Origin of the sequence: Micromonospora halophytica (genome assembly GCF_900090245.1) — a bacterium.
GTDB lineage: Bacteria > Actinomycetota > Actinomycetes > Mycobacteriales > Micromonosporaceae > Micromonospora > Micromonospora halophytica.
In genome coordinates this window covers 341,427-454,351 of the sequence record NZ_FMDN01000002.1, presented here as the reverse complement: position 1 = coordinate 454,351, position 112,925 = coordinate 341,427, and the positions used below count along the sequence as shown (strand labels likewise).

At 73.6% G+C, this 112,925-nt stretch carries 100 protein-coding genes, 1 tRNA gene, 1 other RNA gene, 4 pseudogenes and 1 riboswitch (1 of these 107 only partly in view); of the genes and pseudogenes, 64 read left to right on the top strand and 42 right to left on the bottom strand.

Annotated features, from left to right (window positions below):
• The first annotated feature begins 13 nt into the window (after positions 1-13).
• Positions 14-481, top strand: a complete 468-nt coding sequence (locus GA0070560_RS04725; protein WP_091291754.1) for a hypothetical protein — start codon at positions 14-16, stop codon at positions 479-481.
• A gap of 69 nt (positions 482-550) precedes the next feature.
• Here GA0070560_RS04725 and GA0070560_RS04720 read toward each other — a convergent pair whose 3' ends face one another.
• The 4 genes from GA0070560_RS04720 to GA0070560_RS04705 all read right to left on the bottom strand — a co-directional run bounded on the left by GA0070560_RS04720 (position 551) and on the right by GA0070560_RS04705 (position 6,252).
• Positions 551-1,609, bottom strand: coding sequence for a coiled-coil domain-containing protein (locus GA0070560_RS04720; RefSeq protein WP_091291753.1), 1,059 nt, complete (start codon positions 1,607-1,609; stop codon positions 551-553).
• 3 nt (positions 1,610-1,612) lie between these two features.
• Positions 1,613-1,744: riboswitch (cyclic di-AMP (ydaO/yuaA leader) on the bottom strand.
• Positions 1,745-1,875: 131 nt separating this feature from the next.
• Positions 1,876-2,796, bottom strand: a complete 921-nt coding sequence (locus tag GA0070560_RS04715; RefSeq protein WP_245675353.1) for a cation diffusion facilitator family transporter — start codon at positions 2,794-2,796, stop codon at positions 1,876-1,878.
• Between the two features lie 90 nt (positions 2,797-2,886).
• On the bottom strand, positions 2,887-5,043 hold the full coding sequence (locus GA0070560_RS04710) for a HelD family protein (protein ID WP_091291751.1): 2,157 nt from the start codon (positions 5,041-5,043) through the stop codon (positions 2,887-2,889).
• 270 nt (positions 5,044-5,313) lie between these two features.
• Positions 5,314-6,252 (bottom strand): alpha/beta fold hydrolase, encoded by a 939-nt coding sequence (locus GA0070560_RS04705; protein WP_091291749.1) that lies wholly within the window; start codon positions 6,250-6,252, stop codon positions 5,314-5,316.
• A 148-nt stretch (positions 6,253-6,400) separates the two neighbouring features.
• Between GA0070560_RS04705 and GA0070560_RS04700 the strand changes: the two genes are divergently transcribed.
• Positions 6,401-7,015, top strand: coding sequence for a carbonic anhydrase (locus GA0070560_RS04700; protein WP_091291748.1), 615 nt, complete (start codon positions 6,401-6,403; stop codon positions 7,013-7,015).
• Positions 7,016-7,289: 274 nt separating this feature from the next.
• Here GA0070560_RS04700 and GA0070560_RS04695 read toward each other — a convergent pair whose 3' ends face one another.
• Positions 7,290-7,619: a hypothetical protein gene (locus GA0070560_RS04695; protein ID WP_091291747.1), complete on the bottom strand. Its 330-nt coding sequence runs from the start codon at positions 7,617-7,619 to the stop codon at positions 7,290-7,292.
• Between the two features lie 319 nt (positions 7,620-7,938).
• On the opposite strand from GA0070560_RS04695, the gene GA0070560_RS04690 reads away from it, so the two are divergent.
• Entirely contained in the window at positions 7,939-8,430 is a 492-nt protein-coding gene (locus GA0070560_RS04690; protein WP_043966937.1) for a DUF3145 domain-containing protein, read from the top strand.
• A gap of 96 nt (positions 8,431-8,526) precedes the next feature.
• Positions 8,527-10,254, top strand: coding sequence for a glycoside hydrolase family 3 protein (locus GA0070560_RS04685; protein ID WP_091291745.1), 1,728 nt, complete (start codon positions 8,527-8,529; stop codon positions 10,252-10,254).
• A 139-nt stretch (positions 10,255-10,393) separates the two neighbouring features.
• Here the strand turns inward: GA0070560_RS04685 and GA0070560_RS04680 are convergent, their stop codons facing one another.
• Positions 10,394-11,047: a lipoprotein gene (locus GA0070560_RS04680; protein ID WP_091291743.1), complete on the bottom strand. Its 654-nt coding sequence runs from the start codon at positions 11,045-11,047 to the stop codon at positions 10,394-10,396.
• A 211-nt stretch (positions 11,048-11,258) separates the two neighbouring features.
• On the opposite strand from GA0070560_RS04680, the gene GA0070560_RS04675 reads away from it, so the two are divergent.
• On the top strand, positions 11,259-11,480 hold the full coding sequence (locus tag GA0070560_RS04675; protein WP_091291741.1) for a hypothetical protein: 222 nt from the start codon (positions 11,259-11,261) through the stop codon (positions 11,478-11,480).
• 52 nt (positions 11,481-11,532) lie between these two features.
• Here the strand turns inward: GA0070560_RS04675 and GA0070560_RS04670 are convergent, their stop codons facing one another.
• From GA0070560_RS04670 to GA0070560_RS29735, 8 genes and pseudogenes are all read right to left on the bottom strand, one after another.
• Positions 11,533-12,954, bottom strand: a complete 1,422-nt coding sequence (locus tag GA0070560_RS04670; protein WP_091291739.1) for an acyl-CoA carboxylase subunit beta — start codon at positions 12,952-12,954, stop codon at positions 11,533-11,535.
• A 22-nt stretch (positions 12,955-12,976) separates the two neighbouring features.
• Positions 12,977-14,203 (bottom strand): beta-ketoacyl-ACP synthase II, encoded by a 1,227-nt coding sequence (gene fabF / locus GA0070560_RS04665; protein WP_091291737.1) that lies wholly within the window; start codon positions 14,201-14,203, stop codon positions 12,977-12,979.
• Between the two features lies 1 nt (position 14,204).
• Positions 14,205-14,444, bottom strand: coding sequence for an acyl carrier protein (locus GA0070560_RS04660; protein WP_053653162.1), 240 nt, complete (start codon positions 14,442-14,444; stop codon positions 14,205-14,207).
• A gap of 77 nt (positions 14,445-14,521) precedes the next feature.
• The gene (locus tag GA0070560_RS04655) at positions 14,522-15,478 is read right to left on the bottom strand and encodes a beta-ketoacyl-ACP synthase III (RefSeq protein WP_091291694.1); all 957 of its coding nucleotides are present in this window, start codon (positions 15,476-15,478) and stop codon (positions 14,522-14,524) included.
• Between the two features lie 67 nt (positions 15,479-15,545).
• Entirely contained in the window at positions 15,546-16,715 is a 1,170-nt protein-coding gene (locus GA0070560_RS04650; protein ID WP_091291692.1) for an acyltransferase domain-containing protein, read from the bottom strand.
• Positions 16,716-16,802: 87 nt separating this feature from the next.
• Positions 16,803-18,213, bottom strand: a pseudogene (locus GA0070560_RS04645) (PucR family transcriptional regulator).
• On the bottom strand, positions 18,210-18,878 hold the full coding sequence (locus GA0070560_RS04640) for a response regulator (RefSeq protein WP_091291963.1): 669 nt from the start codon (positions 18,876-18,878) through the stop codon (positions 18,210-18,212). The pseudogene GA0070560_RS04645 and the gene GA0070560_RS04640 overlap by 4 nt, the downstream one beginning before the upstream one ends.
• The gene (locus GA0070560_RS29735; protein WP_091291690.1) at positions 18,875-20,044 is read right to left on the bottom strand and encodes a sensor histidine kinase; all 1,170 of its coding nucleotides are present in this window, start codon (positions 20,042-20,044) and stop codon (positions 18,875-18,877) included. The genes GA0070560_RS04640 and GA0070560_RS29735 overlap by 4 nt, the downstream gene beginning before the upstream one ends.
• A 193-nt stretch (positions 20,045-20,237) precedes the next feature.
• Here GA0070560_RS29735 and GA0070560_RS04630 point away from each other — a divergent pair, with 193 nt between their 5' ends.
• Complete coding sequence (locus tag GA0070560_RS04630) at positions 20,238-20,777, top strand: hypothetical protein (protein ID WP_091291688.1); 540 nt, start codon at positions 20,238-20,240, stop codon at positions 20,775-20,777.
• A gap of 101 nt (positions 20,778-20,878) precedes the next feature.
• Positions 20,879-21,286, top strand: coding sequence for a hypothetical protein (locus tag GA0070560_RS04625; RefSeq protein WP_091291686.1), 408 nt, complete (start codon positions 20,879-20,881; stop codon positions 21,284-21,286).
• A gap of 169 nt (positions 21,287-21,455) precedes the next feature.
• On the opposite strand, the gene GA0070560_RS04620 is transcribed toward GA0070560_RS04625, so the two are convergent.
• Complete coding sequence (locus GA0070560_RS04620) at positions 21,456-22,124, bottom strand: hypothetical protein (RefSeq protein WP_091291684.1); 669 nt, start codon at positions 22,122-22,124, stop codon at positions 21,456-21,458.
• A gap of 223 nt (positions 22,125-22,347) precedes the next feature.
• Here GA0070560_RS04620 and GA0070560_RS04615 point away from each other — a divergent pair, with 223 nt between their 5' ends.
• Positions 22,348-22,947: a copper resistance CopC family protein gene (locus GA0070560_RS04615; protein WP_091291682.1), complete on the top strand. Its 600-nt coding sequence runs from the start codon at positions 22,348-22,350 to the stop codon at positions 22,945-22,947.
• Positions 22,948-23,002: 55 nt separating this feature from the next.
• Here the strand turns inward: GA0070560_RS04615 and gltX are convergent, their stop codons facing one another.
• The 3 genes from gltX to GA0070560_RS04600 form a co-directional block, all read right to left on the bottom strand.
• Positions 23,003-24,412: a glutamate--tRNA ligase gene (gltX, locus tag GA0070560_RS04610; protein WP_091291680.1), complete on the bottom strand. Its 1,410-nt coding sequence runs from the start codon at positions 24,410-24,412 to the stop codon at positions 23,003-23,005.
• 212 nt (positions 24,413-24,624) lie between these two features.
• Positions 24,625-25,902: an MFS transporter gene (locus tag GA0070560_RS04605; RefSeq protein ID WP_091291678.1), complete on the bottom strand. Its 1,278-nt coding sequence runs from the start codon at positions 25,900-25,902 to the stop codon at positions 24,625-24,627.
• Entirely contained in the window at positions 25,899-27,224 is a 1,326-nt protein-coding gene (locus GA0070560_RS04600; RefSeq protein WP_091291676.1) for a GH1 family beta-glucosidase, read from the bottom strand. Before GA0070560_RS04600 ends, GA0070560_RS04605 begins: the two co-directional genes overlap by 4 nt.
• Positions 27,225-27,411: 187 nt before the next feature.
• Between GA0070560_RS04600 and GA0070560_RS04595 the strand changes: the two genes are divergently transcribed.
• Positions 27,412-27,858: an SRPBCC family protein gene (locus GA0070560_RS04595; RefSeq protein WP_091291674.1), complete on the top strand. Its 447-nt coding sequence runs from the start codon at positions 27,412-27,414 to the stop codon at positions 27,856-27,858.
• A gap of 97 nt (positions 27,859-27,955) precedes the next feature.
• Here the strand turns inward: GA0070560_RS04595 and GA0070560_RS04590 are convergent, their stop codons facing one another.
• From GA0070560_RS04590 to aceE, 3 genes are all read right to left on the bottom strand, one after another.
• Positions 27,956-28,873 (bottom strand): hypothetical protein, encoded by a 918-nt coding sequence (locus GA0070560_RS04590; protein WP_245675351.1) that lies wholly within the window; start codon positions 28,871-28,873, stop codon positions 27,956-27,958.
• Positions 28,870-30,159: a choice-of-anchor B family protein gene (locus GA0070560_RS04585; RefSeq protein ID WP_091291671.1), complete on the bottom strand. Its 1,290-nt coding sequence runs from the start codon at positions 30,157-30,159 to the stop codon at positions 28,870-28,872. The genes GA0070560_RS04590 and GA0070560_RS04585 overlap by 4 nt, the downstream gene beginning before the upstream one ends.
• A gap of 260 nt (positions 30,160-30,419) precedes the next feature.
• Entirely contained in the window at positions 30,420-33,158 is a 2,739-nt protein-coding gene (aceE, locus tag GA0070560_RS04580) for a pyruvate dehydrogenase (acetyl-transferring), homodimeric type (RefSeq protein WP_091291669.1), read from the bottom strand.
• A 234-nt stretch (positions 33,159-33,392) separates the two neighbouring features.
• On the opposite strand from aceE, the gene GA0070560_RS04575 reads away from it, so the two are divergent.
• The 11 genes and pseudogenes from GA0070560_RS04575 to GA0070560_RS30210 form a co-directional block, all read left to right on the top strand.
• Entirely contained in the window at positions 33,393-33,797 is a 405-nt protein-coding gene (locus tag GA0070560_RS04575; RefSeq protein WP_170839273.1) for a YjbQ family protein, read from the top strand.
• Between the two features lie 266 nt (positions 33,798-34,063).
• On the top strand, positions 34,064-34,537 hold the full coding sequence (locus GA0070560_RS04570; RefSeq protein ID WP_091291665.1) for a MarR family winged helix-turn-helix transcriptional regulator: 474 nt from the start codon (positions 34,064-34,066) through the stop codon (positions 34,535-34,537).
• 179 nt (positions 34,538-34,716) lie between these two features.
• On the top strand, positions 34,717-35,451 hold the full coding sequence (locus GA0070560_RS04565) for a ZIP family metal transporter (protein ID WP_170839272.1): 735 nt from the start codon (positions 34,717-34,719) through the stop codon (positions 35,449-35,451).
• A gap of 111 nt (positions 35,452-35,562) precedes the next feature.
• Positions 35,563-38,268: a transketolase C-terminal domain-containing protein gene (locus tag GA0070560_RS04560; protein WP_091291663.1), complete on the top strand. Its 2,706-nt coding sequence runs from the start codon at positions 35,563-35,565 to the stop codon at positions 38,266-38,268.
• Positions 38,269-38,379: 111 nt separating this feature from the next.
• A complete protein-coding gene (locus tag GA0070560_RS04555; protein WP_091291661.1) occupies positions 38,380-38,817 on the top strand; it encodes a DUF3052 domain-containing protein in 438 nt (145 codons plus the stop codon).
• An 81-nt stretch (positions 38,818-38,898) separates the two neighbouring features.
• On the top strand, positions 38,899-39,366 hold the full coding sequence (locus GA0070560_RS04550) for a peroxiredoxin (RefSeq protein WP_091291659.1): 468 nt from the start codon (positions 38,899-38,901) through the stop codon (positions 39,364-39,366).
• An 83-nt stretch (positions 39,367-39,449) separates the two neighbouring features.
• A tRNA-Val gene (locus tag GA0070560_RS04545) sits at positions 39,450-39,521 on the top strand.
• A 213-nt stretch (positions 39,522-39,734) separates the two neighbouring features.
• Entirely contained in the window at positions 39,735-40,136 is a 402-nt protein-coding gene (locus GA0070560_RS28585) for a hypothetical protein (RefSeq protein ID WP_170839258.1), read from the top strand.
• Entirely contained in the window at positions 40,030-40,278 is a 249-nt protein-coding gene (locus GA0070560_RS30040; RefSeq protein ID WP_091291657.1) for a GNAT family N-acetyltransferase, read from the top strand. The genes GA0070560_RS28585 and GA0070560_RS30040 overlap by 107 nt, the downstream gene beginning before the upstream one ends.
• A gap of 819 nt (positions 40,279-41,097) precedes the next feature.
• Positions 41,098-41,298, top strand: a complete 201-nt coding sequence (locus GA0070560_RS04535; protein ID WP_139131436.1) for a hypothetical protein — start codon at positions 41,098-41,100, stop codon at positions 41,296-41,298.
• Positions 41,211-41,558: pseudogene (locus GA0070560_RS30210) on the top strand (hypothetical protein); the annotation flags it as partial. The gene GA0070560_RS04535 and the pseudogene GA0070560_RS30210, both read left to right, overlap by 88 nt.
• Positions 41,559-41,839: 281 nt before the next feature.
• Here GA0070560_RS30210 and GA0070560_RS29310 read toward each other — a convergent pair.
• Positions 41,840-42,712 carry a hypothetical protein gene (locus tag GA0070560_RS29310; RefSeq protein ID WP_245675350.1) on the bottom strand — a complete coding sequence of 291 codons (873 nt, stop codon included), beginning with the start codon at positions 42,710-42,712 and terminating at the stop codon, positions 41,840-41,842.
• 133 nt (positions 42,713-42,845) lie between these two features.
• On the opposite strand from GA0070560_RS29310, the gene GA0070560_RS04525 reads away from it, so the two are divergent.
• Positions 42,846-44,723, top strand: coding sequence for an RNA polymerase sigma factor (locus GA0070560_RS04525; protein ID WP_170839271.1), 1,878 nt, complete (start codon positions 42,846-42,848; stop codon positions 44,721-44,723).
• A 131-nt stretch (positions 44,724-44,854) separates the two neighbouring features.
• On the top strand, positions 44,855-45,652 hold the full coding sequence (locus GA0070560_RS04520; RefSeq protein ID WP_091291650.1) for an alpha/beta fold hydrolase: 798 nt from the start codon (positions 44,855-44,857) through the stop codon (positions 45,650-45,652).
• On the opposite strand, the pseudogene GA0070560_RS29730 reads toward GA0070560_RS04520, so the two are convergent.
• The 3 genes and pseudogenes from GA0070560_RS29730 to GA0070560_RS04505 form a co-directional block, all read right to left on the bottom strand.
• Positions 45,627-45,842 (bottom strand): annotated as a pseudogene (locus GA0070560_RS29730) (SDR family NAD(P)-dependent oxidoreductase); the annotation flags it as partial. The gene GA0070560_RS04520 and the pseudogene GA0070560_RS29730 overlap by 26 nt on opposite strands.
• 95 nt (positions 45,843-45,937) lie before the next feature.
• Entirely contained in the window at positions 45,938-46,873 is a 936-nt protein-coding gene (locus GA0070560_RS04510; protein WP_091291648.1) for an aminoglycoside phosphotransferase family protein, read from the bottom strand.
• A gap of 49 nt (positions 46,874-46,922) precedes the next feature.
• Positions 46,923-47,492, bottom strand: coding sequence for a dihydrofolate reductase family protein (locus GA0070560_RS04505; protein ID WP_091291646.1), 570 nt, complete (start codon positions 47,490-47,492; stop codon positions 46,923-46,925).
• A 76-nt stretch (positions 47,493-47,568) separates the two neighbouring features.
• Here GA0070560_RS04505 and GA0070560_RS04500 point away from each other — a divergent pair, with 76 nt between their 5' ends.
• On the top strand, positions 47,569-48,144 hold the full coding sequence (locus GA0070560_RS04500; protein WP_091291643.1) for a TetR/AcrR family transcriptional regulator: 576 nt from the start codon (positions 47,569-47,571) through the stop codon (positions 48,142-48,144).
• A gap of 210 nt (positions 48,145-48,354) precedes the next feature.
• Positions 48,355-49,503 carry a polysaccharide pyruvyl transferase family protein gene (locus GA0070560_RS04495; RefSeq protein WP_091291640.1) on the top strand — a complete coding sequence of 383 codons (1,149 nt, stop codon included), beginning with the start codon at positions 48,355-48,357 and terminating at the stop codon, positions 49,501-49,503.
• Positions 49,504-49,547: 44 nt separating this feature from the next.
• Here GA0070560_RS04495 and GA0070560_RS04490 read toward each other — a convergent pair whose 3' ends face one another.
• Positions 49,548-49,745, bottom strand: a complete 198-nt coding sequence (locus tag GA0070560_RS04490; protein WP_091291638.1) for a hypothetical protein — start codon at positions 49,743-49,745, stop codon at positions 49,548-49,550.
• An 84-nt stretch (positions 49,746-49,829) separates the two neighbouring features.
• On the opposite strand from GA0070560_RS04490, the gene GA0070560_RS04485 reads away from it, so the two are divergent.
• Complete coding sequence (locus GA0070560_RS04485) at positions 49,830-50,351, top strand: DinB family protein (protein ID WP_091291635.1); 522 nt, start codon at positions 49,830-49,832, stop codon at positions 50,349-50,351.
• Between the two features lie 55 nt (positions 50,352-50,406).
• On the opposite strand, the gene GA0070560_RS04480 is transcribed toward GA0070560_RS04485, so the two are convergent.
• Positions 50,407-51,282, bottom strand: a complete 876-nt coding sequence (locus GA0070560_RS04480) for a carbohydrate kinase family protein (protein WP_091291633.1) — start codon at positions 51,280-51,282, stop codon at positions 50,407-50,409.
• Positions 51,283-51,344: 62 nt separating this feature from the next.
• Here GA0070560_RS04480 and GA0070560_RS04475 point away from each other — a divergent pair, with 62 nt between their 5' ends.
• Positions 51,345-54,629 (top strand): DEAD/DEAH box helicase, encoded by a 3,285-nt coding sequence (locus tag GA0070560_RS04475; RefSeq protein ID WP_091291630.1) that lies wholly within the window; start codon positions 51,345-51,347, stop codon positions 54,627-54,629.
• 5 nt (positions 54,630-54,634) lie between these two features.
• Entirely contained in the window at positions 54,635-55,603 is a 969-nt protein-coding gene (locus tag GA0070560_RS04470) for an SWIM zinc finger family protein (protein WP_091291627.1), read from the top strand.
• A 126-nt stretch (positions 55,604-55,729) separates the two neighbouring features.
• Here the strand turns inward: GA0070560_RS04470 and GA0070560_RS04465 are convergent, their stop codons facing one another.
• Positions 55,730-55,987, bottom strand: coding sequence for a DUF3040 domain-containing protein (locus tag GA0070560_RS04465; protein WP_091291624.1), 258 nt, complete (start codon positions 55,985-55,987; stop codon positions 55,730-55,732).
• Positions 55,988-56,432: 445 nt separating this feature from the next.
• Between GA0070560_RS04465 and GA0070560_RS04460 the strand changes: the two are divergent.
• From GA0070560_RS04460 to GA0070560_RS04440, 5 genes and pseudogenes are all read left to right on the top strand, one after another.
• Positions 56,433-58,375: pseudogene (locus GA0070560_RS04460) on the top strand (DUF1800 domain-containing protein).
• A gap of 8 nt (positions 58,376-58,383) precedes the next feature.
• The gene (locus GA0070560_RS04455) at positions 58,384-59,763 is read left to right on the top strand and encodes a DUF1501 domain-containing protein (RefSeq protein ID WP_091291621.1); all 1,380 of its coding nucleotides are present in this window, start codon (positions 58,384-58,386) and stop codon (positions 59,761-59,763) included.
• Positions 59,760-61,181 (top strand): ferredoxin reductase family protein, encoded by a 1,422-nt coding sequence (locus GA0070560_RS04450; RefSeq protein ID WP_091291619.1) that lies wholly within the window; start codon positions 59,760-59,762, stop codon positions 61,179-61,181. Before GA0070560_RS04455 ends, GA0070560_RS04450 begins: the two co-directional genes overlap by 4 nt.
• 14 nt (positions 61,182-61,195) lie before the next feature.
• The gene (locus tag GA0070560_RS04445) at positions 61,196-61,768 is read left to right on the top strand and encodes an FMN-binding protein (RefSeq protein WP_091291616.1); all 573 of its coding nucleotides are present in this window, start codon (positions 61,196-61,198) and stop codon (positions 61,766-61,768) included.
• Positions 61,769-61,817: 49 nt separating this feature from the next.
• The gene (locus tag GA0070560_RS04440; RefSeq protein WP_091291957.1) at positions 61,818-62,540 is read left to right on the top strand and encodes an FAD:protein FMN transferase; all 723 of its coding nucleotides are present in this window, start codon (positions 61,818-61,820) and stop codon (positions 62,538-62,540) included.
• 116 nt (positions 62,541-62,656) lie between these two features.
• Here GA0070560_RS04440 and GA0070560_RS29010 read toward each other — a convergent pair whose 3' ends face one another.
• On the bottom strand, positions 62,657-62,818 hold the full coding sequence (locus tag GA0070560_RS29010; protein WP_211565747.1) for a hypothetical protein: 162 nt from the start codon (positions 62,816-62,818) through the stop codon (positions 62,657-62,659).
• A 91-nt stretch (positions 62,819-62,909) separates the two neighbouring features.
• The gene (locus GA0070560_RS04435; RefSeq protein ID WP_091291613.1) at positions 62,910-63,581 is read right to left on the bottom strand and encodes a bifunctional DNA primase/polymerase; all 672 of its coding nucleotides are present in this window, start codon (positions 63,579-63,581) and stop codon (positions 62,910-62,912) included.
• Positions 63,582-63,830: 249 nt separating this feature from the next.
• On the opposite strand from GA0070560_RS04435, the gene GA0070560_RS04430 reads away from it, so the two are divergent.
• The 7 genes from GA0070560_RS04430 to mctP all read left to right on the top strand — a co-directional run bounded on the left by GA0070560_RS04430 (position 63,831) and on the right by mctP (position 70,962).
• Complete coding sequence (locus GA0070560_RS04430) at positions 63,831-65,057, top strand: helix-turn-helix domain-containing protein (protein WP_091291955.1); 1,227 nt, start codon at positions 63,831-63,833, stop codon at positions 65,055-65,057.
• A 16-nt stretch (positions 65,058-65,073) separates the two neighbouring features.
• Positions 65,074-65,652 carry a flavoprotein gene (locus GA0070560_RS04425; RefSeq protein ID WP_091291610.1) on the top strand — a complete coding sequence of 193 codons (579 nt, stop codon included), beginning with the start codon at positions 65,074-65,076 and terminating at the stop codon, positions 65,650-65,652.
• 400 nt (positions 65,653-66,052) lie between these two features.
• A complete protein-coding gene (locus GA0070560_RS04420; protein WP_091291608.1) occupies positions 66,053-66,925 on the top strand; it encodes a Nif3-like dinuclear metal center hexameric protein in 873 nt (290 codons plus the stop codon).
• A complete protein-coding gene (locus GA0070560_RS04415; RefSeq protein WP_091291605.1) occupies positions 66,915-67,652 on the top strand; it encodes a zinc ribbon domain-containing protein in 738 nt (245 codons plus the stop codon). The genes GA0070560_RS04420 and GA0070560_RS04415 overlap by 11 nt, the downstream gene beginning before the upstream one ends.
• 3 nt (positions 67,653-67,655) lie before the next feature.
• Positions 67,656-68,855 (top strand): bifunctional RNase H/acid phosphatase, encoded by a 1,200-nt coding sequence (locus tag GA0070560_RS04410; RefSeq protein WP_091291603.1) that lies wholly within the window; start codon positions 67,656-67,658, stop codon positions 68,853-68,855.
• A 150-nt stretch (positions 68,856-69,005) separates the two neighbouring features.
• A complete protein-coding gene (locus GA0070560_RS04405; protein ID WP_091291601.1) occupies positions 69,006-69,248 on the top strand; it encodes a DUF3311 domain-containing protein in 243 nt (80 codons plus the stop codon).
• A gap of 58 nt (positions 69,249-69,306) precedes the next feature.
• The gene (gene mctP / locus GA0070560_RS04400) at positions 69,307-70,962 is read left to right on the top strand and encodes a monocarboxylate uptake permease MctP (protein WP_091291599.1); all 1,656 of its coding nucleotides are present in this window, start codon (positions 69,307-69,309) and stop codon (positions 70,960-70,962) included.
• 56 nt (positions 70,963-71,018) lie between these two features.
• Here mctP and GA0070560_RS04395 read toward each other — a convergent pair whose 3' ends face one another.
• Positions 71,019-71,780 carry a sulfite exporter TauE/SafE family protein gene (locus tag GA0070560_RS04395; RefSeq protein ID WP_091291597.1) on the bottom strand — a complete coding sequence of 254 codons (762 nt, stop codon included), beginning with the start codon at positions 71,778-71,780 and terminating at the stop codon, positions 71,019-71,021.
• A gap of 290 nt (positions 71,781-72,070) precedes the next feature.
• Here GA0070560_RS04395 and GA0070560_RS04390 point away from each other — a divergent pair, with 290 nt between their 5' ends.
• From GA0070560_RS04390 to GA0070560_RS04365, 6 genes are all read left to right on the top strand, one after another.
• Positions 72,071-74,167 carry an AfsR/SARP family transcriptional regulator gene (locus GA0070560_RS04390; RefSeq protein ID WP_091291595.1) on the top strand — a complete coding sequence of 699 codons (2,097 nt, stop codon included), beginning with the start codon at positions 72,071-72,073 and terminating at the stop codon, positions 74,165-74,167.
• Positions 74,140-74,937 (top strand): tetratricopeptide repeat protein, encoded by a 798-nt coding sequence (locus GA0070560_RS30030; RefSeq protein ID WP_139131434.1) that lies wholly within the window; start codon positions 74,140-74,142, stop codon positions 74,935-74,937. Before GA0070560_RS04390 ends, GA0070560_RS30030 begins: the two co-directional genes overlap by 28 nt.
• Positions 74,855-75,100: a hypothetical protein gene (locus GA0070560_RS28580; RefSeq protein ID WP_091291591.1), complete on the top strand. Its 246-nt coding sequence runs from the start codon at positions 74,855-74,857 to the stop codon at positions 75,098-75,100. Before GA0070560_RS30030 ends, GA0070560_RS28580 begins: the two co-directional genes overlap by 83 nt.
• 170 nt (positions 75,101-75,270) lie before the next feature.
• A complete protein-coding gene (locus tag GA0070560_RS04375) occupies positions 75,271-76,149 on the top strand; it encodes an NlpC/P60 family protein (RefSeq protein WP_170839269.1) in 879 nt (292 codons plus the stop codon).
• Between the two features lie 404 nt (positions 76,150-76,553).
• Positions 76,554-76,971: RNase P RNA component class A (rnpB, locus tag GA0070560_RS04370), an RNA gene on the top strand.
• A gap of 431 nt (positions 76,972-77,402) precedes the next feature.
• Entirely contained in the window at positions 77,403-77,618 is a 216-nt protein-coding gene (locus GA0070560_RS04365) for a hypothetical protein (protein WP_245675346.1), read from the top strand.
• Between the two features lie 602 nt (positions 77,619-78,220).
• On the opposite strand, the gene GA0070560_RS04360 is transcribed toward GA0070560_RS04365, so the two are convergent.
• Positions 78,221-78,724 (bottom strand): NUDIX hydrolase, encoded by a 504-nt coding sequence (locus GA0070560_RS04360; RefSeq protein ID WP_091291584.1) that lies wholly within the window; start codon positions 78,722-78,724, stop codon positions 78,221-78,223.
• 76 nt (positions 78,725-78,800) lie between these two features.
• Positions 78,801-79,202 (bottom strand): hypothetical protein, encoded by a 402-nt coding sequence (locus tag GA0070560_RS04355; RefSeq protein ID WP_091291582.1) that lies wholly within the window; start codon positions 79,200-79,202, stop codon positions 78,801-78,803.
• Positions 79,203-79,397: 195 nt separating this feature from the next.
• On the opposite strand from GA0070560_RS04355, the gene GA0070560_RS04350 reads away from it, so the two are divergent.
• The 4 genes from GA0070560_RS04350 (at position 79,398) to npdG (ending at position 82,907) form a co-directional block, all read left to right on the top strand.
• The gene (locus GA0070560_RS04350) at positions 79,398-79,601 is read left to right on the top strand and encodes a hypothetical protein (RefSeq protein WP_170839268.1); all 204 of its coding nucleotides are present in this window, start codon (positions 79,398-79,400) and stop codon (positions 79,599-79,601) included.
• An 83-nt stretch (positions 79,602-79,684) separates the two neighbouring features.
• Complete coding sequence (locus tag GA0070560_RS04345; protein ID WP_091291576.1) at positions 79,685-80,542, top strand: hypothetical protein; 858 nt, start codon at positions 79,685-79,687, stop codon at positions 80,540-80,542.
• A 65-nt stretch (positions 80,543-80,607) separates the two neighbouring features.
• On the top strand, positions 80,608-82,041 hold the full coding sequence (locus GA0070560_RS04340; RefSeq protein ID WP_091291574.1) for an RNB domain-containing ribonuclease: 1,434 nt from the start codon (positions 80,608-80,610) through the stop codon (positions 82,039-82,041).
• Positions 82,042-82,208: 167 nt separating this feature from the next.
• Positions 82,209-82,907, top strand: a complete 699-nt coding sequence (gene npdG / locus GA0070560_RS04335) for an NADPH-dependent F420 reductase (protein ID WP_091291571.1) — start codon at positions 82,209-82,211, stop codon at positions 82,905-82,907.
• 113 nt (positions 82,908-83,020) lie between these two features.
• On the opposite strand, the gene GA0070560_RS28575 is transcribed toward npdG, so the two are convergent.
• From GA0070560_RS28575 to GA0070560_RS04320, 3 genes are all read right to left on the bottom strand, one after another.
• Entirely contained in the window at positions 83,021-83,521 is a 501-nt protein-coding gene (locus GA0070560_RS28575) for a hypothetical protein (protein WP_170839267.1), read from the bottom strand.
• A gap of 109 nt (positions 83,522-83,630) precedes the next feature.
• Complete coding sequence (gene panB, locus GA0070560_RS04325; RefSeq protein ID WP_091291567.1) at positions 83,631-84,476, bottom strand: 3-methyl-2-oxobutanoate hydroxymethyltransferase; 846 nt, start codon at positions 84,474-84,476, stop codon at positions 83,631-83,633.
• Positions 84,477-84,631: 155 nt separating this feature from the next.
• Positions 84,632-86,392, bottom strand: coding sequence for an NAD+ synthase (locus tag GA0070560_RS04320; protein WP_091291565.1), 1,761 nt, complete (start codon positions 86,390-86,392; stop codon positions 84,632-84,634).
• 214 nt (positions 86,393-86,606) lie between these two features.
• On the opposite strand from GA0070560_RS04320, the gene glnA (GA0070560_RS04315) reads away from it, so the two are divergent.
• The 5 genes from glnA (GA0070560_RS04315) (at position 86,607) to GA0070560_RS04295 (ending at position 93,058) form a co-directional block, all read left to right on the top strand.
• A complete protein-coding gene (gene glnA / locus GA0070560_RS04315; protein ID WP_091291563.1) occupies positions 86,607-87,956 on the top strand; it encodes a type I glutamate--ammonia ligase in 1,350 nt (449 codons plus the stop codon).
• Between the two features lie 108 nt (positions 87,957-88,064).
• Positions 88,065-88,490, top strand: a complete 426-nt coding sequence (locus GA0070560_RS04310; RefSeq protein WP_091291561.1) for a DUF350 domain-containing protein — start codon at positions 88,065-88,067, stop codon at positions 88,488-88,490.
• A 36-nt stretch (positions 88,491-88,526) separates the two neighbouring features.
• Complete coding sequence (locus tag GA0070560_RS04305; RefSeq protein WP_091291559.1) at positions 88,527-89,219, top strand: helix-turn-helix transcriptional regulator; 693 nt, start codon at positions 88,527-88,529, stop codon at positions 89,217-89,219.
• A gap of 178 nt (positions 89,220-89,397) precedes the next feature.
• Positions 89,398-89,769 (top strand): VOC family protein, encoded by a 372-nt coding sequence (locus GA0070560_RS04300; protein WP_091291557.1) that lies wholly within the window; start codon positions 89,398-89,400, stop codon positions 89,767-89,769.
• Positions 89,770-90,037: 268 nt separating this feature from the next.
• The gene (locus tag GA0070560_RS04295; RefSeq protein ID WP_091291555.1) at positions 90,038-93,058 is read left to right on the top strand and encodes a carbohydrate binding domain-containing protein; all 3,021 of its coding nucleotides are present in this window, start codon (positions 90,038-90,040) and stop codon (positions 93,056-93,058) included.
• Between the two features lie 54 nt (positions 93,059-93,112).
• On the opposite strand, the gene GA0070560_RS04290 is transcribed toward GA0070560_RS04295, so the two are convergent.
• The 3 genes from GA0070560_RS04290 to GA0070560_RS04280 form a co-directional block, all read right to left on the bottom strand.
• On the bottom strand, positions 93,113-93,568 hold the full coding sequence (locus tag GA0070560_RS04290; RefSeq protein WP_091291553.1) for a hypothetical protein: 456 nt from the start codon (positions 93,566-93,568) through the stop codon (positions 93,113-93,115).
• A 76-nt stretch (positions 93,569-93,644) separates the two neighbouring features.
• Positions 93,645-94,598, bottom strand: coding sequence for a S66 peptidase family protein (locus GA0070560_RS04285; RefSeq protein ID WP_091291551.1), 954 nt, complete (start codon positions 94,596-94,598; stop codon positions 93,645-93,647).
• Between the two features lie 28 nt (positions 94,599-94,626).
• Positions 94,627-95,043, bottom strand: a complete 417-nt coding sequence (locus GA0070560_RS04280) for a VOC family protein (protein ID WP_091291549.1) — start codon at positions 95,041-95,043, stop codon at positions 94,627-94,629.
• A 78-nt stretch (positions 95,044-95,121) separates the two neighbouring features.
• Between GA0070560_RS04280 and GA0070560_RS04275 the strand changes: the two genes are divergently transcribed.
• The 3 genes from GA0070560_RS04275 to GA0070560_RS04265 are packed head-to-tail and all read left to right on the top strand — an operon-like array spanning position 95,122 to position 99,553.
• A complete protein-coding gene (locus GA0070560_RS04275) occupies positions 95,122-95,757 on the top strand; it encodes a TetR/AcrR family transcriptional regulator (protein ID WP_091291547.1) in 636 nt (211 codons plus the stop codon).
• Positions 95,758-95,766: 9 nt separating this feature from the next.
• Positions 95,767-96,534 (top strand): type 1 glutamine amidotransferase, encoded by a 768-nt coding sequence (locus GA0070560_RS04270; RefSeq protein ID WP_091291545.1) that lies wholly within the window; start codon positions 95,767-95,769, stop codon positions 96,532-96,534.
• A gap of 1 nt (position 96,535) precedes the next feature.
• Entirely contained in the window at positions 96,536-99,553 is a 3,018-nt protein-coding gene (locus GA0070560_RS04265) for a bifunctional [glutamine synthetase] adenylyltransferase/[glutamine synthetase]-adenylyl-L-tyrosine phosphorylase (protein ID WP_091291544.1), read from the top strand.
• Positions 99,554-99,565: 12 nt separating this feature from the next.
• On the opposite strand, the gene GA0070560_RS30025 is transcribed toward GA0070560_RS04265, so the two are convergent.
• Positions 99,566-101,161: a methyltransferase domain-containing protein gene (locus tag GA0070560_RS30025; RefSeq protein WP_091291542.1), complete on the bottom strand. Its 1,596-nt coding sequence runs from the start codon at positions 101,159-101,161 to the stop codon at positions 99,566-99,568.
• Positions 101,162-101,251: 90 nt separating this feature from the next.
• Here GA0070560_RS30025 and GA0070560_RS04255 point away from each other — a divergent pair, with 90 nt between their 5' ends.
• The 4 genes from GA0070560_RS04255 (at position 101,252) to mptB (GA0070560_RS04240) (ending at position 106,927) form a co-directional block, all read left to right on the top strand.
• Positions 101,252-101,863, top strand: coding sequence for a helix-turn-helix domain-containing protein (locus GA0070560_RS04255; protein ID WP_091291540.1), 612 nt, complete (start codon positions 101,252-101,254; stop codon positions 101,861-101,863).
• Between the two features lie 177 nt (positions 101,864-102,040).
• Entirely contained in the window at positions 102,041-103,654 is a 1,614-nt protein-coding gene (locus GA0070560_RS04250; RefSeq protein WP_245675345.1) for a hypothetical protein, read from the top strand.
• 208 nt (positions 103,655-103,862) lie between these two features.
• A complete protein-coding gene (gene mptB / locus GA0070560_RS04245; protein WP_170839266.1) occupies positions 103,863-105,263 on the top strand; it encodes a polyprenol phosphomannose-dependent alpha 1,6 mannosyltransferase MptB in 1,401 nt (466 codons plus the stop codon).
• A 14-nt stretch (positions 105,264-105,277) separates the two neighbouring features.
• Positions 105,278-106,927 carry a polyprenol phosphomannose-dependent alpha 1,6 mannosyltransferase MptB gene (gene mptB / locus GA0070560_RS04240; protein WP_091291536.1) on the top strand — a complete coding sequence of 550 codons (1,650 nt, stop codon included), beginning with the start codon at positions 105,278-105,280 and terminating at the stop codon, positions 106,925-106,927.
• Positions 106,928-107,119: 192 nt separating this feature from the next.
• Here the strand turns inward: mptB (GA0070560_RS04240) and glnA (GA0070560_RS04235) are convergent, their stop codons facing one another.
• Entirely contained in the window at positions 107,120-108,544 is a 1,425-nt protein-coding gene (gene glnA / locus GA0070560_RS04235; RefSeq protein ID WP_091291534.1) for a type I glutamate--ammonia ligase, read from the bottom strand.
• Positions 108,545-108,840: 296 nt separating this feature from the next.
• Between glnA (GA0070560_RS04235) and GA0070560_RS04230 the strand changes: the two genes are divergently transcribed.
• Positions 108,841-109,242 carry an RDD family protein gene (locus GA0070560_RS04230; protein WP_425412598.1) on the top strand — a complete coding sequence of 134 codons (402 nt, stop codon included), beginning with the start codon at positions 108,841-108,843 and terminating at the stop codon, positions 109,240-109,242.
• 60 nt (positions 109,243-109,302) lie between these two features.
• Here GA0070560_RS04230 and GA0070560_RS04225 read toward each other — a convergent pair whose 3' ends face one another.
• Positions 109,303-109,992 (bottom strand): DUF4191 domain-containing protein, encoded by a 690-nt coding sequence (locus GA0070560_RS04225; RefSeq protein WP_091291531.1) that lies wholly within the window; start codon positions 109,990-109,992, stop codon positions 109,303-109,305.
• Positions 109,993-110,187: 195 nt separating this feature from the next.
• Here GA0070560_RS04225 and GA0070560_RS28570 point away from each other — a divergent pair, with 195 nt between their 5' ends.
• Together GA0070560_RS28570 and GA0070560_RS04220 are read left to right on the top strand one after the other, a co-directional pair.
• Positions 110,188-110,358 carry a hypothetical protein gene (locus tag GA0070560_RS28570; protein ID WP_170839265.1) on the top strand — a complete coding sequence of 57 codons (171 nt, stop codon included), beginning with the start codon at positions 110,188-110,190 and terminating at the stop codon, positions 110,356-110,358.
• Between the two features lie 215 nt (positions 110,359-110,573).
• Positions 110,574-112,925: the 5' portion of a helix-turn-helix transcriptional regulator gene (locus GA0070560_RS04220; RefSeq protein ID WP_091291948.1), read on the top strand. Its footprint extends 543 nt past the window's final position; 2,352 of the gene's 2,895 nt are visible here — the first part of the coding sequence; its start codon is at positions 110,574-110,576; the stop codon falls past the right edge of the window.

The following is a 112,925-nucleotide window of genomic DNA, read 5'->3' as shown; positions in this document are numbered from 1 at the left end:
GAGTGGAGGGGCAGTGGTCCGGCGGGAGACGTTCAGCTACACGGTGCAGGCGCGCTGCTCACGGGCGGACGCGGTGGCGCTGTTGAGCGATCTCGCCAGGCACGGTGAGGTGCATCCGCTGATCGTCCGGGTCCGCGAGCTGCCGCCGCGGCCGGGCGCGCGGGCCAGCTACGCGATCACCGACCGGCTGGAGCTGGGGCCGCTGAGCTTTCCGGTCACGTACCAGGCGGACGTCCTGGTGGTCACCGACGACGAGATCGTCACGGTGGCTCGGCAGCAGCCCGGCACGACCGTGCGCAACCGCACCCGGCTCCGTGAGGAGGACGGCGTGCTGCGGGTGGACGTGGAGATCACCCTGGCCGCCCCGGCGCCGCTGTTCGGGTACGCCTTCCGCCAGGCCCGCGCCGCGCACCTGGCGCTGGCGGATCGGCTCGGCGCGGTGCTGGACCGGCTCTCCGACGGCGGCCCGGTCGCCGGCTGACGCCCGCGCCTGAACCGGCGTACGTGTGCGGGGCCCCTCCGCACGGACGGGCCCCGCACACGGTGTGGGTCAGTACACCGACAGGTGCACGTGGTTGGTGTGGTCGCTGGACGGGTCCCCACCCGCCCCGCTGTACGACTTCCAGCCGCTGCTGGGCAGCCAGATCTGCCGGTACCAGATCACGTAGAGCACGCCGAGCCGGTCGGCGTTGCGGACGTGGTACGCGGCCAGGTTGTTGCCGTACGTCCGGTCGCCACCGGTCGCGTCCCCGCCGAAGCCGCCCTTCTGCGCGGCGAAGTCGCAGGCCCGGCCCTTGGGATGCTCGCCGGAGCCGCCGGGGCGGTAGCAGGAGACGTACCGGGTGAAGCCGGCCGCCTGGCTCTGCTGGAGCGCGTTCAGCATGCGGGGCGTGATGCACCCGTTGGCCGGGGTGGGGTCGTTGACGCTGCACGACTCTCGCGGCCAGGAGCCGTCCGAGTTGCGCGGCGCCGGTCGGGCGTTCGCGGTGGAGGTGCCCCGGCTGGCGCCGCTGTCGGCGCGCGGGGCGGGCTTGTCGGCGGCGGCCACCGCCAGCGCCCGTTCGGCCTGCTGCTTGCGCTTGGCCATCACCGCGATCTGCTTGCGTTGCTCGACGATCTCCGTGTCGAGCGCGACCCGGGTGCGGGTGGCCTCCTCCTTGGTGCGCAGCAGGTTGCGCAGTTCGCGGTCCTCGTTGCTGGCGACCGTCTCCAGCTCGGCGGCCCGGTCCAGGAAGCCCTCGGGGGAGGTGCTGTTGAGCAGCGCCGACACGGGGCCGAGCCGGCCGGTGCGGTACGCGACCCCGGCGATCTCGCCGACCTTGCCGTTGCGCAGGGTCAGCTCCGACTCGATGGTCTTGAGCTGGTTGTTGAGTTCCTGCTGGCGGCGGGTGGAGCGCTCCAGCGCGGCCTTGGCGTCGATCCAGCCCTTGCTGGCGGCGTCGAGTTGGGCGCGCAGGGCCGGGGTGCCGCCCTCGTCGTCGTCGCCGGGTGCGGCGAGCCGGGTGGTGGGCGGGGCGGCGGTCACGGGCGGTGGCGCCGACGACACCCCGAGGGCGAGGGCGGCGGCGACCGCGGCCACCAGTCGGACAGTGGTACGTCGTACGTGCATGCACAATCCTTCCGTCAGCCGCCGACCGGGTTAGCTGACGGGTTCGGGACGGAAGATCCCTACCGCTGGCGCGGATGCACCCCACGTACCTGGTTCCCCGGTACGCCCTGGCGGGCGTTTAGGCGGCGGCCACCGCCGGCACCGTCGGGTGCCGCCTGGCGGAGGCCGGAACCGAGACTACCGGTACTGGTGTGGCTGATGCCCGGTTCGTGACTGAGGGTACGGGAGGTAAGTCTGCCAAAAGGTGCATAAGTGGATAATTGGTGTTACCACTCGATCGCGCCGCAGGCCCCCGGTGCCGCTCCAGGCTCGATCTGGAGGGTGGCGTGCTCGATGTGGAAGTCCTCGTGCAGCGCGCTGCGGGCGGCGGCCAGCACCGTGCCCACCTCGGCCCCGGGGTGCATGGTCAGGTGTGCCGAGGCCACCTCCATGCCGGAGGTGAGCGTCCAGACGTGCAGGTCGTGCACCTCGGCCACGCCCGGGACGGCGACCAGCCGGTCGTGCACCGCGGTCACCTGAAGATGCTCCGGGGCGGCCTGCACCAGGATCCGGACGGCCGCCCGGCCGAGCCGCCAGGTGCGGGGAAGGATGAACAGGGCGATCGCGACCGCCACCGCCGGGTCGGCCCACCACCAGCCGGTGCCGGCGATCAGCAGCGCGGCGCCGATCACGCCGAGTGAGCCGAGCAGGTCGCCGAGCACCTCCAGGTACGCCCCGCGCAGGTTGATGCTCTCCTGCGCGCCCTCGCGGAGCAGGGCGAAGGCGACGACGTTGGCGAGCAGGCCGAGCACGGCCACCACCAGCATCGGCCCGGTGCTGACCTCCGGCGGGTCGCCGAACCGGCGTACCGCCTCGATCAGGACGTAGACGGCGACGCCACTGAGCAGCACCGCGTTGGCGAGCGCGGCGAGCACCTCCAGCCGGTAGAGGCCGAAGGTGCGCTGCGGGTCCCGGTCCGCCCGCCGGGCGGCGGTGATCGCCGCCAGGGCCATCCCGATGCCGAGCACGTCGGTGAACATGTGCCCGGCGTCGGAGAGCAGGGCCAGTGAGCCGGTGACGACGGCCGTCGCCGCCTCGACCAGCATCAGGGCGGCGAGCAGCGCGAAGGCCGTCCAGAGTCGGCCCCGGTGGCGGTGCGCGGCGTTCGCGACCGACCCGTGGTGGTCATGACCTGCGCCCACGCCCACACCCTCCGTCGCCGCCCCGACCCGGCACCCAACCTATGCTCACATCGCTATATGTGCAAGTGACCCCCGCCCCCGCCGATGATCATCAAGTTATTGCCACGACACGGCGTGCGGGGCAACAACTTCATGATCAACCGGGGTGGGGGTGATGGTGGTGAGGCGTTGGGTGGCGCGGGAGAGTGCCACGTAGAGGGTTCGGGCGCCGGAGGGCTCGGCCCGGATCTCGTCCGGGTGGACCAGCACCACCCCGTCGTACTCCATGCCCTTGGCCTGGAGGCTGGTCACCACCTGGAGCCGGGGGCCGCCGCGCCCGTCCAGCCAGCCGGCCACCTCGTCGCGGCGCGGCACCGGCGTGATCACGCCGACGGTGCCCTCCACCTCGCCGAGCAGCGTCTGGACGGCCTCCACCGTCGTGGCGGCCAACTCCGCCGCCGGGACGGTCAGCGCCACCGGCTCGACACCGGTGGACCGGACCGCGACCGGCAGCTCCAGGTCGGGGTGGAGCCGGCGGATCTCCGCCGCCGCCACCGCGAAGATCTCCGCCGAGTTGCGGTAGTTGGTGGTGAGGTTGAACCGGTGCCGCCGACGCCGGCCCAGCGCCTGCTCCCGGGCCCGGTCCAGCTCCTGCGGGTCACCCGTCCACGCGGTCTGCGCCGGGTCGCCCACCACCGTCCAGGAGGCCAGCCGTCCGCGCCGGCCGACCATCCGCCACTGCATCGGCGAGACGTCCTGCGCCTCGTCCACCACCACGTGCGCGTAGTCGCGGTAGTCCTCCGGGCGCTCCCGCGCCGCTGCCCGCGCGGCCCGCTGCCGGTCGGCGAAGGTGCTCAGCTCGCGTACCCCGCCGGCCAGCTGGAACGGGTCGCGCTTCGGCCGCTTCGGCCGCACCGGCTGGCCCAGCAGCGCGTCCAACTCGTCGAGCAGGGCGATGTCGGCCACCGTCAGCCCCTGCGACCCCAACGTCCGGTACGCCCCGGACAGCAGCGTGGTCTCGGCCCGGGACAGGACACCGGCGGCGTACCGGCGCAGCCGCGCCGGCCGGGCCAGCCAGTCCAGCACGTGCCGGGGGTGCAGCCGCGGCCACCACGCCTTGAGGAACTCCCGGAACTCCGGCCGTTCGATGATCTCGTCCTCGAAGGCGGGCTGCTCCGGCAGGCGCGGGACGGCCAGCCGGCGCGCCTGGGCGTACAGCGCGGCGAGGACGGCGTCGAAGGCGGCCCGGCGGACCTCGTTGCGGCGCGCGCCCCGCGACAGCGTCCGGTCCCGGACGCCGTCCAGCTCCCGCCGCTCCAGCCGCAGCAGCTGGCCACGGTAGAGCAGGCGCAGCTCCTCGGGGCCGTCCGGCACCGCGTCGCGTACCGCGCGCTCCAACACCCGCCGCATCCGCAGCGAACCCTTCACCGCCGCCACCTCCGGCGGGTCGGTGCGGGTCGCCGACATGCCGGGGAAGAGCGAGCCGAGCGAGTGCAGGGTGGCGGTCTCCTCACCGAGCGAGGGGAGCACCGAGGCGATGTACTCGACGAAGACCGACGACGGGCCGAGCACCAGGATGCCGCCGCCGGCGTACCGGGCGCGGTCGGAGTAGAGCAGGTACGCGGCACGGTGCAGGGCGACGGCCGTCTTGCCGGTCCCCGGGCCGCCCGAGACGATCGTGACACCGGAGCCGGGGGAGCGGATCGCCTCGTCCTGCTCCCGCTGGATGGTCGCCACGATGTCCCGCATTCCCCGGCCGGTGGCCCGGGACAGGGTGGCCAGCAGCGCCCCGTCGCCGACCACCGCCAGGTCCGCCGGCACTGCCTCCGGGTCGAGCAGGTCGTCCTCGATCCGGGTCACCTTCTCACCCGAGGACTGGATGGTGCGCCGCCGCACCACGCCCAGCGGCTCGGCGGGCGTGGCCTGGTAGAAGGCGGCGGCGGCCGGGGCCCGCCAGTCGACCACCAACGTCTCGGCCTCCTCGCCGCGGACCCCGAGCCGCCCCACGTGCAGCACCTGGCCGGTACGCAGGTCGAGCCGGCCGAAGACCAGCCCCTCGTGCTCGGCGTCCAGCACGTACCGCCGCTGCGCGGCGTGGAAGACCATCGCGTCCCGTTCGACCAGCGCACCGAAGTTGCCGACCCGGGCCAGTCGGTAGCCGTCCTTCTCGGCCTGCGCGGCCGAGCGGCGCAGTTCGGCCAGCCGGGCGTACACCCGGTCGAGATGCCGCTGCTCGGCGGCGATCTCCCGTTCCAGGGTGGTGTGGTCGGTCAAGGCGAGGGCTCCTGTGCGACGGCGGCGCCGGACGCGGGCGCACGCCAGGCGGAATGAGGGTACGGGCCGCACGCCGGACCGTGTCGAGGCCATGCCGCCTCCCGCGACCTCGGCCACGTCCGGCCGACGGTCCCGGCCCCCGGCCACGACCCGTTCCGGTCCTCCCCGCACCGCGCTGTCCGGACGCGGTGCCCGGTCCGGCAGTGCGGGTGCGGTCCCACCGGCGTCGCGCTCTGCGCCCGTGCGGGTCGCCGCGACCTCCCGGCCCGATCAGGCAGGTACGGGCGGGCCGGCCGGCGTCGGCTCGGTCGGGCCGGTCAGCACCCGCTGGAGTACCCCGGCCAGCGCGGCGTTCACCTCGTCGGGGCGTTCCATCATCAGCATGTGCCCCGCGCCGGGGCAGACGGTCAGCTCGGTCACCGGCAACGCGGCCGCGATCGACTCCGCGCACGGCGGCGGGGTCAACCGGTCCCGGTCGCCGACCAGGGCCGCCGCCGGCAGGTGGGCCAGCTCGGCCAGGGTCTCCAGCCGGTGCTGGGCGCCGATCGAGGCGCGGAACCCGCCGATCGAGCGGAGCGAGGCGCGGGCCGCCGCCGAGGTGACCAGGCGGATGTCGGTCGGGTCGCAGCGGTCGCCGAAGAGCATCCAGCGGATGCTGGGCTGCAACGCCCGCAGCAGCGCCCGCGGCGGACGCCAGGAGCCGCACCGGGCCAGCACCCCGGCGCCGGTGGTCTCGGCGATCCGGATCAACCGGGCGATCCGGGGCGACAGGCCGTAGACGGTGTGGGTGTGCCCCTCGGCGGTGGTGGAGACGAAGACCAGCCCGGCGGTACGGGTGGCGAAGTGCTCGGGGTGGCGGTGGGCGTACTCCATCACGGTCATCCCGCCCATCGAGTGCCCGACGAGCACCACCCGGCCGGTGGGGGACACCTCGTCCACCACGGCGGCCAGGTCGTCGCCGAGCTGGGCCAGGGTGGCCGTCCGCAGCGCCATGCAGCTCGACCGGCCGTGCCCACGGGCGTCGTAGGTGACCACGCGTACCCGCTCACCGAAGCGTGCGGTCAGGTCGGCGAGCTGCCGGTGCCAGGCCCGCCCGTCCAGCGTCCAGCCGTGCAGCAGGATCGCGGTGACCTCCGCGCCCGCCGGCCCGGTCACCTCGACGTGCAGGCGTACGTCGTCGGGGAGTCGTACCTCCCGCTTCTCCGGCATCGCCACCTCCCCAGGCCGACCGGGATCGATCCACCGGTGTAACCCGGCGGTAACACCGGCTACCCGACATGAGACCACGCCAACCGTGCCGGTGAGAAGATTCGCAAGCCGGCCCCGCAGGATCTGATCGATGGCCAGGCTGGGACGTATGACCTCTGCAAGCCCCGGAGCTGCCCGAACGCCCCGCGCCGCGCTGGCCGCGCTGCTCGCCGGCAACCGGCGGTTCGTCAGCGGCCAGCCGGTGCACGGCCACGACGTCACCGCCGCGGCGGCCGTGGCCTCCGGTGACCAGCAGCCGTACGCCGTGCTGCTCGGCTGCATCGACTCCCGGGTGCCGCTGGAGGCGATCTTCGACCAGACGTTCGGGTCGATCTGTGTGATCCGCACCGGCGCGCACGTGCTCGACCGGGCGGTCTGCGGCTCGATCGAGTACGTGGTGGGCCAGCTCGGGGTGCCGCTGGTGATGGTGCTCGGGCACGAGCGGTGCGGTGCGGTCGCCTCGGCGGTGCAGACCCTGCGCACCGGCCGGCCGCCGGGCGGCTCACTGGCGTACGTCGTCGACCAGATCGCCCCGGCGGTGACCGAGGTGGGCCCGGACGACCCGGCCGCCCACCCGATGGCGGTACGCCGGCACGTGTTGCGCACGGTGGCCGCGCTGCGCGCCGACGACCTGCTGACCGGGCCGGTCGCGGCGGGCGAGGTCGACGTCGTCGGCGCCCTGTACGACCTGGCCACCGGCGAGGTCGCCCTGCTGGACCGCTGACCCCGCCCGCCGGCCCGGCCTCACGCCTCACGGGTGCTCTGCTGCCACCGACGCGCCGCCCTGTCCGCGCCGACCCTCCGCAGATCGTGCTCGATCCTGGATGTAGTGGCCTCGACCAGGCCGTGAGGCCAATACATCCGGGATCGTGCGTGATGGGCGCGTCGTGGCCCGGGAGCGTGGCGGATCACGGTCGGCGGGTGGGCGTGCCCGGAAAAGACGGAACCGCCCGTCGGGGTGACCCGACGGGCGGTTCCGGTGTGGCTCGGGGGAGGGCTCAGCCCTCGAAGACGCCGGCCTCGACGAGACGCTTCTCGGTCTTGTCCCAGCCGTCGCCCGGGTGCGCCGCGGCGAGGTTGTTGATCTCGGCGCGGATCTTGGCGGCGTGGCCGGCGGCGGCCAGCACCCGGATCTCCTCGACGAAGGCGTCGGAGTCGGTGCGCAGGTGCGCGGTCTTGCCGTTGGTCAGGTTCCGCACGTAGGCGTGCTTGCCGCCGTTGAGCGGAATGAGGTACTTGAACTCGCCCAGCACGCTGAGGGCGCCACCCTGGCCAGCCTGGCCGGCCCGGACTGACGCGCGCGCGGTCTTAGAGGTGTTGCTCGCCACGGAGGTACTCCTTGCAAGACGTACGGGAGGACGCGGGAACGTCCGGGGGCTGTAGCGGGTGACGCCCGGGATGAGCCTCGGCCCGCGAAGATGTACGGCGGCACAGAACCGCCCGGAGAACTGTACACGACCACGATGCCTGGCTGGCCACCGCGCCTGTCGGGGAGCACAACCCAGGTCACCGGTCCGGGTATTCCACCCGGCGAATTTTCCGATTCCCTGGCGTACCATCCGTCCCAGCAGTCATCATGTGTTGCAGAAGCCACCCGGGTGGCCGAGGTCGTAGGGGAAGACGCACCTCGCTCTCCGGGAGGTCACCGTGCCAACGCGTGGCGTCGTATACGTCCACTCGACCCCGCTCGCCGTGTGCTCACACGTCGAGTGGGCGATCGCGCGCGTCCTCGCCGCGCCGGTCAACCTGCAGTGGACGGCTCAGCCCGTCGATCCCGGCGCCCGCCGGGCCGAATGCGGGTGGACCGGTCGTCCGGGAACGGGCGCCGAGCTGGCTGCTGCCCTCCGGCAGTGGCCCATGATCCGTTTCGAGGTGACCGAGGAGCCCAGCGCGGGTGTCGACGGTGAGCGCTTCATGTACGTCCCCGGCCGAGGGCTGTTCCGGGCGACCGTCGGCGCCGCCGGTGACATCCAGCTCGGCGAGGACCGTCTGCGCGGCATCATGGCCGCCGCCCGCGCGCCGGAGGCGCTGGCGCACGCCCTGGACAAGGCGCTCGGCACCGCCTGGGACGCGGAGCTGGAGCCCTACCGGTACGCCGGCGACGGCGCCCCGGTGACCCTGCTCACCCGCGTCGGCTGAGGCCGGAGCCGTACCCGGACAGCCGGGTGCGGACCGGCACGCCCCGTGTGGGCGACCGGCCGGTCGGGTTGCCGCAGCGACGCGACGCCGGGTTTGATGGGCCGCGTGCCGACTTCCCCGCGACGTGCCGGCGTCGCCCTCGCCGCCCTGACCGCGCTGCTCGTCTCCGGCTGCTCGGCGAGGCCGGACACGCCGCGACCCGGGCCGAGCCCGTCGGCCTCGACCACCGCGCCCAGCCCCGCGCCCACCCCCGCCGGTGACCCGGCCGCCCGCGCCGCCGCGCTGGTCGGCACGCTCACCGACGAGGACCTGGCCGGCCAGGTGCTGATGCCCTACGCGTACGGCAGTGCGGCGACGAAGGTCACGCCCGCCTCGGCCGCCGGCAACCGCGCCCTGGCCGGGGTCGACACTCCCGCCGAGATGGTGGCGAAGTACCGCCTCGGCGGCGTGATCCTGGTCGGCTTCAGCGCCGACGACCCCACCTCCGGCAACCAGGCCACCACCAACGTCGACAACCCCCGGCAGGTCCGGGAACTCACCGGCGGGCTGCGCGAGGCCGCCGCCAGGCTCCCCGCCGGCAGTGCGCCCTTCCTGATCGGCACCGACCAGGAGTACGGCGTGGTCACCCGGATCACCGACGGGGTGACCACGCTGCCCAGCGCCCTGGCCGCCGGAGCGGCCGGCGACCCGGCGCTCACCGAGGCCGCCTGGCGGGCCGCCGGCCAGGAGCTGGCCGCCATGGGGATCAACCTGGACTTCGCACCGGTGGCCGACGTGCTCGCCACCCGCAGCAGGGTGATCGGCTCCCGCTCCTTCGGCGCCGACCCGAAGCGGGCCTCCGAGCAGGTCGCCGGCGCGGTGCGGGGGCTGCAGAGCGCCGGGGTCGCGGCCAGCGTCAAGCACTTCCCCGGGCACGGCCTGAGCGCCGCCGACTCGCACAAGGACCTGCCGGTCATCGCCCAGTCCCGCACCCAACTGGACCGCACCGCCTTCCCGCCGTTCACCGGCGGCATCGGCGCCGGCGCGATGGCGGTGATGTCGGCCCACCTGGACGTCAAGGCGGTCGACCCGGGCACCCCGGCCACCTTCTCCCGCAAGCTGCTCACCGACGTGCTGCGCGGGCAGCTCGGCTTCACCGGCGTGGTGATCACCGACGGGATGAACATGGCGCCGGCCAAGCGGTACCCGCCGGGCGAAGCCGCGGTGAAGGCGCTGCTGGCCGGCAACGACCTGATCCTGATGCCGCCGCACGTCGGCCAGGCGTACGACGGCCTGCTCGTCGCGCTGCGCGACGGGTCGCTGCCCCGGGCCCGGCTGGTCGAGGCGGCCACCCGGGTGCTGACCATGAAGTTCCAGCTCGCCGACCGCCCCGCCCCGGCGATGTCCACCCTGAACAGCCCCGAGCACCGCAGGGCGGCCGACGCCCTCGCCGCCGCGGCGGTCACCATGCTGCGCGGCACCTGCGGCGCGCCGGTACGCGGCCCGGTGACGGTGACCTCCTCCGCCGGCCGGGACCGCACCCGCGCCGCGCTGACGGAGGCGCTGACCGAGGCGGGGGTGCGGGTGGTCCCCAGCGGCGGCACCAGGGTGCACCTGGTCGGCTACGGCGACTCAGCCGGTGACCTCAGCGCCGGCGCGGCGGTGACCGTCGCGATGGACACCCCGTACGTGCTGGAGAAGGCGACGTCGCCGATGCTGCTGGCCACCTACTCCTCCAGCCGTACCTCGATGACCGCGCTCGCCCGGGTGCTCGCCGGCAAGGCGGAGCCGGGCGGTCGTTCGCCGGTGCCGGTGCCGGGACTGCCCGCCACCAGCTGCGCCTGACGGCGGCACGCCGAGCGAGGAACCCCGCCGGTACGGGGCCAGGGCTCTCACTCGTCGGGATGCCGGCCCAGCGGGAGCGGGGCGCCCACGCCCGCCGACCCGTGCCCCGGCCACACCACCGGCGGCCGGGGCACACCGGTCACTTCGGCAGGCCGGCGCTCGACCTGGCCAGCCGGTACCCGGGCAGAAGGTCCGTGGCCTCGGCGAGGAGACTCTCGCTCACCGTGACCAGCACCGTCCGCCCACCCGCCCGTACCGCGAAGGCCCAGGACCGGTTGGTGTCCTCGGTCAGCTCGCTGGTGGACACCCAGGTCGCCTCGACCGCGTCGATGCTGCCGGCCTTCACCGACCGGTACTCCTGACCGCTGACCTTCTCCCCACCGGCGACGAACGCCTCCAGCGCCGGTCGCGCCTCGACGGTCGGGTCGTCGGCCGTCCACACCCGCAGGAAGCCGCCGCCGGCGCGCCGGCCGTCCACCTCGCACCGGGCGGTGGCGCCGCCCCGCGCGGTGAACGCCTCACCGAGGAGCTCCGCCAGCTCCCCCTCGGGGATCTCGATCGGCTTCGGTGTCCACTTCTCCGGCAACGAGAAGGAGATCGGCAGCGGGCAGGGGCTGCCCACGCCACCGACGTTCCCGCCCGCCGGGGCAGCGGTGATCTCGTCGTACCACGGTTCGCCGGTGGAGGTCGCCGCCGACGGTGCGGGCACGGCGACCGGCTGCTCCTTCGTCTCGGCGCAGCCGGTCGACACGGCCAGGGTGAGTGCGGCCAGCACGGCCACCTGTCGCTTCATGTGTCACGTTCCCCGTCGAAGTTCCCGCCGCCGATACGGCGGCCGACGGATGCTAGCCGACGCGCGGTGCCCCGTGCTGGCCCGTGTGGGCGGCGGCCGGCCACTCCACCGCCGACGGGAGGGCGGCTGCCGTGGAGATCCGGACACCCGCCCCGGTCCCGGGGCCGAAATCCGGATGCGACACCCGCCCGGCGCTGGCACTCTGCCGGGCATGGGACAGGACGCGCGGGGTTTCGCATACGTGGAGCGGGCGGACGGCTCGGTGGTGATCACCCACCACGGCCGGGCGGCCGGCACGCTGCGGGGCGGCCGGGCGGCGGAGTTCCTCGCCGAGGTCGGCGAGGAACCGCAACTGGTGATGGCCCGCTGGACGGGCAACTACCGCCGGGGCAACGAACGGACCGCCCGCCAGCACCCCCGCAACCGGGGCTGAGACGACGTCGGGTCCGCGCTCGTCGAGCGCGGACCCAGGGGTACGTCCGGTGTCACAGCGGAATGTTGCCGTGCGCGCCTCGGGCGGCGGGTGCGGTGGCGAGGGCTTCGGCGATGCGGCGGCGGGTCTCGGCGGGTGTGATGACGTCGTCGACGACGCCGATCTCGAGGGCCCGGTTGACGCCACCGGCGATGCGGATCTGTTCGTCGATCAGGTGGGCGCGGAGGGTTTCGCGTTCCTCGGCGGGAGCGGCGGCGAGTTTCTTGCGGTGCAGGATGTTGACCGCGGCGCTGGCGCCCATGACGGCGACTTCGGCGTCGGGCCAGGCGAACACGGCGGTCGCGCCGAGGCTGCGGGAGTTCATCGCGATGTACGCGCCGCCGTAGGCCTTGCGGGTGACCAGGGTGACCCGCGGCACGACCGCTTCGGCGAACGCGTGCAGCAGCTTCGCGCCGCGCCGCACCACGCCGTCCCATTCCTGACCGAGGCCGGGCAGGTAGCCGGGCACGTCGACCAGCACGATCAACGGCACCCCGAGGCTGTCGCACATGCGCACGAACCGGGCCGCCTTCTCCGCCGACGAGGCGTCGAGACAGCCCCCCAGCCGCAGCGGATTGTTCGCCACGACCCCGACGGTGCGCCCGGCGAACCGACCGAGAGTCGTGACCACGTTCGGCGCCCACTTGGCGTGCAACTCCACACCCGGGGCGTCCAGCAGCGCCTTGACCACCGGCTTGACGTCGTAGGCGCGATTCGTCTCGGCCGGCATCCTCGCCGCGAGGTCATGACCGGCGTCACCGACCGGCACATCGTCCGGCGACAGCCGCCCCTGACGCCCCAGCAACGCGGCCAACGTCCGCGCCTGACCCAACGCCGCCTCGTCATCGGCACACGTCACATGCACCACTCCGGACCGACGCCCGTGCGGCTCCGGCCCACCCAGGCGCTCCATGTCCACCTGCTCACCGGTGACCGACCGCACCACCTCCGGCCCCGTGACGAAGATCCGCCCCGCCCCACTCATCACCACGATGTCGGTCAACGCCGGCCCGTACGCCGCACCACCCGCAGCCGGACCCAGCACCACCGAAATCTGCGGCACCCGCCCCGACGCCCGCACCATCGCGGCGAACACCTGACCCACCGCATCCAGCGCGACCACACCCTCAGCCAGCCGCGCCCCACCCGAATGCCACAACCCCACCACCGGCACCCGCTCACGCACCGCCGTGTCGATCGCATCCACCACGCGCCGACACCCCTCGGTGCCCATCGCCCCACCCATCCGAGTGGCATCCGTGGCGTACCCCACCACCGGCACACCAGCGACCTCACCGCGCGCCCACAACACCCCCGACGCGTCCCGTGGCACACACAACCGCAACGAACCAGCATCGAACAGCGCCCGAAGCCGAACCTCGGGATCGCGGTGGTCGGCTGTCGAGGTGTCCGCGCTGACGGCGGTCGTGGTCACTTGAGCCTCCCAGGCTGTGGTCTCAGGCCCGCGTGAAGACGAGAGCCACGTTGTGGCCGCCGAAGCCGAACGCGTTGTTCAGCGCGGCGGGGATCTCCATGCGGCGCGGCTCGCGTGCGGCCACGTCCATGGTCAGCCCGTCGTCGGCGTCGTCCAGGTTGATCGTCGGAGGCACGACACCGTCGCGGATGGCCAGGATGGTGGCGATCGACTCCAACGCCCCGGCCGCGCCGAGCAGGTGACCGGTCATGGACTTGGTCGCCGTCAGCACCGGGTGGTCCCCGAGCGCCTGGTGCAGCGCCCCGATCTCCAGCATGTCGCCCACCGGCGTCGACGTCGCGTGCGCGTTGACGTGCATGATGTCCATCTTGGCGATGTCGGCGTCCGCGATCGCCTTCCGAATTGCCCTGATGGCGCCCTCGCCCTCGGCGTGCGGCTGCACCATGTCGTACGCGTCGGAGGTGATGCCGGCGCCGGCGAGGCGCGCGTACACCCGGGCACCGCGCGCGGCGGCGTGGTCGGCGCGTTCCAGCACCACGATGCCGGCACCCTCACCGAGGACGAAGCCGTCGCGGCCCTTGTCCCACGGGCGGGAGGCCCGCTCCGGCTCGTCGTTGCGGGTCGACATGGCCCGCATCGAGGCGAACCCGGCGATCGGCAGCGGGTGGATGACCGCCTCGGTGCCGCCGGCCACCACCACGTCGGCCCGGCCGGCGCGGATGATGTCCAGACCGAGCGCGATGGCCTCGGCGCCGGTGGCGCAGGCGCTGGCCACCGAGTGCACACCGGCCTTGGCGCCCAGTTCCAGCCCGACCCAGGCGGCCGGACCGTTGGGCATCAGCATCGGCACCGTGTGCGGGGAGACCCGCCGCGGGCCGGACGCCTCCAGGATGTCGTCCTGGGCGAGCATGGTGGTGGCGCCGCCGATGCCGGAGCCGATGCTGACGGCCAACCGCTCCGGGTCCAGCCCGGAGTCGGCCAGGCCGGCGTCGGCCCACGCCTGGTGGGCGGCGATCAGGGCGATCGCCTCGGAGCGGTCCAGTCGGCGAAGCTTGACCCGCTCCAGCACCTCGGCGGGATCGACCGCCAGCTGGGCGGCGATCCGGACGGGGAGCTGCCCGGCCCACTCCTGGGTGAGCGGACCCACCCCGGAGCGGCCGGCGAGCATGGCGTCCCAGGTCGACGCGACGTCCCCGCCCAGCGGGGTGGTCGCGCCGAGCCCGGTGACGACGACGTCGGGACGACTCATATCAGGACTGCGCCTCGATGTAGCTGACGGCGTCCCCGACGGTCTTCAGGTTCTGCACCTCGTTGTCCGGGATCTTGACGCCGAACTTCTCCTCGGCCGCCACCACGACCTCCACCATGGAGAGCGAGTCGACGTCGAGGTCGTCGGTGAAGGACTTCCCCTCGGCCACGTCGTCCGGGTTCACCCCGGCAACCTCTTCGAGGATCTCGGCGAGGCCGGTGGTGATCTCGTCACGGGTCATTGCGGTTGGGTTTCCTCTCCATAGGGGGTAGTTCTCCGCCGGACGGCGGGACGGCACGGCAGGACCGGGCCGGGTCTTCAGGGGCAGCGGACGACCTGACCGGCGTAGGTCAGGCCGCCGCCGAAGCCGAAGAGCAGCACCGGGGCGCCCGAGGGCACCTCCCGCCGCTCGACCAGCTTGGACAGGGCCAGCGGCACGCTCGCCGCCGAGGTGTTGCCGGACTCGACGATGTCCTTGGCGACGATGGCCTGCGAGATGCCCAGCCGCTTGGCGATGCCGTCGATGATCCGTCCGTTGGCCTGGTGCGGCACGAACGCGGCCAGCTCCGACGGGGCGACCCCGGCCCGCTCGCAGGCCTGCAGGGCCAGCGGGGCCAGCGCGGTGGTGGCCCAGCGGAAGACCGCCTGCCCCTCCTGCGCGATGTACGGGCGCCAGCCCTCGATCCGTACCGCGTCGCTCTTCTCCGGCACCGATCCCCAGACCACCGGGCCGACCCCGGCGGGCTCGCCCTCACCGGTGGCGGTGACCACCGCCGCGCCGGCGCCGTCACCGAAGATGATGCAGGTCGAGCGGTCGGTCCAGTCGGTGAAGTCGGAGAGCTTCTCCGCGCCGACGACGATCGCGTTGCGCGCCGCCCCGGCCCGGATCGCGTGGTCCACCGTGCCGAGCGCGTACGCGAAGCCCGAACAGGCCGTGTTGATGTCGTACGCCCCGGGGGCGGCGATGCCCAGCTTCGCGGCGACCCGGCAGGCCACGTTCGGGCTGCGGTCGATCGACGTGCAGGTGGCGACGACGACCAGGTCGATGTCGGCGGCGGTCAGGCCGGAGTTGGCCAGGGCCTTGCCGGCGGCGGCGGTCGCCATGTCGGCCACCGTCTCGCCGTCGGCGATCCGCCGGGAGACGATGCCGACCCGGTCCCGGATCCACTCGTCGTTGGTGTCGACGAGCTGGGCGAGGTCGTCGTTGGTCACCACCCGCGCGGGCTGGTAGTGGCCGAGCGCGAGGATCCGACTGCCGGTGACGGGACTGCTCATGCCGATGCCTCCCTGCGGTCGGCCTCGGCATCAGGCGTGACGGCGCTGTGCCTGATGATGCGCTCGCTCATGCGTGGCCTCCGATGCGGGCGAGGGGCTGACCCGGTGCGACCGGGTCGTCGTGGTGGGCGAGCCACTCGGTGAGCAGCCCGCTGTCGTGCGCGGTCACCTCGACCGACCCCTGTCGGGTGGCGATGTGGCCGATCACCTGGCCGGTACGGAGGTCGGCGCCCTCGGCGAGCTCCGCGTCCGGTTCGAAGGTGCCCGCGACGGGCGAGACGACCACCCGGAACTGGATCACCGGCTCGTGGCCGCGCAGGCCGCTGTGCCGGGCGATCAGGTCGCGGGCGGCGGGCAGGTCGTCGGGGGTGTTCAGGGAGACGATCTCCGGAACGCCGGTCTTCTTGAGCTCCCGCTTGACCAGACCGGCCAGGGTGCCGGCCGGGGGCAGTTCGATCACGCCGGTGACGCCGAGGTCGGCCAGGGTGCGCATGCACAGGTCCCAGCGGACCGGGGAGGTGACCTGACGGACCAGCCGCTGTACCGTCTCCCGGCCGTGGTTGACCGCCGCGCCGTCCAGGTTGGACAGCAGGATCCGGCGCGGGTCGGCGGTGGTGATGCCGGCGGCCACCGCGGCCAGCGCGGCCTCGGCCGGCGCCATGTACGGGGTGTGGAACGCCCCGGCCACCTTGAGTCGGATCACCCGGCTCTTCGCGGGCGGCTCGGCGGCGAGCTTGTCCAGCGCGTCCAGGCTGCCGGCGGCGACGATCTGGCCGGCGCCGTTACGGTTGGCCGGGTGCAGCCCGTGCGTGTCGAGCGCGGCGAGGACCTCGTCGGAGTCGCCGCCGAGCACCGCGGCCATGCCGGTCTGCTCCAGCGCGCAGGCGGCGGCCATCTCGCGTCCGCGCACCCCGGCGAGGGTGATCGCCGCCTCGGCCGGGAGGACCCCGGCCAGGGTGGCGGCGCCAAGCTCGCCGACGCTGTGCCCGGCGGTGACCGAGACGTCGTACATCGGCAGGTGCTCGGCGGCCAGCAGGGCGGCAGCCACCAGCAGCGGCTGGGTGCGGGCGGTGTCCTTGATCTCGTCGGCGTCGGCCTTCGTGCCGAGGTGCGCCAGGTCGACCCCGGCGAGCGCGGACCACCAGCGCAGCCGCGCCTCGGCACCGGCCAGGTCGAGCCAGGGGGTCAGGAAGCCGGGTTTCTGGGAACCCTGGCCGGGAGAGAGTACGGCGAGCACGTCTATGACTCTCCCGGATACGCGTGGGTAACGCTGTGTCGGCACCAACCAAACCGCACTAGGACCTTTGGAGGGAATCTACAAAAATCAACGGCGCTCATCACCTGTCTGTGAAGTTTTCCTGACGCCTGGGGTCATTGTCTGGGTCGGGACGGCCGGGACGACCGGGTCGAGCCGGCCCACCGTCAGCGCCACCTGAAGGGCGAACGCGTCCCGCGCGGCAAGTGGGGAGAAGCCGGTCACCTCGGAGATCCGGCGCAGCCGGTAGCGGACCGTGTTCGGGTGCACGAAGAGGGACCGGGCCGCGCTCTCCAGCGTACCGCCGGCGGCGAAGAAGGCGTCCAGCGTCTCCAGCAACTCGCCGCTCGCGCGCACCAGCGTCGCGTACACGTCGTGGCGCAGCCGGCGGCGGGCCTCCGCGTCGCCGGCCAGGGCCCGCTCGGGCAGCAGGTCCGCCGCGGAGACCGGGCGCGGTGCGGTCGGCCAGGCCGGCGCCGCGCGGAACCCGGCGAGCGCGGCCCGCGCCGACTCCGTCGCCTCGTCCAGGCTGGGTACGCCCGGCCCGACCACCACCGGACCGTCGCCGAACGCGGGCAGCAGCTTCTCGGTGGCGGCGACCGGGTCGGCGGCACCGCCGAGGACGATCACCAGCCGGTCGCCGTGCACGCCGCCGATCACCTCCACCCCGATCCGGCGGGCCTGGCGGTAGACGGTGTGCAGCACGGCGGCCACCTCACCGCCGGGGGAGCGACCCACCGCCACCGAGACCGGTGGGGCGTCCGCCCAGCCCAGCGCCGCCGCCCGGCTGGCCAGCACGTCGCGGGAGTCGCCCCGCAGCAGCGCGTCCACCAGCAGCGCCTGCAACCGGGCGTCCCACGAGCCGCGCGACTCGGCGGCGCGGGCGTACACCCGGGCGGCGGCGAAGGCGATCTCCCGGGAGAAGCGCAGCACGGCCTCGCGGAGCTGCTGCTCCTCACCCTTGACGGCCAGGTGCGACACCTGCTCCTCGACCACGTCGATGGTCACCTTGATCAGCGCCACGGTCTGCTGGAGGGTGATCGAACGCGCCAGGGCCTGCGGTGCGGTGGCGAAGACCTCGTCGGAGACCTCCTGGGTGCTGTCCGTCGTGCCCCCGCCGCCGTGCAGCCACTGCACCAGGGACCGGACGCCGGCCTGCGCCACCAGCATGACCCAGGAGCGCTGGTCGGCCGGCAGCTCGCGGAACCAGGGCAGGGTCTCGTCCATCCGGGAGACGCTGGCCGTGGCCAGCGCCCCCGCCGCCCGCTCGATCCGGCGCAGCGTGGCCGACAGCTCGGTACCTCCCGGCTCACTCACCGGTCCAGCCTGACATGTGCTGACCAGGGCAACCACGTCGGCCTCCGGCCGGCCGGTCCCGCCCGGCGTCGCCGGCACGACGGCCACCGGGACGGCGGCCCGTCCGAGGAGCCGGCCGGTGACGAGTCCGAGGGCCCGACGGCGGGCCGGCGGGTGCGGTCACGGCGTCGGGGGCGCGGTCAGGCCCAGCTCCTGGGCGAGGATGGCGGCCTGCACCCGGCTGCGCAGCTCCAGCTTGGCCAGGATCCGGCTGACGTGGGTCTTGGCGGTGCTCTCCGCCATCGCCAGCCGCCCGCCGATCTGCTGGTTGGACAGGCCGGCGCCGAGGCAGGCCAACACGTCACGTTCCCGGGGGGTCAGCGTCGCCACCGCCGCCCGGGTCGCCGCCGGGGCGGCGGGCGGGGCCGCCGCGAAGGCGCTGATCAGCCGGCGGGTCACCGCCGGGGCGATGACGCCCTCACCGCGCGCGACCGTGCGCACCGCCGCCACCAGGCCCGCCGCGTCGGTGTCCTTGAGCAGGAACCCGGCCGCGCCGGCCCGCAGCGCGCCGAAGACGTACTCGTCGAGGTCGAAGGTGGTGAGCACCAGGACGTCGGCCAGGTGCTCGGCGACGATCTCCCGGGTGGCCGAGACGCCGTCGAGCCGGGGCATCCGGATGTCCAGGACGGCGACGTCGGGGCGCAGCTCCCGGCAGAGCCGTACGGCCGCCTCGCCGTCACCGGCCTCGCCCACCACCTCGATGCCCGGATCGCCGGCGAGGATCAGGACGAGCCCGGCCCGCACGGCGGCCTGGTCGTCGGCGAGGACGACCCGTACCGGGGCGGTCACCGGGCCACCCCGGTGGGCAGCGCCGCGTGCACCCGCCACCGGCCGTACACCGGACCGGCGGAGAACCGACCGTCCAGCAGCGCGGCCCGTTCCCGCATGCCGATCAGCCCGGCGCCCGCCCCGGCCAACGGGCCGCCGCCCTCGCGTACCGGGTTCTCCACCGTCACCACCACCTCCGTCGGCTCGTACGCGACGCACAGCTCCGCCGTGCCGGTGCCGTACCGCAGCGCGTTGGTCAGCGACTCCTGCACGATCCGGTACGCGGCCAGGTCCACCCCGACCGGGAGTGGGCGGGGCTGCCCGGTGACGGTGGCGCGTACCGCCAGCCCGGCCGCGCCGACCCGGTCGAGCAGGCGGTCCAGTTCGTCGAGGCGTACCCGGGTCGGCTCCTCGGCCCCGCCGTCCGGCTCCCGGAGCAGGCCGATCAGCCGGCGCATCTCCGCCATGCCCTGCACGCTGCTCTCCCGGATCACCCGCAGCGCCGAGTCGACCCGGGCCCGGTCCAGCTCGGGCGCGGAGAGCACGGCGGTGGCGTGCAGGGCCACCGCGCTCAGGTGGTTGGCCACCACGTCGTGCAGCTCCCGGGCCATCCGGGCGCGTTCGGCGAGCACCGCCCGGCGGCGGTCCAGCTCGGCCAACCGGGCGGTCTGCTCGGCCCGGGTCCGCTCGGCCGCGGCCTGGTCCCGGTACTGGCGCACGCTCACACCGGTCAGCACCGGCAGCACCCCGCCCAGCACGAACGGCACCCCGGCCGCCGCGCCGCGCCAGCCCCACAGCACGGTGCCGACCACCACGCCGGCCACGCTGAGCCCGACCGTGACCCGCAGCAGCCAACGCCGGACCGGGGGCGGGCCGTAGACGCAGGCGTCGTAGAGCACCTGGGTGTAGACCAGGGCCGTGCCCAGCGACACGCCGAGCGCCGTGTCGGCCAGCACGGCGGCGGTGCCGAGCGCCAGGCTGGTCCGGGTGGCCGCCCGGCGCAGGCCGACGGCGACGCAGGCCACCAGCAGCGGCGCCAGGAAGAGCTGCTCCGGCACGTCCGGGTCCCAGGGGAACTGCGGCTGCAACCCCACGCCGTAGAGGACCAGCCCGCCGGCGAGCGAGGCCACGGCCAGCGCCGGGTCCCGTGCCGGCGAGCCGGGGCCGATCCAGGCCGGGGTCCGCATGGCCCGATCCCACCACACGCCGCGCCGCCCACTCTCCGCCCGCCGGAGGAGGCCGCCGGCCGCGACCTCCGCCGAAGGAGGTACGCCGACCCGGGGGTCCGCCGAAGGAGGTACGCCGATCTCGTTCCCGCCGTCGAGGTGCCGCCGGTCGCCGCCGGAAACGCTGAAGGCGGACGAACGGGGAGGGTCGGGGATGTTGCTGGCGGTCATCGTCGGGTGTGAGATCGGGTTCTGGGTGGTGCTCGCCGCCGGGCTGGTCGCCCGGTACCCGCTGCGCCGGCCACGGCTGGGCGCGGCGCTGCTGTTCTGCGTCCCACTGGTGGATCTCGTACTGCTCGTGGCGACCGTGGTCGACCTGCGCCGGGGCGCGGTGGCGAACACCGGCCACGGGCTCGCCGCCGCCTACCTCGGCTTCTCGGTGGCCTTCGGGCACTCCATGGTCCGCTGGGCGGACCAGCGGTTCGCCCACCGTTTCGTGGGCGGACCGCCCCCGGTGAAGCCGCCCCGGCACGGCTGGGCGCGGACCCGGCACGAGTGGCGCGAGTGGGGCAAGGGGCTGCTCGGCTGGGCCGTCGCCTGCGCCCTGCTCGGCGCGGCGATCCTCTACGTCGACGATCCGGAGCGCACCCGCGAGCTGGGGAACTGGATCCAGAAGCTCACCGTCGCCATCGTGATCTGGTTGGTCGCCTTCCCGGTCTGGGAGACGATCTTCCCGCGCCGGCCGAAGTCCTGACACCGGGGTACGCGCTGCACGGGTCGTCGGTGCCGGACAGTACGGTGGCACTGCCGTCGGGGCGACCTCCCGGCGCGCGACGCGAGCGTGAGGAGACCGGGATGGCGCACGGGGAGGCCGAACACGGCTGCGCCCAGGGGGAGCCCTGCCGGCCGGGCCACCACGACCAGCCGGGGCAGGTCCGACCCCACCGTCGGCTGGCCGCGCTGCCCTGCCCCACGGAGCAGGCCGGTCGGGCGGCCGAGCGGGTCGACGACGAGGTGCCGGTCCCGCGTCAGCGGGCGGCCGAGCCGTCCGGGTCGGAGGCCACGCCCGCGCGTCCCCGCGCCGTCGAGCCGGCGCCCCGGCCGCGGCCCGCCGAGCCGGCCGCCTCCGGCGAGCCCGAGCGGGGCGTGTCGCACGGCTGCCGCAGCGAGTTGGCCGGCTGGGCCGGCGCGCACCGGCACGGTCCGGTCCGCCCCAGCCGCCGTCCGGTCCGCCGGGAGCGGCCGCCGCACCGCTGGTGCTGACCACCTGGGCTGCGCCACCCCGGAGGCGGTAGCTCCGTCGTCGTCGAGCCGTCCACGGCGGACGCGCGCGTCCCGGCCGACACCGGACAGGTTCGTGGCGAGGGCGCGCGGGAGGTCCGACCGGCGGCCGGTTCGGCAGTGGACGAGCCCCGCCGGCCGCCGGCGTGGCTCAGCGGGTACGGCGGCGGACCAGCAGGGCGATCCCGGCCAGCCCGGAGGTGATCACCAGTACCACGCCGAGGTTGAGCAGCAGCAGGCGCTGGAGCTCGCCGATCGCGGTGTCGATGTCCTTGGCCGGGTTGAGGGCTTCCTCCGGGATGACCCGCTCTCCGCCGCCGACCCCGCCGCTGAGCGTGTCGAACTGCCGCTCCAGCGGAACCCCGGCGTGGCGCAGGGTCTCGGACATGTTGAGCCGGCCGAGGAACCAGCCGGCGCTGGTCTTGCGCGCGTCGGGCTGCTTCGCCGGCCGGTACGCCCGCGGCCCGCCCTTGGCCAGCGGGTAGAGGTCGTAGGTCTGCTTCGGCGTCTCCCCGGCGAGCACCACGACCGTGTACTTCGGACCGAGGTTGGCGGCCTTGGGCCCGGTGGACGCGCCGGTGCGGCCGAACCAGTTGACCTGGTCGATCACCGCGAGCACGAGGGCCGGCTCGGTCTCCGAGCGCAGCCGCAGCGGCTCGCTGAGCCCGTCGCCGGTGATGTCCACCCCGGCGGGTGGCGGCTTCGGCGCGGTCTGCGCGGGACCGGCGGCCCGTGCCGGGGCACCCGCCGCCAGGCCGAGCGCCGCGGCCAGCGCGGCTGCCGCGACCGTACCGAGCAACCGCCTCATCCGTACGACCATCGCCGCCTCCTCGCCCCGTTCGATGGATGGCTGTGCTGCAGGTCACGCGTTGGATGGTCGACGGCGGTGACCATGCCCGCAGGCCGGGTTCCCACCTCAGAGACTCCGCAGATCGGCGTTCGGTTGCAGCTGCTGAACCAGTATGTGGAACTAATCGCGATCCGGACCCGACTAATGGTCAGCCGTTGATCAGCGGGCGGATCGTACCTTTGCGGGAGGGTTCATGGGGGGCAGGGTCCCACGGGCGGCGCGCACCGCGCCAGTCGTCATGGGCGTGGCGCTCGGTGTGTCATTGCTGATGCCGGCGACGCCTGCGGTCGCGCACAACTCGCTGACCGGCAGCAACCCCGCCGACGGGGCCCGGGTGGCGAAGGCGCCGGCCCGGATCGAGCTGCGGTTCCTGTCGAAGCCGGATCCGGCTACGACGAAGATCACAGTGGTCGGACCGGGCGGGGTGCCGGCCGCCGGTGACGCGCCGAGTTTCACCGGCAGCCGGGTGAACGTCCCCTTCGCCGCCGGCCCGGCCGGCGAGTACACCATCGGCTACCAGCTCGCCTCCAGCGATGGCCACCTGGTGAAGGGGACGGTCACGTTCACCCTCACCACCGGCGCGTCGACCGCCCCGAGCGCGGGCGGGACCCCGACGGCGTCCGTCCCGCCCACCGCCCCGGTCACCAGCGCCGCCCCGACCGCTGCGGTCCCGACCGCCGCGTCGGACTCCGGCGACGGCGGCGCACCGGTCTGGCCGTGGCTGCTCGGCGCCGGGGTGCTCGTCGCCGCGGGCGCCGCCCTGCTGCTGCGCCGCCGCGCCCCGCGCGCCTGACCCGGTACGACGCGAGGGCCCGCCGGAGACCGGCGGGCCCTCGCTCGGGTACCCCTCAGACCAGGCGGGCCCGGGCGGCGCGCAACCGGGCCAGCGTGCGCTCCCGACCGAGCACCTCCAGCGACTCGAACAGCGGCAGCCCGACGGTGCGGCCGGTGACCGCGACCCGGACCGGCGCCTGCGCCTTGCCCAGCTTCAGCCCACGCTCCGCGCCGACCGCCTCCAGCGTCGACTTCAGCGAGTCGGCGTCCCACGAGGCCAACCCCTCGTACCCGGCGATCGCCGCGTCGAGCAGCTCGGCCGCGCCCTCCTTCATCGCCTTCGCCCAGGCGGCCTCGTCGATCAGCGGGTCGGCCACGAAGAGGAAGTCGACGTTCGGCACGATCTCGCTGAGCACCGCGATCCGGGTCTGCGCCAGCGGGGCGACCGTCGCGAACGCGTCCGCGTCGAACTCCGCCGGCTGCCACGGCGGCGGGGCGATGGTGTCGGTGCCGGTCAGCCACGGCTGGCAGGCGGCGACGAACTCGTCCACCGGCAGCGCGCGGATGTACTCGCCGTTGAACGCGCGCAGCTTCTTCTCGTCGAAGAAGGCGGGGGAGGGGTTGACCTCCTCCAGCCGGAACTCCTCCTCGATGACCGACCACGGCACGATCTCCCGGTCCCCGGACGGGGCCCAGCCGAGCAGCATCAGGTAGTTGCGCATCGCGTCGGCGAGGTAGCCCTCGTCCTTGTACGCCTCCAGGGCGACCTTGTCGCGGCGCTTGGAGAGCTTCTGCCGCTTCTCGTTGACCACCACCGGCACGTGCGCCCAGACCGGCGGCTTGACCCCGAGGGCGTCCCAGAGCAGCTGCTGCTTCGGGGTGTTGGGCAGGTGTTCCTCGGCCCGGATGACGTGGGTGATCCCCATCGTCATGTCGTCCACGACGTTGGCCAGCAGGAAGACCGGGGAGCCGTCGCCACGGGCGATGACGAAGTCCTCGATGAGCTTGTTCTCGAAGGTCGGCTCGCCGCGGATCAGGTCGACCACCACGGTCTCGCCGGAGTCCGGCGTACGGAAGCGCAGCGCGCGCCCCTCGCCCGCCGCCAGGCCCCGGTCCCGGCAGTGGCCGTCGTACCCCTGGTACTGCGAGCCGGTGCGCGCCTGCACGGCATCCCTGGTGCAGTCGCAGTAGTAGGCCCGGCCGGAATCGTGCAGCCGCTGGGCGGCGGCGCGGTGCTCACCGGCGTACGAGGACTGGAAGTACGGACCCTCGTAGCTGCCGCGCGCGATGCCGATCCAGTCCAGCGCGGACAGGATGCCCTCGGTCCACTCGGGCTTGTTGCGCGCCGCGTCGGTGTCCTCGATGCGCAGGACGAAGACCCCGCCCTGCTGCTTGGCGAAGATCCAGTTCTGCAGCGCCGAGCGGGCACCGCCGACGTGGAACATACCGGTCGGGGAAGGGGCGAAGCGCACACGTACCGTCACGTCCTCCAGCCTACGGCCGGCCGCCACCGCATTCCCCCAGGGGGCCGACCCACCACCCCACGCCCCTCCCAGGATCCGCGCACCTTCCCGGAAAGTGTGGCAATCCGGCGTCGGATAGCCACACTTTCCGGGTAAGTGCGGCCATCGGCCATCGGCCATCGGCCATCGGCCATCGGCCATCGGCCACCGGCCACCGGTGGTGGGCGCGGCCGTCAGCGGACGGCGCGGATCTTGAGGACGAGGGCGCTGCCGAGCAGGGTGACCGCCGCGGTGACCGCGTAGAGCGCGGGGTAGCCGCCCAGGTGCACCACGATCGGGGCGGAGAGGGCCGGGCCGAGCACCTGCGGCGCGGAGTTCGCGATGTTGATCACGCCGAGGTCCTTGGCCCGGTCGGTGGCGCGGGGCAGCACCTCGGTGATCAGCGCCGCGTCCACCGACAGGTAGACCCCGTAGCCGGCGCCGAGCAGCAGCGCGGCGACGATCGCCGTGGACCAGCGCGGGGCGGCGGCGAGCAGCAGCGCGGCCACCGCCATCACCACCCCGGAGGCGATGACGAAGACCTTGCGCCGTCCGGACCGGTCGGAGAGCCGACCGGCGACCACGGCGGTGAGCATCATCCCGGCCGTGTAGAGCAGGATCAGCACCAGCAGGGCACCTTCGGGGTCGGGGTGGCGCACCCCGTCGGTGAGGAAGTACAGCAGGTAGAGGGTGCCCAGGGCGTTGCCGATCTGGACCAGGAACCGGGTGATCCAGGCCCAGGCGAAGTCCGGGTGCCGGCGCGGGCTGATCCACATCGAGGCCGCCAGGGCCCGCAGCCGCAGTGGCGGCCGGTGCGCGCGGGGCAGCGGGTCGTCCCGGGTGAGCAGGGCGAACGGCAGCGACAGCACCAGCACCGCGACGGCGATCGCGGCGTACCCGGCGGCGTTGCCGGTGACCACGGCGGTGACCAGCACCGCACCGACCACCAGGCCGAGGGCCTGCGGGATGCCGACCCAGCCGGAGACGCCGCCCCGCTGGGCGACCGGCACCCGGTCCGGGATGGCGGCGGTCAGGCTGGCCAGCATCGCGTTGAAGCACACCTGGGCGGCGACCCAGCCGAGCGCCACCCCGGCGATGGTCTCCTGCCGGGCCAGCAGCACCAGGGCGAGCGCGCCGAGCAGCGCCCCGCCGGCCGTCCAGACGTGCCGCCGGCCGAACTCCCGTCCGGCCACCCGCAGGCAGGTGCGGTCCGACAGCGCCCCCGCGAGCGGGTTGGCCAGCACCGCCGCCAGCGCGCCGAGGCCGGTCACCACGGCCAGCATGGCCTCCTTGTCGGCCGGGGCGATCCGTTCCACCTGCTGCGGCAGCAGCACCTGGATCGGGGTGAAGAACGCCATCCAGACGCCCAGGTTGGCCGCGAAGATCAGGGCGATCCAGTCCCGCCGGACCGGGACCACCGGCTCGGCCAGCGCCGCCGGCAGCGACGTCGGTGTCGGGTCGACGGTGGTCATCGCCGGGTGACGAGGTCGCGGTACCAGGCGTACGAGGACTTCGGCGTGCGGGCTCCGGTGGCGAAGTCGACGTGCACCAGGCCGAAGCGTTTGGTGAAGCCCTCCGCCCACTCCCAGTTGTCGAGCAGGGACCAGACGAAGTATCCGGTGACGTCGACCCCGGCGTCGATCGCCTCGCGGACGGCCCGCAGGTGCCCGTCGAGGTACGCGATCCGCTCCGGGTCGTGCACCCGGCCCTCGGCGTCCGGCGCGTCGTCGTACGCGCAGCCGCTCTCGGTGACCTGGATCGGCGGGAGCGCGTCGCCGTAGCGCTCTTTCAGTCCGGTGAGCAGGTCGCGCAGCCCGTCGGGGACGACCGGCCAGTCGAAGGCGGTGCGCGGGTGGCCCTCCAGCGGCACCAGCTCGAAGGGGAGCGGCGAGTCCTCCTCGGCCGCCCGGATGCCGGTGGGGTTGTAGTAGTTCACCCCGAGCACGTCGAGCGGGGCGGCGATCACGTCGAGGTCGCCGTCGCGTACCCCGGCCGGTGCGATCCCGGGCGGGTAGCCGAGCCCGAGCAGCGGGTCGGTGAAGAGCCGGTTGTGCAGCGCGTCGTACGCGAGCCCGGCCGCCCGGTCGGCGTCGGTGTCGCCGCGCGGCACCACCGGTGAGTAGTTGTTGGCGATCGCCACCGGGCTGCTGCTGCGGGCGCGCAGCGCGGCGACCGCGAGCCCGTGGGCGAGGAGCTGGTGGTGGGCCACCGGGAAGGCGTCGAAGAGCAGGAAGCGGCCGGGGGCGTGCACGCCGGTGCCGTGTCCGAGGCTCATGTGGATGAACGGCTCGTTGAGGGTGATCCAGAGCTTCACCCGGTCGCCGAGGCGGGCGGCGACGAGGTCGGCGTACTCGGCGAAGCGGCCGGCGGTGTCCCGGTGCAGCCAACCGCCGGCGTCCTCCAACGGCTGCGGCAGGTCCCAGTGGAAGAGGGTGGCGACCGGGTCGATGCCGGTGGCGAGCAGGTCGTCGACGAGGCGTTCGTAGAAGTCCAGGCCGGCGGGGTTGGCCGGGCCGCCGCCGCCGGGCTGGACCCGGGGCCAGGAGATCGAGAACCGGTACGCCGAGACGCCGAGCCCGGCCATCAGCGCGACGTCCTCGGCGTGCCGGTGGTAGTGGTCGCAGGCCACGTCGCCGGTGCTGCCGTCGACGATCCGCCCGGGGGTGTGCGCGAAGGTGTCCCAGATGGACGGTCCGCGCCCGTCGGCGTCGGCGCCGCCCTCGATCTGGTACGCCGAGGTGGACACTCCCCAGCGGAAGCCGGCGGGGAACGGGGGCAGCGGCGCGGTCGTCATGGACCCCTCCCGGGAACGCGAATTGTGTTCGCGACTCTAGGGGCTGCCGGGCCCGTTGCGCCATAGGTCCTCGACAATGCGGGGCGCAAGGGTCTTCGGCGTGTCTTTTCCGAACCCGTCCACTTACGTCCGATTTTGCGCATAGAGTGCCGAATATCGCGGATGTCCTCAGTGGGGGAAGACAGAAATGATCCTCGTGGAACGCAGTGCGCACGTGATGGCGCCGGTGGAAGCGGTCTGGGACGTCGTGCAGCGGGCCGAGCAGTTGCCGGCCTGGCTGGCGGGCGTCCGCGCGGCCGAGGTCCTCTCGGGTGAGGGCTTCGGCCGGCGGCAGCTGGTCCAGGCCGGACGCGGCGCGGCGCACGAGGCCGAGGTGATCGCCTACCAGGAGCCGACCCTGATCGGCTGGCGGGAACGGGCCAGGGGCGCCGGCGCCCGGGCCGAGGCGCGCACCGAGATCTACGTCCAGCTCACTCCCGACGAGGAGGAGGGCGGGACGGTCGTGCGGCTCATCGTCGTACGGTGGCCGGCCGGACCGGTCAAGGCAGCCCTGCTCCGGCTCGGGCTGCGTCGGGTCGGCGCCGACCTGGAGGACTCGTTGGCCCGGCTCACCGATCTGGCCGCCGTCGGCTGACCAGGCCACGTCCTACGGCGTCACCCGCGACGGCGGTGGCCCGGCGTCCCCGCCAGGGACGTCCGGACCACCGCCGGCTTGCGTCCGGGTGCCGGAGTCACGCGGTGACGGTGAACGCCGCGACGTGGACGACGTCACGGTGCCGGAACTCGAAGAACAGTCGGTAGGTGCCCGCCGACGGCACCGTCACGCCGAACGCCACCACCGACTCGGGCCGGCTCGCCGCCGCCGGGTGCACGTGCAGGTAGGCCAGGTCACCGTGGCGCAACGCCACCAGGTGCCCGTACGCGCCGAGGTGCGGTTGCAGGTCGTCGACCGGCCGACCGTCGCGGCCGAGCCACACCAGCACCTGGTTCGACTCGCCGGGACGCAGGCCGCCGTCCAGGGTGACCGTGTAACCGTCGACGAGGATGGTCTCCTGCGGCTCGGCCGCCGGGCGGGGCGCGTACCGGCCGGGCACCGGCACGTCGACGCCCAGGGTGACCTGCCGGGCGGCGCCCTGCGGCCAGAAGTCGGCGATCGCCCGCAGCGGCCCGGGCGCCTCCGGGGTGACCGGGGCCCGCCAGGTCCCGTCGGCGGCCATCTCCGGGTGCACGTGCCGGTAGCCGGTCAGGTCCCGCCCCACCAGGACCAGGTGCATCAGCCGCTCGTGGTTGAGCTGGAACCGGGTCACCGGCGCGCCGGCCGCGTCGGTGATACGGAAGACCAGCTCACCCGGGCGGCCGGCGGTCAGGGCGGGGGTGTCCAGCACGAGGGTCCAGCCGTCGTGGGAGACCTGCAACCCGGCCGGGCCGTGGTCGGCGTGGGCGGCCGGGCCCGGCGTCGCGGACCGGACCGGCGCCGGCGTGGCGCCGAGCCGTCCCGCCACGAAGCCGAGCGCCAGGGTCAGCCCGAGGACCAGGGCGGCGGCCAGGTACCGGTGCACCCGGCCGCCGTCCGGGCGGGGGCGCCACTGGGACGCCCCCTCGGCTCGGTCGAGGGCCGGCAGCACCGGCCGGTCACTGGTCGCGGTCACGACAACCGGGGCTGGAGGACGAAGAGCCCCTGTTCGATGCCGCTGACCACCACGGTTCCGCTCGGGAAGTACGGGTAGACGCTCCACGCCCCGTTCATCGAGCTGCTGTTGCTGGACGGGTAGACGTCGAAGTACCCGGCCTCCGTCGCGCGCCCGGCCGCCACGTCCCGCAGGTCCAGGATGCGCAGCCCGGCCCGGTAGTTGGCCTGGTAGCTGTAGTTGCCCTTGACGTACTGGTTGTGGTCGGTGGCCCGGACCCCGGTCGGGGCGCTGTAGGTGCCGATGTGCCGGGGCGCGTCCAGGTCGGCCAGGTCCCAGATGTAAGTCTGGGTGTTCACCCCGCGCCGGGACTCGTCCAGCTCGTCGTCGAGCAGGAAGTACCGCTGGTCCCCGGTGAACCAGCCCTGGTGGGTGTACGCGCGGCCGGTGTAGCCGATCCGGGCGAGCTGGCGGGGCGCCGACTTGGTGGTCACGTCCGCCACGGTGACGGTGTCCTCGTTGGAGCTGACGCAGATCTCCCGGCCGGTGTAGGTGGTGTCCGGGCCGCGGTAGACGACGCACTGGGTGTCGTGGGTGTACCCGTCGGTGCTGACGCAGCCGGCCTGCACCGGGGACTTCGGGTTGCGGATGTCGACCATGTGCAGCCCGCCGGAGCAGGTGTTCGACCCCACCGCGTACGCGTACCCGGTCTCCTCGTTGATCGCGATGTTGTGCGAGTTGCCGAACCGGTTGTACTGCGCGTCCGACGTCCAGGTCTTCGGGGTGGTGACGCCCCGCAGCCGGGTCAGGTCGAAGACCTGCATCCCGTGGCCCGACACGTCGGCCACCACGTACGCGTGGTTCCGGTAGACCTTGATGTCCCGCCAGATCGCCGTCCGGTTCTGGTACGCGGGCAGGTTGCCCAGGTAGACCGGCGCGGTGGGGTTGGACACGTCCACGAACGAGGTGCCGTTGCGACGCCCGACCAGCGCGTACTCCTTGCCGGTCTGGCTGTCCGTCCAGCCCCAGATGTCGTTGGCCTGGCTGCCCCCGATGGTGCTCAGCGGCATGAACGACAGCAGGTCGACGTTGCGGCAGGGATACCCCGCCGCCTGCCCGTTGGTGCAGGTCGCGGCCGCGGCGGCGGCCAACTGCTGGGTCGGTTCGCGCTGCGCCATGAACTCCTGGGCCGAGGCACGCCCGGCGGGCGTGTCCGGCGAGTGCGCCACCGTGGGCGTCCCCGACCCGAGCATCGACACCGCCAGGGTGCCGACCGCCAGGGCCATTCCGATCCGGACGACTCTCATGCCGTCTCCCCACCGTCGCGCCCGGCGTGGCGTCGGGGTCCCGAGCGGTGGGTGGACGGGCGCGACGGGGAGGTCCACCGGACCGGCCCGGGGCGACGCGGCATCGCGTGGCGTCCCGGACGCGCCGACATTTATCGAGAATTGTGGATGCGATGGGTCGGTGTGGGCAAGCAGCGTGGTGGATACCGGTTGCGTCATACCGCCGCGCACGCGAAGGGGCCCGGCGCGCGGTGCGCCGGGCCCCTGCGGGTACGCGTGCGTCAGGTGTCGCCGCCGGTCTCGCCGACCGGGGCCGCGTTCACGTCCTCGATGGCGTACTTCTTGGCCGCCTCGGCCGGCACGTTCGCCGGCACCGTGCCGCGCAGCGCGAGCTGCCGCAGCGTCGCCACCGCCACCGACTCGGCGTCGACGTGGAAGTGCCGGCGCAGCGCGTGCCGGGTGTCCGACATGCCGAAGCCGTCGGTGCCGAGCGAGGTGTAGTCACCGGGCACCCAGCGGGCGATCAGGTCCGGCACCGCGCGCATCCAGTCGCTGACCGCGACCTTCGGCCCGTCGGCGTCGGCCAGCTTCTGCTGCACGTACGGCACCCGCGGCTCGTCGCCGGGGTGGAGCAGGTTGTGCTCCTCGCACAGCACCGCGTCGCGGCGCAGCTCCGTCCACGAGGTCACCGACCAGACGTCGGCGGCCACCCCCCAGTCCTGGGCGAGCAGCTGCTGAGCCTTCAGCGCCCACTGCATGCCCGTGCCGGAGGCCAGGATGTTGGCCTTCGGACCGTCCACCTGCGGGGCCGGCGAGTACCGGTAGATGCCCTTGAGCAGCCCCTCGACGTCCACCTCGGCCGGCTCGGCCGGCTGGTGGATCGGCTCGTTGTAGACGGTGAGGTAGTAGAAGACGTTCTCCTGCTGCTCGCCGTACATCCGGTGCAGGCCGTTCTCCACGATGTGCGCGATCTCGAACGCGAACGCCGGGTCGTACGCGACCACCGCCGGGTTGGTGGCGGCGAGCAGCAGCGAGTGGCCGTCCTCGTGCTGGAGGCCCTCACCGTTGAGCGTGGTCCGGCCGGCCGTCGCGCCGAGCACGAAACCGCGGGTCATCTGGTCCGCCGCCGCCCAGAAGCCGTCGCCGGTGCGCTGGAACCCGAACATCGAGTAGAAGATGTACATCGGGATCATCGGCTCGTCGTGCGTGGCGTACGAGGTGCCGGCGGCGGTGAACGAGGCCACCGAGCCGGCCTCGTTGATCCCCTCGTGCAGGATCTGCCCGGCGGTGGACTCCTTGTACGACAGGAACAACTCCCGGTCGACCGAGGTGTACCGCTGGCCGTGCGGCGAGTAGATCTTGGCGGTCGGGAAGATCGAGTCCAGGCCGAAGGTGCGCGCCTCGTCCGGGATGATCGGCACCCAGCGCTTGCCGAACTCCTTGTCCTTCATCACGTCCTTGAGCAGGCGGACGAAGGCCATCGTGGTGGCCACCTTCTGCTTGCCCGAGCCGCGCTTGATGTCGGAGAACCGCTCCGGGCCCGGAATCGCCAGCGACTTGAACGTGGTCCGCCGCGACGGCAGGTAACCGCCGAGCTGCTGACGCCGCTCCTTGAGGTACGCCATCTCGTCGGAGGACTCACCCGGGTTCAGGTACGGCGGGAGGTACGGGTTCTCCTCCAGGACCTTGTCCGGGACGTCCAGGTAGAGCCGGTCGCGGAAGAGCTTGAGGTCCTCCAGCGTCAGCTTCTTCATCTGGTGGGTGGCGTTTCGGCCCTCGAAGTGCGAGCCGAGCGTCCAACCCTTGATCGTCTTGGCCAGGATGACCGTCGGCTGCCCGGTGTGCTCGGTCGCCGCCTTGTACGCCGCGTAGAGCTTGCGGTAGTCGTGGCCGCCCCGCTTGAGGTTCCAGATCTCGTCGTCGCTCAGGTGCTCGACCATCTTGCGGGTCCGCTGGTCGCGGCCGAAGAAGTGCTCCCGCACGTACGCCCCGGACTCCGCCTTGTAGGTCTGGTAGTCGCCGTCGGGCGTGGTGTTCATCAGGTTGACCAGCGCGCCGTCGGTGTCCGCCGCGAGCAGCGGGTCCCACTCCCGGCCCCAGACCACCTTGATGACGTTCCAGCCGGCGCCCCGGAAGAACGCCTCCAGCTCCTGCATGACCTTGCCGTTGCCGCGGACCGGACCGTCCAGGCGCTGGAGGTTGCAGTTGATCACGAAGGTGAGGTTGTCCAGCTCCTCGCGGGCGGCCACGCCGATCGCGCCGAGGGTCTCCGGCTCGTCCATCTCGCCGTCGCCGAGGAACGCCCAGACGTGCTGGTCGGAGGTGTCCTTGATGCCCCGGTGATGCAGGTAGCGGTTGAACCGCGCCTGGTAGATCGCATTCAGGCCGCCCAGGCCCATGGACACGGTGGGGAACTCCCAGAAGTCCGGCATCAGCCGCGGGTGCGGGTACGACGGCAGCCCGCCGCCCGGGTGGGACAGCTCCTGGCGGAACCCGTCGAGCTGGTGCTCGCTGAGCCGGCCCTCCAGGTACGCGCGCGCGTACATGCCGGGGGAGGCGTGGCCCTGGTAGAAGATGTGGTCACCGCCGCCGGGGTGGTTCTTGCCCCGGAAGAAGTGGTTGAAGCCGACCTCGTAGAGCGAGGCGGAGCTGGCGAAGGTGGAGATGTGCCCGCCGACGCCGATCTCCGGGCGCTGCGCCCGGTGCACCAGCATCGCCGCGTTCCACCGCACGTACGCCCGGATCCGCCGCTCGACGTGCTCGTCGCCCGGGAACCACGGCTCCCGCTCCGGCGGGATGGTGTTGATGTAGTCGGTGGTGGTCAGCGACGGCACCCCGACCCGGCGCTCGCGGGCCCGCTCCAGCAGGCGCAGCATGACGTAGCGGGCGCGTTTGGCCCCGCGCTCGTCGATGACACCGTCGAGCGACTCGACCCATTCGCCGGTCTCTTCAGGGTCGATGTCCGGAAGCTGGCTCGGCAGACCAGCGGTGATCACCGGGCGCTTGCGTTCCGTAGCCACAGGCGTTCCCTCGGTTGTGTGTGTGGGATAGGTCTCTAGCGCCATCCTGCCCCCTGTTGGCACCCGTCGTCACGCCCACCGCCCGGAGACGCGACGCTCGACACAGGTACCCACCAGTAACTTTGTGCGACCGAGGGCTGCGCCGCCCGGCGTCCCGCGTCCGCGGCGCCCGTCGGCGGAACCGGGGAGACTCGGACGACGGCAACTCCTGAGCGGTGGGGCAGAATGCGCCGTATGCGTAGTGAGGTGATCAACGTCCGGACCGGTTCCCGGCCCACCGTCCTGGACATCACCGCCGAGGCCGAGCGGTTCGTCTCCGGGCAGGGAGACGGGCTGCTGCACGTCTTCGTGCCGCACGCCACCGCCGGCCTGGCGATCATCGAGACCGGCGCGGGCTCCGACGACGACCTGCTGCGGGCCCTGGACGACCTGCTCCCCACCGACGACCGCTGGCGGCACCGGCACGGCTCGCCCGGGCACGGGCGCGACCACGTGCTGCCCGCGTTCGTCCCGCCGTACGCGACGCTGCCGGTGCTCGGTGGGCGGCTCCAACTCGGCACCTGGCAGTCGGTCTGCCTGGTCGACACCAACGGCGACAACCCGAGCCGCCAGGTCCGCTTCTCCTTCCTTCCCGGCTGACGTCCGCCCCGGGGGCGACCGGCAGGCATGAATCCCGGGCCGCGCGCCGTGACCTCTCCTTCCTGGAAAGAGTGGCCACGCGACCACTGCACAGCCACTCTTTCCAGGAGGCTGCGCGGCCGTCGGGGCGTGAGGGGCGGGAACCCTGGCCCCGGCTCGCCGTCGGCCTGTCGATGACGACCCGTGGGCTTCATGATCGGCAAGGCTGGTTGACCCATTAGACAGTGGAGCAGGTCAACTGTTGCGGCCTGCGTACCATTGTCGGCATGACAGGCAGCGTCGGGGTCGACCCGGGTGACCGCGCCGAACTGGCCGGCGACGCGGTCCGGCGGATCATGCACATCGCCGCCGCCATCCGGCACTACCAGGACGTCGACATCGCCGGGCTGGGGCTGACACCGGCCGCCGCGCGCGCCCTGCACCAGCTCGACCCGGACCGTCCGTCGCCCGCCCGCGACCTCGCCGAGCAGCTGCGCTGCGACCGGTCCAACGTGACCGCCCTGGTCGACAAGCTGGAGCAGGCCGGCCTCGTCGAACGCCGGGTCGACCCCGCCGACCGGCGGCAGAAGACGCTGGTCGTCACCGAGGCGGGCCGCCGGATGCGGGAGCGGGTGCACCGGGTGATGTCCGACTCCCGGCTGCTCGCCCCGCTCAGCACCGAGGAGTTGGCCGTCCTGCGCGAGCTGGTGTGGAAGGTCTCCGACGGCGGCTGCCCGGAGCCGTCCGACCGGCAACGGTGAGGCAGTTCGGCAGGGCGGTGCAGGCGGCGGTTGCCGTCCGAGGACGGAGTCTCACCACGGTGACCGTGTCGCTGCGGTAGGTATGGAGACGGGTGTCGACCCGGGCCGGTCCGATCAGCCTTGCAGTCCTCGCTCGGGAGAGGGCCGGCAGCACCCGGATCGAGGACGGGAGGTGGGCGTTGCCGACACTCGTGTGGATCGTCCTGGCCGGCTCGGCGATGACCGCGCTGGCGCTGTCGGGCAGCCTGACGTTCATCCTCCCCGACCGGATCTTCGACCGGATCGTCCTTCCCCTGGTGGCGCTGGCCGCCGGTTCATTGGTCGGCGGCGCGCTGTTCCACATGCTGCCCGAATCGGTCTCGGCGCTCGGCAACTCCCTGGGCGTCTACGTCTGGCTGGCCGCCGGGCTGCTGGCCTTCCTGATCCTCGAGCAGTACCTGCACTGGCACCACTGCCACCGGCCGGTCTCCGCGCACCGTCCCGTGGGATATCTGATCCTGGTCGCGGACGCCCTGCACAACCTCATCGGCGGGTTGGCCATCGGCGCGGCCTTCGTCACCGACATCCGGTTGGGGATCGTCACCTGGCTGGTCGCCGCAGCCCACGAGATACCGCAGGAGATGGGTGACTTCGGCATCCTGGTGCACAGCGGCTGGAGCAGGGGACGCGCGCTGGTCTGGAACGTGGTGTCCGCCTCCACGGTGCTGCTCGGCGCCCTCGCCGCCTACGCCCTGTCCGGCCACCTCGACGTCGCGGTGCTGATCCCGTTCGCCGCCGGCAACTTCATCTACATCGCCCTGGCGGACCTGGTCCCCGAACTGACCACGAAACCGGCCGCACACGACAAGGCCATCCACACCATCGGGTTCTGCGCCGGCCTCGCGCTGCTCCTGGGCGTCGCCGTGGCCACCTGACGGGCGGACAGGAGCCTCGCGCCAGGTGGCTGTGGTGCACGGCGGTGTGAGCCCGTCCGGCGGACCGTGTCTGAGTGGGCGACTCTGGCCTCCGTCGGTAATGCTGATCGCGTGACCACCCCGCAAGATCTCGACGACCGGTTCCGGGAGACCCTGGGCGCGCTGCCCGAGCCCGAGCGGCGGCGTGACCCGGCCGAGCCGGTGCGCGCCGGCGCCGCGCTGACCGGGCGGCACCTGCTCGCCCTCTTCGACGCCCAGGTCACCAGCCGCCAGCTCGACCTGGCCGGACGCTGGCTGCGCAGCTTCGACGAGGGCTACTACACCATCGGCTCGGCCGGTCACGAGGCCAACGCGGTGGTCGCCGCCGCGCTGCGCCCCACCGACCCGGCGCTGCTGCACTACCGCTCGGGAGCGTTCTACTGCACCCGTGCCGCCCAGGCCGCCGGCGAGTTCCCCGCCCCGGGCCCCGCCGACGGCACGCCCACCTCCAGCGGCTCCGCCGCTGCCGACGGCCCCGCCGACGGTGCGCCCGCGGCCAGTGGCTCCGCCGCTGCCGACGGCCCCGACGACGCGGCCGACGACGGCCCCGACGACAACGTGGCGGACCCGACAGGCGGCGGGCCGGAGCCGACCGCCGGTTCCGGGCCCGCCGTTCCCGCCGTCACCGAGGCCGCCGTGACGGCCGGGTACCGGGTCGGGGCGGACGGCACCGCCGAGGCGGTGACCGTCGAACTGTCGGCCGGTGCGGCAGCCGCCGACGACGCGGCGGTTGCGCGCCCCACAGCCGGCGCGGACCCGGGGCAGCGTGGAGAGGCCACCGCCGAGCCCGCCGTGGCCGACCGCGGACCGGGCGGGCCCGGCGACGACGCGTACGCGGCCGCGGCGCGGGACGTGCTGCGCGGCATGGTGGCCTCGGCGCAGGAGCCGATCGCCGGGGGTCGGCACAAGGTCTTCGGTCGGGCCGACCTGGCCGTCGTGCCGACCACCTCGACGATCGCCTCGCACCTGCCCCGGGCGGTCGGCCTCGGACTCGCCCTGGAACGGCTGCGCCGGGTCGAGAGCGCCGGCCGGCGTGGCGGCGACACCCCGCTGCGCTCGCCCTGGCCCCGGGACGCCATCGTGGTCTGCTCCTTCGGCGACGCCTCGGTCAACCACGCCAGCGCCACCGCCGCGCTGAACACCGCCGGCTGGTACGACCACACCGGACTGCGTATCCCGGTGCTCTTCCTCTGCGAGGACAACGGCCTCGGCATCAGCGTCCGCTCGCCGGAGGGCTGGGTCGAGCGGGCGTTGCGGGCACGTCCCGGGGTGCGGTACTTCGCCGCCGACGGCGAGGACCCGGTCGGGACGTACGCGGTGGCGGCCGAGGCCGCGGCCTGGGTGCGGCGGCACCGTCGGCCGGCGGTGCTGCACCTGCGCACGGTACGGCTGATGGGACACGCGGGAGCCGACGCCGAGACCGCGTACCGCAGCACCGCCGAGATCGCCGCCGACGAGGCGCGCGACCCGCTGCTGGCCACCGCCCGGATGCTGGTGGAGGCGGGGATGGCCACCGGCGAGGAACTGCTCACCCGGTACGACGAACGCGGCTGGCAGGTCCGCCGGATCGCCGAGGAGGTGCTGGAGGAGCCGAAGCTGGGCAGCGTCGCCGAGGTGGTGGCCCCGTTGGCGCCGCGCCGGCCGGCCCGGGTCGCCGCCACGGTGGCCGAACTGGCCGCCCGGGCCGCCGGGCCGGGCGCGGGGATGCGCGCCGAACTGTTCGGCGGGAAGCCGCCGGAGCTGGCCGGCCCGCTCACCCTCGCGCAGAGCGTCAACGCGGCGCTCGCCGACGCCATGCTCGCCCACCCCGGCATGGCGGTCTTCGGCGAGGACGTCGCCGCCAAGGGCGGGGTGTACGGGGTGACGAAGGGGCTGCGGGAGAAGTTCGGCGCGGCCCGGGTCTTCGACACGCTGCTCGACGAGACGTCGGTGCTCGGGCTCGGCCTGGGCGCCGGGCTGGCCGGGATGCTGCCGGTGCCGGAGATCCAGTACCTGGCGTACCTGCACAACGCGGAGGACCAGGTGCGCGGCGAGGCGGCCACCATGCAGTTCTTCTCGCAGGGTGCGTTCCGCAACCCGATGGTGGTGCGGGTGCCGGGGCTGGCGTACCAGGAGGGCTTCGGCGGGCACTTCCACAACGACAACTCGGTGGCCGTACTCCGGGACGTGCCCGGTCTGGTGATCGCGGTGCCGGCGCGGCCGGACGACGCCGCGCCCCTGCTGCGGACCTGCCTGGCCGCCGCGGCGGTGGACGGCACGGTGAGCGTCCTGCTGGAGCCCATCGCCCTCTACCACGTCCGTGACCTGTACGAGCCGGGCGACGGCGAGTGGCTGGGGCAGTACGCCGAACCTGGCGCGTGGGCGGCCGGGCACGTGCCGATCGGCCGGGCCCGGGTCTACGGCGTCGGCTCCGCCGAGGACGTCACGATCCTCACCTTCGGTAACGGGGTGCGGATGTCGCTGCGGGCGGCGGCCACCCTCGCCGACGAGGGGATCGGCACCCGGGTGGTGGACCTGCGCTGGCTGGCCCCGCTGCCCGTGGCGGACATCATCCGGGAGGCGTCGGCGACCGGCCGGGTGCTGGTGGTGGACGAGACGCGCCGCTCCGGCGGGGTGGGCGAGGGGATCATCGCGGCCCTGGTGGACGCCGGGTATGTCGGAGCCGCGCGGCGAGTAGCCGCAATTGACTCGTTTGTACCATTAGGCCCGGCGGCACGTCAGGTTCTGGTCTCCGAGGAAGCCATCACCCAGGGTGCCCGCGCCCTGCTGGCACGGTAAATTCCGTTCCACCCGGTGCGCCACTTGCGCGGAGGGCCGCAACTGTGTGGACTTGGCCCGACGGCGTCGACGACGCCGTCGGGCGAGGATGAGATGAGGAGGCACGCGACAGTGAGCGCGACCGCTGGTCAGGCCGCCGACGGGGTACGCAGCCTGGCGGACCGGTTCGGGATCGAGCCGGGGATGGTCGTCATGGAGATGGGGTACGACGACGACGTCGACGCCGATCTCCGCGACGCCCTGACCGACCGCTGTGGAGATCTGGTCGACGAGGACACCGACGAGGTGGTCGACGCGGTGCTGGTGTGGTACCGCGACGGCGACGGTGACCTCTTCGAACTCCTCGTCGACGCCCTCGGCCCGCTGGCCGACGCCGGTGTCGTGTGGCTGCTGACCCCGAAGGCCGGCCGCGACGGGCACGTCGAGCCGAGCGAGGTCGCCGAGTCGGCGCAGACCGCCGGCCTCCAGCAGACCTCCACCGTCAACGCCGGACGGGACTGGAGCGGCGCCCGCCTCGTGCTGCGGCGCGGCTCCAAGGGCAAGAAGTAGCCCGAGCGCCGTCACCCGGCGGCAGCCGCCGCCGGGTGTGGCAGGCTGATGTCACCTCCAGAATCGACCCAAGGAGCTCGCATGCCGATCGAGGTTGGCGCCGAGGCGCCGGACTTCGTGCTCAAGGACCAGAACAACCAGGAGGTCCGGCTCTCGGACTACCGGGGTAGGCGCACCGTGCTGCTGGTCTTCTATCCGCTCGCCTTCACCGGCATCTGCCAGGGTGAACTCTGCGAGGTGCGGGACAACCTCAACGAGTACGTCAACGACGACGTCCAGGTCCTCACCGTCAGCGTCGACTCGGTCTACGCCCACAAGATCTGGGCCGACAAGGAGGGCTACCAGTTCCCGCTGCTGGCCGACTTCTGGCCGCACGGGGCGGTCGCCCAGGCGTACGGCGTCTTCAACGACGTGGCGGGCATCGCCAACCGGGGCACGTTCGTGATCGACAAGGCCGGCGTCGTCCGGTTCGCCGAGATGAACATGCCGGGGGAGGCGCGCGACCAGCAGGGCTGGCGCAAGGCCCTCGCGGAGGCCGTCGCCGCCTGACGCCCCACCGGGCACACCGTTCGACCGGGCCGGAGGCCGGCAGGTAAGCTTGCCAACCTCCGGCCCGCCGTACGGGGCGTTCCGGGCGCGTAGCTCAGTGGGAGAGCACTCGCCTTACAAGCGAGGGGTCGCAGGTTCGAAACCTGCCGCGCCCACCCTTCACCGCCCCGAGAAGATCACTTCCCGGGGCGGTGACAGCAGTGGTGCATGTGGGAGTCGCCCGCCGAGACGCCATCCCAGCCCTGCTCCTCAGCCGCGACGGCCAGATCGACGAGTATCCGGGGTCAGCGAAAGGTCCGACATTCGGCAGACCGACAGCGTAGCGAGGCACCTCGCCAACCCTAGTTCGCTCGAAGTGGGCGGGCATCGTGGTGCTGGGCGATGCCGGTATTGCCACCGCGCCGGACGCTCTGACCGCCCGGTTCTTGCGGGAAGCGCTCGCTGACCGGCCGGTGCGTTGTGCCGTTGCCGAGGAGCGATGGAGCGGTGAGCCCGGAGTCGTCGACGTGCTCGGTCCCGCCGCTCTGGCGTACTTGGACGAGAAGGACTTCAGGCCGGCGATGGCGGCTGCTGACATCGAGCGGATGCTCCCCGGGCATCCCGATCTCGGTGCACTATTGGCAGGCGTCTCCGAGGGCGAGGCCGCGGAGAGCGGTATCGACGATGTCACGTCGTCTGTTTTTCGTGATTCGGGACGGTGGGCGGGTGGTGGCAGCGGCTGGTTACCGCCGGTGGCCAAGCTCGGTCGCTCACCTGGGTGTGCTGACTAGCTCCGACTGTCGGGGCCGAGGGTTGGCCGGCGCGGTGGCCTCCGCAGCGGTGGCCGAGGCGCTACGGAACGAACTACTACCGCAGTGGCGGGCGCGCCCCGAGCCTTCACGACGGCTCGCTCGCCGACTCGGGTTCTGCTAGCTCGGAGATCAGATAAGCATCCAGATCGTGGCCGACCATACTGACAGCAACAGTGACCGCAACAGCGCCAAACGCCAGGAGCCAGGGGAAGCCGCCGACGTACGTTGACCTGAAAGCCAGCACGGGCAAGGACGCCGCCAGACATCAGGGTGATCTTCACGTCGGCGTGGCGGGCGATGGCCTGGACGACGTGCGGCGGGACGCCCGACTCCATCCGAGGCGAGCGCCGCCGGCTGTCGGCGATGTCTGTTCTCCATGCCTGTGCGGATGTGTCCGGCGTTCACCAGCCCAGTGCGGGCTCGCCCGTGACCTGTCCTCCTACTGCTGCCGCGAGGTCGTCTGCGAGCTCGGGTCTGGCCGGATGGACGTGTACGTAGAGACTGTGGCCGGGCGGCGCCGGAGCGTGCCACAGTTCGCACCCGTTGATGGCGAGTTCGAATCCGCTCCGGTCGTGTTCGCTCGGCCAGCAGGTGTCCCACGAGATCGATGCAGGGTCCGTGTGCGCCGCTGCGAGGAACGCGTCGATCGAGGTGTTCGGAGGGTGTTCGGGTGTGGAGACCTCGGCGCTGATCGGTGGCACTTGACCACCAGCCCGCACGGGCGCGATACCGCTGCTGCGCCGGGCGCTCCGGCTCCAGGACGGCCGGGGCTGCGTCGGCGGCTCGCGGTCCGTGGGTGGTTGCGGTAGGCCGTCCCGCCTGCCATCGACTTGGCATACCGACGGCAGGGGGTCACCGAGTGTGTGTTTCGTCGGCGGTCACAGGGCCGTGCAAGTGACCGAGTTGGCTCGGGATGGCAACCGACGGACAATCGCAGGCCATGGACGAGTCCCTGCTTTGGGTGTGGATCATGGTCGCGTTCATCGCTCTGGTGTTCTTGATCAATGTGCGGGATGTTCGATCTTCGCGTCGCGGCGGCCACCCGGTGAGCATGTGGAGGCTCGTCGGCAGCGGCCTGCTGCTGTTGGTGGCCTTCCCGTACGCCGTCTGGGAAACAGCTGTGGAACTGCTGCCGTCGTAGGGGGCATAGGCTCAAACCTGTCGCGCCCACACAACGACCAGCGGACAGAATCGGGCCGCCGGATGACGGGCGGCCAAGTCGTCTCAGTCGTCGTCTCGGTCCGTCATCCCGGAAGCGGTGCCGATCCGAGGCCGGAGGCAGGCCCGGTCACCAGAAGCCCCGCGGCCGGCCATTTGGACTTCCGAGCCGGCGTCCTGGTCGAGCCGGACTGCGACGGCACGACGGTCACCGTGGCCACCCTGGCGGCGAGCCGGTCCCGGTCCGGCCGCGCCTACCTCGCCGCCGTACGCCTGGTGCACCCACTGGTGGTCAGGGCGATGCTGCGCCACGCCGGCCGGACCGCCGTCGCCCCGTGGCGGTCCGGCCGGCCTCGCCCGGACACCTGCCTGATCACATGCCACCGGGTACGCAGCGGCGGAGCCATCCTGGCTCGCCGGCACGACGGCCAGGGACCGGCGCGACGTCACCGCCCCGGACCGTGGAGCGGCCGAGCGTGGGTGGTCCGCATCGGACGTCCGACGCGGACCACCACACCGGCGGGTCAGCTCGCGCAGACGGCGTACGCGCGGACCTTCCAGTTGCTGCTGAAGCCGTTCTCGTCCTCGGCGGCAGCGACCCTGACCGTGGTCGAGGTCGTGGGCCGCATCTCGGTCAGGCGGACCTGGCCGTCACCGCCGAGGATCTCGCCGCCCACACCGTGCACCCGGGTACCGCTGGGGCAGGTGGCCGTGACCGACCGGGTCGCGGCGGAGCTGTAGACGCTGTCGTTGGTGACACGCTTCTCGCCGGGCAGCGGGTCCGCGCAGATCGCGGTGGCGTCCAGCCACCACGTCTTGTCGAAGCCGGTGCCGTCCTCGGCGCCGGCCACCACGACGCTGCTCTGGTGGATGCGCAGATCCTCGAGGACGACCTCGCTGTTCGACGCCCCGACGACCGCGCCACCGACCCCGATGGCATGCTTGCCGAGCGGGCAGGACTTCTCGAACCAGTTGGACGAGCCGAAGCTGGTCGCCGAACTGCCGGACACGGTCACCAGGCCCTTGGGCGCCGGGGCGCACACCGCGCTCGCCGTGACCGCCCAGTTGCCGGCGACGCCGTTCTCGTCCTCGCGTCCGGTCACCGAGAACGTGGTCCCGCCGATCAGTGGCTTCATGATGTCCATGCCGACCTGCCCGAGCCCCGAACCGGTGATCGCGCCACCACCGCCAATGACCACGGTGCCGGCCGGGCAGGTCGCGTTCTGCGACTTCGCGAAGCTGTTGCTGGGACCGGTCGTGGTCTTGATGCTCAGGCCGGGCACCGCCGCCACCGGGCCGGTGAGGGCCAACTGGCCGAGCACGAGCGCGCTCAGCGCGGACCCGACGAGGGCGGGGGTGCGACGCGACCACCGGATACGGTTCGATCCTTCTCGCATGGTGTCTTCCTCTCCTACGGATGTTCGGTGCGACACCGGTAGGAGCGCGCCCGGGTCGGGATGCCAACAGAAAGTTCCGAAGAAAAAATTCGGCGGTTCTACTGGGACGGTCGACGAGCAGCGGGGGACACGGATGGACACGGCGGCACAGGACGACATCGCCCTGGTGGAGGCGGTGCGCCGCGGTGAGCGGGCCGGCCTGGAGGGCATGTACCGGCGGTACGCCGACCGGCTGTACACGTACGCCCGGACCGTGCTGCGGGAGCCGGAGGCCGCCGCGGACGCCGTCCACGACGCGTTCCTCACCGCCGGGCAGCGCATCGGCCAGCTCCGTGAGCCCGCCCGGTTGCGCCCCTGGCTGTACGCGATCGTGCGTAACGAATGCCTCCGACAGCTGCGGGACCGGTCCCGATCCCTGCCGCTGGAGGAGGCCGGCGAGCCGGTGGCCGACATCGCCGACCCGGCCACCGGCGTCAACGCCGCGCAGGTACGCCACCTGGTGCATGCCGCGGCCGACGCGCTGAACCCGGGCGACCGCGAGGTGGTCCACCTGGCCATCCGCCACGACCTGTCGTCCGCCGACATCGGCGCGGCCCTCGGGGTGCCCGCCAACCACGCGCACGCCCGACTGTCCCGCGCCCGCTCGCAGCTCGAACGGGCGCTGGGGGCGCTGCTGGTGGCCCGCACCGGGGCCCGGGACTGCCCCGCCCTCGCCGGCCTGATCGACGGCTGGCAGGGCCGGCTCACCCCGATCCTGCGCAAGCGGGTCTCGCGGCACATCGAGAGCTGCGTGGTGTGCGGATCGCTGCGGCAGGAGCAGCTCAGCCCGGCGGTGCTGCTGTCTGCGTACACGGCACCGGCCTTCCTGGTCGTCGCCGAGAGCGTGTGGCCGCGACTCATCGAGGCGATCGACGTGCCGGCCGACGCGATCGACGTGGCCGAGCCGGCGGTCGAGGCGGGTGCGGTGCGGTTCGAGCCGGCGACCGACCTGACGCCGGCGGCCGACGAGCCCGCCGGTCCGGTGGACGGCCCGGTCGACGCGCCCCCGCCGGCGACGGCCGAGGCGGCGTCCTCGGATCGTGCGGCGGTGCATCCGGACGGTGCGGCGGCGCCGGACCGTGTGGCCGTGTCGCCGGGTGATGCGGCCGTGGCCCCCGAGCACCTGGCGGAGCCCGCGCAGCAGGCGGCGATGCCGGCCGTGCCCGCGGACGGTGGGGCGGTACTCCCGGATCGCGCGGCGGGGTCGGCGGACCCGACGGCGGTGCCGCGCGATACGCCGCACCCCGTGCGGACCACCTCGCCGGAGCGCCGCCGCCGACGTCGCCGGGTAGCCGCGACGGCGGCTCCGCTGATCCTGCTCGCCGTGCTCGGCGCCTGGGCGTTGGCGCCCGGTCGCCCGACCGCGCAGGACGGCTCCGGTCGACCGGTGGCCGGGACGATCGGGTCACGGGCCGGTGAGCCGGTGGCACCCGCCGCCGCGCCGCTGCCGTCCGGGGCGGCCACGGCGGCCGGCAACCAGGCACCCGGCACGACGGCGTCGGCCGACCCCGCCGGCGCGACGCCCGGGACCGGCACCGGGCCGGCGGACGCAGCCGGTGCGGCCCGGCCGGGTACGCCCGCCGCGCCGACCGCGCCCGAAGTCGTGCCGGACGGCACCCCGCCGACGCCGACCCCGGTGCCGACCGCGCCCCGACCGACCGGCCCGCCACGGGTCACCGCGCCGTTCACGGTCTCCGCCACCGGCGCGGTGCGGTGCGGCGCGCAGACCTACAGCCTCGCCGTACGGGCCACCGGCAGCGCCACGCTCCGGAACGCCGAGGTCCGCTGGACACCTTCCGGGGGCAGGACGTCGGCCCGGGCCGCGACCGTGGACGGATCGGCCGCACAGGCCACCATCGGGTCCCTGAGCGCGTCGACGCTGACCTGGTCGGTGCGGGCCACCGCCGCCGACGGCCGTACGGCGCAGAGCCCGACCTACACGGTCACCGACCCGTGCGTCCGACCGGGATGACCGGGCCGGCTGCGACGTGCCGGCGCGGCGTCGCCCCCGGGTACGCCCCGGCGGTGGGGACCCGCGCGCCGCCCGCGCGGGGTCTTCGGGGCGTACCAGAATCACCTGACGGGGACCGACGGGAGGCGACGGTGGGCTACGCGGACGTCAACGGCCTGCGCCTCTGGTACGAGGTCCACGGCAACGGCCGACCCCTGGTGCTGCTGCACGGCGGGTACGGCGCGGTGGAGATGTTCGCCCCGGTCCTGCCCGCCCTCACCGCCCGGCGGCAGGTGATCGCCGTCGATCTCCAGGGCCACGGCCGCACCGCCGACGTCGACCGTCCACTGCGGTACGAGTCGCTGGCCGACGACGTCGCCGCACTGCTGCGCCACCTCGACCTGCCCGAGGCCGACGTGCTCGGCTACTCGCTCGGCGGCGGGGTCGCGCTGCGTACCGCGATCCAGCATCCCGGGCTGGTCCGCCGGCTGGTGCTGGTCTCCACGCCCTGTCGGCGACAGGGCTGGTACCCGGAGGTGCTGGCCGCGATGGCCGCCCAGGACGAGCGGGTCGGCGAGCAGATGCGCGGCACACCCCCGCACGAGTTGTACGCCCGGATCGCCCCCCGCCCCGAGGACTGGCCGCGACTGTGGGCCCGCACCGGTGAGCTGCTGCGCCGCGAGTACGACTGGTCGGCGGAGGTGGCCGCGCTCGCCACCCCCACCCTGCTGGTCTACGCCGACGCCGACGCGATCCCGGTGACCCACATGGCGCACTTCTACGGGCTGCTCGGTGGCGGGCACCGCGACGCCGGCTGGGACGGCACCGACCGGCCCGCCTCCCGGCTGGCCGTGCTGCCCGGCCTGACCCACTACGACATCGTCGCCTCGCCGGCCCTGCCTGCCGCCGTCCTGCCCTTCCTCACGCATGAGGTCCGGGCGCCGCAGTGACCGATGCGAGCGACCGGCGGCCGGTCGCCTCGATCCGCTTCACCACCGTGGCCGCCTGTTCGGCGTCCTGCCGCCAGGTCACGGCCACGTCGGCGCCGTCGGCGGCCAGCCGCAGCGCGGTCGCCGCCCCGATGCCCCGGCTGCCGCCGGTCACGAGGGCCACCTTGCCGTCGAGAAGTGTCGTCGTCATGGCATTCAGCCTCGTCGGCGGCGGCCGGCGGGTCTGGCGGTCATCGGACGCCTCGTCCGGCGCGCGCTCCCACCAGTCACGGGCCGCCGGTCCGCTCAGCGCAGCCGGTGCCGTATCCAGGGCAGCAGCGCGTCGCCCTGGGCCCGCTGGAACGCCCGGACGGTCGGGATGCCGGGCGGCGGCGGTCGCCGGGCGCCGTCGAGGAAGAACCCGGCCAGGCCGGCGTGGACACCGGTCAGGGTGTCGGGGTCGACGGCGGCGGTGAGCGGCAGCCGGCGCAGCAGCGCCTCGATGTCGTGCCCGCCGTGCAGCAGGACGTTGACCAGCAGCAGGGCGGTGTCGAGCCAGGCCGGGCCCCGGCAGGCGTGCGGCCAGTCGACCACGGTGACCGCGCCGGCCGGGTCGAGCAGCAGGTTGTCGGCCCGCAGGTCGACGTGGCAGAGGGTGTCACCGTCGAGGGCGGTCAGGCCCCGTTCGGCGGCGGCGCACAGCTCGGGCAGGTGCGCCCGGGCCCACGGGTCGAGGTCGGCGGGTGGGTCGGCGGCGATCCGGTGCCAGCCGGTGAAGTCCGTTGCCAGCCGTTCGGCGGCGGCCGGGGCGTGCGGGACCGGGTTGGGGGTGAGGGTGACCGCCAGCTCCTCCAGCGTCCGCAGCACGGTGGCCAGTTCGTCGTCCCGCCACGGGGTCCGCGGGTGCCGCCCGGCCACGTCGGTGAAGACCAGCGCGACCCACTCGCCGTCGTCGTGGTGGCCCAGCAGCCGGGGTGCCGGAGCGTACCCGGGCAGCCCGGCCGCGACGGCCGCCTCCGCGCGGTGCAGCGCGACGCTGTGCGCGTTCAACGCGGGGCAGACCGCCTTGACGAACGCCCGCCCGCCACCCGCGGTGCGGACCCGGTCGGCGGTGCCGGGGGAGTATCCGCCGGGCTGGGAGACCGCGGCGACCACCCGGTCGCCGAGGATCTCCTGCACGGCGGACCGGACGTGCTCGGGCAGGTCCCGCCAGCCGATCCGGGTCCTCGTGGGCTCACCCATCCGTCCACGGTGGTGGACGTCGCCGGTGCGGGACAACCGGATAACCGGCTCACCCGGCGAGGTAGCGCAGGACGACCACTCCACTGTCGAAGGGGCGGGTCTCCACCAGGCGGAGTCGGCGCGGGTCGAACTCCCGGTCGACGATCGGCACGCCGCTGCCGAGCAGGAACGGGTTGAGCTTGACGACCAGCTCGTCCACCTCGGGGAGCAGCTGCCCGGCGAGCCTGCCGCCGCCGCAGAGCCAGATGTCCCCACCGTCGCGCCGCTTCAGCTCCTGGACGAAGGCGACCGGGTCGCCGTCGACGATCTCCACGTCCGGATAGTCGGCCGGGGCCAGGGAGCGGGAGAAGACGTACTGCTTCAGGTGGGCGTACGGGCTGGTGACGCCGAGCGCCAGGGCCGGGTCGTAGGTGTGTCGGCCCATCACCACCGCGTCGAACCGCCCCTGCGGCCGGTCGATGCCGAAGTGCCCGTGGGCGACGCCGGGGAACGTCTGGGGCCAGTGCGCCACCAGGTGCTCCCGCACGTCGTCGTCGAGCGGGAAGAAGTCGTACGACCCGTCGGGGGCGGCGATGAAGCCGTCGAGAGTGCTGGCGATGTAGTACACGAGCTTGCGCACCCGAACTCCTCAATCACTACTGCTGTCGTGGTTGAGAAACTACAACATCTGTTGTGGTTGCGCTAGGGTGATTTTCGTGGCGAGGAACGTGGAGCGGCGGGCGGCGTTGGCCGACGCGGGGTTGCGGGTGCTGGCAGCGACCGGGGCGCGGGGGCTGACCCACCGCGCCGTCGACGCCGAGGCCGGCGTGCCGGTCGGCACCGCGTCGAACTACTTCCGCTCCCGGGACGCGCTGCTCGGCGCGCTCGGCGAGCGGATCATGGAACGGTTCGCCCCGGACGAGCACCGGCTCGCCGAGCTGGCCGCCCGCGAGCCCTCGCCGGAACTGCTCACCGACTACGTGCGCTACATCGTCGAGCGGACCACCGCCCAGCCCGAGCTGACCCGCGCGCTGATCGAACTGCGACTGGAGGCCGTACGCCGCCCCGGGCTGGCCCGCGTCCTCGGAGAGACCCTGCGCCGCGGTTACCGCGACGACGTCGCCTTCCACGTCGCGGCCGGGCTGCCCGGCGGGGCCTTCGAGGTGGCCCTGCTGCACTACGCGGTGGACGGGCTCCTGCTCGACCTGCTCAGCACCTCCATCGACGCCGGGTTCGACCCCGACGAGGTGGTCTCGGCCCTGGTGTCCCGGCTGCTCGGCCGCCCCGGCTGAGCGTCGCGCATCCGGGTGCAGAGCAGCTCTGCACCCGCCGCCGCGACGGCTGCACCGGGGCGTCGCCCCGCGCGACGCAGTGCCGAGGCGCGGCTGAGCGTCCCCGGTGACCAGGAGCCGGCGACCACCCGGCGCGTCGCCGCGCGCCGAGGCATGGCCCGGCCCGCAGCGGGAAACCGCCCCGGACGTATCCCGGGGGAGGAGTGACGGATGAGAGACGACACCGGACTGACCATCGGTGTGCTCGGTTCGTACGGCGGCCGGAACCTCGGCGACGAGGCGATCCTCACCGGCCTCCTGGCCGACCTGCGCCAGCAGGAGCCGAACGCCCGGATCATCGTCTTCTCCCGCAATCCCGCCCACACCGCCCTCGCCCATCCCGACGTGGAGGCGGTGCCCTGGGAAGGCGTCAGCCGGGTCGACTCCGCCGAGGTGCTGGCCCAGCTCGACCTGTTGATCCTGGGTGGCGGCGGCATCCTCTACGACCGGGAGGCCCGCCGCTACCTCCGGGTCGTCCGGGTCGCCCAGGAACGCGGGCTGCCCCTGCTGACGTACGCGGTCGGCGTCGGGCCGCTCAACGACGGGGTGGACACCGGCATGGTCCGGGAGACGCTGGCCGGGGCGACCGAGGTGACCGTGCGGGACCAGGAGTCCCGGATGGTGCTGGAGGAGGCCGGTCTGCTCAACCCGATCACCGTCACCGCCGACCCGGCGTTCCTGCTGGAACCGGAGGAGTTCCCCGCCCGGCTGCTACGGGAGGAGGGCGTTCCGGCCGGCCGTCGGCTGGTCGGACTGAGCGTCCGCGAGCCCGGCCGGGCCGCCGAGCGGCTCGACGTCGACGGGTACCACCGGCTGATCGCCCAGATCGGGGACTTCCTGGTGCAGCGGATCGACGCGTACGTGCTCTTCGTGCCGATGGAGCGTGACGACATCCGGCACTCGCACGGCGTGCTGTCGCACATGGTCGCCGCCGACCGGGGCCGGATCCTGCACGGCGACTACTCACCTCGGCAGGTGCTCGGCCTGATGAAGCACTTCGACCTGGCTGTGGGCATGCGGCTGCACTTCCTGATCTTCGCCGCGATGGTGGGCACCCCGTTCCTGCCCCTGCCGTACGCCGGGAAGGTCTTCGACCTCGCCCAGCGGCTCGGGGTGCCGGCGCTGCGCGGCGTGGAGCGCGAGGTGGAGGGTCCGCTGCTCGCGGAGGTGGACCGGCTCTGGGACGAGCGGGAGTCCCGCGCGGACGAGACCGCCCGGCGCGTCGCCGACGTCTGCGACCAGGCCAAGGGCACCTCCCAGGTCACCCGCGCGGTGCTGGAGAGCCTGCGCAACCGGACCCTGGCCCGGATGGCCGCCTGACCGCACCGGCGTGACCCGGCCCGACGCCCGACATGCTCGGGTGCTCAGACCGCCGGGCCCCGCCAGCGGTAGCACCACTGCTCGCCGACGGACTCCAGCTCGTAGATCTGGGCGTCGGCCAGCCCTTCCGCGCCCAGGTGGTGGTGGGTCAGCGGGGGACGGTCGTTGCTGTCCAGCTCGGCGTCGATCGTCTCGCCGTCGGCCGGGCCGTCCACCAGGGGAATCCTCACCGTTGATGCCATGTGCCCATCCTGCCCGGAAGATCGCGGCTCCGCAGGGTTTGCCGGGGCAGCGGGCCCGCCCACCCGCCGACTAGGGTCCGCCGAATGGCGGACATTCAGATCGATCCCACCCTCGGGCCGGTGGTGGCCCGCACCGGTGACGAACGCGCCATCCTCGAAGCGTTCCTCGACTTCCACCGCTCCGTCGTGCTGCGCAAGGCGCGCGGGCTGACCGACGCCGACGCCACCCGCCGCCTGGTGCCCTCCGCGACCACCCTCGCCGGCCTGGTGAAGCACCTGGCCGTCATCGAACGCAACTGGTTCCCGATCCTGCTCGACCCCGCCCCGGGCGACCGGTTCCCCACCTCCGAGGAGGATGCGGCCGCGAGTTTCGCCCTGGCCGAGGGGGAGACCCTGGAGTCCGTCGTCGAGGCGTACGAGGCGGCCTGCGCGCGCTCCCGCGAGGTGGCCGCCCGGTTCCCGCTGGACCACGTCGTCGGGCAGCCGCAACTCGGCGAGGTGTCGTTGCGCTGGATCCTGGTGCACATGATCGAGGAGACCGCCCGGCACGCCGGGCACGCCGACATCCTCCGCGAACTGACCGACGGCGAGACCGGCGCGGTCTGAGGCCCGCCCGTCCGCACCGGGCGCGCGGGACGGGGCGGGGCCGCGAAACGGCGGGTCAGCGGCGCGGCAGCAGGCCCGGCGGGTACTCCATGCCGTCGTGGGTGCAGGCGGCGGCGGCGACCTGGGCGGCGTACGCGGCCGCGTCCGGCAACGCCCCGCCGGCCAGCCGGCCGGCGATCAGCGCGGCGGCGAAGGCGTCCCCGGCGCCGTTGCTGTCGACCACCGGGGCGGGCGGCACGGTGGCCGGCACCTGGCGCCGCCCGCCGTCGCCCGGGTACAGGTCGGCACCGTCCGCGCCCCGGGTCACCAGCACCGTCCGGGGCGCCAGCGTGGCGGCGAGCGCGTCCGCGTCCGCGCCCAGCCGTACGCCGCTGACGAAGACCAGGTCCGCCGTCTCGGCGAACGGGCGGTGGTAGGGGTTCTGCCCGTCCCAGTCGTGCAGGTCGGTGGAGAGCGCCACCCCGCCGGGCAGGGCCGCGCGCAGCACCGGCAGCCGGTCCCGCGCCCAGTCCATGATCGAGACGTGTACGTGGGCGGCGTCCCGGACCAGCGCGGCGAGCCGGTCGTCGCCGAACGGGGCGTCCGGGCCCGTCCAGGGGGCCGGGTCGTACAGCGACATCCGCCGCCCCGCCGGGTCCACCAGGTTCACCGACTGCCGGGTGCCGCCGGGGCTCTCCGCGAGCACGGTGTGCACCGAGGTCCGGGCCAGCGCCGCGCGGACCACCTCGCCGGCCGGGTCGGCGCCGAGCACGTCGACCAGGGCCACCCGCAGCCCGAGGGCGTGCGCGGCCAGGGCCACCCCGGCGCCGGTGTTGCCGATCCGGGCCTGGACCGGAGGGACGGTCAGCGAGTCGGCGGCGGGCAGCGGGAGCGCCGGCACGCGGACCCGCAGGTCCACTCCCAGGCCGCCGATCACGAGCAGGTCGAACATGGCGCCGACGGTAGCCTGACCGCGCCGCCTATCCTGGGCCCGGGCGTCGACGAGGGGGCAGTGTGCTGGTCATCCACGGGGTGTGGCTGGTCGGTGCCGGCCTTGCCGTCTGGGCCGAGGACAGCGCGCTGCCGGCCCGCGCGCCGCGCCGGCCCGGCCGGGCGCCGCGGGAACGTCCGCACCCGTTCGCCGCCGACCACGCCACGCTGGCCGCCGCGCTCGGCGACGTCCCGGCCGTGGCCGGCTCCGTGCCGCTCACCCTGCCCACCCGCGCCGGCTCGCCACTGGACTCGCCCGAGCTGGTCCGGACCACCGTCACCGAGCCGGTGCGCGGTCCGGTCACCCTCGCCGGGTGGCGCGTTCCCGTGCTGTCGTACGACCCGGACGACGCGCTCGCCCTGCTGCGTACCCTCGACGGCTGCCCGGCCGTGCCCGGCGCCACCCTGCGTCACCTCGTCGGGCTGGCCGACTTCGCGGTCGACCTGGTGGCCCGGGGCCGGGTGCTGCCCGGCCTCGCCGACCCGCCGTCGGTGTCGCTGGCCGCCCTGGTCGGCGCGGCCGCCGCCGCACCGCCCCCGACCCGAGGCGCGGACGCGAAGGCCGCCGCACCGCCCCCGGCCGGTGGTGCGGATGCGCCGGCCGGCCGGTGGCGCCGGCCGGGCGTGGCCGACGGTCACCGGCCGGCGTGGGCGGTGTGGCGACCCCTGCTCACCGGCGTCGACGCGGGATGGGCCCGGTCACTGGCGCTGGCCCTGCCCCCGGCCGCGCGTGCCGCCACCCTTCCGGTCCCGTCCCGGGCCGCCGGGGCGGCCGGCGACGGTGGCCGGGCCGCCCGGGACGCCGCCGGTGCCGGGCCCTTCGGCGCCGGGGCGCTGGTCGCCGACGCGCTGGACGCCCTGACCGACGCCGCCGCCCGGCTCGACCTCGCCGACGTCGACCTGGCTCGGGGCGGCCGGCGCGACGGCGTGGTCGGCGGCTGGCTGACGGCGCTGACCGGCCCGCGCCGGGAGTTCACCGCCGAGCCCGACGCGCTGCGCACCCTGCGCACCGAGCTGGACGCCTGGCAGCGCGACGCCGCCGGCGGTGCGGTACGGGCCAGCTTCCGCCTGGTCGAGCCGGAGGCCGAGGAGATCGTCGACCCGCTCGTGGTGGTGCCGGCGGACCCGGCCACCGTGGTCCGCCGCGACGGTCCCTGGCGGGTCGAGTTCGGTCTCCAGGCCGCCGACGAGCCCGGCCTGCACGTCGGGGCCGGGCAGGTCTGGCGGGCGCCGGAGACCGTACCCGCGCTGGCCGGGCCGCTGGAGAGCCCGCAGGAGACGCTCCTGGCTGAGTTGGGCCGGGCCGGGCGGCTCTGGCCGGAGCTGGACGCGGCGCTGCGCACCGCGTCGCCGGAGGAGTTGGAGCTGGACGCCGAGGGTGCCCACCGGTTCCTGCGCGACGGCGCGCCGGTGCTGCACGCCGCCGGCTTCGGGGTGCTGCTGCCCTCCTGGTGGCAGCGCCCGTCGGCGCGGCTCGGCGCCCGGCTGCGGGCACGCGGGCGGACCGCCCCCGGCACGGTGGCCGACGCCGCCGGCGGGCTCGGCCTGGACGCCCTGGTCGACTACCGGTGGGAGGTGGCGCTCGGCGACGAGACCGTCGACGCCGACGAGTTGGCCGCCCTCGCCGCGCTGAAGACGCCACTGGTCCGGCTGCGCGGCCGGTGGGTGGAGCTGGACCCGAAGCGGCTCGCCGCCGGGCTGCGTCTGCTGCGCTCCGCCGGGGAGCTGACCGTCGCGGACCTGCTCCGGCTCGGCCTTGCCGAGGGCGACCGGGCCGAGGCGTTGCCGGTGCTGGAGGTGAGCGCCGACGGGCCGTTGGGTGACCTGCTCGCCGGGGACGCCGAGCGGCGGCTCACCCCGCTCGACCCGCCGCCCGCGTTCAAGGGCACGCTCCGGCCGTACCAGCGGCGGGGGTTGGCCTGGCTGGCCTTCCTGCAGTCGCTCGGTCTCGGCGGGATCCTCGCCGACGACATGGGGCTGGGCAAGACGGTGCAGCTGCTCGCCCTGCTCGCCGGGGACCCGCCCGGCGCCGGGCCGACCCTGCTGGTCTGCCCGATGTCGCTGGTCGGCAACTGGCAACGGGAGGCGGCGAGGTTCACCCCGGGGCTGCGGGTGCACGTGCACCACGGCGCGGACCGGGCCCGGGGCGCGCAGTTCGAGGAGGCGGTGCACGCCGCCGACCTCGTGCTCACCACGTACTCGGTGGCCGCCCGGGACGCGGTCGCGCTCGCCTCGCTGGCCTGGCACCGGGTCGTCGTGGACGAGGCACAGGCGATCAAGAACGCCTCGACCCGGCAGGCCGAGGCGGTCCGGTCGCTGCCCGCCCGGCACCGGGTCGCGGTCACCGGTACGCCGGTGGAGAACCGCCTCGCCGACCTCTGGTCGATCATGCAGTTCGCCAATCCGGGGCTGCTCGGCCCCGCGTCCAGCTTCAAACAGTCGTACGCGGTGCCGATCGAGCGGCACTCCGACGCCGAGACGGCCGCCCGGCTGCGCCGGATGACCGGACCCTTCGTGCTACGGCGGCTCAAGACCGACTCCTCGATCATCTCCGACCTGCCGGAGAAGCTGGAGATGGAGGTGGTCTGCAACCTGACCACCGAGCAGGCCTCGCTCTACCGGGCGATCGTCGACGACATGCTGGCGAGGATCGAGTCCAGCGACGGGATGGAGCGGCGCGGCCTGGTGCTGGCCACCATGACCCGGCTCAAGCAGGTCTGCAACCACCCGGCCCAGCTGCTGCGCGACGGCTCCGCCCTGCCCGGGCGCTCGGGCAAGCTGGAACGGCTGGAGGAGATCCTCGACGAGGTGCTCGCGGCCGGAGAGAAGGCTTTGCTCTTCACCCAGTACGCCGAGTTCGGCGGGATGCTGCGCGGTCACCTGTCGGCCCGCTTCGGCCGGGAGGTGCTCTTCCTGCACGGTGGGGTCGGCAAGGCCGACCGCGACGCCATGGTCACCCGTTTCCAGTCGCCGGACGGCCCGTCGGTCTTCGTGTTGTCGCTCAAGGCCGGCGGCACCGGGCTCACCCTCACCGCCGCCAACCACGTGGTGCACGTGGACCGCTGGTGGAACCCGGCGGTGGAGGACCAGGCCACCGACCGGGCGTTCCGGATCGGCCAGCGCCGACGGGTGCAGGTCCGCAAGTTCGTCTGCGCCGGCACCGTGGAGGAGAAGGTGGCCGCGATGATCGCCGACAAGCGCAGCCTGGCCGCCTCGGTGGTGGGCAGCGGCGAGCAGTGGGTCACCGAGCTCTCCACCGCCCAGCTGCGCGAACTGTTCACCCTGGAGGCCGGGGCGGTGGTCGAGTGAGCGGCATGGACGCCACGCCCCGCCCGGACGACGCCGCGACCGCCGGGGTCGGCGGCCCGGAGGGTGCCGGCCGGTTCGCCGACTTCGGCCGCCCGCGCCGGGTCGACGGCGGGATCAGGGCGCGCAGCACCCGGGGTGCGATCGGCGTGTCCTGGTGGTCGCGGCGCTTCCTGGAGGTGCTGGAGTCGTTCGCGCTCGGCACCCGGCTCACCCGTGGCCGTTCGTACGCGCGGCGGGGCCAGGTGCTCCGGCTCGACGTGACACCCGGCCGGGTGACGGCGACCGTGCAGGGTTCCCGGGCCGAGCCGTACCAGGTCGGCATCGCGCTCGCGCCCTTCCCGGCGGCGCTCTGGGAACTCCTCGAACGGGACCTCGCCGGGCAGGCGTTCTTCAGCGCCCGGCTGCTCGCCGGTGACCTCCCGGCCGAGCTGGAGCAGGTGTTCGCCGACGCGGGCGCCCCGCTCTTCCCGGGCGGGGTCGGTGAGTTGACCCAGCGGTGCAGCTGCCCCGACTTCGCGGTGCCCTGCAAGCACCTCGCCGCGACGTTCTACCTGCTCGCCGAGGCGTTCGACGCGGACCCGTTCCAGCTGCTGCACTGGCGGGGCCGCAGCCGGGCCGACCTGCTCGACCGCCTGCGTACGCTGCGCGCCGGGGCGTCCGAGGTGGACGGGGCTGTCGCTCCGTCCGGAGCGGACGGGCCCGTGCTGACAGCCACCCCTGGTGGCCCGCTTCGCGACGACGGCGCTCCGGCGGCCGGTGCGGCGCGGGTGCTGGCGGGTCTGCCCGCGGCCCCGCTGGACGACGCGGTGGACCGGTTCTGGCTGCCGCCGGTGCCGCTGCCGGACCGCCCGCCCACCCTGGCGACCGGCCCGGAACTGCTGCTGCGGCAGCTCGGCGCGCCCGCTCCGGCGATCGGTGGCCCCGGTCTGCTGGAGCGGCTGCGACGCGGGTACCGGACCTTCGGTCGGTCGTAACGCGGTGGCCGTCGGCCCCACGAGCGGAGCACACCGGATCTTGGACAGTTACCGTCCTGCTCGGACGCCAACTGTCCAAGATCTCGGTGTCCGGGTGGAGTGACCTGCGGCGCCCGGACGACATGGTCATAGCCAGCGGCGGCGGAAGCGCCACATCAGCGCGGCGTTGACCGCCAACGCGACCGCACAGATCGCGCCCGCCAACCGTCCGGCCAGTACGGTCATCGCCGGCAGCGACGCCCAGAGCACGATCGTCAGCAGCATCAGCCAACGCCCGCGCCGGGCCCGCGCCCGATGATCGAGTCTCGCGAAGAACTTCGGGTCGCTCTCCCGGAGATGCCGGGTGATCTGTTCGAATCTGCGCTGATCCTCTTTGCTGAGCATGGCGGTGCCTTCCCCTCACGGCTTCAGCGGTTCGGCGGCTTACCCGCTGCGGCGGCGACTCACGCACCTGTGCCGCTGCTACTTTCGCGACCGGGCCGGGCCTGCTCAGGGGGGCGGCTCAGCACAGGGTTATCCCTTCCTTAAGTTTCGCTGTGCCGATGAACGGCGCTTCAAGCGTCGCGCGCACCGGAAACGTTACGTCCGGGTCGTCGGTGGGCGTGTCGCCCCTGCTCGGGACGGCGATGCCCAGCCGGGGTGCAACCGCCTCACCTTCGCCGCTGTTGAGCGGTGCCTTAAGTGCGCCGCGCGGGCCTCTCCAGCCGCCTTGAGGCCGGTCAACCGCTTGGTTACTTTCCCGTAGCAACCCCCTCAGGCAACAGTCGCCGCACCCTTCGCCCCGCTCCGGTCGCAGCGTGTCGGCGCTTTCAAGAAATCGGATTGGTGCATGGCCGACCAGAATGTGCCACCGCGTGGACCGTGGGACGACCGCGGTGGGAACCCCGGGCAACACCCGGGTCCGTACGCCCCGCAGTGGGTGGGTCCGGAAGGGCTGGGCCGACAGAGCTTCCACCAGCCGGCCGGGGCCGGGTTGCCCACTCTGGACGATGACGACGAGCCGGGCCGCCGCACCGGCCGGCGTCGTGCCCTGGCCGCCATCGGCGGTGTCGCCGCGGTCGTCGCCGGCGGCGCGGCCCTCGCCCCGGCGGTACGCGGGTTCTTCGACGACGGCGCGGTGGCCGGCGACGCCACCGGCACCACCGTCACCGACGGCACCGCCGCCCGCCCCAGCGGCCAGCAGCCGAGCAGGGTACGCACCTACACCGAGCAGAACGAGAGCTACATGGGCTCCCGGGCCGGGGCGGTGCTGAAGAAGAACAACCCGACCGGCGGCCGGCTCTTCTCCGGCCCGGCCTCCGCCGCCGCGGAGACCCCGGTGACGGTGAGGACCGTCCTGGCCAAGGACCCGGCCCGGCACCTGGCCAGCCGGGCCACCTTCGGCGCCACGCCGAAGGTGCTCGCCGACATCCGGCGGATGGGCATCGACGGCTGGATCCGCTGGCAGCTCGACCCGGAGAAGATCGCGCCGAGCCCGGCCGAGCTGAAGCTGGCCGAGCTGCCCAGCCTCAAGCTGAGCCCGCAGCAGCTCCGCGAGCAGCGCGACCAGCTCAACGAGCGGGGCGTGCAGCCGGAGAAGGAGATGGTGGACGCCACGCTGGCCCGGCAGATCTGGTCGGAGCGCCAGCTCTTCGAGGTGATGGTCGACTTCTGGAACGACTTCCTGCACGTCGCCGCCGACTTCGACGGCGGCGAGGTCTACCGCAACTCCTTCGACCGCGACGTCGTCCGGGCCCATGCCCTGGGCAGCTACCCGGACATGCTGGTCGCCGCGAACAGGCACCCGGCGCTGCTGCTCTACCTGAACCAGAACGACTCGCGCAAGGACGCGGTCAACGAGAACCTGGCCCGGGAGAACCTGGAGCTCTACTCGGTCGGCGTCGACGGCGGATACACCGAGAAGGACGTGCGGCAGGCGGCGCTGCTGCAGACCGGGCGGGGCGTCCAGGACGGCAGGTACGTCTTCCGCGCCAACCAGCACTACCTGGGCAAGGTGAAGATCCTCGGCTTCACCCACGCCAACGCCTCAAGCGACCCGAAGCAGGCCGACGCGGCCATCGACTCCTACCTGCGCTACATCGCCCTGCACCCGTCGACCGCCCGGTACGTGGCGCGCAGCCTAGCCACCCGGTTCGTCTCGGACACCCCGCCGAAGTCGCTGGTGGACCGGCTGGCCAGACGTACACGGTGAACAAGGGCATGGTGAAGCCGCTGCTGATGACGCTCTTCAGCTCCTCGGAGTTCTGGGCCGCGGTGGGGCAGAAGGTGCGCCGGCCGATGGAGTACCTGATCGCCACGTACCGCACCCTGAACGTCCGGCCGGAGGCCTCGCCCGCCTTCAAGCAGGACGGCGGGCGACCCGCCTTCGCCCGTGGCCTGCGGCAGGTCCACGACAAGCTGCGCCAGCTCGGCCAGTACCCGATGGGCCAGCCCACCCCGGACGGCTATCCCGACGTCTACGTCGCCTGGACCTCCGCCGGGACGATGGTCAGCGGCTGGAACGAGGCCGGGGACCTGCTCGCCGGCTACCGCACCGAGTTCACGTTCACGCCCGCCGATGCCCTGGTGGCCCGGCCGCCGGCCACCGCCGGGGCGTACGTGGACGCGCTCGCCCAGCGGCTGGTGCACCAGAAGCTGAGCGCCAAGGAGAAGGCGCTGATCCTGGGCGTGGCCGGCGTCCCGGCGGGCGCCAAGGTCGACGCGACGTTCAACGGGGCCGTCACCGCCGTCGCGCGGGCGATCCTCGCTTCCCCCCAGCACCACCTCCGGTGAGGCACCCGATGGAGAAGACTGTGCACTCGTTCCCCCTGCACCCCGAATGCCCCGACGTGCGGCGGCTGGCCGACGACCCGGCCGAGGCGCTGCTGCGCGCGGAGGCCGACGTCGTCGCCGCCGAGAGCGCCGCCGAACGGGACCGGTACCGCCGGCTGGAGGACCTGGAGGAGGCCCAGCAGGACGGGCGGGGGGTGACCCGGCGGACCTTCGTCGCCGGCGCCGCCGCCACCGCCACCGCGCTGGCCACCGCCCAGTTCGTCACCACCTCCGCGTCGTTCGCCGCGACGAGGACCGGCACCCTGATCCACGTCTTCCTCTACGGCGGGCTGGACGGGCTGAGCCTGGTCGCCCCCGCCGAGGATCCGGTGCTGGCCAAGGCCCGCCCCGACCTGCTGCTCGGCGACGACTCGCTGGCGCTGGGCCGCGGCTTCAAACTGACCAGCGCGTTCGCGCCGTTGGAGAAGTGGCTCCGGGCCGGGCAGCTCGGGTTCGTCCTGGCGGTCTCCGACGAGCGGCTGTCCCGCAGCCACTTCCAGGCCGCCGACGCCTGCAACCTGGGCGGCCTGCCCGGCGAGACCGGCGGCCGGGGCTGGCTGGACAGCCTGGTCGACGCGCTCGGCAAGGGCACCGCGTTCCGCAGCGTCGGCATCGGCAGCACGCTGCCCCGGTCGCTGGTCGGCAACAACGGCGCGCTCTCGATCAACAACGTCGGGTCGCTGAAACTCAACGGTGAGGAGAAGTACCGGGCGGCCACCGAGAAGGCGATCCGCGGCCTGTTCACCGGGATCAACCACCCGGTCCAGGAGGCGGTGATCGACGGCATGGCCGCGCTGACCACCGCGCAGAAGCTGTCGGCCCGGCCGTACCAGCCGGCCGAGGGTGTGGAGTACAAGGGCGTCGGCTCCGCCTTCCAACAGCTCGCCCAACTGATCAAGGGCGGGGCGAACGTCCGGGTGGCCACGGTCGGCATGGGCGGCTACGACACCCACGAGAACCAGGGCACCCGCCCCGGCGGACAGCTGCACCGGCGGCTCAACGAACTCGCCACGGCGCTGGCCGCGTTCTTCACCGATCTCGGTGACTCCGCCGCCGACGTCACGGTCATGGTGTCCAGCGAGTTCGGCCGGCGGGTCGCCTCCAACGGCGGCGGCACCGACCACGGCCACGGCGGGGTGGTCACCGTCCTGTCCGGCCGCAAGCTCGCCGGCTCGCTGCTCGGCACCTGGAACGGCTTGAACGATCTGGACTCCGGCGACGTACCCGAGTACAACAACATGTTCAACGTCTACGGAAGCGTGGCGCAGGGGCGGTTCGGCCTGACCAACGCCGAGGTGGACAGGATCTTCCCGAGGCGGAAGTACACCCCCATGAAGCTGTACGCGTGACATACCAGGACACCTGGGCCGCCGGCCGCCGTACCGGGACAACCCCCCGGCACGGCGGCCGTCCGGCTGCCCCCGTATCCCCGACCCCGGCGCCGCCGCGGCGCGGGCCCGGCGGCCGGCGGGCCCTGGCCCTGCTCTTCTGGGCGGGCCTGGTGGCCGCCGTGCTGCCATGGTGGCTGGACACCCCCGCCGGGTCGATGAAGGACACCGGCGATCTGCTCACCGCCGCCGGGCGGATCACCGGGCTGGTCGCCGGCTACCTGCTGCTGGTCCAGGTGCTGATGATGAGCCGCCTCGGCGCGCTGGAACGCTGGGTCGGCGGCGAACGGATATCCCGCCTGCACCGGGATGTCGGCGCCACCCTGCTGGTCGCGGTCCTCGCCCACCTGTCGCTGCTGCTGGTCGCCTACGCCGAGGCCGACGAGCAGTCCGTCCTCGGCGAGGTGGGCGTGCTGCTGCGCGACTACGAGGACCTGCTCTCCGCGTTCGTCGCCGCGGGCATCATGGTGCTGGTCGGCCTCACCGGCATCCGGGCGATCCGCACCGTCATGCCCTACGAACTCTGGTACCACCTGCACCTGGCCAGCTACGCCGCGCTGCTGCTCGGCTTCGGCCACCAGTTCAGCAACGGCGCGCAGCTCCACTCGCCGGGGCCGGTGCGCACCGGCTGGATCGCGGCCTACCTGCTGGTGCTCGCCGCCCTGCTCTGGGGGCGGGTGGTCGCCCCGCTGCACTTCAACCTGCGGCACCGGCTGCGGGTGGCCGACGTGGTGGCGGAGAGCCCGGACACCATCTCGATCTACCTGACCGGCCGGCGGCTGAACCAGATCGACATGCTCGGCGGGCAGTACTTCCGCTGGCGCTTCCTCGCCCGCGGCTGCTGGTGGCAGTCGCACCCGTTCTCGCTCTCCGCCGCGGCCAACGGCCGCTGGCTGCGGTTGACCGTCAAGGTCGTCGGCAGGCACACCGCCGACCTGCGCGACCTCGACCCCGGCACCCGGGTCTGGGCGGAGGGCCCGTCCGGCACCTTCACCGCCGCCCACCGTACGAAGGAACGGGCGCTGCTGATCGCCGGTGGCAGCGGCATCGCGCCGCTGCGCGCGATGCTGGAGGAACTGCCGCCCGGCGCTGCGCTGATCTACCGCGCCCGCACCCCCGCCGACGTGCTGATGCACCCCGAGCTGGACTGGCTGGCCCAGGCCCGGCACACCTCCGTCTGGTACGTGATCGGCTCCCGCGACGACCCCGGCCCCCGGCAGGTGATGAGCCCGGACGGGCTGCGCCGCCTGGTGCCGGACGTGGCCCGCCGCGACGTCTACCTCTGCGGTCCGGCCGGCCTGGTCGAGGAGTCGGTACGGGCGCTGCGCGCCGCGGGCATACCGCGCCGGCAGATCCACCTCGCCACGTTCGAGCTGTGAGAGAGGCACACCAGATGCGTCGCGCGCTCCTCGCGATCACCGGCCTGGCCGCCGGCACCACCGCGCTGGTGGTGCTCAAGGGCTCCCCGGGAGCCAGCCAGGTCGCCACCGGCGAGCGGTCACCGGTCGTCCCCGCCGGCTCCGATCCGGCCGCGCTCCCCGGGGTCGCCCCCACCCCGGACCCCTCCGACCCGGCCCTTTCCGCCCGGGCCACCCCCGGTGGCCGGCAGAGCCCGACCGGCCGGGCCGGCGCCGACGCGCCGCGACCGGCGGCCCCCGCCCCCACCACCAGCGCGCCGAGGTCCACCCTGCGCACCGTCAGCGGCCCGCAGGTGACCTACGAGTACGGCACCCTGTCCGTCCAGATCACCCTCTCCGGCACCCGGATCGTCAACGCCACCGGCATCGGGATGCCGCAGAGCGGGCAGTCGGGGCGGCGCAGCGACGACGTGCAGGCCACCTACAGCGGGACCTCCGGCGAGGTGGTGCGCAAGCAGAGCGCCGACCTGGACACCGTCTCCGACGCCACCGCCACCAGCGAGGCGTACCAGCGGTCGCTGCGGGCCGCCATCGACCGAGCCCGCTGAGGTGCCGGTGGCACCGGCCCGGCCCGGTCTGCGCCGGGTCGAGCAGATCATGGGTACGGCGATCAGCCTGGACCTGGCCGACGACCTGCCCGCCGCGACCCTGCACGAGCTGGCCGGGCAGACCTTCGACTGGCTGCGCGAGGTCGACGCCCGGTTCAGCACCTGGCGCGACGACAGCGAGGTGTGCCGCCTCGACCGGGGCGAGCTGCCGCCGGCCGAGGCGTCGGCGGACCTGCGGGCGGTGCTGGCACGCTGCGCCGACCTGTGGCGGGCCACCGACGGGTTCTTCGACGCGTACGCCACCGGCCGGCTCGACCCGTCCGGCTACGTGAAGGGCTGGTCGGCGCAGGTCGCCTCGGACCGGCTGGTCGCCGCCGGAGCGGGCAACCACTGTCTCAACGCCGGCGGCGACGTGGTGGTGCGCGGGCTGTCCCCGACGGGACGGCCGTGGCGGATCGGCGTCGCGCATCCCTGGGACCCGACGGCCACCTGCCTGGTGCTCGCCGGCACCGACCTGGCGGTCGCCACCTCGGGCGTCCAGCACCGGGGCCACCACGTACGTGACCCGCGCCGGGGGGTGCCGGCCCGCGGGCTGCGCTCGGTCACCGTGGTCGGGGCGGACCTGGGCCTGGCCGACGCGTACGCGACCGCCGCGATGGCGATGGGGGAGTCCGGCGTCGGTTGGCTCGACCGCCTCGACGATCACCTGCACGCGGTCGTCACCGACGACGCCCGCCTCCTGCACTCCACCACCCTCCCCCTCGCCTCCTGACCCCCGCTCCGCCCCCGCCCCTCCCGCCGCACTTCGGAGAAGGAGTGGCTGTCGACGGCGAAACAGCGCCACCTTCAGCAGGTGCGCGGGGCCGGGTGGTGGTGGGCGGGGCGGGGTCAGCGGGCGGGGCGGCGGGTGCCGGCGGGGTGGGTGGCGGCGGGCCGGGCACGTTCCGGGCGCGACCCGCCCGGGCGGGTGCCCGACCAGCGGTACGGCCGGCGGTGGTGCGGTGGTGGCTCGGCGCCGCCGGGGTGCCGTGCCGCGTCGTCCCTGGACATCCCATACCCCCGCTCCTGGCGCGAGCGCGCCGTCACGGGTTCAACGACCCTGCTGCCGGACGGGTCGCTCTCGGACACCCGTGGAGTCGGATCAGTGACCCCGGCGGGGCAGCGGGAGCTGGCCGGGGAGCAGTTCCGGGGTGAGCGTCACCCCGGTGGCCCGCAGCGCGTCGACGACGGTGTTCTGCACCAGGTACGAGTCGGGCAGCCGCCAGTGCGCCTGCTCCGGGGCGACCGCCCACCGCACCGGGCCCTCCGGCAGCCGGGTCGGCGGGGCCGCCACCCACGAGCCGGGCCCGTGGCGTACGACGTGGAAACAGTGCTCCAGCTCGGGTCGGAGCGGATCGCCGGGGCGGACCAGGAACATCCAGCGGCCGGTCGGGGTCACCAGCACCGGGCCGCGTACGCCCGGGCCGGCCGGATGCGACGGGATCGCGTCGAGGACGTGCCGGCCGAAGTGGGCCGCCACCTCCAGCACGTCGAAGGTGCGTCCGGTGGGGAGCAGCACCCCGTGCGGACGGCTACGCCACCAGGTCGCCACCCGGGCCGGGTCGGCGCTGGCGGCGTGCTCCCAGTCCTCCAGGGCGGGGTGGCAGCCGACGGTCGGGCAGCCGGCCCGGCCGCAGACGAAGCGGCTGCGGGCCAGACATGCGCCGGGAGTCACCTCCCAGCCGTGCACGGCGTACCGCACGGCGATCCGGCGCAGCCGGACCCGTTCGATCGACGACAGCTGAGCGACCCGCGGTCCGACGTTCCCCCACATTCCCGTGATCTCCCCTCACCCCGAATGAGCGTCCCGTCTGGCAACATGTCGAGCGCCGTCACTGCCGTAACCCGCGATCGTTGAGCTGTCGAACGGCTCGTGCAACTTGCACGAAAAGTACGAGAACTGGCCGTACGGCTGACGCACAACCTGTGCGACCGGCGAAAACCTGATTCGGACGGGCCGCCGCGGCTGCGGGTGGTCGGCCGGCTGATCCACCGGACGGCTGACGAGGGGGAGGAGCAGGGGATGGATGAGCTACCCATAGGGCGACGGGTCGCCTACTGGCGCGGGCGGCGCAAGATGTCCCAGCAGGTATTCGCCGACCGGCTGGGCAAGTCCAAGAGCTGGGTCGACAAGGTCGAGCGGGGGGTACGCCGGCTCGACAAGTTCTCCGTCCTCTACGAGATCGCCGACATCCTCCAGGTCGACGTGCAGCTGCTGCTCGGCAAGGACCCGGAGCGGCGCACCGACGCGCTCAACTGCATCGACCAGATCGAGGTGCAGGAGATCCGGGCCGCCCTGGAGCGGTACGACTCGATGAGCGCGTACTTCGACGCCGCGCCGTACCCGCCGCCGCTGGCCGACATGCGCAAGGCCGTCAACCACGCCTGGCTCACCTACCAGTACGGCCGCTACGGGATGCTCACCCGGGCCCTGCCGAAGCTGCTGCGCGACGCCCAGGCGGCCGACGCCGGCTACGGCGGCGACCAGGCGAAGGAGGCCGCCCACCTGCTCGGGCAGGTCTACCAGATCGCCTCCTCGGTGCTGCGCAAGCTCGGCGAGTGCGACCTGGCGTGGCTCGCCGCCGACCGGTCGATGGCGGTCGCCCAGCGCGCCGACGACCAGCTGCTGGCCGGGGTGGCCACCACCCGGGTCTGCAACGCCCTGGTCGCCATGGGCCGGGCCCGCCCCGCGCTGGAGCTGAACGTCACCATCGCCAACCGGCTCGCCCCGGGCGGCATGAACGACGCCGAGCCGGACCGGCTCTCCGTCTACGGGATGCTGCTGCTCCAAGGCGCGATGGCCGCCGCCCGGATCGGTGACTCGGCGACCGTCGACGACCTGTTCAACGGCGCGCACGAGGCGGCCACCATGCTCGGCAGCGACCAGAACCACTACTGGACCTCGTTCGGCCCGACCAACCTGGAGCTGCACCGCGCCGCCGCCGCGGTCGAGCTGGGTGACGGCGGCCGGGCCGTGGACATCCACCAGCGCATCCCGGAGCCGGCGTTCAACGCGCTGCTGCCCGAGCGCCGCGCGCACCACCTGCTCGACATCGCCCGGGGGTACGCCCAGATCGGCGACGTCGCCAACGCCGGGGAGATGCTGCTGCGCGGCGACCGGCTCGCTCCCTCGGAGATCCGCTGCCGGCCGATCGCCCACGAGGTGATGTCGGACGTGCTGCGTCGCACACGGGGTACGCCGCCTCCGCCGATTGCGGAGCTGGCTGAGCACATGGGAGTCGGAGTATGAGCGCGGTGCCGGCCGGATGAGTGGTCCGCACTCCGTCAGCGAGCGCCGTGAGGTGCTCTACGTCATCGCCTGCGGTTCACCGCTGGCACGTCACATCGGTCGCCTCGTCGAGCTGGCCCAGCGGGACGGCTGGGACGTCTGCGTGGTCGCCACGCCCGACGGGGCGAAGTTCGTCGACCGGGCCGCGCTGGCCCGGCAGACCGGCCACCCGGTACGCACCCACTACAAGAACGCGGGTGATCCGGACCTGCTGCCGCCGGCCGACGCGATGATCGTCTGCCCGGCGACGGTCAACACCGTCAACAAGTGGGCGGCGGGTATCACCGACACGCTCGCGCTGGGCCTGCTGATCGAGGGGCAGGGCAAGGGGCTGCCGGTGGTGGCGGTCCCGTTCACCAACGCCGCGATGGCCGCGCACCCGGCGTTCCAGGCCGGCCTGGCCCGGCTGCGGGAGTGGGGGACCACGGTGCTCTACGGCGAGCACGTCGTACCGCTGCATCCACCGGGCACGGGGGAGCGCCACCTGCACGCCTTCCCGTGGGAGGCGGCGGTGGCCGCGCTGCCCGACCGGTGCCGCGCCTCCTCGGCCGCCTGACCGGGGCCGGGGCGAGCCGTCCCGCGCCGCCGTCCCGCGCCGCCGTCCCGCGCCGCCGTCCCGCGCCGCCGTCCCGCGCCGCCGTCGCGGGTGGCCTTCCCGCGCCGCCGTCCCGCGCCGCCGTCCCGCGGACGCTGGCCTGCCCGCGCCGCTGGCCGGGGCGAGCCGTCCGGCTGATCGACTCCGTGTCGGCGACATGGCGGTGTCCTGCCACCGTGCACCCCGCCGCATCGCCGACACGGAGTCGATCATCGGCGTGCGGGGCGGGCGCGACCGTGGGTGGACGGCCGGAACCGTGGCCGGAACCCGAGGCGGATCCCGAGCCGGGTCGGCTGTGCCGGGGAACACGGACGGTGGCCGTGGCCGTGCTTCCCGGTCCGCGCCGGTAAGCTGACCGGCCGTGAGCACAACCGCAGCCCCACCGACCGTGGCCGACGTGGTGGCGGCGCTGGAGCGCCGGTACCCACGGGCCTGGGCCGAGGAGTGGGACCGGGTCGGCCTGGTGCTCGGCGAGCCCACCACCGCCGTACGCCGGGTCGCCTGTGTGGTCGACGTGGTGCCGGAAACGGTCGCCGAGGCGCTCGCCGCCGGGGCGGACATGATCGTGGCGCACCACCCGCTGCTGCTGCGTGGGGTCTCCTCGGTCGCCCCGACGACGTACAAGGGGCGGATCGTGCACGACCTGATCCGCGCCGACGTGGCCCTGTACGTGGCGCACACCAACGCCGACGTGGCGGCCCCGGGCGTCTCCGACGCCCTCGCCGCCCGGTTCGGGCTGACCGGGCTGCGCCCGCTGCACCGCCCCGCCCCGGGCTCGGCGGCCGACGGGCCGGGCCGGGGGACCGGCCGGATCGGTGAGCTGCCCGCCCCGATGACCCTGGCCGAGCTGACCCGGCACGCCGCCGCCGTGCTCCCCGCCACCGCCTGGGGCGTCCGCGCCGCCGGCGACCCGGAGCGGGTGGTGCGGACGCTCGCGGTCAGCGGCGGCTCCGGCGACTCCTTCCTCGCCGACGCGACCGCCGCCGGGGTGGACGCCTTCCTCACCGCCGACCTGCGGCACCACCCGGCCGGCGAGCACCTCGCCGCCGGTGGTCCCGCCCTGCTGGACGCCGCCCACTGGGCGACCGAACGACCCTGGCTGGACGACCTGGCCGCCCACCTCCGGGCCGACCTCGGCGTGGAGACCATGGTGTCCGACCTGGACACCGACCCCTGGACCGTGCACGCCGCCGCGCCCGCACGCGACGACAAGGAGCCCCACCGTGAAGGCTGAACCCCAGGTCCAGCGCCGCCTGCTCGACCTGCAGGCGATCGACACCTCCCTGGCCCAGCTCGCCCACCGCCGTCGGGCGCTGCCCGAGCGGGCCGTGCTGGAGGCCCTCGCGCGTGAGCTGTCCGCGCTGGAGGACGAGCGGGTCCGTGCCCAGGTCGCCGTCGACGACCTGGACCGCGACATCGCCCGGCTGGAGAAGGACATCGACCAGGTCCGCGCCCGCAAGAGCAAGGACGAGGCGCGGCTCGCCGTCGGCACCGGCCCGGCCCGTGAGCTGGAGGCGCTCCAGCACGAGCTGGTCTCGCTCAACCGCCGGCAGGGCGACCTGGAGGACGCCGAGCTGGAGCTGATGGAGCAGCGGGAGACCGCGCAGGGCGTACTCGACGGGATCGAGGCCAAGCTGGCCGACGCACGCGAGCGGCGCGCGGCGGCGGAGCAGCTCCGCGACGACAGCCTGGCCGAGATCGCCAAGGAGGAGGAGTTCAAGAAGACGGCGCGCAAGCCGCTCGCCGCCGACCTCCCCGGTGACCTGGTCACCCTCTACGACAAGATCCGTGCGGACACCGGCCTGGGCGCGGCGCTGCTCGCCGCCGGGCGCTGCGGCGGCTGCCGACTGGAGCTCTCCGGCGCGGACCTGGCCCGGATCCGCAAGGCGGCCCCGGACGACGTGGTCCGCTGCGAGGAGTGCCGCCGGATCATGGTCCGCACCAACGAGTCGGGTCTGTAGCCGGTGGCGGTGCGCGCGGTCGTCGTCGAGGCCGACGGCGGGTCCCGGGGCAACCCGGGGCCGGCCGGCTACGGCGCGGTGGTCCGGGACCGGGACTCCGGCGAGGTGCTGGCGGAACGTTCCGAGGCGATCGGGACGGCCACCAACAACGTCGCCGAGTACCGAGGGCTGATCGCCGGCCTGGAGGCCGCCGCCGAGCTGGGCGCGTCCGAGGTCGAGGCGCGGATGGACTCCAAGCTGGTGGTCGAGCAGATGTGCGGGCGCTGGCAGATCAAACACCCGGGGCTGCGCCCGCTGGCCGCGCAGGCCGCCACGCTGGTCGACCGTTTCGACTCGGTCCGGTTCAGCTGGATCCCCCGGGAGCGCAACAAGCACGCCGACGCCCTGGCCAACGCGGCGATGGACGCCGCCGCCGGCAAGGCGGTCAAGCGGGTCGAGGCGCAGGCGCCGCGCGAGGTGGCCGCCCCCGACTCGCCGGCCCGTACCGCCGCCCGCGAGGCGGCCGCCCGCGCCGCGACCCGTACCGCCGCCAGCGACCCGGCGACCGTCAAGCCCTCCTGGGAGCCGCGGCCGAGCTTCACCGCCACCCGGCTGATCCTGGTCCGGCACGGCGAGACCGAGTGGACCGTCCAGCAGCGCTACGCCGGCCGCGCCGATGTGCCCCTCTCCGACGCCGGCCGGGCCCAGGCCCGGGCCACGGCCGTCCGGGTGGCCCAGCTCGCCCCGTCCGTCGCGGCCGTGCTCAGCTCACCGCTGTCCCGGTGTACGGCCACCGCCGCGGCGATCGCCGCGGCGCTCGGCAACATCCCGGTACGCCGGCAGGACGACTGGATCGAGTGCGACTTCGGCGACTGGGACGGCAGGACCTTCGCCGAGGTGCGCGAGGGCTGGCCGGGTGAACTTGACGCCTGGCTCGCCTCGACCCGGATCGCCCCGCCTGGCGGGGAGTCGTTCGCCACCGTCGCCGAGCGGACCGCCCGGGCGGTGGCGGGGCTGCGGGAGGCGTACCCCGGGGAGACCGTGGTCGTCGTCTCGCACGTCTCGCCGATCAAGCTGGCGTTGCGCGACGCCCTCGCGGCCGGCGACGACTTCCTGCACCGGCTCTACCTGGACGCGGCCGGTATCTCCGTGTTCGACATGTGGCCCGACGGCGGGGTCGCGGTCCGCTCGGTCAACGACACCGCCCATCTCGCCGCCCGCTGACCGCCCGGCCGCCCGGCCGTCGACCTGTGCCGTTCGGCGCAGGCCGGCGGCCGTTCGGCGCACCGGGCTCCTCCGACTGAACGTGACCGCGCTCACCCGGTCGTAGCCTCCGGCCGTCACATGGCGAGTCACGACTTACCGGAGGTGTGTATGGCTGCACCGGACCCGGAGGCGCCGCAGACGGCGTCGTCCAGGGCGAAGGACCACAGCCCCTGGAACTGGTTGCTCTTCATCCCGATCGTGCTACCGCTGATCACGGCCCTCTTCAACGCGGACTCGCCCCGGATCCTCGGCTTTCCGCGCTTCTACTGGCTGCAACTGGCCTACATCCTGCTCGGCGTGGCCACCACGACGCTGGTGTACCAGATGACAAAGAAGCGGGGTGACCGGTGAGCGCGAGGAGTGAGCCGGGTCTGCGAGCCCCGCAGTCGCGAACGAAGGAGGTCCGCTGATGTGGCGCGACCATCTGACCGAGATCATCGTCTTCACGGCGCTCTTCCTGCTGGTCAGCGCCATGGGTTTCGTGGCGGCCCGGTGGCGGGCGCCGCGCGACATGGCCCACCTGGACGAGTGGGGGCTGGGCGGGCGCAACTTCGGCGGCTGGATCACCTGGTTCCTGGTCGGCGGTGACCTCTACACCGCGTACACCTTCGTGGCGGTGCCGGCGTTGGTGTTCGGCGCGGGCGCGATGGGCTTCTTCGCGGTGCCGTACACGATCGTCATCTACCCGCTGGTCTTCCTGGTGCTCTGCCGACTCTGGTCGGTCTCGCACCGGCACGGTTTCGTCACCCCGGCGGACTTCGTCCGTCGCCGGTTCGACTCGCCCGTGCTGGCGCTGCTGGTGGCGATCACCGGCATCGTCGCGACCATGCCGTACATCGCGCTGCAACTGGTCGGCATCGAGGCGGTGCTCAAGACGATGGGCGTGACCGGGGAGAGCGCCCTCGCCCGGCACCTGCCGATCATCATCGCCTTCGCGATCCTCGCCGCGTACACGTACCAGTCGGGGCTGCGGGCGCCGGCGCTGATCGCGTTCGTCAAGGACACCCTGATCTACATCGTGATCCTGGTGGCGGTGCTCTGGCTGCCGTACAAGCTGGGCGGCTGGGGTGCGATCTTCGACTCCGCCGAGGCGAAGTTCGCCGCGTCGCCGAACCCGAACGACGGGATCCTGCTCAACGCCAACAACCAGCTCCAGTACGTCACCCTGGCGTTCGGCTCGGCGCTGGCGCTCTTCCTCTACCCGCACAGCATCACCGGCGTGCTGGCCAGCCGGAACCGGGACGTGATCAAGCGGAACATGTCGGCGCTGCCCGCGTACAGCCTGCTGCTCGGGTTGATCGCGCTGCTCGGCTACATGGCCATCGCGGCCGACGTGAAGCCGCTGCCCGGGGCGACGGCCGGCAGCTCCGACGGCAACACCATCGTGCCGGTCCTCTTCGACCAGCAGTTCCCCGACTGGTTCGCCGGGGTGGCGTACGCGGCCATCGGCATCGGCGCGCTGGTGCCGGCGGCGATCATGTCGATCGCGGCGGCGAACCTGTTCACCCGCAACATCTACAAGGAGTACCTGAAGCGCGACGCGAGCCCGGCGCAGGAGGCGAACGTCTCGAAGATCACCTCACTGGTGGTCAAGGTCGGCGCGGTGGCCTGCATCGTCTTCCTCGACCCGCAGTTCTCCATCGACCTCCAGCTCATCGGCGGCGTGATCATCCTGCAGACGCTGCCGGCGGTGGCGCTGGGCCTCTACACCCGGTGGTTCCATCGGGGCGCGCTGGTCGCCGGCTGGGTGGCCGGGATGAGCACGGGCATGTGGATGCTCTACCAGATCGGCAACCCGGTGACCGGCCGCAAACACTTCGCCGGCTCGGCCTTCCCGCTGTCGGAGTTCGGCTTCGACACCAAGAAGACGATCTACGTGGGCATCGTGGCCGTACTGGTGAACCTGGCGGTCGCGGCACTGGTGACGCTGGCACTGCGGGCGGCGAAGGTCGCCGACGGGGTCGACGGCACCGCGTCCGACGACTACTTCGCCGACGAGGGCGACCCGCGGGTCACCCCCGGCTCCACCCGGGACGCCGACGCCGCCCCGGAACCGGTCGCCTGACCGGTCCGCATCCGCCCGGGCGGCACCTGTTCCACGCCGCCCGGGCGGGCGGCTGCTCAGCGCAGCGCGCGCCCGAGCAGGTAGAGGCCGATCACCGTGCCGAAGATCACGATCAGCGTCCTGAGCACCACCGACGGCAGCCGGCGGACCAGCCGGGCGCCCGCGTACCCGCCGATCAGGGTGGCCGGCGCGATCACCGCGACCGCCGCCCAGTTCACCGGCCCGAACAGCGCGAACACCGCCACCGTGGTCACCCCGACCACCGCCGAGAGCAGGTTCTTCACCGCGGTCACCCGGGCCAGCGTCGCGTCCAGCACCAGGCCCAGGCCGGCGACCAGCATCACCCCCAGCGCCGCGCCGAAGTAGCCGCCGTACACCGCGCCGACGGCGACCATGACCTGCACGGCGACGGTACGGCGACGCGGCGACAGGTCGCGCGGATGCCCGACCAGCCGGCGCAGCGGCACCTGGAAGGCCAGCACCGCGGTCGCGCCGAGCACCAGGAACGGCACGACCAGCTCGAACGCCCGGGCCGGGGTGGCCAGCAGCAGCAGGCAGCCCAGCAGCGTGCCCACCACGGCGGTCGGCATCAGCACGGCCAGCTTCCCCGCCGGCGGCAGGTCGGCCCGGCTGCCTGCCACGCTCGACAGGTAGCCGGGGCAGACCGACACGGAGTTGCTGACGTTCGCCGGGACGGGTGGGAGCCCGACCGCGATCAGCGCGGGAAAGGTGATCAGCGAACCACCGCCGGCCACCGCGTTCACCGTGCCCGCGGCGAGACCGGCGGCGAGCAGGAGCGCGGCGTCGGAGAGATCCATGGTGCCCCGAGGCTAGTACGCCCTGAACGCCGTTGCTCGGCTCAGGCTCTCGACCCTCCCGACGTCGCGCCCTGTCCAACTCGACGGCCCCGTGGGGAGCGGCGGGAAAGGCTGGCGATGCCAGGTCCTGCTGCCGGTGGCAGCAGGAAACCGGTGAGAAGGTCGAACAGGATGCCGGCCGTCGTCACATCCTGCGCGGGCCGGCTCCGCCGCCCGGCCAGCGGATTGCCGCAGGGGTAGCGCAACTCACGTTCGCTGGCGGGACACCGACGGGGGGTACCCTGCCCGAGATGGCTGATGGCGATGATGAATATGCGTTCCGCATTCTCGGCCCGGTGCAGGTGCACGCCACCGCACGTCCGGTGATCTTCGCTCGCAGGCAGCAGCAGGATCTGCTCGCCCTGCTGCTGCTTCGTGCGGAGCATGTCCTCTCGATCGGCCACATCATGGACGCGATGTGGGGCGACGAGGTTCCCCGCACCGCCGGTACGCAGATCAAGAACATGGTTTCCGGGCTGCGGGCCACGCTGTCCGACGGTGCGCAGCCGCTGGCCACGGTCGAGTGGCAGGCGGCCGGATACCGGCTGCGGATCCGGCGTGGCCGGATCGACCTCACCGACTTCAACAGCCTGGTCGACCGCGCCCGAACGGCCCCACCGCCGGAGGCGGTGCCGCTGCTGCGTGAGGCGCTGGGGCTGTGGCGCGGCCGTCAGGCGCTGGCCGGGGTGCGGGCGAACTTCGTCGACGACGCCCGCGCGCACCTGCACGAACGACGCACCGACGCGCTGGAGGCGTTGTTCGACGCGGAACTGGCCTGCGCCCACCACACGTTGATCATCGCCGAGCTGACCGAGGCGGTGGCGCAGCATCCGACCCGCGAGGGCCTCGTCGTCCAGCTGATGACCGCGCTGTACCGCAGCGGAAGGACCTCGGACGCGCTCGATGCGTTCCGGCGTGCCCGCCGCGTGCTGATCGACAACTACGGCCTCGATCCGAGTCCCCGGCTGCGGGATCTGGAACGCCGCGTCCTGCTCGGCGATCCGTCGCTGGACGCTCCGGCCCCGCAGCCGGCCCGGCCCATCGCGGTCGGGCGCGGCCGGGCCGACCCGCCGACACCGCACCCGGCGAACCCGGCCTCCGCACCCGCCGACGCAGCCGGACCCGCAGCCACCGATCCTGCGGTGCCCGTCCCGGCCCAGTTGCCCCCCGGCATACGCGGCTTCACCGGGCGCGCCGACGAACTGGCCGCCCTGGACGCGTTACTCGTCGATCAGCCGCCGGCCACCGTCGTGATCTCCACTCTGGTGGGCGGCGGGGGAGTCGGCAAGACGGCGCTGGCCCTGCACTGGGCCCACCGGGCCGCCCCGGGCTTCCCCGACGGTCGGCTGTACGTGAACCTGCGTGGCTTCGACGCCGATACCGCCCCGGTGCGCCCGGCCGAAGCCCTACAGGGACTTCTGGAGGCGTTCGGCGTCCCACCCCACCGGATCCCCACCGGCGTTCCGGCCCGGACCGCCCTGTACCGCAGCGTCGTGGCCGGGCGTCGCGTCCTGGTCGTGCTCGACAACGCCGCCGATGCCGACCAGGTGCGCCCGCTGCTGCCGGGGACCCCCGGCTGTCTCGTCCTCGTGACCAGCCGGCACCGACTCACCAGCCTGGTCGTCGTCGAAGGCGCCCACCCGGTCACCGTCGACCTGCTCACCGCGCAGGAGGCAGTCGATCTGCTGTCGGCGCGTCTCGGGGCCGACCGTGTCGCAGCGGAGCCGCCCGCCGTCGAGCTGATCACGGCCCGCTGCGCCCGACTGCCGCTGGCGCTGGCCGTGGTCGCCGCACGTGCGGCTCTGCAGCCGGGTCTTCCGCTCACTGCACTGGCCGCCCAACTCGACCAGGCCGACACGCTCGGCGTCCTCAGCGAACCCGGCTCCGGCGCCGACGTACGGACGGTGTTCTCCTGGTCCTACGACCGTCTCGGCCCGGAGGCCGCCAGGCTGTTCCGATGGCTCGGTCTGCATCCCGGCCCGGAGGTCTCGGCAGCCGCAGCGGCGAGCCTGCTCGGCCGGCCGCCGGCTGCGGTACGCACGCCCCTGAACGAACTCGTCGACGCCCATCTGGCCACCGAGTGCGGCCCCGGCCGGTACGTGCTGCACGACCTGTTGCGAGCCTACGCAGCCGAGCTGAGCACCGCGGTGGACCCGGTGCCACTGCGGCAGGCCGCCGTCGGCCGGCTGCTCGACCACTACCTGTACACCAGTGACGCCGCCGCCGGCCAACTGCACCCGCACCGGTACCGGACGCTGCTGCCGCCGTTGGATCCCGACGTGACCGTCGAGCCGATCCCCGATCGCGATCAGGCCCTGGCGTGGTTCGACCGTTGGATCCCGACGTGACCGTCGAGCCGATCCCCGATCGCGATCAGGCCCTGGCGTGGTTCGACCGCGAGCGCCAGGTGTTGAACCAGGCAGTGGAGCTGGCCGCCGCGGCCGACCGCGTGGAGCACGCCTGGCGGCTGGCCGCGGCGATCGGGGTGTTCGTGGATCGTCGAGGGCGGTGGGACGACTGGATCAGCGCCCTTCGCACCGCGTTGAGCACAGCCCAGCGGCTCGGTGACCCCACCGGGCAGGCCAACGCCCACAGCGGCCTCGGACTGGCCCGCAGTCGCCTGGGCCACCACGTCGACGCCCACCATCACCTCGCCCAGGCGCTGGCCCTGTTCGAGGCTCTCGGCGACGGTCTGGGGCGGGCATACACCCACCTGCGGATGTGCGCCGTCAGCGAGGGCCTGTCGCGGCCTGCGGACTGCCTCACCCACGCGCAGTCGGCCCACGACCTGTTCGCCGACGAGGGCCACGAGGCGGGCCGCGCCCAGGCTCTGAACAACCTCGGCTGGTACCACGCCCAGCTCGGCTCCTACGGCGAGGCCATCGACCGGTGCGCAGAGTCCGTGGCCCTGGGCCCTGCACCAGAGGCTCGGCGACGGGCAGGGAGCCGCACACGCCCTGGACAGTCTCGGCTTCGTTCACCACCAGCTCGGCGAGTTCGGGCAGGCGGCCACGTACTACGAGCAGTCGGCACGGATGCTGCGCGAGGCCGGAGACCTGTCCCACGCGGCGTTCGCCCTGGTCCACCTCGGCGACGTCCGCGAGACCACGGGAAGTAAATCCGAGGCCCGTCGGGCGTGGTCCGCGGCGCTGCGGCTGTTCGCCGAACTGGGCCATCCCGAAGGCGACCGGGTCGCGGCGAGACTGCGTGCGGCCGTCCGGACCGGAACCGCTGACCCCTCGCCTGCGCCGGACTTCTCCCGCGACGACTCGGCTGGGTGATCCGGCGCATGACCGCTTGCGTGCCGTTCGGGTAACCGGCCGCCCCGAACCTGAAGGCGAGGGCACCGCGCCGCACCCTCCGGCACGGCGCCGCCCTCCCTGTCCGCCATCGGCGGCGGGTCCTCGACGAAAGGCACACCGCCATGTCAATTCTGCGGCGCATCGTTGCCGTGACCGTAGCCGCGCTGCTGGGCCTCGCCCTGCCGGCCACCGCGGCGCACGCGGACTACACCTTCTACCGCACCTCGCCGCACGTGGGCGCCTGCTGGAACAAGGTCACCGCCTACGGCGGCGTCTACCAGGTGACCAACAACCTGCTCAACGGCACGTCGAGCACGCAGACGGTCAGGGTCGAGGTCCACCGGCCCGGGGTCGGCCTGCAGTCCTCGCAGACCTACTCCGCAGCCGCCGGTGTCTGGAAGGCGGGCGCGGTCGCGAACGTCAGCATCTACTACAACGACGCCTACCGCGTGTACCTCAACGGGGCCAAGATCCTCGACCTGGCCGCCGTCGGTTTCCCCTACTACATGATGAACTGCCAGACGGTCGAGTCGCCCTCGGTGAAGATCCGGCAGGCGATCAGCTACGGCATGGCCAAGCTCGACTCGCTCTACGTCGGCTGCGCCGCCGGAACGTACCGCATGGGCACCGTCGCCCCGACCACGCTGTACCACGACGGCACCACCTGCGGGCAGAGCCGGGTCTACAAGCAGCCGGCAGGGACAACCGGGTACGACTGCTCAGGTCTGATCTACAAGATGTTCCAGCACGCCGGCGTGTACTTCCCGTGGAGCAGCTCAGCCGCGATGAAGAGCGGAGTGCCGAAGTTGGCCGACAAGTCCCAGATCCGCGTCGGCGACCTGCTCGTCAAGAACGGCCACGTGGCTATGTATCTGGGCGATGGCAACGGCGACGGCATCCCGTCGGTGCTGGAGGCCACCCCGAAGTGGCAGAACCCCGACGGCTCGTGGACCGGTGTGGTGATCAGCGACGCCCGCCCCTACCTCAACAGCTCCTTGTACACCGCGCACCGCGTCTCCGGCACCTGAGCCACCGTGCCGGTGCCCGGTCCCGCCCGACGGTCGCGATCGGGCGGGACCGGGCACCGGCCGTAGGTCACCACCGCCACCTGTGGTCCAGGGCGGCGGCAAGCGCGCCGGTGCCGTCGCGTGCGGGCGGGTCATCTCGGCCGGCGCAGACGGCGTACGTGCGTACCTGGCTCTCCTCGGGCCGAGGGTGACGAGGCCCACGGGCTGTCCGGCTACGGTGCTGCCCGACCGGCCTGCGGAACTCTGCACGCCGTGACCGGCAGCGCCCGGATGGTCGGCTCAGGGAAGTTGCGGGGCCGGGCCACGGCGAACACCTCCTCAACGATCGTTGGTGGCGGGGGCAGCCCGGTCGCGGGGCGGAATCGGCTGCGGTCATCGCGTCGTTAGGATGAAGGTGCGACGGACGAGTCGACCGGGCGGTCGCGTCGGCGGGCTCCGGCCCGCCGCCGAGGAACGTCCGGACTCCACAGGGCAGGGTGGTTGTTAACGGCAACCCGGGGTGACCCGCGGGACAGTGCCACAGAAAACAGACCGCCGTCCTGACAAGGGACGGTAAGGGTGAAACGGTGGGGTAAGAGCCCACCAGCACCCCGGGTGACCGGGGTGGCTCGGTAAACCCCACCCGGAGCAAGGCCAAGAAAGGGTCGTCACCGCAAGATGACGGCTCGGCGCAGACGCTCGAGGGCTGCCCGCCCGATGTCTGCGGGTAGGCCGCATGAGCCTGTCGGCGACGGCAGGCCGAGATGGATGGCCGCCGCCGGCGCGTACCCCTCGCGGGGTCCGCGCCGCGCACAGAATCCGGCGTACAGGTCGACTCGTCCGTCGCCTACCAGCTCAGAGCCGTCATCAAGGCTCTGAGCTGGCCGTCTATCTGGTGCCGTTGGTTGGCCTTGGTCACCGTTGGGTGGCGTTTGACGGCCTGGCCACGGCCTGGGACGGCCTGGCCACGGCCTGGGACGGCCTGGAGACGGCCTGAGCGAGGGCTCAGCAGACCTTGAATTCGGTCTGCTCCCCGGCTTCGTCCTGAGGGCCTTTCGGCGGTGCGTGGGCTCTGCCGGTGTGCCGCCGGCGGTCGCAGAGGTCGGGCACATCCTGGCGGTGGAGCCGGCGCCGCGACCCGGTGACCCGGTGGCAGGCCAGTCCCGGGGTTGGACTGGCGCGGCAGACGGAAGCCCCGACGCACGACCAGGCCGACCCGCTGGCTTCCGTAGCGGCCTCGGTGGTCTCATTCGTGGATGAGGTGGGATGAGTGCGTGCCGGAGCTGCTGGCGCACCTGGGGGAGATGGGTCTGGTCGGGCTGGTCAAGATTGACGGGGAGCGGGAGCGCAAGCCCTGGACTGTGGTGATTTCGGGTCAGCGGCTCGATGGTGCGGCGATCAGGGTCGACGGTCACAGCCTCGATTACTGCCTGCGGCATGCGGTCGCCGCGCTTCACAAGCTCTTCCCGGACGAACTCGCGCTGAGCTGAGACCCGAGGGTGGGGCGGTGTCCCGGCGGCTGTCGGGCAGAGTGCGCCGGTATTCCTCCTTGCCCGAGCGATGTAGCTTCGAAGCTGTGGATGCGAGTTCGATTACCGCCGTCTCTGCAACTGTGATCGCCATCGCTTCGCTCGCAGTTTCGATCATGGAGGCGAGGGCAAATCGGAGGCACAACTATCATTCGGTCCGCCCGTTGCTGAGCCTGGACTGTCTACGAAATGATCGCGTGGCTGGGATCAGAATCAGGAATGCGGGTCTCGGTCCAGCGATCATCAAGGCAGCTACGTTCTATGTCGACGGCGAAAGAGTGGGGCCGTGGGAAAAGCCTGTCGCCGATTCACTGCGTGACACGTTCGTGACGTGGCCGCACTTCGCGTCCCTGCGTCCAGGCAGGCCCATCCCTGTCGGTCAAGAAACAATGATCTTCGCGTTGTATGACTACGATCTGGCGAGAGACGCAGACTTCTGGAGGGCGGTGACTCAGCGAATCAGACTTCACGTACAGTATGAATCAATATATGGGAATGAGGGGTACGAAGCGTGGTTTGAGGGTTCACCTGGCCACGATGGCGAATTCATGAAGGCTGAGAGTTCAAGTTAGCCTGGCGAACTCGTTCCAGGTCGTGCCGGCGGGCAGGTACCAGGCGTCCGACGCCGGGCCGAGGGCCTGCGCGATGACCAGTCGGGCGTGGGCGTCCAACTCGGGCAGCCGGTCCGGCGGGAACCACTCGACCGCCACCGACTCGTCGTCGTTGACCGTCGCGGTGCCGGAGACCAGCCGGCAGTGGAAGCCGAGGTTCAACAACTCGCAGTGGTCCCCGTTGGGGTACGTGTGCGGGTGCGAGACGACGCTGCTCAGCCGGACCGGCTCGACGATGAGCCCGGTCTCCTCCTCGACCTCGCGTACCACGGCGGTTGCCGGCTGCTCGCCCGGCTCGACGAAGCCGCTCACCACCGACCAGCGGCCGTCGTCGGCGCGTTTGCCCAGCAGCAGTGCGCCCACGTCGTCACGGATCACCGCGCTGACACTCGGCAGCCAGAGCAGGTCGTGGCCGATGTGCTCGCGCATCCGCAGGATGTAGTCCGATACGCCCATCCGGCGACCCTAGCCGTCGGCCGCGTCGCCCGGCCCGGCCGTGGCACCGCGCCGCTCGGCCCGTCCCGCCGGGCCGTCAGGCCGGGCAGGGCACCCGTTCCATCGCCGCCGGCCCTGGTCCCGGACCCACCACCTGCGCGAAGCACCCCGCGGCGGTGGCCCGCTGCCAGCCGAACAGGCTCGTGGCGGTCTTCGCCACGCGTACCTGGAAGACCAGCCGGACCCCGGCGGCGCCGGACTCCACGGTGAGCACCTCGACCCCGTCGACCTCGTCGGCGACCCGGCGCAGCGTCGACTGGCCCGCCGCCGGATCGGCCAGCAGTTGTGACCGGGTCCGCTGTGCGGTCGCGGTCACCGCGCGGTCCGCCCGCTGTTCCAGCCGGTGCTGCGAGCGATCCCGCAGCATCGGTGCCGCCACCGTCACCACCATGACGGCCAGCACCGCCACCACGCCCACGGCGACCAGTCCGCGCCGCACCCGTGCCGATGTTCCTCCCCCGAAACGCACGCCCGGATTCTGCGCCACCGACCCCTGTTCCGGCTGCCCCGTCGCGCCGGGGCGTCGGTTCCACCGTTTCCGCCCGTCCGGCAGGCAGCATGTCTACTGTGGATGCGGCGCGGGTATTTGCGCGATCCGGTGGCGGCCGGGCTGGTCCCGGTGCACAGTGATCTCATGAACGACAGCGGAAGTGGTGTGCACTACTACTGGTGCACGCGACACCACCGGGTCGAGACCGATGCCGACGTGTGCCCTGCGAGACACGTTCTCGGACCGTACGACTCGGCTGCCGACGCGGAGGGCGCCCTGCAGAAGGTGCGGGAGCGCAACGAGGTGTGGGAGGCCGAGGACGCCCGCTGGGCCGGGGAGGGCAGCTAAACGGTGCGGGACTGCCCGCGTCGAGGAACTCCGTGCCTCCGTGGCGGGGCACGCGAGCGCATGTCCCCAAGGAGGGAACCGAGATGGCCGAAGCACAACAGGCCACCACCCGCCCGGCCGCCAAGAAGTCCGCTGCGGCGGCGCGAACCGCCGGCGCGACCCGGAGCACCGCGGCACGCCGGTCCACCACGGCCACGGCGGCGGCCCGGCAGGCGCCGGCCGGCAAGGCGTCGCCCAGCGCGGCGGGCGCCGGGTCGGGGCGGTCCCCGGCCACCACGGCGACCACGGCCAAGAGGACCACCGCCGCGAAGAAGACGACCACGGCGGCGAAGAAGACCCCGGCGAAGAAGACCACCGCGACCAGGACCACGGCGAAGACAGCCCCGGCCACCAGGGCCGCGGCGAAGAAGGCCCCCGCGAAGAAGGCCGCCACCCGGACCACGGCCGCGGCGAAGAAGACCACGGCCGCAGCGAGGACCACGGCGGCGAAGAAGGCCCCGGCCGGGGCGAAGAAGACGACCGCGACGGCCAGGAAGACGACCGCCGCCGCGAAGAAGACCACGGCCGCGAAGGCCACGACCGCCGCCCGCAAGGTCGCCTCCACCGGCCGTAAGGCCACCGGCGCGGTCAAGAAGAGCACCGGCGCGGCGAAGCGGACCACCGCCGCGAAGAAGACGACCACGGCGGCGAAGAAGGCCCCGGCGAAGAAGGTCACCGCCCGCAAGGCCCCGGCGTCGAAGACGACGGCGAAGAAGGCCCCCGCGAAGAAGGTCACCGCGACCTCCTCGACGACCGCGCGCAAGGCGGCGGCGAAGAAGGCTCCCGCGAAGAAGGTCACCGCGACGAAGGTCACCGCCCGCAAGGCCCCTTCGGGTACGGCCACCGCCCGCGCCGCCGCGCCCGCCGGCGCCCGGTCCCGCGCCCGGAAAGCCACCGGCTGACCGTACGACGAACGCCGCCGTCACGCCGGAGAGCGGATGTTCCGCCGGGCTGCCAGGATTGACCCGTGGTCATCCGACGCGTAGTGGCGCCCCGTATCGACTTCGGCGCGCTGCGCCGTGAGCTGGGACTGCCCGAGGGTTTCCCGGCCGCGGCGCAGCGTGAGGCGGACGAGGCGGCCGCCGCCGGGCCACCGGCCGGGGTCGACCGCACCGACGTCCCGTTCGTCACGGTCGACCCGGCGAGCTCGCGCGACCTCGACCAGGCGATGCACCTCAGCCGTCGCCCCGGCGGGGGTTACCGGGTGCGGTACGCCATCGCCGACGTCGCCGCGCACGTTCGCCCCGGCGGCGCGCTGGAGGAGGAGACCTGGCGGCGCGGGCAGACCGTCTACCTGCCCGACGGCAATGTGCCGCTGCACCCGCACACGCTCAGCGAGGGCGCGGCCAGCCTGCTGCCCGACGCCGACCGGTCGGCGGTGGTCTGGACCATCGACCTCGACGGTGACGGCGCGACGGTCGCCGTCACGCTGGAGCGTGCCCGGGTACGCAGCCGCGCCAAGCTCGACTACGTCGGGGTGCAGGCCGCCGCCGACGCCGGGACGCTGCCCGAGCCGATCGCCCTGCTGCCCGAGATCGGCGCCCTGCTGACCGAGCGTGGGCTGCGCCGGGGTGCGGTCAACCTGCCCCTGCCCGAGCAGGACGTCGAGCCCGACGGTGACGGCTGGCGGCTGGTGCTGCGCGGCCCGGTGCCGATGGAGGACCACAACGCGCAGATTTCGCTGCTCACCGGCATGGCCGCCGCCGACATCATGCTCGCCGGCGGGATCGGGCTGCTGCGGACGATGCCGCCGCCGAAGCCGGAGGCGGTGGCCCGGCTGCGCGCGGCGGCCGCCCCGCTGGGCGTGCACTGGCCGGAGGGGACCGGCGTCGGCGAGTTGCTGGTCGGGTTGGACGCCTCGCAGCCCCGGGCGGCGGCCTTCGTCGACCAGGCGGCCGAGCTGATGCGGGGCGCGGCGTACACGGCCTTCGACGGCCCACTGCCCGAGCAGCCCGAACACGGTGGGGTGGCGGCCGCGTACGCCCACGTCACGGCTCCGCTGCGTCGGCTGGCCGACCGGTACGCCACGGAGGTCTGCCTGGCCCTGCACGAGGGGCGGCCGGTGCCCGACTGGGCCCGCGCGGCGCTGCCGAAGCTGCCCGAGGTGATGGCCACGACGGACCGGACGGCGGGCGCGGCCACCCGGGGCGCGATCGAACTGGCCGAGGCGGTGCTGCTGGAGCACCGGGTGGGGGAGACCTTCTCCGCCGCCGTGCTGGACGTCGACGTCCCGCCGAACGGGCAGCAGAAGCCGGGCCGGCAGCCCGGCGGCACGGTGGCGCTGGACGACCCGCCGGTACGCGCGCGCTGCGTCGGCGAGCTGCCGCTGGGTGAGCGGATCCAGGTCCGTCTGGTCACCGCCGACCCGGTGCGGCGCACGGTGACCTTCGAGCGTGCCTGACCCGCCCGTACGCCGTCCGGGGCCGGGAAGGGGGGTGGGCGGCCGCGCCGACACCGACGTGGTGCAGTCCGACATCGCCGGCCTGGCCCCGGCGGCAGGCCGGGCAGCGGGCATTGTCACAGCGCCGGACGCTGCTGGCGGCCGGGACGGTTTGCGAGGATGACCGCATGGCTTACGACGCGACCACGCTGCCCGATGTCTCCGGGCTGACCGTCGGCATCATCGGTGGCACCGGCGACCAGGGGCGGGGTCTCGCCTACCGGTTCGCCCGGGCCGGGCAGACGGTGCTGATCGGCTCCCGTACCGCCGAGCGCGCCGCGCAGGCCGCCGCCGAGATCGCGGCGCTGCCCGGGATGCCGGCCGGGGCCGAGGTGACCGGGGCCGGCAATTCCGAGGTCGCCCGCCGCAGCGACGTGGTCGTCATCGCGGTGCCCTGGGACGGGCACGCGGCCACCGTCGCCGACCTGGCCGAGCCGCTCGCCGGCAAGATCGTGGTGGACTGCGTCAACCCGCTCGGCTTCGACAAGCAGGGCCCGTACGCCCTGACGGTCGCCGAGGGCAGCGCCGTGCAGCAGGCGGCCGCCCTGCTGCCGGACTCCCGGGTCTGCGCGGCGTTCAACCACGTCAGCGCCCCGCTGCTGGCCGACCCGGAGATCGACCGGATCGACCTGGACGTGCTGATCTGCACCGAGGACCGGGAACTGGTCGACATCGTCGGCGCGCTGGCTGCCCGGATCCCCGGCATGCGCGGCATCTACGCCGGCCGGCTGCGCAACGCCCACCAGATCGAGGCGTTCACCGCCAACCTGATCGCCATCAACAAGCGCTACAAGGCGCATGCCGGCATCCGCGTGACCGACCTCTGACAGCCGCACGGCGGATCCGGCAAGGCAGGCGCCCGGGAGGGGTGCCTGCCTTGCCGGATCCGCGCGGGTACCCGACCGGCCGGCGGGCCGTGACGGACGGGTTCAGGTTCAGCTCAGAAGTTGAGGTTGACGCCGACCTTCTGGCAGGCGGCGTTGGCCTTCGTACCGGCCTGCTGGAAGGCGGGGTTGTCCGCCGCCGTGGCCATGTCCGCGGCGGTCGCCACCTTGCCGGCCTCCGTGCCGAACGCGGTCAGCGCGGTGACCACCTCGCTGCCGGAGTCGCCGGTCGCGACGGTCGCTGCCATCCCCTTCGCCATCTCGGAGTACGCCTTCTTCAGCGCCGGCGTCGGATCGGCACCCGACGACGCGGCCTTCACGACGGCGGCGCGCGAGTCGTCGGAGATCTTCTTCGCCGACTCGCAGAGCTTCTTGTCGGTCGCGGGATCCGCCGCGGCGGCGGCGGAGGGGGACAGGGACGGGGCGCCGGTGGTGGCGGACGCGGCGGTGGACGGCGAGGGCGCCGTCACCGGCGACGGGTCCTCCCCGCCACACGCGGAGAGCGCCACCACGGAGGCACAGGCCAGGACAATGCTGGAGAAACGAGCACGATTCACGGACGGGTACCTTAGCCGCTCACCCCGGCTCGTGCGTGCCGCCCCCCACCGGAGACGGTCGGCCCGGGCCGGTGGACGGCGGGCGGGCCGCCGTCCACCGCCCGTGGGCTCAGAAGGTGTGCTCGGCGGCGGGGAACTCGCCGCCGCGGACCTCGTCGGCGAAGCGGCGGGTCGCCTCGGTCAGCGCGTCGGCCAGATCGGCGTAGCGCTTGACGAACCGGGGCGCCTTGCCGGTGCGCAGACCGGCCATGTCCTGCCAGACCAGCACCTGGGCGTCGGTGTCCGGCCCGGCGCCGATGCCGACGGTGGGGATGGACAGCTCCGCCGTGACCTGCTTGGCCACCTCGCCCGGCACCATCTCCAGCACCACCGCGAACGCGCCCGCCTCGGCGACCGCCCGCGCGTCGGCGAGCACCTCGTCGGCCGCGTCGCCCCGGCCCTGCACCCGGTAGCCGCCCAGGGTGTGCTCGCTCTGCGGGGTGAAGCCGATGTGCGCCATCACCGGGATGCCCGCACCGACGATCGCGGCGATCTGCGCGGCGCAGCGCCGGCCGCCCTCCAGCTTCACCGCGTGGCAGCCGCCCTCCTTCATGAACCGCACCGCCGTGCGCAACGCCTGCGTCGGCCCCTCCTCGTAGGAGCCGAAGGGCAGGTCGCCGACGACCAGCGTCTGCCGGGTCGCCCGGACCACGGCCCGGACCAGCGGCAGCAGCTCCTCGGCGGTCACCGGCAGGGTGGTCTCGTAGCCGAAGACGTTGTTCGCCGCCGAGTCGCCGACCAGCAGCACCGGGATGCCGGCGGCGTCGAAGATGCCGGCCGTGTACTGGTCGTACGAGGTGAGCATCGACCAGCGCTCGCCGCGCTCCTTGGCGGCGATCAGGTCGCGGGTACGCACCCGCCGGGTGGCCGGGCCGCCGTAGAGGGCGGTCACCTCGGGCGGGGTGGACTCCACCATGACTGTCTCCTTTCCTCGAGGCCGCCTTCGCGGTCCCCGGGTTCCGCCGCGATCGTCGCACCGCGTCGGCCGCGCGCGGCAGGGCGGAGTGCAGGATTTCACTCCGCCCGCCGCTGCCGGCCGCGTCGTGCGCCCTCGCCGGTGGCGGGAGCGGGTCAGCCGTGCTCGCGCCAGCGGTTGGTGATCGGCAGCCGGCGGTCCCGGCCGAACGCCTTCATGGAGATCTTCGTGCCCGGAGCGGACTGCCGCCGCTTGTACTCGGCGATGTCCACCAGCTGGAGCACCTTGTCCACCACCGCCGGGTCGTGGCCGGAGGCGATCAGCCCGTCCCGGCCCAGGTCGCCGTCGACGTAGCCGATCAGGATCGGGTCGAGCACGTCGTACTCGGGCAGGCTGTCGCTGTCGAGCTGGCCGGGGCTCAGCTCCGCCGACGGCGGCTTGCCGATCGAGCTCTCCGGGATCGGCGGGGTCTCGCCCCGGGCGGCGGCGTCGGCGTTGCGCCACTTCGCCAGCCGCCAGATCAGCGTCTTCCAGACGTCCTTGACCGGGTTGAAGCCGCCCACCGAGTCGCCGTACAGGGTCGAGTAGCCGACCGCCAGTTCGCTCTTGTTGCCGGTGGTGAGGACGAGGTGACCCTCCTGGTTCGACAGCGCCATCAGGATCACGCCGCGGACCCGGGCCTGGAGGTTCTCCACCGCCACCCCGGACAGCGACAGGTTCGCCAGGAAGCCGTCCACCATCGGCTGGATCGGCTCGATCCGGTAGTCCAGGCCGGTCCGCTTGGCCAGGTCCTCGGCGTCGACCCGGGAGTGCTCGGAGGAGTGCTGGCTGGGCAGGGAGACGCCGACGACCCGACCCGGCCCGAGCGCGTCCACGGCGATCGCCGCCACCACCGCCGAGTCGATGCCGCCGGAGAGCCCGAGCACCACCGAGGGGAACCGGTTCTTGTTGACGTAGTCGCGCAGGCCGAGCACCAGCGCCTGCCAGACCTCGGCCTCGTCGGCGACCGGCGCCATCGTCCCGCCGTCGGCCGCCGGGCCCGCCGGGGCCGCCGGGATCGCCTCGACGGTACGCCGCAGCACCCGCATCCCGTCGGCCAGCTGCTCGGTCTCCGCGCCGGGTCGGCCCGCCTCGGGCAGTTCGACGTCGTGCACCAGCAGGTGCTCGACGAACTGCGGGGCGCGGGTGAGCAGCGTGCCGTCGGCCGTCACGATCATCGAGTCGCCCTCGAAGACCAGCTCGTCCTGGCCGCCGACCATGTTCACGTACGCGATCGTGGCCCCGGCCTCGGCGGCCCGGCGGCGGACCAGCGGCAGCCGGACGTCGTCCTTGTTCAGCTCGTACGGCGAGCCGTTGATGTTGACCACCAGCCCCACACCGGCCTGCCGGGCCACCGCGAACGGGCCGCCGGACTGCCAGAGGTCCTCGCAGATGGTCAGCGCGACGTCCACGCCGCCGACCCGCACCACCGTCAGCGCGTCGCCGGGCACGAAGTAGCGGTCCTCGTCGAAGACGCCGTAGTTGGGCAGATGGTGCTTGAAGTAGGTGGCCGCGATCCGGCCCCGGTGCAGCAGCGCGGCGGCGTTGCGGGCCCCCCGGCCCGGTTCGGCGTCCCCGGCCACCTGCGGGGGGCCGTCCGCGTCGAGGTAGCCGACCACCACCGGCAGGTCGCCGAGACCGTCGGCGGCGAGGTCGGTGGCGAGCCGCTCCAGCGCGGCCTTCGACGCCGCCACGAAGGAGCGGCGGAAGACCAGGTCCTCGACCGGGTAGCCGGTCAGCATCATCTCCGGGAAGGCGACGAGCTGCGCGCCGGCGTCGGCGGCCTTCCGGGTCCAGGAGCGGACCAGCTCGGCGTTGCCGGCGAGGTCGCCGACGGTCGGGTTGACCTGGGACAGGGCGAGACGCAGGGTGGGCATGTCCTCATCTTGCCCCAGTCCTCTCACGCCAATCGGGCCGCTACGAGGAGACGGCGGCCACCCCCGGCGGGGCCGGGCCGGTCCGACGGGACACGGCGGGACGAGCGGCGGCGGGTCGCGTAACGTCTGCGTAACGAGGCCCGGGGACACTGGGCGGTCAGGTCGGGTGAAGCCCGGCCGAAGGCGGACAAGAGTGTCGCGAGAGGTTGGGGAAGTGGACCGTCAGCAGGAGTTCGTCCTCCGTACCCTGGAAGAGCGCGACATCCGGTTCGTCCGGCTGTGGTTCACCGACGTGCTCGGCACCCTCAAGAGCGTGTCGGTGGCCCCCGCCGAGCTGGAGGCCGCCTTCGAGGAGGGCATCGGCTTCGACGGTTCGGCGATCGAGGGCTTCGCCCGGGTCTTCGAGTCCGACATGGTGGCCATGCCCGACCCGACCACCTTCCAGGTCTTCCCCTTCGAGGGCGGGGTCAGCGGCGAGAGCGCCCGGATGTTCTGCGACATCCTGCTGCCCGACGGCAGCCCGTCCTGGGCCGACCCGCGGCACGTCCTGCGCCGGATGCTGTCCAGGGCGGCCGAGAAGGGCTTCACCTTCTACACCCACCCGGAGATCGAGTTCTTCCTGCTGGAGAACGGCCCGATGGACGGCTCGGTGCCGACCCCGGTGGACACCGGCGGCTACTTCGAGCACACCACGCACGCCGTCGCGCGTGACTTCCGCCGCCAGGCCGTGCTCGCCCTGGAGCGGATCGGCATCTCGGTGGAGTTCAGCCACCACGAGGTCGCCCCCGGTCAGCAGGAGATCGACCTGCGCTACGCCGACGCGCTGACCACCGCCGACAACATCATGACCTTCCGGCACGTGGTCAAGGAGGTGGCGCTCTCCACCGGCGTGCAGGCCACCTTCATGCCGAAGCCCTTCACCGACCAGCCGGGCAGCGGCATGCACACCCACCTGTCGCTGTTCGAGGGGGAGCGCAACGCCTTCCACGACCCCGGCGACCCGATGAAGCTCTCCAAGGTGGCCAAGTCGTTCATCGCCGGCCTGCTCACCCACGCCCGGGAGTACACCGCGGTCACCAACCAGTGGGTCAACTCGTACAAGCGGCTCTTCCCGCAGGCGCTGCCGGACCGGATCACCGAGAGCCCGGCGTACGTCTGCTGGGGTCACCTGAACCGTTCCGCGCTGGTCCGCGTGCCCGCGTACGGCAAGCCGAACTCGGCCCGGGTGGAGGTCCGCTCGCCGGACTCGGCGACGAATCCGTACCTGGCCTTCGCGGTGATGCTCGGCGCCGGGCTCAAGGGCATCGAGCAGGGCTACGAGCTGCCCCCGGGCGCCGAGGACGACGTCTGGTCGCTGTCCAGCGCCGAGCGCCGGGCCATGGGGTACCAGGCCCTGCCGGAGAACCTGGCCGAGGCGATCGACGTGATGGCCGGCTCCGAGCTGGTCGCCGAGGTGCTCGGCGAGCACGTCTTCGATTTCTTCCTGCGCAACAAGCGCGCCGAGTGGGAGCAGTACCGCCGCGAGGTCACCCCGTACGAGCGGCAGCGCTACCTGTCCCTGTAGGCCGGTCCGCCTCGGCCGTGCGGGTCTGCCGGTGGTGGCGCGTGGGCGCTATCGTCTCGATCACCGTGCCGGCACCCCTGCCGGACGAGGGTGGTCGGGAGGCAGTCGGTGCTGGAGGATCTGCTCAGCGGGGCGTGGCAGAGCGTGGTGTTCGGGGTTATCGGGGTCGCCCTGATGGCCGCCGGGTTCCTGCTGGTCGACATGCTCACGCCCGGGAGGCTGCGGGAGCTGATCTGGGTGCGCCGCAACGGCAACGCGGCGCTGCTGCTGGCCGCCAACCAGCTCGGTATCGCCGGGATCGTCTTCACCGCGATCCTGACCAGCTACAGCGACTTCACCAAGGGGCTCGCCTCCACGGTGATCTTCGGGCTGATCGGCCTGCTGATCATGGCGCTGGCGTTCTTCGTGCTCGACCTGCTCACCCCGGGCCGGCTCGGCGAGATCATCTGCTCGGACGAGCCGCACCCGGCGGCCCGGGTCAGCGCCGCCACGCACTTCGGCGCCGCGCTGATCGTCTGCGCCTGCATCGCCTGAACCCGGGCTGTCGTACCCCCGGCCTAGGCTGCCGGGGTGAACCGTACGGACCGTCTCTACGCCCTGGTGGAGGAGTTGCGGGCGGTGTCGCCGCGCCCGCGCAGCGCCCGCTGGCTGGCCGGGCGTTTCGAGGTGAGCACCCGCACCATCGAACGGGACATCGCCGCGTTGCAGGCCGGTGGCGTGCCGATCTGGGCCGAGCCGGGCCGCACCGGCGGTTACGTGGTCGACCGCGCGCACACCCTGCCGCCGGTCAACCTGACCGCTGGTGAGGCGGTGGCCATGGCCGTCGCGCTGCACCGCCTCGGCGGCACCCCGTTCGCCGGGGCGGGGGCCACCGCGCTGCGCAAGCTGCTCGCGGTGCTGCCGGCCGCCGACGCGGCCGAGGCGCACCGGCTCGCCGGCCGGGTGCACCTGATCGGGGCCGGGCCGGCCACGCCCGTCCCGGCCTCCGTCGCCGACGCCGTCGCCGCGGGCCGGGTGCTTCGCCTGCGGTACGCCGACCGCGCCGGCGCACCGTCGGTGCGCGAGGTCGAGCCGCTGGCCCACCTCGGCAACCCGACGCACTGGTACCTGGTGGCCTGGTGCCGGCTGCGCGACGGGCTGCGCTGCTTCCGCACCGACCGCATCCTCGCCGTGGAGCCGCTGCCGGAGGTGGTGCGTCGGGAGCTGCGGGTGGAGGAACTGGACATCCCGCGCGCCCGGATCCGCCCGCTGAGCCTGGTCTGACTGCGGTCGACCGGGCCCGGCGTGGTGGCCGGGTCCGGTGCGGTGGCCGTGCCCGGCAGGCAGAACCCGGCCGTCCTGGCAGAGAAACACCGACAGGACGGTGTCGCGGAGGTCCCCGAGGCTGCTTCCTGACGACGCCGGCCGTCCGGGCCGGCGTGCGGAACAGGAGGCACCACAGATGTCCACGACGCCCGTGACGTGGTTCGAGATCGGCACCGACCGCCCGGAGGAGGCGGAGCGCTTCTACGGCGAGTTGTTCGGCTGGACCTTCGAGGAGCAGGGCACGCCGGAGCGGTCGTACCGGGTGACCGGGGCCGGCGGCGGCGAGGGGATCGGCGGCGGGATCTGGGCGACGAACGGCGTCGCGCCGAACTACGCGGTCTTCTACGCGCAGGTCACCGACGTGGCACAGACGTGCCGGCAGGCCGAGGCCGCCGGGGGCAAGGTCCTGGTGCCGCCCCGGTCGAACGACAAGGGACTGACCTTCGCCCACCTGCTCGACCCGGCGGGCAACCACCTCGGCGTCTTCACCCCGCCCGCCGCCGGCTGAGCCGGCCTTCGGGTGCGGTTGTCGTCGCCCCGGCGACAACCGCACCCGGATCCCGTAGGGGGGATGGACCGTTCATGCCTCGTAAGGCATTCCCGCAGGTGCAAGCTCTTTCAGCAACCGGCCGCAAAATTCTTCGCGTATGTCGATTGTGAACCCCTGGTTTCGCCCCATTCAAGCTGGTAGCTTCCTGGCACCGCGTTCGCAAGTTCTTGCAACGCCTTCAGTTACTTGCGTCCCCCGCACGGGCGTGAGTGTCAGGAGAGCCACCATGAGGCGGACAACCACCACCACCCGTCGCCGGTGGGGCGCGCTCGCGCTCGTCGCCGGCCTGGCCGCTGGCCTGTTGCCGCTGACGGCAGCGGCGGCGGCCAACACCGTCACCGTCTACTACCAACCCCCGGCGGCCTGGGGGTCGTCGGTCAACATCCACTACGGCGTCGACGGCGCGGCCTGGACCCCGGTGCCCGGCGTCGCCATGGACGCCGCCTGCGACGGCTGGCGGCGCAGGACCATCGACCTGGGCGCGGCCGGCGGACTCCAGGTCGTCTTCACCAACGGCGCCGGCGTCTGGGACAACAACAACGGCGCCAACTACCGGCTCGGCACCGGCACGGTCACCGTGGCCGCCGGGCAGATCGGCTCCGGCGACCCGTGCGCCACCGGCAGCCCGTCACCGAGCCCGTCGACCAGCGCCGGCCCGTCCCCGGGCGGGGCCACCGCCGAGGTGTACTACCACCTCGCGACGCGCGGGTGGAACGCGGCGAACATCCACTACCGGCCGAACGGCGGCACCTGGACCACCGCGCCGGGCGTGGCCATGGCGGCGGCCTGCGCCGGCTGGGCGAAGCGGGTGGTCAGCCTCGGCGCCGCGACCGGGCTCACCGCCGCTTTCAACGACAACGCCGGCAGCTGGGACAACAACAACGGGGCCGACTACACCATCGGCACCGGGCGCAGCACGGTGAAGGGCGGTGTGGTCACCGCGAACGCCAGCGACCCCTGCGTGCCCGTCGCGCCGGACACCACCGCGCCGTCCGTACCGGGCGGCCTCACCGCCACCGCCGACGGGCTGTCGGTGACGCTGGCCTGGACCGCGTCGACCGACGACCGGGCGGTGACCGGGTACGAGCTCACCCGCACCGGCGGCCCGACCGGCACGGTCACCGTCACCACCAGCGCCACCCGGTACGTCGCGTACGACCTCGCGCCGCGCACCGCGTACTCGTGGACGGTGCGCGCCGTCGACGCGGCCGGTAACCGGTCGGCGGCGAGCGCGCCCGCGACGGCGACCACCGGCACCGCGCCGCCGGTGGGTGGCTCGCCGCTCGGCGGCGACCCGCGCGAGGACAGCATCTACTTCGTGATGACCGCCCGGTTCGCCGACGGCGACAGCGGCAACAACCGGGGCGGCAGCCAGCACGTGAAGTCCGGCAACGCGGCCAACGACGATCCGATGTTCCGGGGCGACTTCAAGGGCCTGATCGACAAGCTGGACTACGTCAAGGCACTCGGCTTCTCCGCGATCTGGATCACGCCGGTGGTCCTCAACCGCTCCGACTACGACTTCCACGGCTACCACGGCTGGGACTTCCACCGGGTCGACCCGCGCCTGGAGAGCCCGGGTGCGAGTTACCAGGAGCTGATCAACGCGGCGCACGCCAAGGGCATCAAGATCTTCCAGGACGTGGTCTACAACCACAGCTCCCGCTGGGGCGCCGCGGGCCTGTTCACCCCGACCGTGTACGGCACCCGCGACGAGCAGTGGAAGTGGTGGTACGACCAGCCGCAGGCCGGCCGGGAGTACGACCCGATGGTCGAGCACGACGGGAACGACCCGACGCTGACCGCGGCGCAGAACGCCAAGGCCAAGGGCCGGCCGTACACCGGCGACCTGTGGTCGTCCACTGCGCCGGCCGGCAACCAGTGCCTGCGCTGGGGCACCCCGAACGGCTCCTACAGCCAGGAGGGCTACACCGTCTACCACTGCCAGTGGCCCACGCCGACCAGCAAGCTCTTCCCGGCCGACCTCTACCACCAGTGCTGGATCGGCAACTGGGAGGGCGAGGACTCCCGCAGTTGCTGGCTGCACGAGGACCTGGCCGACTTCAACACCGAGAACGCCACCGTCCAGCAGTACCTGATCGACGTCTACAACAAGTACATCGACATGGGGGTGGACGGCTTCCGGGTCGACACCGCCGTGCACATCCCCCGGGTCACCTGGAACCGGCGTTTCCTGCCGGCCATCCAGCAGCACGCGGTGGCCAGGCACGGCGAGAAGGGCAGGGACTTCTACGTCTTCGGCGAGGTCGCCGCCTTCGTCAACGACAAGTGGAACCGGGGCTCGGTCAACCACTCCGCGCAGTTCTTCACCTGGAAGGAGCGCAGGGAGTACAGCCCGGACGACGTCCGCGCCGCGATCGAGCAGTACGACTACGAGCAGCTGCTCGGCCCGAACGGCCAGCCCACCAGTGACAACGCCTTCCTGCACGGCAACACGTACCATGCGCCGGACCACTCGAAGTTCTCCGGCATGAACGTCATCGACATGCGGATGCACATGAACTTCGGCGACGCGTACAACGCCTTCGGCAACGGCAGGGACTCCGACGACAGCTACAACGACGCCACCTACAACGTCGTCTACGTCGACAGTCACGACTACGGGCCGAACAAGTCGAACACCCGCTACACCGGTGGCACCGACGCCTGGGCGGAGAACATGAGCCTGATGTGGACGTTCCGGGGCGTCCCGACCCTCTACTACGGCTCCGAGATCGAGTTCCAGAAGGGCGCGAAGATCGACTGCGGGCCGACCTGCCCGCTCGCCACCACCGGCCGGGCCTACTACGGCGACCACCTCGCCGGCACCGTCACCGCCAGCGACTTCGGGGTGGTCGGCAGTGCCAGCGGAGCCGTCGCGGCCACCCTGGACAAGCCACTGGTCAAGCACGTACAGCGGCTCAACCGGATCCGCCGGGCGATCCCCGCCCTGCAGAAGGGGCAGTACTCCACCGAGGGGGTCAGCGGCGGCATGGCGTACAAGCGCCGGTACACCGGCGGCGGGGTGGACAGCTTCGCGCTGGTCACCGTCTCGGGGGGCGCGACGTTCAGCGGCGTGCCGAACGGCACGTACCGCGACGCGGTCACCGGGGACGTGCGGACCGTCACCAACGGCACCCTCACCGCCTCGGTCAGCGGCAAGGGCAACCTGCGCGTCTACGTGCTGGACCTGCCCGGCAACCCCGCGCCCGGCAAGATCGGCGCGGACGGTCCGTACCTGAAGTGACCCTGCCCCGCCCGACACGGCCCCGCCGGCATGGTGCCGGCGGGGCCGTTCGGCTCACTTGCCGGCCATACCCGGACCGCCGCCGTGGTGGCCCCGGCCGCCCGGGCCCGGCATGACGCCGGACTCGGCGGCCTTCGTGATCGCGTCGGCCTGCTCCTGGGTGAGCTTGCCGTCCTCGACGGCCTGGGCCAGCCGCTCGGCGAGCTTCGCCTGCCGGTCCTCGGTCGACGGACGCTCCGGCCGGTCGGCCTTGCGCTGCTCGTGCAGCTTCTCCAGGGCCGCCGTCACCTTGTCGGTCGGGACGCCCAGCTCCTTCGCCAGCGCCTCGGCGAACTCGGCCTGCCGCTCCGCCCGGCGGTCGTGCCGGTCGGTGTCCTGCCTGGTGCTGGCGCTCGGCGACGGAGTGGCGTCCTCGGCGAAGGCCACCGTCGGGGCGGCGATCCCCACGCCGAGTACCCCGGCGGCGGCCAGTCCGGCCAGCAGGTGCTTCTTCGACATCGTGCGGGACATCGGTGTCTCCCTCTCGTCGGTGTGTGTTGCCATGACCGACGGTGACCCCGGGACCTGGGACGAACCCGTGCCGATCCTATGAATGCGCTGACAGTTCCACCCCGCGCACGGCGGGGGCGACGGTGAGGGTGCCGGCGGTGGCGTCGAGGACGGCCGGGGTGCCGACCGGCACGGTGAGCTGGCCGACGCCGTGCCCGATCGGCAGGCCGCCGAGGACGGGGACGCCCAGGTCGCCGAGTCGCTCGGTGAGCACGTCGGCGACCGTGGTGTCCCAGCCGTCGGCGCACTCGGTGAACTGGCCCACCGCCACCCCGGCGATCCCGTCCAGTGCCCCGACCCGGCGCAGGTGGGTGAGCATCCGGTCGACCTTGTACGGCGGCTCCTGCACCTCCTCGACCAGCAGCACCGCACCGGTGAGGTCCGGCATGTCCGGGGTGCCGATCGAGGCGGTGATCAGGCAGAGGTTCCCACCGAGCAGCGTTCCCTCGGCCCGCCCCGGCACCCGTACGCCGAAGGTCTCCTCCTCGGCGACCGCCGCGACCGTCACCGGTTCCGTGGTCATCAGCGCGGCGTGCAGCGACTCCGCCGAGCGGGGTGGGGTGCGCTCGTCCAGCCAGGCCGCGCCCGGCCCGTGCACACCGGCCAGCCGGGCACCCCGCCAGAGCGCGAACTGCAGGGCGGTGATGTCCGAGAAGCCGGCCACCACCTTCGGGTCCCGGCGTACCGCGACCATGTCGATCAGGTCGACCACCCGCTGCGCGCCGTAGCCGCCCCGGGTGCAGATCACCCCGCGCACCTCGGGGTCGGCGAAGGCGGTGTTCAGGTCGGCGGCGCGCAGCCCGTCGTCACCGGCGAGGTAGCCGCGCCGGGCGTACACGTTCGGGGCGGGCACCGGGCGCAGCCCCCAGCCGGTCAGCAGTTCGACGCCCCGGGCCACCCGCTCCGGCCGGGTCGGCCCGGACGGCGACACCAGCATGACCGTGTCGCCGGGACGCAGGACCGGTGGGCGCCGGCAGTCGTCGGTGATCACAGCGGCAGAGCCTAGTGCGAGGGCGGGCTCACGCGTCGACGTACCGGGCGGCGTACTCGCCGGTGGGCGGGACGGGCGTGATGACGTCGACGAGCACGCCGTCGGGGGCGGCGACGATGAAGTGCCGCTGGCCGAAGTCCTCACTGCGCAGCGCCAACTCGACCTTGAGGCCGCTGCGGACGACGAGCCGCTCCCACTCGGCGTCGACGTCGTCGACCTCGACGTTGAGCAGCAGTCCCCGCACCGGCGCGCGGTACGCCTCGGGGAGCGTCGGGTGGGTGTGGTCGAGCAGCGCCAGTTCGTACGCCGGCGGGCCGGGGCGGCGCAGGCTGACGTACCAGTCGGCCTCGAAGGTGGTCTCGAAGCCGAAGTGGCGGCGGTAGAAGTCGTGGGACTCGGCGAGCGCGCGGGTGCAGATCACCGGATAGAAGCTGGTCAGGTTCATGACGCGGTTCCCTTCGCATACCATCGGTATGCGAGAGGACGGTAGTTCGCATACCGTCGGTATGTCAATGGAGGGGTGATGGTGCAGGGCGTCCGGGCGCAACAACGGGAGCAGACCCGCCGGGAACTGCTGCGGCAGAGCCGGCGGCTCTTCGCCGACCGCGGCTACGCGGCCGTCGGGCTGGCCGAGATCGTGCGCGTCGCCGGGGTGACCAAGGGCGCGCTCTACCACCACTTCGCCAGCAAGGAGAAGCTGTTCCGGGCCGTGCTCGCGGAGGTCCAGGACGAGGTCGGCCGGCGCGTCGCGACCGCCGCCGACGCGCACGACGACCCCTGGACGCGGTTCACCGCCGGCTGCCAGGAGTTCCTCACCGCCAGCACCGACCCCGACCTGCAACGGATCATGCTGGTCGACGGTCCTGCCGTGCTCGGCTGGCACGAGTGGCGGGCGCTGGACGAGGCGGCCTCCGGCCGCCACCTGGCCGAGGCGCTGACCGATCTGCTGGCGGCCGGCCTGATTCCCCGGCAACCGGTCGCCCCGCTGACCCACCTGCTCTCCGGCGCGATGAACGAGGCGGCGCTCTGGCTCGCCCGCTCGACCGACCCGGCTGACCTCTCCGCCACCCGGGCGGCGCTGGGCCGGATGCTCGACGCCCTGCGCGCCGACACCACGGGCACGCCGTGCCGCTCCGACGCGGTCCACGGCACCCGATAGCCTCGACCCGTGGCGACCGCGCTGGTGATCGAGAACGACCCGACCGACGACCTCCGCCGGCTGGGGGAGTGGCTGACCGAGGGGGGCCTCGACCTGCGGGTGCTGCGTCCGCATGCGGGCGACGCGCTCCCCGCCGACCTTGAGGGGTACGCGGCACTGGTGGTGCTCGGCGGCGAGCAGCAGGCGTACCCGCTGCCCGACGGCACCCCGGGGGCGCCCTGGTTCCCCGCGCTGGAAGGGCTGCTGCGCAAGGCCGTCCGGCACCGGGTGCCCACCCTCGGCGTCTGCCTCGGCGCGCAACTGCTGGCGACCGCGCACGCCGGCGTGGTCGAGCGCAGCCCGTCCGGCCCGGAGGTCGGGCCCGGCGTCGTCGGCAGGCGGGACGCCGCCGAGGCCGACCCGCTCTTCCGGTACGTGCCGCTCATCCCGGACGTCCTGCAGTGGCACACCGACGAGATCACCGAGCTGCCCCGGGGCGCGACCCTGCTGGCCGCCTCCACCCGTTACCCGCACCAGGCGTTCCGCCTCGGCGACCGGGCCTGGGGCCTGCAGTTCCACATCGAGTGCGACACCGCGATGATCGCCGACTGGTCCCGCGACTCGGCGCTCCTGGCCGAGCTGGGGTACGACCCGGAACTGGTGGTGGCCGCCTGCGACCGGGTGATGGCCGACGTGGAGGAGGTCTGGCAGCCGTTCGCGATCCGCTTCGCCGCCCTCGCCCGCGGTGAGCTGGGCGACGACACCGTCCGCACCGGCCTGCCCCTGCTCGGGCACTGACATGACCCGACCGGCCAGGGGACGCCTCGCCCGGTACGGCTTCGCCGAGGGCGACGGCGGGGCCCGCGCGGCGGACCTGCTCGGCCCGGACGGGCTCGGGCTGTGGCGTACCGAGGAGCAGGAGCCCGCCGACGAGCTGGCCGCCGAGCTGCTGGCGGCGCTCTCCCGGGCCGCCGACCCGGACCTGGCCCTCCGCCAGCTGCACCGCATGGTCGAGGCGGAGCGGCGTGTCACGGCGGACGGCGCCGGCGGGTCCGCGCTGATCGCCGCGCTCTGCGACGACCCGGGGCTGCGCCGCCGGCTGGTCGCCGTGCTCGGTGCCTCCTCGGCGCTCGGCGATCACCTGGTGGCCAATCCGGAGCAGTGGACCGTGCTGCGCACCGCCCCGGACGGGCTCGCCCCCACCGCCGAAGGCCGGCTCGACCTGGCCCTCGCCGGGCGGCTCACCGCCGCCACCCAGCCGGTGGCGGTGCTGCGGCAGGCGTACCGGCTGGCGCTGCTGCGGATCGCGGCGGCCGACCTGACCGGCGGGCGCGGCCTGGAACAGACCATGGCCGCGCTCTCCGCGCTGGCCGACGCCACGCTGGCCGCCGCGTACGAGATCGCGGTCGACGAGCTGCCCGAGGGGACGCCCCGGCCCCGGCTCGCGGTGGTGGCGATGGGCAAGTGCGGCGGCGACGAGCTGAACTACGTCTCCGACGTCGACGTGATCTTCGTGGCCGCCGACGACGCCGACCTGGCTGCCGGCACCACCGTCGCCGCCCGGCTGATCGGCGTCTGCGGGCTGGTCGCCTGGCCGGTCGACGCCGCGCTGCGTCCCGAGGGCAACCGTGGCCCGCTGGTCCGCACCCTCGCCAGCCACCTCGCCTACTACCAGCGCTGGGCCCGCACCTGGGAGTTCCAGGCGCTGCTCAAGGCCCGGCCGGCGGCCGGTGACCTCGACCTGGCCCGGCAGTGGGCCGACGCGCTCGCCCCGCTGGTGTGGCGGGCCGCCGAACGCCCCGAGGCGGTCTCCGACGTCCGGGCGATGCGCCGCAAGATCATCGAGAACATCCCGCCGAAGGAGCTGGAACGCGAGATCAAGCGCGGTTCGGGCGGGCTGCGGGACATCGAGTTCGCGGTCCAGCTGCTGCAACTGGTGCACGGGCGCGGCGACGAGTCACTGCGGGTGCCCGGCACCATCCCCGCGCTGCGTGCCCTGGTCGCCGGCGGCTACGTCGGCCGGGCCGACGGCGAGGCGCTGCTGCGCGGGTACCGCTTCCTGCGCGGCGTCGAGCACCGACTCCAGCTTCAGGGCCTGCGCCGTACCCACACCGTGCCGACCGAGCCGGCCGCCCTGCGCTGGCTCGCCGCCGCGCTCGACTACACCGCCACGCCCGGCCGCAGCGCCGTCGAAGCGTTCCGCGCCGACTGGGTCGCCCACGCCACCGAGGTACGCCGGCTGCACGCCAAGCTGCTCTACCGGCCGCTGCTGGAGTCGGTGGCCCGGGTGCCCGCCGACGGGCTGCGGCTCACCCCGGAGGCGGCCCGGCACCGGCTGGAGATCCTCGGCTTCGCCGACCCGGCCGGGGCGCTGCGTCACCTCCAGGCCCTCACCGGCGGGGTCAGCCGGACCGCCGCCATCCAGCGCACCCTGCTGCCGGTGCTGCTCAGCGAGTTCGCCGACGCCCCCGAACCGGACCGTGGCCTGCTCAACTACCGGCAGGTCTCCGACAAGCTCGGCAGCACCCCCTGGTACCTGCGGCTGCTGCGCGACTCCGGGCCGGTGGCCCGCCGGCTGGCCCGGGTGCTCTCCTCCTCCCGGTACGCGGCCGACCTGCTGGCCCGGGAGCCGGAGGCGCTGCGCCTGCTGGCCGAGGAGAGCGAACTGGCCCCGCGCTCGCGGGAGGTGCTCTGCGAGGGCTTCACGGCCGCCGCCGCCCGCCACGACGACCCGGTGGAGGCCACCCGCGCGGTCCGCGCCCTGCGCCGCCGGGAGCTGGTCCGGATCGCCTGCGCCGACGTGCTCAGCCGGGCCGGTGGGCTCGCCCCCCGCCCCGAGCGGGGCTCACCCGCCGCCCCGCTGGCCGACGTCACCGCCGTGGGCACCGCGCTCTCCGACGTCACCGACGCCACCCTGGCCGCCGCGCTGCGTACCGCGCGGGCGGCCCACCCGGCGCTGCCCGGGCTGCGCCTCGCGGTGATCGGCATGGGCCGCCTCGGCGGGTACGAGTCGAACTACCTCTCCGACGCCGACGTGCTCTTCGTCTACGACCCGCCCGCCGGGGCGCAGGAGAGCGCGGCCAGCGCCGCCGCGCAGCACATCGCCGAGGAGCTGCGCCGGCTGCTCGGGATGCCCGCTCCCGATCCGCCGCTCGGCGTCGACGCCGACCTGCGCCCCGAGGGACGGCAGGGCCCCCTGGTCCGCAGCCTCGCCGCGTACGCCCAGTACTACGCCCGCTGGTCGAAGGTGTGGGAGGCGCAGGCGCTGCTGCGGGCCCGCTTCGTCTGCGGCGACGCCGACCTGGGCGCGCAGTTCGAGGCGATGGTGGATCCGGTCCGGTACCCGGCCGACGGGCTGACCCGCGAGCAGGTGGTGGAGATCCGCCGGATCAAGGCCCGGGTGGAGAACGAGCGGCTGCCCCGGGGCGCCGACCCGGCCACCCACACCAAGTTGGGGCGCGGTGGCCTGGCAGACGTCGAGTGGGCGGTGCAGCTGCTCCAGCTCCGCCACGCCGGGGCGCATCCGGAGCTGCGCGGCACGCGTACCCTCGACGCGCTCGCGGCGGCCCGCGACGCCGGCCTGGTCGATGCGACCGACGCCGCGGAGATGGCCGCCGGCTGGACCCTGGCCGCGCAGGTCCGCAACGCGCTGATGCTGGTGCGCGGCCGGGCCGGCGATCAGCTGCCCCGGCACGGGGTGGAGCTGGCCGGGGTGGTCCGGCTGCTCGGCCACGACGATCCGGGGGAGTTCCTCGACGAGTACCTGCGCACCGGCCGGCGGTCCCGGGCGGCGATGCAGCGGGTCATGGAGTCCTGACCCGCGCCGTCGTCAGCGGCGGCGCACCAGCACGAGGTTGTCGACCAGGTGCCCGGTCTCGCCGTGCGGGCCGGTGCCCTCGCGGCGCACCGTCTCCACCCGCTCGGTGTGCCAGGCGTCCGGGTCCAGCTCCAGCGCGGTCAGGGTCTCCTGCGGGGTGGGGAAGCACACGTCCGGGTGGTGCGCGCGGGCCCAGGGCGGCACCTCGCCGTGCTCGACGATCAGCAGCCGGCCGCCGGGGGCGACCGCCCGGGCCGCCGCCCGCAGCACCCGGTCGCGGGGAAACTCGATCGGTGACTGGAGGAACTGCGCGGAGACCAGGTCGAATGTCCCGTCCGGGAAGCCGCGCGCCAGGTCGTGCCGGCGAAAGTCGATCCGCTCGGCCATCCCCGCCCTGGCCGCCTCGGCCGCGGCCCGGTCCAGCGCGGTACGGGAGACGTCGACCGCGGTCACCCGCCAGCCCTGGCGGGCCAGCCAGATCGCGTCGCCGCCCTCACCGCAGCCCAGGTCCAGCACGGTGCCCGGCGGCAGCGCGCCGGCCACCTCGACCAGGTGCGGGTTGGCCCGCCCGCTCCACATCCGGTCCCGACCGGCGTACAGCTCGTCCCAGTGCCGTGCGGTCTGCTCGTCGACCGCCTGCGCCGCGCGCCGGGCGGCGACCGCCCGGTCGGTGTCCTCGGCGACCAGGTCGGCGTTGACCGCCGCGCCGGCCTTCATGCCGCCGGCGGCGGCCACCACCACGGTGGCGCCCAGGTCGGTCACGTTGCCGGCCACCCACACCCCGGGAACCGACGTGGCCCCCGTCGGGTCGGCGGGCACATGCGTGCCGACCACCTGACCGGCCATCAGGAACTCGCCGGTGGCCAGCCCGAGGCCGGCGAGCAGGTCGGCCCGCGCCTGGAACCGGGGCGCCACCGCCAGCGCCTGCCGGGCGACCACCTCGCCGGAGGCCAACCGGACGCCGGTGAGCCGGTCCCCGGCCACCTCCACCGCCGCCACCGCTCCCTCGACGACCCGTACGCCCCGGGCGGCGAGCTGTTCCGCCTGCTCCGGCGACAGCGGTGGCGCGGTGTGCGCGAACAGCACCACGTCGTCGGTGAGCTGACGGAACAGCAGAGCCTGGTGGACGGCGGTCGGACCGGTGGCGAGCACGCCGACCGCCCGGTCCCGGACCTCCCACCCGTGGCAGTACGGGCAGTGCAGGACGTCGCGGCCCCACCGCTCGGCGAGCCCGGCCACGTCGGGCAGTTCGTCGACCAACCCGGTGGTGACGAGCAGCCGGCGGGCCCGGACCCGCCGCCCGTCGGCCAGCTCCACGTCGAACCGGAGCCTGTCGGCGTCGTCCCGCCGGCGTGCCGTGGTCACCGTGCCGTCGAGCACGTCGACGCCGTACCGGGCGACCTCCGCGCGGCCCCTCGCGTACAGCTCGGCCGGGGACACGCCCTCGTTGGTGAGGAAGTTGTGCACCTGCCCGGCGGGGGCGTTGCGCGGCACGCCGCCGTCCACCACCAGCACCGACCGGCGGGAGCGCCCCAGCGCCAGGGCCCCGCTGAGTCCGGCCGCGCCGCCTCCGACCACCACCACGTCGTACGCCGTCCCGTCCGTCATCGTCCCCGTCTCCTCACCGGCGGGTCCGTCCCGCCCGACGTTCCGGATCGTCCGCGCGGACCGGCCGGGGTGACAACTATCGTTGCGAGAATGGCAAACGAATCGGGTGTCGGCGACGAGGAGACACTGACCTCGGTCGGGCCGCGCCTGCGGGCCCTGCGCCAGCAGCGCGGGGTGACCCTGGCCCAGCTCTCGGCGGCCACCGGGATCTCGGTCAGCACACTGTCCCGGCTGGAGTCCGGTGGCCGCCGGCCCACCCTGGAGCTGTTGCTCGCGCTGGCCCGGTTCCACCGGGTGCCGTTGGACGACCTGGTGGGTGCGCCGGAGACCGGCGATCCGAGGGTGCACCCCCGGCCGGTCCGGCGGGGCGAGGTGACCATCCTGCCACTGACCCGCCGTCCCGGCGGCGTCCAGGCGTACAAGATGATCTACCCGCCGGGGATGCCTGCCGGCGACCCCGAGCAGCAGGTGCACGAGGGCCACGAGTGGTTGTACGTGCTCTCCGGCCGGTGCCGGCTGCTGCTCGGCCGGCACGACCTCACCCTGCAGGCGGGGGAGGTCGCCGAGTTCGACACCCGGACGCCGCACTGGTTCGGCAACCCGTACGACACTCCACTGGAGATCCTGAGCCTCTTCGGGCCGCAGGGGGAACGCCTGCACGTCCGGGCGCGGCCGTCGCCGCCCCGCTCCGACCCCGGATGAGCCGTCCCGCCCCCGCTCGTCGTCACCGACGACGCCTGGCTGCTGTCGCCCTGTCCCCTCATCGGTGGTGGCGCTGCCGGCCTGCGGCGCGGGTCGTGGTGCCGGTCGTGGTGGGTGTTGCGCGGTGTGATGGCGTCCGGCTGGATGGTCCAGTGCGCGCCGTGGTAGGAAAGCTCGGTGCCGACGACCAGCCGTGAGCAGCCCGCGCGTCCCGTCCTCGCGGCGCTGACGGTGTCGGCGGTGCTCGCCGTGGCGTTCGTGCTCGCCCCGCCGATGGGGACCGACCTGTCGGCCCAGGTCGCCCGGGCCGGCTTCGCCGCCCGCCACGGTCTCGCCCCAGTCGATTTCTCCTGGTACGGCGGAGTCAACCAGTTCGGCTACAGCCTCTACACGCAGCTACTCGGCGCACTCGTCGGCGTACGGCCGCTTGGAGCGGGCGCGGCGGTCGTCTCGTCGGCGGCGCTGGCGTGGCTGTTCGTGCGGACCGGCGCCCGCCGACCCGTGCTCGGTGCCGTCCTGGGCGCGGTGGTGCTGGTCGGGAACCTGGCGAGCGGCCGGATCACCTTCGCTGTCGGGATGGTGTTCGGTCTGCTCGCTCTCTGCGTGGTGAGCACGGACCGAGGGCCTCGGCCGCTGAGGCTTGCCGTGGCCGTACTGCTCGCCGCGCTCACCACCTGGGCGAGCCCGGTCGCCGGGCTGTTCACCGGACTGGCCGGCACCGCGCTGCTGCTGGCAGCCCTGCGTCGCGGCGACGGCCCGGGACGGCCGCTACCCGGCGGCTGGCGGGCCGAGAGTCCACTGGCCGAAGGGCTCGTCCTCTGCCTCACCCCCGCCCTCGCGCTCGCGCCGATGGCCGTGCTGTTCGGCAACGGCGGCACCCAGCCGTACTCGGCCGAGTCGATGCGGATCAACGTCGCGCTGGCCGTACTCGGGTACGTCTTCATTGGCCGGCGGCGCCGGGTGTTGCGCATCGGCGCACTGCTCACCGTGGTGTTGCTGGTTGCCGCCTTCTACCTGCCCAGCCCGATCGGCTCCAACGCCCTGCGGCTGCCGATGCTCTTCGTGCTGCCCCTGCTCGCCGGGTACGCCACGGTGCGCGGGCCGTGGCTGGCCGGGCTGCTCGTCGCCACTGTCTGGTGGCAGAACCCGGTGATGGTCAGCGACGTGACGCGCGCCGGCTCAGCGGAGAGCGCCGTCGGGTTCTACCGGCCGCTCGTCGACGAGTTGGCCCGACGGCAACCGGTGGGTCGGGTCGAGGTGGTGCCGTTGCGCGACCATTGGGAGTCGGCGTACGTCCCGCCGACGGTCCCGCTCGCACGAGGCTGGGAACGGCAGGTCGACACCGACCGGAACAGCCTCTTCTACGCGGGCAAGTTGACTGCTGACTCGTACGCGCGGTGGCTGCGCGTGAACGCCGTCCAGTACGTTGCCGTCGCGCCCGAGGCTCCGCTGGACCGGTGGGGGCGCGACGAGTCCGAACTGATCCTCGCCGGTCAGCCCTACCTGCGCGAGGTGTGGCGGAATCCGGACTGGCGGCTGTACGCGGTGTCCGATCCCACCCCTCTGGTCAGCGCTCCGAGCCGGCTGGTCTCCGCCGACCAGGCCGGGGTGCGGTTCACCACTGACCAGGTCGGGGACGTGCAAGTCCGGGTGCGGTGGTCTCGCTGGCTCTCCCTGGCGGAGGGGAACGGATGCCTGCGGCCCGGGCTCGACGGGTGGACGGAGGTCAGGGTCCACGCCCCGGGCGACTTCTCGATATCCAGTGACCTCCTGCCGGCGGACCACTGCTGACAGTCCTGGCCCCACCAACACGACGAGGCTTTGCCTCCCCGGCGGCGACGGATGGTGCTTCGCCCGTCGACGAACGGCATCGCTCGTTGACGGCGCAGCACTCTGCCAGGCAAGGTGGCGTTGACCGGGTGTCGCGATGTCCAGCATCACACGAGCCGCGGCATGCCCACCTCCGGTCCGCGACCACCGAACTGGCAGCATGTCCGGCGTGCCTCACCACCTCTCGCGCTGGACCGGACTGGCCGGTGCCGTCCTGCTCGCCGTCGCCGCGTACCTGGGGGGTGCGCTGCCCGACGGAAGCCTGCGCGCCACACCGGTCAGCATCTGGCAGGGCCGGCACGGCCCGCTGATCATCGCGAGCTGGCTGGTCGGCACAGGGCTGATGGGGTGGGCCTGGTGGGCATTGCGCGAGCGGGTGCCCTCGGCCCGGTGGGCGCTGGTCACCGCCGGGCTCTGGCTGCTCCCGCTGCTGGTCACGCCGCCGCTGGGCAGCCGGGACGTGTACGCGTACAGCTGCCAGGGCGCGAGCTACACGGCCGGGATCAACCCGTACGAGCAGGGCGTCTCCGCGCTGCCCTGCCCCTGGCTGGACACCATCTCGTACATCTGGCGGGACACCCCCGCACCGTACGGGCCGCTGTTCGTGATGATCTCCGGCGCGATCGTCGGGGCCACCGGCTCCCTCTACGCCAGCATGGCGCTGTTCCGGCTGGTCGCCGTGGCCGGTGTCGCGCTGACCGCCGCCTGCCTGCCGGTGCTCGCCCGCCGCTGCGGGGTGCCGGTCGGCCGGGCGCTCTGGCTGGCGCTGGCCTCCCCGCTGGTCGGCGTGCACCTGGTCTCCGGCGCACACAACGACGCGCTGATGGTGGGCCTGCTGATCGCCGGGCTGGCCGTGGTGGCGTCCCGCCCCGGGCGCTTCTGGCCGCTGCTGGCCGGGGGAGTGCTGCTCGGCCTGGCCGGCGGGGTGAAGGTCACCGCCCTGGTCGTGGTGCCCTTCGCCGCCCTGGCGGCGATGTCCGGGCCGTACTCGATCAGGCGGCTGCTGCGCGACGGCAGCCCGGTGGCCGGCGGCGCGCTGGCCGCGGTGGTCGGCGCGACCCTCGCCGCGGGCCTGGACTTCGGTTGGATCTCCGGCCTGGAGCAGGGCGGCCTGGTGGTCGCCTGGACCTCGCCGTCCACCGCGGTCGGGCAGACCGTCGGGTACGTCGCGGCGCTGTTCGGCGCGCACATCGACGCGTTGCCGGTGACCCGGGCGATCGGCGTGCTGGTTCTCGCCGTGCTGCTCGTCTGGCTGTGGTGGCGGGCCCGCACCCGGGATCCGCTGTGGCACGCCGGGCTGGCGCTCGCCGCGACGGTCGCCCTGGCCCCGTTGTTCCACCCCTGGTACTGGATGTGGCCGCTGACCGTGCTCGCCGCCACGGCGCACCGCACCGGCTGGTTCAGCCTCGTCGCGCTGGTGTCGTCGTTCCTGGTGCTGGCCAACGGTACCGGCCTGGCCCGGTTCACCAAGATGCCGGGGGCACCGCTGATGACGTTGTTGGTGATCGTGGTCGCCGTGCGGTTGGTACGGTCGGCACGGGCGGCTCGCCGGCCGGCCCCCGCCGACTGAGGAGAGGTCCGCCGGTGACCGAGCCCGGCTCGCCGTCCGACGCCCGCGCCCGGTCCGCCCGGTACGCCGGCCTGGCCGGCGCAGCGCTGCTCACCGTGGCGGCGTGGCTCGGCGGCGCGATGCCGACCGTCCCGCCGGTCGGCCCGGGGGCGATGCCGTACGGCCCGGCCGCGCTCGGCTGCTGGCTGCTCGGCACCGCGTTGATGGTGGGCGCCTGGTGGTCCCTGCGCCACGGTGCGCCGTCGACCCGGTGGGCGTACCGCACCGCCGGGCTGTGGCTGCTGCCGTTGCTGGCCGCGCCCCCACTGGCCAGCCGGGACGTCTACTCGTACGCCTGCCAGGGCTGGGCCTACGCCGCCGGGCACGACCCGTACACGCTCGGGGTGGCGGCGGCCGGCTGTCCGTGGGTCGACTCGGTCGCGCCGATCTGGCGGGACACCCCGGCCCCGTACGGGCCGCTCTTCCTGCTGTTGGCGGCGGTGGCCGCCACCCTCGGCGGCGGCCTGGTCGGCACGCTCGCGCTGCTGCGGTCGTTCGCCGTGGCCGGGGTGCTGCTGGCCGCGCTCTGCCTGCCGGGGCTGGCCCGGGCCTGCGGCGTGCCAGCCCGCCGCGCGGCCTGGCTCGGGCTGGCCAGCCCGCTGGTCGGGGTGCACCTGGTCGCCGGCGCGCACAACGACGCGGTGATGCTGGGGCTGCTCCTGCTCGGCCTGCTGGTGCTGGTACGGCTGCCCGGCAGGCCGCGTGCGTTACTGGCCGCCGGACAGCCGCGTGCGCCGCTGGCCGCCGGGGAGCCGCGTGCGCCGCTGGCCGCCGGACAGCCGCGTGCGCCGCTGGCCGCCGGGGAGCCGCGTGCGCTGCTGGTCGCCGGACAGCCGGGCGCGTTGCTGGCCGCCGGGGTGCTGCTCGGCCTGGCGGTGGGGGTGAAGGCGACGGCGGTGGTGGTGCTGCCCTTCGCGGCGCTCGTCGCGGTGCGCGGCCGGTACGCCGTCGGGGCGCTGCTGCGCGACGGCGGTCTGCTGGCCGGCGGGGCGGCGACCGCGCTCGTGGTGCTCTCCGTCCTCTCCGGCCTGGGGTTGGGCTGGATCGGCGGGTTGGCCCGCAGCGGTGACTCGCAGCAGTGGACCTCGCCCCCGACGGCCGTCGGCTTCGTCGTGGACTACCTCGGCGAGCTGGTCGGGCGGGAGCCGGGCGCGGTGCCGGTGGCCCGGGCGGCCGGGCTGGTGCTCCTCGCGGTGCTGCTGGTGGTGCTCTGGTGGTGGACCTGGGCGGCGCTGCGCGGGCGCGACGCCGTCGTCGCGGCGGGCGAACGCCCGTCTACCACCCTCGTCGTGGCGGGCGGGCGTCGGCGTACCGCCGTCGCCGTGGCGGGCGAACGCCCGCGTACCGCCCTCGTCGCGGCGGGTGTCGCGCTGGCCGCCACGGTGGCCCTGGCCCCGGTGGTCCACCCCTGGTACGCGACGTGGCCGCTGCTGGTGCTCGCTGTCTCGGCGACCCGGACCACCTGGTTCACGCTGCCCTGCGCGGCCGCCGCCTTCCTGACCCTGCCGGACGGCACCTCGCTGGCCCGCTACACCAAGGCGCCGGGGGCGATCGCGATGACGGCGCTGCTGTTGGTGCTGGCGGTCCGGCAACTGCGGCGCCCGGGCGAGCCCGGCCCGACCTGACGACGGCCAGGTTGATCGACACGGTGGCGCCGACGTGGCGGTGTCCGGGGCGCGCTGACACCGCCACATCGCCGACACGGAGTGGATCATGCGCCGGGCCGCGGCCGGGCCGGGCGTGACGGGGGCGGGCCGGCCCCGCGTGAGCGGAGCCGGCCCGGCCGGTGCTGGTGGAACAGTGTGTCCGAGGACTGCTCAGCAGTCGAAGTACATCGCGAACTCGTGCGGGGTCGGGCGCAGGCGCACCGGGTCGACCTCGTTGGCCCGCTTCCAGTCGACCCAGGTGGAGATCAGGTCGGGGGTGAAGACGCCACCGTCGAGCAGGTAGTCGTGGTCGGCCTCGAGCGCGTCGAGCACCTCCGGCAGCGAGCCCGGAACCTGCTTGACGTCGCCCCACTCCTCCGGCGGCAGGTCGTACAGGTCCTTGTCGATCGGCGCCGGCGGCTCGGTCTTGTTCTTGATGCCGTCCAGGCCGGCCATCATCATCGCCGAGAAGGCGAGGTACGGGTTGCTGGACGGGTCCGGCACCCGGAACTCGACCCGCTTGGCCTTGGCGCTGCTGCCGGTGACCGGGATGCGGGTGCACGCGGAGCGGTTGCGCTGGGAGTAGACCAGGTTGACCGGCGCCTCGTAGCCCGGCACCAGGCGGCGGTACGAGTTGATCGTCGGGTTGGTGAAGGCCAGCAGCGACGGGGCGTGGTGCAGCAGGCCACCGATGTACCAGCGGGCCAGGTCCGACAGGCCGGCGTAGCCGGTCTCGTCGTAGAACAGCGGCTCGCCGTTGAGCCAGAGGCTCTGGTGGGTGTGCATGCCGGAGCCGTTGTCGCCGAAGAGCGGCTTCGGCATGAAGGTGGCGGTCTTGCCGGCGGCCCAGGCCTCGTTCTTGATCAGGTACTTGAAGAGCTGGAGCTGGTCGGCGGAGTGCAGCAGCGTGGAGAACTTGTAGTTGATCTCCGACTGGCCGGCGGTGCCGACCTCGTGGTGCGAGCGCTCGACGGTGAAGCCGGCGTCGACCAGGCGGCGGACCATGCTGTCGCGCAGGTCGGCGTAGTGGTCCACCGGCGGCACCGGGAAGTAGCCACCCTTGTAGGCGGTCTTGTAGCCACGGTTGCCGCCCGGCTCCTCGCGGCCCGAGTTCCAGGCGCCCTCGATCGAGTCGATGTAGTAGAACGACTGGTGGGCGGAGGTCTCGTGGCGGATCGAGTCGAAGATGTAGAACTCCGCCTCGGCGCCGAAGTAGGCGGTGTCGGCGATGCCGCTGGCCGCCAGGTACGCCTCGGCCTTCTTCGCCACGTTGCGCGGGTCCCGGGAGTACGCCTCACGGGTGAACGGGTCGTGGATGAAGAAGTTCAGCGCGAGGGTCTTCTGCGCGCGGAACGGGTCGATGAAGGCGCTCGCGACGTCCGGGAGCAGGAGCATGTCCGACTCGTGGATCGCCTGGAAGCCACGGATCGACGAGCCGTCGAACGCGAGGCCGTCGGTGAAGACGCTGTCGTCGAAGGACTCCACCGGCAGGTTGAAGTGCTGCATCACGCCGGGCAGGTCACAGAAACGTACGTCGACGAACTTCACGTCCTCGTTCTTGAGGTATCGCAGGAGTTCCTCGGGATTGGCAAACACACGTCCTCCTGGCACGTCCACTCCGGGCTTGGCACTGGCGACGGTATGGCCGCAGGGTTGCCCGGCCGTGTCTCCTCTGTTTCCGTCGTGTTACGTCGCTCGCGGAGCGTCATCTGGGCCGCTCAGCCTTCCCCGGATCTCCGTTCGGACGATACCGGCTGGGGCGGTGTATCGCAGATTGATGCGATTGGCCCGTTTCCCCGACCCGCGTCGACGACCCCGTCCGGACCGTGACCGACACCCCCGGTGACCGCCTCCGGCCGGGACCCGGACCCAGCCTCGCTACCCTGACCGCTGTGAGCAACCCCGCCGCCGTACCGGTGCCGCCCGCCACGGACCCTTCCTTTACCCCGCCGAGCCTCGGACGTCGCTTCGGCGCGCTGGTGATCGACTGGGTGCTCTGCCTGCTGGTGTCCAACTTCTTCGCCGACCCCGTACGGGACGGCTGGGCCCCGGTGCTGGTGCTGATCGTCGAGTACGGCTTCTTCCTCGGCCTCTTCGCCCAGACCCCCGGCATGTGGATCACCCGGATCCGTTGCCTCGCCTGGGCCGACGGCGGCCGGATCGGACTCGTTCGGGCCCTGCTGCGCGGCGTGCTGCTGGCCCTGGTCGTGCCCGCCCTGATCATGGACGAGCACCGTCGGGGCCTGCACGACCGGCTGACCGGCTCGGTCATCGCCGCCGCCCCCCGCCCCTGAGGCGTACGACGGGAAAGAGCCGGACCCGACCGGGCCCGGCTCTTCGCGTACGGCTGCGGGTCAGCGGCCCCGCGACTGGCGGAACGCGCCGCGCGGCGGCCGCATGTTCTTCGGGATCGCGCCCTTGGGCATCTGCGGGCGGGCGGTGAGCGCCTTCAGCCGCTTGTCCAGCGAGTTGACGTCCTTGCCGCTGAGGGCGCGCGGCAGCCGCATCAGGGTCATCCGCAGCTTGCGGACCGGCAGCTCACCCTCGCCCTGACCGATCACGTAGTCGTGCAGCGGGGCGTTGCCGATCACCTTCGCCAGCCGGCGCTTCTCCTGGCCGAGCAGGCCACGCACCCGCTGCGGGTTGCCCTCGGCGAGCAGGATCACGCCGGGTCGCCCGATCACCAGGTGGACCATGTCCATCTGGGTGGTGGAGCTGACCGCCGGAGTCACCCGCCAGTCGCCGCGCATGCTCTCCATGATCTGGGCGGCCGCACCCGGCTGCCCCTCCGCCGCGTTCATCATCGCGGCGTTGGACCGCAGGTTGAGCACGATCAGCACCGCGAGCAGGGCGAACAGGATGCCCAGCGGCAGCCAGAGCCAGCCCCACAGGAGCACCGCGACCACGGTGAGCGCGAGCGGGATCAGCACCGCGCCGGCGACCAGCGGCGCGAACCACCTGTCCTGCTTGGCGGTGAACTTGAACACCATCCCGATCTGCTTCAGCCGCTGGCCGAACGAGACCTTCTCCTGGGGCTTTGCCATGCCGCAGAGTCTAGTGGTCGCCGCACGCCCGGTTGATCCGCAGGCCGGCTGAGTACCTTACGTCGCCCCGGCGGCCGATTCCGGCCCGGGTAAGGAGGCGCGGCAGCCGAAGATCAGGCGGCGCACCCATGCCCCGGGGCCACCTTCACGCGCAGAGTCGGTGTCAGCGAACGACGACGATCCAAGGAGCCCGACATGTTCGGCAACGACGCAGACTTCCTCCTCTCCCTCCACCGCAGTCACGTCGCCGAGCTGCGGGCCGACGCCGAGGCGGACCGCCTCGCCCGGTCCCTGCCGCGCCGACACGCCCGCACCTGGCTGAGCCGGCGGCAGCGCCCGGGCCGTACCGACGGCGCCCGCCGGTGACCCCCGCCCCGCCCCCGGCCCACGCCCGCGGGTCGACGGCGCTCGGCGCCGCCGCCTCCGGCCCGACCGTGGCCCCGGCCCCACTGGCCGGGGCCACCGTCGTTCCGCCCCGCGCAACCGCCGACGCGACGGCCCCCGCCGCACCGACCGCCGGGACCGACCGGACCGGAGCGCACCGACCGGCCGGCCGGGACGCCGCCGGGAGCGTACGTGGCATGCTCGACGCCGTGACCGTACGCGCCGCCAGCACCGTCCTCGTCGGCCGGCAGGACGAGCTCGGGTCGCTGCGCGCCGCCCTGGCCCGCGCCCGGGCCGGGCAGACCAGCACCGTCCTGGTCGGTGGGGAGGCCGGGGTCGGCAAGACCCGCCTGCTGGAGGAGTTCGGCGCCCAGGTCACCGCAGGCGGCGACCGGCTCCTCGTCGGGCAGTGCCTGGAGCTGGGCGAGGCCGGCCTGCCCTTCGCGCCGTTCGCCGCCGCGCTGCGCGAGGTGCTGCGCCGCGACGGCCCGGCCGTCTTCGCCGGGTACGAGCCGGAGTTCGCCCGACTGCTGCCGGAACTGGCCCGGGTGCCCGCCGCGGTCGCCGCGCCGCCCGGCCCGGCCCTGTCCGACACCCCCCGGGGCTACCTGTTCGACCTCGTGGGAGAGCTGTTCCACCGGCTCGCCGAGGCCCGGCCGCTGGTGCTGGTGATCGAGGACCTGCACTGGGCGGACCGCTCCACCCGCGACCTGATCGGCTTCCTGGTCCGCGCCGCCCGCGCCGCCCGGGTGCTGCTGGTCTGCACCTACCGCACCGACGAGCTGCACCGGGGGCACCCGCTGCGCCCGTTCCTCGCCGAGCTGGACCGGGCCCGCAGCGTCGAGCGGATCGAGCTGGGCCGCCTCGACCGGGACGGCACCGCCGCGATCCTCGCCGACCTGCTCGGGGCCGAGCCGGCGGCCCGCGCCGTCGACGACGTGCACGAACGCACCCAGGGCAACCCGTTCTTCATCGAGGAACTGGCCGCGGCCGGTGACCCGGTCGGCTGCGCCACCCTGCCGGAGACCCTGCGTGACCTGCTGCTCGCCCGGGTCGACCGGCTGCCCGACGCCGCGCAGCGGGTGCTGCGCATCGCCGCCGCCGGGGGCACCCGCTTCGCCCACCAACTCCTCGCCGAGGTCGCCGGGCTGCCCGAACCCGAGCTGGAGGACGCGCTGCGCGCCGCCGTCGCCGCCCAGCTCGTCGTCGCCGACCCGGAGGGCGACTACGAGTTCCGGCACGCCCTGGTCCGGGAGGCGGTCCACGACGAGCTGCTGCCCGGCGAGCACGCCCGGCTGCACGCCCGGTACGCCGCGGCCATCGACGCGCAGCCGCACCTGGTCGCCGCCGGCCGCGCCCCGGCCGAGATCGCCCACCACTGGTACGCCGCCCACGACCACCCCCGGGCCCTGCTCGCCGCCCGGGTGGCGGCCCGCGCCGCCGGCGACCGGTACGCGTACGCGGAGCAGAGCCGGTTGCTCGAACGGGTGCTGGAGCTGTGGGAACTGGTGCCCGACGCCGCCGACCGGCTCGGCATGGACCACCTGGCCGTGCTGGAGGAGACCCTCGACGCGGCCACCACGGCCGGCGACTACGGCCGCGCGATCACCCTCGCCCGGGCCGCGCTGGCCGAGGTCGACGCCGACGCCGAGCCGCTGCGTGCCGCGCGGCTGTTCGACCGGCGGGGCTGGCTGCTGGCCCTGCTCGGCAAGAGCGACGGCAGCGCCGAGCTGGGCGAGGCGTACCGGCTGGCGGCCGGGGTGCCGGACGGCCCGCAGCGGGTCCGGCTGCTCGCCGACATCGCCGCCCACCTGGTCCGGATCGATCCGGAGCAGGCTGCGGCGGTGGCCGCCGAGGCGCACACCGCCGCCGAGTCGCTCGGCGAGGACCTGGCCCTGCTGCCCACCCGGATCGCCATGCTCTGCCGCAGCGACAAGGCACCGGACCTCGGGCTGGCCGAGCTGCGCCGGGCCGAGGTCCGGGCCCGTGCCGCCGGGAACGCCCCGGCGCTGGTCAGTGCCCTGGTCCACCTCTCCGACGTGCTCTTCGAGCTGGGCCGGTACGCCGAGTCGGCCGAGGCGGCCGCGGCCGGGGTGGCCGAGGCACGCCGGGTCGGGATCAGCCGCTCGACCGGGGCGTACCTGCTGTCGAACCGGGCCGAGGCGCTGATCGCCCTGGGCCGGTGGGACGAGGCCGACGCGGCCTGCGTCGAGGCGTCCCGGATCGACCCGCCCGGGGTGTCCGGGCTGCACTGGCTCCAGCTGCGCGCCGGGCTGCGGCTGGCCCGGGCCCACCCGCGCGCCGACGAGCTGGTCGGCCGGGCGCTCGGCTTCCTGGCCCGGCCGTACCTGTGGCCGAACCACCGGCTGCCCCTGCACGAGCTGCGGATCGAGGCGGCCCTCGCCGCCGACGACAAGGTCGAGGCGGCCCGGGCGGCCCGCGCCGCGCTCGCCGACGACCGGCTGCCGCACCTGCCCCGGGAGGGGTGGCCGGTGCTCGGCGCCGCTGCCCGTACCGCAGCCCGGATCGACGACCGGGACCTCGCCGCG

Excerpts from the sequence above, each read along its gene's own strand:
- GA0070560_RS04620 (WP_091291684.1), bottom strand. The coding sequence starts at position 22,124 with ATGGTCGTACGGATGAGGCGGTTGCTCGGTACGGTCGCGGCAGCCGCG.
- GA0070560_RS04585 (WP_091291671.1), bottom strand. The coding sequence starts at position 30,159 with ATGAGAGTCGTCCGGATCGGAATGGCCCTGGCGGTCGGCACCCTGGCG.
- GA0070560_RS29310 (WP_245675350.1), bottom strand. The coding sequence starts at position 42,712 with ATGCGAGAAGGATCGAACCGTATCCGGTGGTCGCGTCGCACCCCCGCC.
- GA0070560_RS04595 (WP_091291674.1), top strand. The coding sequence starts at position 27,412 with ATGATCCTCGTGGAACGCAGTGCGCACGTGATGGCGCCGGTGGAAGCG.
- GA0070560_RS04495 (WP_091291640.1), top strand. The coding sequence starts at position 48,355 with ATGAGAGACGACACCGGACTGACCATCGGTGTGCTCGGTTCGTACGGC.
- fabF (WP_091291737.1), bottom strand. The coding sequence starts at position 14,203 with ATGAGTCGTCCCGACGTCGTCGTCACCGGGCTCGGCGCGACCACCCCG.
- GA0070560_RS04600 (WP_091291676.1), bottom strand. The coding sequence starts at position 27,224 with ATGACGACCGCGCCGCTGCCCCCGTTCCCCGCCGGCTTCCGCTGGGGA.
- GA0070560_RS04510 (WP_091291648.1), bottom strand. The coding sequence starts at position 46,873 with ATGGGTGAGCCCACGAGGACCCGGATCGGCTGGCGGGACCTGCCCGAG.
- GA0070560_RS04425 (WP_091291610.1), top strand. The coding sequence starts at position 65,074 with ATGAGTGGTCCGCACTCCGTCAGCGAGCGCCGTGAGGTGCTCTACGTC.
- GA0070560_RS04280 (WP_091291549.1), bottom strand. The coding sequence starts at position 95,043 with ATGAACCTGACCAGCTTCTATCCGGTGATCTGCACCCGCGCGCTCGCC.
- GA0070560_RS04575 (WP_170839273.1), top strand. The coding sequence starts at position 33,393 with ATGCGTAGTGAGGTGATCAACGTCCGGACCGGTTCCCGGCCCACCGTC.
- GA0070560_RS04485 (WP_091291635.1), top strand. The coding sequence starts at position 49,830 with ATGGCGGACATTCAGATCGATCCCACCCTCGGGCCGGTGGTGGCCCGC.
- GA0070560_RS04345 (WP_091291576.1), top strand. The coding sequence starts at position 79,685 with ATGGCCGAAGCACAACAGGCCACCACCCGCCCGGCCGCCAAGAAGTCC.
- GA0070560_RS29735 (WP_091291690.1), bottom strand. The coding sequence starts at position 20,044 with ATGCGGACCCCGGCCTGGATCGGCCCCGGCTCGCCGGCACGGGACCCG.
- GA0070560_RS04470 (WP_091291627.1), top strand. The coding sequence starts at position 54,635 with ATGGACGCCACGCCCCGCCCGGACGACGCCGCGACCGCCGGGGTCGGC.
- GA0070560_RS04655 (WP_091291694.1), bottom strand. The coding sequence starts at position 15,478 with ATGAGCAGTCCCGTCACCGGCAGTCGGATCCTCGCGCTCGGCCACTAC.
- GA0070560_RS04350 (WP_170839268.1), top strand. The coding sequence starts at position 79,398 with ATGAACGACAGCGGAAGTGGTGTGCACTACTACTGGTGCACGCGACAC.
- GA0070560_RS04605 (WP_091291678.1), bottom strand. The coding sequence starts at position 25,902 with ATGACCACCGTCGACCCGACACCGACGTCGCTGCCGGCGGCGCTGGCC.
- GA0070560_RS04300 (WP_091291557.1), top strand. The coding sequence starts at position 89,398 with ATGTCCACGACGCCCGTGACGTGGTTCGAGATCGGCACCGACCGCCCG.
- GA0070560_RS04685 (WP_091291745.1), top strand. The coding sequence starts at position 8,527 with ATGGGCCGCGTGCCGACTTCCCCGCGACGTGCCGGCGTCGCCCTCGCC.
- GA0070560_RS30040 (WP_091291657.1), top strand. The coding sequence starts at position 40,030 with ATGTCACGTCGTCTGTTTTTCGTGATTCGGGACGGTGGGCGGGTGGTG.
- GA0070560_RS04405 (WP_091291601.1), top strand. The coding sequence starts at position 69,006 with ATGGCTGCACCGGACCCGGAGGCGCCGCAGACGGCGTCGTCCAGGGCG.
- GA0070560_RS04290 (WP_091291553.1), bottom strand. The coding sequence starts at position 93,568 with ATGTCCCGCACGATGTCGAAGAAGCACCTGCTGGCCGGACTGGCCGCC.
- GA0070560_RS04395 (WP_091291597.1), bottom strand. The coding sequence starts at position 71,780 with ATGGATCTCTCCGACGCCGCGCTCCTGCTCGCCGCCGGTCTCGCCGCG.
- GA0070560_RS04660 (WP_053653162.1), bottom strand. The coding sequence starts at position 14,444 with ATGACCCGTGACGAGATCACCACCGGCCTCGCCGAGATCCTCGAAGAG.
- GA0070560_RS04525 (WP_170839271.1), top strand. The coding sequence starts at position 42,846 with ATGGACACGGCGGCACAGGACGACATCGCCCTGGTGGAGGCGGTGCGC.
- npdG (WP_091291571.1), top strand. The coding sequence starts at position 82,209 with ATGGCTTACGACGCGACCACGCTGCCCGATGTCTCCGGGCTGACCGTC.
- GA0070560_RS29010 (WP_211565747.1), bottom strand. The coding sequence starts at position 62,818 with ATGTCCAGGGACGACGCGGCACGGCACCCCGGCGGCGCCGAGCCACCA.
- GA0070560_RS04680 (WP_091291743.1), bottom strand. The coding sequence starts at position 11,047 with ATGAAGCGACAGGTGGCCGTGCTGGCCGCACTCACCCTGGCCGTGTCG.
- GA0070560_RS04390 (WP_091291595.1), top strand. The coding sequence starts at position 72,071 with ATGGCTGATGGCGATGATGAATATGCGTTCCGCATTCTCGGCCCGGTG.
- GA0070560_RS28580 (WP_091291591.1), top strand. The coding sequence starts at position 74,855 with ATGCTGCGCGAGGCCGGAGACCTGTCCCACGCGGCGTTCGCCCTGGTC.
- GA0070560_RS04720 (WP_091291753.1), bottom strand. The coding sequence starts at position 1,609 with ATGCACGTACGACGTACCACTGTCCGACTGGTGGCCGCGGTCGCCGCC.
- GA0070560_RS04465 (WP_091291624.1), bottom strand. The coding sequence starts at position 55,987 with ATGCTCAGCAAAGAGGATCAGCGCAGATTCGAACAGATCACCCGGCAT.
- GA0070560_RS04320 (WP_091291565.1), bottom strand. The coding sequence starts at position 86,392 with ATGCCCACCCTGCGTCTCGCCCTGTCCCAGGTCAACCCGACCGTCGGC.
- GA0070560_RS30025 (WP_091291542.1), bottom strand. The coding sequence starts at position 101,161 with ATGACGGACGGGACGGCGTACGACGTGGTGGTGGTCGGAGGCGGCGCG.
- GA0070560_RS04480 (WP_091291633.1), bottom strand. The coding sequence starts at position 51,282 with ATGTTCGACCTGCTCGTGATCGGCGGCCTGGGAGTGGACCTGCGGGTC.
- GA0070560_RS04275 (WP_091291547.1), top strand. The coding sequence starts at position 95,122 with ATGGTGCAGGGCGTCCGGGCGCAACAACGGGAGCAGACCCGCCGGGAA.
- GA0070560_RS04455 (WP_091291621.1), top strand. The coding sequence starts at position 58,384 with ATGGAGAAGACTGTGCACTCGTTCCCCCTGCACCCCGAATGCCCCGAC.
- GA0070560_RS04440 (WP_091291957.1), top strand. The coding sequence starts at position 61,818 with ATGGGTACGGCGATCAGCCTGGACCTGGCCGACGACCTGCCCGCCGCG.
- GA0070560_RS04490 (WP_091291638.1), bottom strand. The coding sequence starts at position 49,745 with ATGGCATCAACGGTGAGGATTCCCCTGGTGGACGGCCCGGCCGACGGC.
- GA0070560_RS04675 (WP_091291741.1), top strand. The coding sequence starts at position 11,259 with ATGGGACAGGACGCGCGGGGTTTCGCATACGTGGAGCGGGCGGACGGC.
- GA0070560_RS04535 (WP_139131436.1), top strand. The coding sequence starts at position 41,098 with ATGGACGAGTCCCTGCTTTGGGTGTGGATCATGGTCGCGTTCATCGCT.
- GA0070560_RS04430 (WP_091291955.1), top strand. The coding sequence starts at position 63,831 with ATGGATGAGCTACCCATAGGGCGACGGGTCGCCTACTGGCGCGGGCGG.
- GA0070560_RS04445 (WP_091291616.1), top strand. The coding sequence starts at position 61,196 with ATGCGTCGCGCGCTCCTCGCGATCACCGGCCTGGCCGCCGGCACCACC.
- GA0070560_RS04630 (WP_091291688.1), top strand. The coding sequence starts at position 20,238 with ATGTTGCTGGCGGTCATCGTCGGGTGTGAGATCGGGTTCTGGGTGGTG.
- GA0070560_RS04265 (WP_091291544.1), top strand. The coding sequence starts at position 96,536 with ATGACCCGACCGGCCAGGGGACGCCTCGCCCGGTACGGCTTCGCCGAG.
- GA0070560_RS04295 (WP_091291555.1), top strand. The coding sequence starts at position 90,038 with ATGAGGCGGACAACCACCACCACCCGTCGCCGGTGGGGCGCGCTCGCG.
- GA0070560_RS04615 (WP_091291682.1), top strand. The coding sequence starts at position 22,348 with ATGGGGGGCAGGGTCCCACGGGCGGCGCGCACCGCGCCAGTCGTCATG.
- GA0070560_RS04360 (WP_091291584.1), bottom strand. The coding sequence starts at position 78,724 with ATGGGCGTATCGGACTACATCCTGCGGATGCGCGAGCACATCGGCCAC.
- GA0070560_RS04225 (WP_091291531.1), bottom strand. The coding sequence starts at position 109,992 with ATGGCAAAGCCCCAGGAGAAGGTCTCGTTCGGCCAGCGGCTGAAGCAG.
- GA0070560_RS04700 (WP_091291748.1), top strand. The coding sequence starts at position 6,401 with ATGACCTCTGCAAGCCCCGGAGCTGCCCGAACGCCCCGCGCCGCGCTG.
- GA0070560_RS28570 (WP_170839265.1), top strand. The coding sequence starts at position 110,188 with ATGTTCGGCAACGACGCAGACTTCCTCCTCTCCCTCCACCGCAGTCAC.
- mctP (WP_091291599.1), top strand. The coding sequence starts at position 69,307 with ATGTGGCGCGACCATCTGACCGAGATCATCGTCTTCACGGCGCTCTTC.
- GA0070560_RS04705 (WP_091291749.1), bottom strand. The coding sequence starts at position 6,252 with ATGCCGGAGAAGCGGGAGGTACGACTCCCCGACGACGTACGCCTGCAC.
- panB (WP_091291567.1), bottom strand. The coding sequence starts at position 84,476 with ATGGTGGAGTCCACCCCGCCCGAGGTGACCGCCCTCTACGGCGGCCCG.
- GA0070560_RS04255 (WP_091291540.1), top strand. The coding sequence starts at position 101,252 with ATGGCAAACGAATCGGGTGTCGGCGACGAGGAGACACTGACCTCGGTC.
- GA0070560_RS04570 (WP_091291665.1), top strand. The coding sequence starts at position 34,064 with ATGACAGGCAGCGTCGGGGTCGACCCGGGTGACCGCGCCGAACTGGCC.
- GA0070560_RS04625 (WP_091291686.1), top strand. The coding sequence starts at position 20,879 with ATGGCGCACGGGGAGGCCGAACACGGCTGCGCCCAGGGGGAGCCCTGC.
- GA0070560_RS04435 (WP_091291613.1), bottom strand. The coding sequence starts at position 63,581 with ATGTGGGGGAACGTCGGACCGCGGGTCGCTCAGCTGTCGTCGATCGAA.
- GA0070560_RS04550 (WP_091291659.1), top strand. The coding sequence starts at position 38,899 with ATGCCGATCGAGGTTGGCGCCGAGGCGCCGGACTTCGTGCTCAAGGAC.